The 111,230-nt window shown below is 71.1% G+C and carries 105 protein-coding genes, 2 tRNA genes and 1 riboswitch (2 of these 108 running past the window's edge); of the genes, 66 read left to right on the top strand and 41 right to left on the bottom strand.

Going from position 1 to position 111,230, the window contains the following annotated elements:
- The 13 genes from EZ242_RS14175 to EZ242_RS14115 all read left to right on the top strand — a co-directional run.
- Window positions 1-411, top strand: the 3' portion of a protein-coding gene (locus tag EZ242_RS14175) for an SDR family NAD(P)-dependent oxidoreductase (RefSeq protein WP_135285818.1). Its footprint begins 369 nt before the window's first position; the window shows 411 of its 780 coding nt (coding positions 370-780); the start codon falls outside the window, past its left edge; its stop codon occupies window positions 409-411.
- A gap of 50 nt (window positions 412-461) precedes the next feature.
- Window positions 462-555, top strand: a riboswitch (TPP riboswitch).
- 76 nt (window positions 556-631) lie between these two features.
- The gene (gene thiD, locus EZ242_RS14170; protein WP_135285817.1) at window positions 632-1,486 is read left to right on the top strand and encodes a bifunctional hydroxymethylpyrimidine kinase/phosphomethylpyrimidine kinase; all 855 of its coding nucleotides are present in this window, start codon (window positions 632-634) and stop codon (window positions 1,484-1,486) included.
- Window positions 1,483-2,580, top strand: coding sequence for a LuxE/PaaK family acyltransferase (locus tag EZ242_RS14165; RefSeq protein WP_240787098.1), 1,098 nt, complete (start codon window positions 1,483-1,485; stop codon window positions 2,578-2,580). The genes thiD and EZ242_RS14165 overlap by 4 nt, the downstream gene beginning before the upstream one ends.
- Window positions 2,577-4,037, top strand: a complete 1,461-nt coding sequence (locus tag EZ242_RS14160; RefSeq protein ID WP_240787097.1) for an acyl-CoA reductase — start codon at window positions 2,577-2,579, stop codon at window positions 4,035-4,037. The genes EZ242_RS14165 and EZ242_RS14160 overlap by 4 nt, the downstream gene beginning before the upstream one ends.
- Window positions 4,034-4,795: an ABC transporter ATP-binding protein gene (locus tag EZ242_RS14155; protein ID WP_135285815.1), complete on the top strand. Its 762-nt coding sequence runs from the start codon at window positions 4,034-4,036 to the stop codon at window positions 4,793-4,795. Before EZ242_RS14160 ends, EZ242_RS14155 begins: the two co-directional genes overlap by 4 nt.
- Window positions 4,792-5,583 carry an ABC transporter permease gene (locus EZ242_RS14150; protein WP_135285814.1) on the top strand — a complete coding sequence of 264 codons (792 nt, stop codon included), beginning with the start codon at window positions 4,792-4,794 and terminating at the stop codon, window positions 5,581-5,583. Before EZ242_RS14155 ends, EZ242_RS14150 begins: the two co-directional genes overlap by 4 nt.
- A gap of 10 nt (window positions 5,584-5,593) precedes the next feature.
- Window positions 5,594-6,589, top strand: coding sequence for an ABC transporter substrate-binding protein (locus tag EZ242_RS14145; RefSeq protein WP_205960659.1), 996 nt, complete (start codon window positions 5,594-5,596; stop codon window positions 6,587-6,589).
- Window positions 6,586-7,353 carry an SDR family oxidoreductase gene (locus tag EZ242_RS14140; RefSeq protein WP_135285812.1) on the top strand — a complete coding sequence of 256 codons (768 nt, stop codon included), beginning with the start codon at window positions 6,586-6,588 and terminating at the stop codon, window positions 7,351-7,353. The genes EZ242_RS14145 and EZ242_RS14140 overlap by 4 nt, the downstream gene beginning before the upstream one ends.
- A gap of 8 nt (window positions 7,354-7,361) precedes the next feature.
- The gene (locus tag EZ242_RS14135; RefSeq protein ID WP_135285811.1) at window positions 7,362-8,429 is read left to right on the top strand and encodes a thiamine phosphate synthase; all 1,068 of its coding nucleotides are present in this window, start codon (window positions 7,362-7,364) and stop codon (window positions 8,427-8,429) included.
- A complete protein-coding gene (gene thiO / locus EZ242_RS14130) occupies window positions 8,426-9,481 on the top strand; it encodes a glycine oxidase ThiO (RefSeq protein ID WP_135285810.1) in 1,056 nt (351 codons plus the stop codon). Before EZ242_RS14135 ends, thiO begins: the two co-directional genes overlap by 4 nt.
- Window positions 9,478-9,702, top strand: a complete 225-nt coding sequence (gene thiS, locus EZ242_RS14125) for a sulfur carrier protein ThiS (RefSeq protein ID WP_205960658.1) — start codon at window positions 9,478-9,480, stop codon at window positions 9,700-9,702. Before thiO ends, thiS begins: the two co-directional genes overlap by 4 nt.
- Window positions 9,703-9,706: 4 nt before the next feature.
- Complete coding sequence (locus EZ242_RS14120) at window positions 9,707-10,483, top strand: thiazole synthase (RefSeq protein WP_135285809.1); 777 nt, start codon at window positions 9,707-9,709, stop codon at window positions 10,481-10,483.
- 69 nt (window positions 10,484-10,552) lie between these two features.
- Window positions 10,553-11,527: a CvpA family protein gene (locus EZ242_RS14115; protein WP_135285808.1), complete on the top strand. Its 975-nt coding sequence runs from the start codon at window positions 10,553-10,555 to the stop codon at window positions 11,525-11,527.
- A 33-nt stretch (window positions 11,528-11,560) separates the two neighbouring features.
- Here EZ242_RS14115 and EZ242_RS14110 read toward each other — a convergent pair whose 3' ends face one another.
- From EZ242_RS14110 to EZ242_RS14100, 3 genes are all read right to left on the bottom strand, one after another.
- Window positions 11,561-11,983 (bottom strand): nuclear transport factor 2 family protein, encoded by a 423-nt coding sequence (locus EZ242_RS14110; protein ID WP_135285807.1) that lies wholly within the window; start codon window positions 11,981-11,983, stop codon window positions 11,561-11,563.
- A 168-nt stretch (window positions 11,984-12,151) separates the two neighbouring features.
- Window positions 12,152-12,943 (bottom strand): IclR family transcriptional regulator domain-containing protein, encoded by a 792-nt coding sequence (locus tag EZ242_RS14105; protein ID WP_240787096.1) that lies wholly within the window; start codon window positions 12,941-12,943, stop codon window positions 12,152-12,154.
- 289 nt (window positions 12,944-13,232) lie between these two features.
- Window positions 13,233-13,775 carry an SRPBCC family protein gene (locus EZ242_RS14100; protein WP_135285806.1) on the bottom strand — a complete coding sequence of 181 codons (543 nt, stop codon included), beginning with the start codon at window positions 13,773-13,775 and terminating at the stop codon, window positions 13,233-13,235.
- Window positions 13,776-14,362: 587 nt separating this feature from the next.
- On the opposite strand from EZ242_RS14100, the gene EZ242_RS14095 reads away from it, so the two are divergent.
- A complete protein-coding gene (locus tag EZ242_RS14095; protein WP_135285805.1) occupies window positions 14,363-15,370 on the top strand; it encodes a glycoside hydrolase family 18 protein in 1,008 nt (335 codons plus the stop codon).
- Between the two features lie 76 nt (window positions 15,371-15,446).
- Entirely contained in the window at window positions 15,447-16,844 is a 1,398-nt protein-coding gene (locus EZ242_RS14090) for a phosphomannomutase/phosphoglucomutase (RefSeq protein WP_135285804.1), read from the top strand.
- A 140-nt stretch (window positions 16,845-16,984) separates the two neighbouring features.
- Here EZ242_RS14090 and EZ242_RS14085 read toward each other — a convergent pair whose 3' ends face one another.
- The 4 genes from EZ242_RS14085 to EZ242_RS14070 are packed head-to-tail and all read right to left on the bottom strand — an operon-like array spanning window position 16,985 to window position 21,475.
- The gene (locus EZ242_RS14085) at window positions 16,985-17,983 is read right to left on the bottom strand and encodes a Bug family tripartite tricarboxylate transporter substrate binding protein (protein WP_135285803.1); all 999 of its coding nucleotides are present in this window, start codon (window positions 17,981-17,983) and stop codon (window positions 16,985-16,987) included.
- Between the two features lie 24 nt (window positions 17,984-18,007).
- On the bottom strand, window positions 18,008-19,261 hold the full coding sequence (locus EZ242_RS14080) for an NAD(P)/FAD-dependent oxidoreductase (protein ID WP_135285802.1): 1,254 nt from the start codon (window positions 19,259-19,261) through the stop codon (window positions 18,008-18,010).
- Window position 19,262: 1 nt separating this feature from the next.
- The gene (locus EZ242_RS14075) at window positions 19,263-20,477 is read right to left on the bottom strand and encodes an amidohydrolase family protein (protein WP_135285801.1); all 1,215 of its coding nucleotides are present in this window, start codon (window positions 20,475-20,477) and stop codon (window positions 19,263-19,265) included.
- 26 nt (window positions 20,478-20,503) lie between these two features.
- Window positions 20,504-21,475 (bottom strand): Bug family tripartite tricarboxylate transporter substrate binding protein, encoded by a 972-nt coding sequence (locus EZ242_RS14070; protein WP_135285800.1) that lies wholly within the window; start codon window positions 21,473-21,475, stop codon window positions 20,504-20,506.
- 123 nt (window positions 21,476-21,598) lie between these two features.
- On the opposite strand from EZ242_RS14070, the gene EZ242_RS14065 reads away from it, so the two are divergent.
- Both EZ242_RS14065 and EZ242_RS14060 read left to right on the top strand, forming a co-directional pair.
- Window positions 21,599-22,468, top strand: coding sequence for a carbon-nitrogen hydrolase family protein (locus EZ242_RS14065; RefSeq protein WP_135285799.1), 870 nt, complete (start codon window positions 21,599-21,601; stop codon window positions 22,466-22,468).
- Complete coding sequence (locus EZ242_RS14060; RefSeq protein ID WP_167784769.1) at window positions 22,443-23,294, top strand: IclR family transcriptional regulator; 852 nt, start codon at window positions 22,443-22,445, stop codon at window positions 23,292-23,294. The genes EZ242_RS14065 and EZ242_RS14060 overlap by 26 nt, the downstream gene beginning before the upstream one ends.
- 307 nt (window positions 23,295-23,601) lie before the next feature.
- Here EZ242_RS14060 and EZ242_RS22240 read toward each other — a convergent pair whose 3' ends face one another.
- The 4 genes from EZ242_RS22240 to phhA all read right to left on the bottom strand — a co-directional run bounded on the left by EZ242_RS22240 (window position 23,602) and on the right by phhA (window position 28,159).
- Window positions 23,602-25,221: a TIGR04290 family methyltransferase gene (locus tag EZ242_RS22240; protein WP_205960657.1), complete on the bottom strand. Its 1,620-nt coding sequence runs from the start codon at window positions 25,219-25,221 to the stop codon at window positions 23,602-23,604.
- Window positions 25,222-25,264: 43 nt separating this feature from the next.
- Window positions 25,265-26,362, bottom strand: coding sequence for a CgeB family protein (locus EZ242_RS14050; RefSeq protein ID WP_135285797.1), 1,098 nt, complete (start codon window positions 26,360-26,362; stop codon window positions 25,265-25,267).
- Between the two features lie 186 nt (window positions 26,363-26,548).
- The gene (locus EZ242_RS14045; protein WP_135285796.1) at window positions 26,549-27,256 is read right to left on the bottom strand and encodes an SDR family NAD(P)-dependent oxidoreductase; all 708 of its coding nucleotides are present in this window, start codon (window positions 27,254-27,256) and stop codon (window positions 26,549-26,551) included.
- A 3-nt stretch (window positions 27,257-27,259) separates the two neighbouring features.
- Window positions 27,260-28,159 (bottom strand): phenylalanine 4-monooxygenase, encoded by a 900-nt coding sequence (phhA, locus tag EZ242_RS14040; RefSeq protein ID WP_135285795.1) that lies wholly within the window; start codon window positions 28,157-28,159, stop codon window positions 27,260-27,262.
- Between the two features lie 366 nt (window positions 28,160-28,525).
- Here phhA and EZ242_RS14035 point away from each other — a divergent pair, with 366 nt between their 5' ends.
- The 5 genes from EZ242_RS14035 to EZ242_RS14015 are packed head-to-tail and all read left to right on the top strand — an operon-like array spanning window position 28,526 to window position 34,341.
- Window positions 28,526-29,782: a 3-methyl-2-oxobutanoate dehydrogenase (2-methylpropanoyl-transferring) subunit alpha gene (locus EZ242_RS14035; RefSeq protein ID WP_135285794.1), complete on the top strand. Its 1,257-nt coding sequence runs from the start codon at window positions 28,526-28,528 to the stop codon at window positions 29,780-29,782.
- Window positions 29,776-30,834: an alpha-ketoacid dehydrogenase subunit beta gene (locus EZ242_RS14030; RefSeq protein ID WP_240787095.1), complete on the top strand. Its 1,059-nt coding sequence runs from the start codon at window positions 29,776-29,778 to the stop codon at window positions 30,832-30,834. Before EZ242_RS14035 ends, EZ242_RS14030 begins: the two co-directional genes overlap by 7 nt.
- A 2-nt stretch (window positions 30,835-30,836) precedes the next feature.
- On the top strand, window positions 30,837-32,201 hold the full coding sequence (locus EZ242_RS14025; protein WP_135285793.1) for a dihydrolipoamide acetyltransferase family protein: 1,365 nt from the start codon (window positions 30,837-30,839) through the stop codon (window positions 32,199-32,201).
- A gap of 48 nt (window positions 32,202-32,249) precedes the next feature.
- Window positions 32,250-33,266 (top strand): AI-2E family transporter, encoded by a 1,017-nt coding sequence (locus tag EZ242_RS14020; protein ID WP_135285792.1) that lies wholly within the window; start codon window positions 32,250-32,252, stop codon window positions 33,264-33,266.
- Window positions 33,259-34,341, top strand: coding sequence for an alpha/beta fold hydrolase (locus tag EZ242_RS14015; protein ID WP_205960656.1), 1,083 nt, complete (start codon window positions 33,259-33,261; stop codon window positions 34,339-34,341). The genes EZ242_RS14020 and EZ242_RS14015 overlap by 8 nt, the downstream gene beginning before the upstream one ends.
- Here the strand turns inward: EZ242_RS14015 and EZ242_RS14010 are convergent.
- Window positions 34,313-35,320 carry a Bug family tripartite tricarboxylate transporter substrate binding protein gene (locus EZ242_RS14010; RefSeq protein WP_240787094.1) on the bottom strand — a complete coding sequence of 336 codons (1,008 nt, stop codon included), beginning with the start codon at window positions 35,318-35,320 and terminating at the stop codon, window positions 34,313-34,315. The genes EZ242_RS14015 and EZ242_RS14010 overlap by 29 nt on opposite strands.
- Window positions 35,321-35,388: 68 nt before the next feature.
- Between EZ242_RS14010 and EZ242_RS14005 the strand changes: the two genes are divergently transcribed.
- The 6 genes from EZ242_RS14005 (at window position 35,389) to EZ242_RS13980 (ending at window position 42,466) form a co-directional block, all read left to right on the top strand.
- Window positions 35,389-36,186 carry an IclR family transcriptional regulator gene (locus EZ242_RS14005; protein WP_135285790.1) on the top strand — a complete coding sequence of 266 codons (798 nt, stop codon included), beginning with the start codon at window positions 35,389-35,391 and terminating at the stop codon, window positions 36,184-36,186.
- A 130-nt stretch (window positions 36,187-36,316) separates the two neighbouring features.
- Window positions 36,317-38,005 (top strand): dihydroxy-acid dehydratase, encoded by a 1,689-nt coding sequence (ilvD, locus tag EZ242_RS14000; protein ID WP_135285789.1) that lies wholly within the window; start codon window positions 36,317-36,319, stop codon window positions 38,003-38,005.
- A gap of 169 nt (window positions 38,006-38,174) precedes the next feature.
- On the top strand, window positions 38,175-39,596 hold the full coding sequence (locus tag EZ242_RS13995; RefSeq protein WP_135285788.1) for an FAD-dependent oxidoreductase: 1,422 nt from the start codon (window positions 38,175-38,177) through the stop codon (window positions 39,594-39,596).
- A 2-nt stretch (window positions 39,597-39,598) separates the two neighbouring features.
- Window positions 39,599-40,876 carry an aconitase X gene (locus EZ242_RS13990; RefSeq protein ID WP_135285787.1) on the top strand — a complete coding sequence of 426 codons (1,278 nt, stop codon included), beginning with the start codon at window positions 39,599-39,601 and terminating at the stop codon, window positions 40,874-40,876.
- 197 nt (window positions 40,877-41,073) lie between these two features.
- On the top strand, window positions 41,074-41,460 hold the full coding sequence (locus tag EZ242_RS13985; RefSeq protein WP_240787093.1) for an aconitase X swivel domain-containing protein: 387 nt from the start codon (window positions 41,074-41,076) through the stop codon (window positions 41,458-41,460).
- A gap of 13 nt (window positions 41,461-41,473) precedes the next feature.
- On the top strand, window positions 41,474-42,466 hold the full coding sequence (locus tag EZ242_RS13980; protein ID WP_240787092.1) for a Bug family tripartite tricarboxylate transporter substrate binding protein: 993 nt from the start codon (window positions 41,474-41,476) through the stop codon (window positions 42,464-42,466).
- Here the strand turns inward: EZ242_RS13980 and EZ242_RS13975 are convergent.
- Window positions 42,453-43,445 carry a DnaJ domain-containing protein gene (locus EZ242_RS13975; RefSeq protein ID WP_167784768.1) on the bottom strand — a complete coding sequence of 331 codons (993 nt, stop codon included), beginning with the start codon at window positions 43,443-43,445 and terminating at the stop codon, window positions 42,453-42,455. The genes EZ242_RS13980 and EZ242_RS13975 overlap by 14 nt on opposite strands.
- A 123-nt stretch (window positions 43,446-43,568) precedes the next feature.
- On the bottom strand, window positions 43,569-44,753 hold the full coding sequence (locus tag EZ242_RS13970) for a serine hydrolase domain-containing protein (RefSeq protein WP_135285784.1): 1,185 nt from the start codon (window positions 44,751-44,753) through the stop codon (window positions 43,569-43,571).
- 382 nt (window positions 44,754-45,135) lie between these two features.
- On the opposite strand from EZ242_RS13970, the gene EZ242_RS13965 reads away from it, so the two are divergent.
- From EZ242_RS13965 to EZ242_RS13920, 10 genes are all read left to right on the top strand, one after another.
- Complete coding sequence (locus tag EZ242_RS13965) at window positions 45,136-45,966, top strand: alpha/beta fold hydrolase (protein WP_135285783.1); 831 nt, start codon at window positions 45,136-45,138, stop codon at window positions 45,964-45,966.
- 91 nt (window positions 45,967-46,057) lie between these two features.
- The gene (locus EZ242_RS13960; protein ID WP_135285782.1) at window positions 46,058-46,645 is read left to right on the top strand and encodes an ankyrin repeat domain-containing protein; all 588 of its coding nucleotides are present in this window, start codon (window positions 46,058-46,060) and stop codon (window positions 46,643-46,645) included.
- 151 nt (window positions 46,646-46,796) lie between these two features.
- Entirely contained in the window at window positions 46,797-48,080 is a 1,284-nt protein-coding gene (locus EZ242_RS13955) for a Rieske 2Fe-2S domain-containing protein (RefSeq protein ID WP_167784767.1), read from the top strand.
- A gap of 123 nt (window positions 48,081-48,203) precedes the next feature.
- On the top strand, window positions 48,204-48,818 hold the full coding sequence (locus EZ242_RS13950) for a glutathione S-transferase family protein (protein WP_135285780.1): 615 nt from the start codon (window positions 48,204-48,206) through the stop codon (window positions 48,816-48,818).
- Complete coding sequence (locus EZ242_RS13945) at window positions 48,818-49,864, top strand: LacI family DNA-binding transcriptional regulator (protein ID WP_135285779.1); 1,047 nt, start codon at window positions 48,818-48,820, stop codon at window positions 49,862-49,864. Before EZ242_RS13950 ends, EZ242_RS13945 begins: the two co-directional genes overlap by 1 nt.
- The gene (locus EZ242_RS13940) at window positions 49,861-50,859 is read left to right on the top strand and encodes an amidohydrolase family protein (protein WP_135285778.1); all 999 of its coding nucleotides are present in this window, start codon (window positions 49,861-49,863) and stop codon (window positions 50,857-50,859) included. Before EZ242_RS13945 ends, EZ242_RS13940 begins: the two co-directional genes overlap by 4 nt.
- On the top strand, window positions 50,856-53,573 hold the full coding sequence (locus EZ242_RS13935; RefSeq protein ID WP_135285777.1) for a hypothetical protein: 2,718 nt from the start codon (window positions 50,856-50,858) through the stop codon (window positions 53,571-53,573). The genes EZ242_RS13940 and EZ242_RS13935 overlap by 4 nt, the downstream gene beginning before the upstream one ends.
- Before the next feature lie 26 nt (window positions 53,574-53,599).
- Complete coding sequence (locus tag EZ242_RS13930) at window positions 53,600-54,655, top strand: dipeptidase (protein ID WP_135285776.1); 1,056 nt, start codon at window positions 53,600-53,602, stop codon at window positions 54,653-54,655.
- A 47-nt stretch (window positions 54,656-54,702) separates the two neighbouring features.
- Window positions 54,703-55,689: a Bug family tripartite tricarboxylate transporter substrate binding protein gene (locus EZ242_RS13925; protein WP_135285775.1), complete on the top strand. Its 987-nt coding sequence runs from the start codon at window positions 54,703-54,705 to the stop codon at window positions 55,687-55,689.
- Window positions 55,686-57,137, top strand: coding sequence for an aldehyde dehydrogenase family protein (locus EZ242_RS13920; protein WP_420821252.1), 1,452 nt, complete (start codon window positions 55,686-55,688; stop codon window positions 57,135-57,137). The genes EZ242_RS13925 and EZ242_RS13920 overlap by 4 nt, the downstream gene beginning before the upstream one ends.
- Window positions 57,138-57,153: 16 nt before the next feature.
- Here EZ242_RS13920 and EZ242_RS13915 read toward each other — a convergent pair whose 3' ends face one another.
- The gene (locus tag EZ242_RS13915; protein ID WP_167784766.1) at window positions 57,154-58,017 is read right to left on the bottom strand and encodes a PRC-barrel domain-containing protein; all 864 of its coding nucleotides are present in this window, start codon (window positions 58,015-58,017) and stop codon (window positions 57,154-57,156) included.
- Window positions 58,018-58,144: 127 nt separating this feature from the next.
- Here EZ242_RS13915 and EZ242_RS13910 point away from each other — a divergent pair, with 127 nt between their 5' ends.
- From EZ242_RS13910 to ygiD, 4 genes are all read left to right on the top strand, one after another.
- Complete coding sequence (locus EZ242_RS13910) at window positions 58,145-59,428, top strand: putative DNA modification/repair radical SAM protein (RefSeq protein ID WP_135285773.1); 1,284 nt, start codon at window positions 58,145-58,147, stop codon at window positions 59,426-59,428.
- A gap of 2 nt (window positions 59,429-59,430) precedes the next feature.
- Window positions 59,431-60,894 (top strand): UdgX family uracil-DNA binding protein, encoded by a 1,464-nt coding sequence (locus EZ242_RS13905; RefSeq protein WP_135285772.1) that lies wholly within the window; start codon window positions 59,431-59,433, stop codon window positions 60,892-60,894.
- Between the two features lie 230 nt (window positions 60,895-61,124).
- The gene (locus EZ242_RS13900) at window positions 61,125-61,544 is read left to right on the top strand and encodes a secondary thiamine-phosphate synthase enzyme YjbQ (RefSeq protein ID WP_476705493.1); all 420 of its coding nucleotides are present in this window, start codon (window positions 61,125-61,127) and stop codon (window positions 61,542-61,544) included.
- 31 nt (window positions 61,545-61,575) lie between these two features.
- Window positions 61,576-62,436, top strand: a complete 861-nt coding sequence (gene ygiD / locus EZ242_RS13895) for a 4,5-DOPA-extradiol-dioxygenase (RefSeq protein WP_205960655.1) — start codon at window positions 61,576-61,578, stop codon at window positions 62,434-62,436.
- Window positions 62,437-62,471: 35 nt separating this feature from the next.
- On the opposite strand, the gene copM is transcribed toward ygiD, so the two are convergent.
- On the bottom strand, window positions 62,472-63,905 hold the full coding sequence (gene copM, locus EZ242_RS13890; protein ID WP_135285770.1) for a CopM family metallochaperone: 1,434 nt from the start codon (window positions 63,903-63,905) through the stop codon (window positions 62,472-62,474).
- 63 nt (window positions 63,906-63,968) lie between these two features.
- Window positions 63,969-64,352: a 4-carboxymuconolactone decarboxylase gene (gene pcaC, locus EZ242_RS13885; protein WP_135285769.1), complete on the bottom strand. Its 384-nt coding sequence runs from the start codon at window positions 64,350-64,352 to the stop codon at window positions 63,969-63,971.
- 148 nt (window positions 64,353-64,500) lie between these two features.
- Here pcaC and EZ242_RS13880 point away from each other — a divergent pair, with 148 nt between their 5' ends.
- The 10 genes from EZ242_RS13880 to EZ242_RS13835 all read left to right on the top strand — a co-directional run bounded on the left by EZ242_RS13880 (window position 64,501) and on the right by EZ242_RS13835 (window position 74,486).
- The gene (locus EZ242_RS13880) at window positions 64,501-65,058 is read left to right on the top strand and encodes a histidine phosphatase family protein (RefSeq protein WP_135285768.1); all 558 of its coding nucleotides are present in this window, start codon (window positions 64,501-64,503) and stop codon (window positions 65,056-65,058) included.
- Between the two features lie 13 nt (window positions 65,059-65,071).
- Entirely contained in the window at window positions 65,072-66,580 is a 1,509-nt protein-coding gene (locus EZ242_RS13875; protein ID WP_135285767.1) for a CYTH and CHAD domain-containing protein, read from the top strand.
- Window positions 66,581-66,661: 81 nt separating this feature from the next.
- Window positions 66,662-67,699 (top strand): LLM class flavin-dependent oxidoreductase, encoded by a 1,038-nt coding sequence (locus EZ242_RS13870; RefSeq protein ID WP_135285766.1) that lies wholly within the window; start codon window positions 66,662-66,664, stop codon window positions 67,697-67,699.
- Between the two features lie 4 nt (window positions 67,700-67,703).
- Window positions 67,704-68,183 carry a MarR family winged helix-turn-helix transcriptional regulator gene (locus tag EZ242_RS13865; protein WP_135285765.1) on the top strand — a complete coding sequence of 160 codons (480 nt, stop codon included), beginning with the start codon at window positions 67,704-67,706 and terminating at the stop codon, window positions 68,181-68,183.
- Window positions 68,180-69,235: a TRAP transporter substrate-binding protein gene (locus EZ242_RS13860; protein ID WP_135285764.1), complete on the top strand. Its 1,056-nt coding sequence runs from the start codon at window positions 68,180-68,182 to the stop codon at window positions 69,233-69,235. Before EZ242_RS13865 ends, EZ242_RS13860 begins: the two co-directional genes overlap by 4 nt.
- 3 nt (window positions 69,236-69,238) lie before the next feature.
- A complete protein-coding gene (locus EZ242_RS13855) occupies window positions 69,239-69,754 on the top strand; it encodes a TRAP transporter small permease (protein WP_135285763.1) in 516 nt (171 codons plus the stop codon).
- Entirely contained in the window at window positions 69,744-71,045 is a 1,302-nt protein-coding gene (locus tag EZ242_RS13850) for a TRAP transporter large permease (protein WP_135285762.1), read from the top strand. The genes EZ242_RS13855 and EZ242_RS13850 overlap by 11 nt, the downstream gene beginning before the upstream one ends.
- Before the next feature lie 12 nt (window positions 71,046-71,057).
- Window positions 71,058-71,684, top strand: a complete 627-nt coding sequence (locus EZ242_RS13845) for a cysteine hydrolase family protein (protein ID WP_135285761.1) — start codon at window positions 71,058-71,060, stop codon at window positions 71,682-71,684.
- Window positions 71,685-71,767: 83 nt separating this feature from the next.
- Window positions 71,768-72,016 (top strand): hypothetical protein, encoded by a 249-nt coding sequence (locus EZ242_RS13840; protein WP_135285760.1) that lies wholly within the window; start codon window positions 71,768-71,770, stop codon window positions 72,014-72,016.
- Window positions 72,017-72,119: 103 nt separating this feature from the next.
- Complete coding sequence (locus EZ242_RS13835; RefSeq protein WP_135285759.1) at window positions 72,120-74,486, top strand: hypothetical protein; 2,367 nt, start codon at window positions 72,120-72,122, stop codon at window positions 74,484-74,486.
- A gap of 31 nt (window positions 74,487-74,517) precedes the next feature.
- Here the strand turns inward: EZ242_RS13835 and EZ242_RS13830 are convergent, their stop codons facing one another.
- The 6 genes from EZ242_RS13830 to EZ242_RS13805 all read right to left on the bottom strand — a co-directional run bounded on the left by EZ242_RS13830 (window position 74,518) and on the right by EZ242_RS13805 (window position 80,555).
- A complete protein-coding gene (locus tag EZ242_RS13830; protein WP_135285758.1) occupies window positions 74,518-75,294 on the bottom strand; it encodes an ABC transporter ATP-binding protein in 777 nt (258 codons plus the stop codon).
- Window positions 75,291-76,085, bottom strand: a complete 795-nt coding sequence (locus tag EZ242_RS13825) for an ABC transporter ATP-binding protein (protein ID WP_135285757.1) — start codon at window positions 76,083-76,085, stop codon at window positions 75,291-75,293. Before EZ242_RS13825 ends, EZ242_RS13830 begins: the two co-directional genes overlap by 4 nt.
- Entirely contained in the window at window positions 76,082-77,065 is a 984-nt protein-coding gene (locus tag EZ242_RS13820; protein WP_240787091.1) for a branched-chain amino acid ABC transporter permease, read from the bottom strand. Before EZ242_RS13820 ends, EZ242_RS13825 begins: the two co-directional genes overlap by 4 nt.
- Window positions 77,066-77,082: 17 nt before the next feature.
- On the bottom strand, window positions 77,083-77,958 hold the full coding sequence (locus tag EZ242_RS13815; RefSeq protein ID WP_240787090.1) for a branched-chain amino acid ABC transporter permease: 876 nt from the start codon (window positions 77,956-77,958) through the stop codon (window positions 77,083-77,085).
- A gap of 100 nt (window positions 77,959-78,058) precedes the next feature.
- Window positions 78,059-79,192, bottom strand: coding sequence for an ABC transporter substrate-binding protein (locus tag EZ242_RS13810; protein ID WP_167784765.1), 1,134 nt, complete (start codon window positions 79,190-79,192; stop codon window positions 78,059-78,061).
- Between the two features lie 196 nt (window positions 79,193-79,388).
- Window positions 79,389-80,555, bottom strand: a complete 1,167-nt coding sequence (locus EZ242_RS13805) for an FAD-dependent monooxygenase (protein ID WP_135285754.1) — start codon at window positions 80,553-80,555, stop codon at window positions 79,389-79,391.
- A 150-nt stretch (window positions 80,556-80,705) separates the two neighbouring features.
- On the opposite strand from EZ242_RS13805, the gene EZ242_RS13800 reads away from it, so the two are divergent.
- Both EZ242_RS13800 and EZ242_RS13795 read left to right on the top strand, forming a co-directional pair.
- On the top strand, window positions 80,706-81,671 hold the full coding sequence (locus EZ242_RS13800; RefSeq protein ID WP_135285753.1) for a Bug family tripartite tricarboxylate transporter substrate binding protein: 966 nt from the start codon (window positions 80,706-80,708) through the stop codon (window positions 81,669-81,671).
- A gap of 127 nt (window positions 81,672-81,798) precedes the next feature.
- Complete coding sequence (locus EZ242_RS13795; RefSeq protein WP_135285752.1) at window positions 81,799-82,014, top strand: hypothetical protein; 216 nt, start codon at window positions 81,799-81,801, stop codon at window positions 82,012-82,014.
- Window positions 82,015-82,066: 52 nt separating this feature from the next.
- Here the strand turns inward: EZ242_RS13795 and EZ242_RS13790 are convergent, their stop codons facing one another.
- From EZ242_RS13790 to EZ242_RS13760, 7 genes are all read right to left on the bottom strand, one after another.
- A complete protein-coding gene (locus EZ242_RS13790; protein ID WP_135285751.1) occupies window positions 82,067-82,780 on the bottom strand; it encodes an ABC transporter ATP-binding protein in 714 nt (237 codons plus the stop codon).
- On the bottom strand, window positions 82,781-83,530 hold the full coding sequence (locus tag EZ242_RS13785; protein WP_135285750.1) for an ABC transporter ATP-binding protein: 750 nt from the start codon (window positions 83,528-83,530) through the stop codon (window positions 82,781-82,783).
- A complete protein-coding gene (locus EZ242_RS13780; protein WP_135285749.1) occupies window positions 83,527-84,570 on the bottom strand; it encodes a branched-chain amino acid ABC transporter permease in 1,044 nt (347 codons plus the stop codon). The genes EZ242_RS13785 and EZ242_RS13780 overlap by 4 nt, the downstream gene beginning before the upstream one ends.
- A complete protein-coding gene (locus tag EZ242_RS13775; protein ID WP_135285748.1) occupies window positions 84,567-85,430 on the bottom strand; it encodes a branched-chain amino acid ABC transporter permease in 864 nt (287 codons plus the stop codon). Before EZ242_RS13775 ends, EZ242_RS13780 begins: the two co-directional genes overlap by 4 nt.
- An 84-nt stretch (window positions 85,431-85,514) precedes the next feature.
- Complete coding sequence (locus tag EZ242_RS13770; protein WP_135285747.1) at window positions 85,515-86,702, bottom strand: ABC transporter substrate-binding protein; 1,188 nt, start codon at window positions 86,700-86,702, stop codon at window positions 85,515-85,517.
- 124 nt (window positions 86,703-86,826) lie between these two features.
- Entirely contained in the window at window positions 86,827-88,401 is a 1,575-nt protein-coding gene (locus EZ242_RS13765; protein WP_135285746.1) for a benzoate-CoA ligase family protein, read from the bottom strand.
- A 30-nt stretch (window positions 88,402-88,431) separates the two neighbouring features.
- Complete coding sequence (locus EZ242_RS13760; RefSeq protein ID WP_135285745.1) at window positions 88,432-88,902, bottom strand: flavodoxin domain-containing protein; 471 nt, start codon at window positions 88,900-88,902, stop codon at window positions 88,432-88,434.
- 73 nt (window positions 88,903-88,975) lie between these two features.
- Between EZ242_RS13760 and EZ242_RS13755 the strand changes: the two genes are divergently transcribed.
- Complete coding sequence (locus EZ242_RS13755; RefSeq protein ID WP_276606540.1) at window positions 88,976-89,947, top strand: helix-turn-helix transcriptional regulator; 972 nt, start codon at window positions 88,976-88,978, stop codon at window positions 89,945-89,947.
- 98 nt (window positions 89,948-90,045) lie between these two features.
- A complete protein-coding gene (gene boxC, locus EZ242_RS13750; RefSeq protein ID WP_135285743.1) occupies window positions 90,046-91,734 on the top strand; it encodes a 2,3-epoxybenzoyl-CoA dihydrolase in 1,689 nt (562 codons plus the stop codon).
- Window positions 91,735-91,964: 230 nt separating this feature from the next.
- Here boxC and EZ242_RS13745 read toward each other — a convergent pair whose 3' ends face one another.
- A complete protein-coding gene (locus EZ242_RS13745; protein WP_135285742.1) occupies window positions 91,965-92,867 on the bottom strand; it encodes a YsnF/AvaK domain-containing protein in 903 nt (300 codons plus the stop codon).
- Between the two features lie 31 nt (window positions 92,868-92,898).
- Window positions 92,899-93,321 (bottom strand): YsnF/AvaK domain-containing protein, encoded by a 423-nt coding sequence (locus EZ242_RS13740; protein ID WP_167784764.1) that lies wholly within the window; start codon window positions 93,319-93,321, stop codon window positions 92,899-92,901.
- Window positions 93,322-93,478: 157 nt separating this feature from the next.
- On the opposite strand from EZ242_RS13740, the gene EZ242_RS13735 reads away from it, so the two are divergent.
- Window positions 93,479-93,555 (top strand) — tRNA-Pro (locus tag EZ242_RS13735).
- Between the two features lie 43 nt (window positions 93,556-93,598).
- On the opposite strand, the gene EZ242_RS13730 is transcribed toward EZ242_RS13735, so the two are convergent.
- From EZ242_RS13730 to EZ242_RS13705, 6 genes are all read right to left on the bottom strand, one after another.
- Entirely contained in the window at window positions 93,599-95,254 is a 1,656-nt protein-coding gene (locus tag EZ242_RS13730; protein ID WP_135285740.1) for a bifunctional aminoglycoside phosphotransferase/ATP-binding protein, read from the bottom strand.
- A gap of 10 nt (window positions 95,255-95,264) precedes the next feature.
- Entirely contained in the window at window positions 95,265-95,702 is a 438-nt protein-coding gene (locus EZ242_RS13725; RefSeq protein WP_135285739.1) for an Hsp20/alpha crystallin family protein, read from the bottom strand.
- A 141-nt stretch (window positions 95,703-95,843) separates the two neighbouring features.
- On the bottom strand, window positions 95,844-96,401 hold the full coding sequence (locus EZ242_RS13720; protein ID WP_135285738.1) for a hypothetical protein: 558 nt from the start codon (window positions 96,399-96,401) through the stop codon (window positions 95,844-95,846).
- A 30-nt stretch (window positions 96,402-96,431) separates the two neighbouring features.
- Window positions 96,432-97,421, bottom strand: coding sequence for a flotillin-like protein FloA (gene floA, locus EZ242_RS13715; protein ID WP_135285737.1), 990 nt, complete (start codon window positions 97,419-97,421; stop codon window positions 96,432-96,434).
- An 18-nt stretch (window positions 97,422-97,439) separates the two neighbouring features.
- On the bottom strand, window positions 97,440-98,843 hold the full coding sequence (locus tag EZ242_RS13710; protein ID WP_135285736.1) for an NfeD family protein: 1,404 nt from the start codon (window positions 98,841-98,843) through the stop codon (window positions 97,440-97,442).
- Window positions 98,844-98,852: 9 nt separating this feature from the next.
- A complete protein-coding gene (locus tag EZ242_RS13705; RefSeq protein WP_135285735.1) occupies window positions 98,853-99,785 on the bottom strand; it encodes a LysR family transcriptional regulator in 933 nt (310 codons plus the stop codon).
- A 139-nt stretch (window positions 99,786-99,924) separates the two neighbouring features.
- Between EZ242_RS13705 and EZ242_RS13700 the strand changes: the two genes are divergently transcribed.
- From EZ242_RS13700 to EZ242_RS13685, 4 genes are all read left to right on the top strand, one after another.
- Window positions 99,925-100,302, top strand: a complete 378-nt coding sequence (locus tag EZ242_RS13700) for a cupin domain-containing protein (RefSeq protein WP_135285734.1) — start codon at window positions 99,925-99,927, stop codon at window positions 100,300-100,302.
- A gap of 48 nt (window positions 100,303-100,350) precedes the next feature.
- A tRNA-Arg gene (locus EZ242_RS13695) sits at window positions 100,351-100,427 on the top strand.
- A gap of 108 nt (window positions 100,428-100,535) precedes the next feature.
- Window positions 100,536-101,405, top strand: a complete 870-nt coding sequence (locus tag EZ242_RS13690) for a patatin-like phospholipase family protein (RefSeq protein WP_205960654.1) — start codon at window positions 100,536-100,538, stop codon at window positions 101,403-101,405.
- A gap of 149 nt (window positions 101,406-101,554) precedes the next feature.
- Window positions 101,555-101,893, top strand: coding sequence for a hypothetical protein (locus EZ242_RS13685; protein WP_135285733.1), 339 nt, complete (start codon window positions 101,555-101,557; stop codon window positions 101,891-101,893).
- Here EZ242_RS13685 and EZ242_RS13680 read toward each other — a convergent pair.
- Window positions 101,858-103,387: a hypothetical protein gene (locus EZ242_RS13680; protein ID WP_135285732.1), complete on the bottom strand. Its 1,530-nt coding sequence runs from the start codon at window positions 103,385-103,387 to the stop codon at window positions 101,858-101,860. The two genes, EZ242_RS13685 and EZ242_RS13680, sit on opposite strands and share 36 nt — an antisense overlap.
- Before the next feature lie 268 nt (window positions 103,388-103,655).
- Between EZ242_RS13680 and EZ242_RS13675 the strand changes: the two genes are divergently transcribed.
- The gene (locus tag EZ242_RS13675; RefSeq protein ID WP_135285731.1) at window positions 103,656-104,501 is read left to right on the top strand and encodes an EamA family transporter; all 846 of its coding nucleotides are present in this window, start codon (window positions 103,656-103,658) and stop codon (window positions 104,499-104,501) included.
- A 256-nt stretch (window positions 104,502-104,757) separates the two neighbouring features.
- Complete coding sequence (locus tag EZ242_RS13670) at window positions 104,758-105,984, top strand: PQQ-dependent sugar dehydrogenase (protein WP_135285730.1); 1,227 nt, start codon at window positions 104,758-104,760, stop codon at window positions 105,982-105,984.
- A 22-nt stretch (window positions 105,985-106,006) separates the two neighbouring features.
- Here the strand turns inward: EZ242_RS13670 and EZ242_RS13665 are convergent, their stop codons facing one another.
- Window positions 106,007-107,419, bottom strand: coding sequence for an aminotransferase-like domain-containing protein (locus tag EZ242_RS13665; protein WP_135285729.1), 1,413 nt, complete (start codon window positions 107,417-107,419; stop codon window positions 106,007-106,009).
- Between the two features lie 142 nt (window positions 107,420-107,561).
- Here EZ242_RS13665 and EZ242_RS13660 point away from each other — a divergent pair, with 142 nt between their 5' ends.
- Both EZ242_RS13660 and EZ242_RS13655 read left to right on the top strand, forming a co-directional pair.
- Entirely contained in the window at window positions 107,562-108,458 is an 897-nt protein-coding gene (locus EZ242_RS13660; protein WP_135285971.1) for a DMT family transporter, read from the top strand.
- Between the two features lie 52 nt (window positions 108,459-108,510).
- Complete coding sequence (locus tag EZ242_RS13655) at window positions 108,511-109,710, top strand: aminotransferase-like domain-containing protein (RefSeq protein WP_135285970.1); 1,200 nt, start codon at window positions 108,511-108,513, stop codon at window positions 109,708-109,710.
- A 7-nt stretch (window positions 109,711-109,717) separates the two neighbouring features.
- Here EZ242_RS13655 and EZ242_RS13650 read toward each other — a convergent pair whose 3' ends face one another.
- Window positions 109,718-111,097 (bottom strand): MATE family efflux transporter, encoded by a 1,380-nt coding sequence (locus EZ242_RS13650; RefSeq protein ID WP_135285728.1) that lies wholly within the window; start codon window positions 111,095-111,097, stop codon window positions 109,718-109,720.
- Between the two features lie 122 nt (window positions 111,098-111,219).
- Here EZ242_RS13650 and EZ242_RS13645 point away from each other — a divergent pair, with 122 nt between their 5' ends.
- Window positions 111,220-111,230: the beginning of a DUF2239 family protein gene (locus EZ242_RS13645; protein ID WP_135285727.1), read on the top strand. Its footprint extends 580 nt past the window's final position; the window shows 11 of its 591 coding nt (coding positions 1-11); it begins with the start codon at window positions 111,220-111,222; its stop codon lies beyond the right edge, outside the window.

The following is a 111,230-nucleotide window of genomic DNA, read 5'->3' as shown; positions in this document are numbered from 1 at the left end:
TGCTGCCAGCAGTTCATCCGCCGCATCGAGGGCAGCGGCCGGCACGGCAGCATCGTGAACATCACCAGCGTGCACCAGGAGGTGCCGCGCGCCGGCGGCTCGGCGTATGACGTGTCCAAGGGAGGCCTGCGCAACCTCACGCGCACGCTCGCGCTGGAGCTGGCGCAGAAGGACATCAACGTCAACAACGTCGCGCCGGGCATGATCCTCACGCCCATGAACCAGGAGGCGCTGGACGATCCGCAGGCGCGCGAGCGCCAGGTGCAGTCCATCCCCATGAAGCGCGCGGGCCGGCCCGAAGAGATCGCCGAGGCCGTGGTCTTCCTGGCCTCGCCCAAGGCGCGCTACGTGCACGGCACCACGCTCATGATCGACGGCGCGCTCACGCTGTTCCTGGGGCAGGGGGCCTGAGGGGGGATTGCCTGCCGCGCTTCGTGGCCACGGACGCCTGTGCGAGAATCGGCCCCGCTCCGGGGTGCACGCTGTCGTGCTGAGATCCAGACCCGCGAACTTGATCCGGTTCATACCGGCGTAAGAAGAGCCCGCCTCACCGGCCCCTCCCTTCGTGGGATGCGTGCCGGTCGCAGGTCACTCCTTCGGGGCACCACATGGCCGCCATGAAGGAGAACGCTTGAACCTCGCCGCATCCCCCGCCGCCGCGCCCGCGCTGCGCTATCCGCGCGTGCTCTCCATCGCCGGCTCCGACAGCGGCGGCGGCGCGGGCATCCAGGCCGACCTCAAGACCATGGCCGCCCTGGGCTGCTACGGCATGACGGCCATCACCGCGCTCACGGCGCAGAACACGCTGGGCGTGCGCGGCATCCACGTCGTGCCCACCGAGATGCTGCACGCGCAGATCGACGCGGTGGTGGAGGACATCGGCGTCGATGCGGTCAAGGTCGGCATGCTGGGCGCGGCCGAGACCGTGCGCGCCGTGGCCGCCGCCATCGACCGGCATGCCCTGTCCTGCGTGGTGCTCGACCCCGTCATGGTCGCCACCAGCGGTGCGCGCCTGATCGACGAGGAAGCCGTCGCGGTGCTGGTGCGCGAGCTGTTCCCGCGCGCCCGCCTCGTCACGCCCAACCTGGACGAAGCCGCGCTGCTGGTCGGCCGCGCCCTGCGCAGCGAAGCCGATATGCACGAAGCCGCCGAAGAACTCCTCGCGCGCGGCGCCCGCGCGGTGCTGCTCAAGGGCGGCCACCTGCCGGGCGACACCGTCTGCGACCTGCTGCTGCAAGCCGGCGAGGCGCCGCTCGTGATGCGCTCGGCCCGCATCGACACGCCCAATACCCACGGCACCGGCTGCACGCTCTCCAGCGCCATCGCCTGCGAGCTGGCCCTGGGCCAGCCCTTGCCGCTGGCCGTCGAACGCGCGCGCGACTACGTGCGCGGCGCCTTGCAGGCCGGCGCCGCCGTGCGCACCGGCGCCGGCAGCGGACCGCTCAACCACGGCTGGCAGCCGCGCGTCCTGCAGGGACGGCCATGAGCCCCTTGATGCCCGCCACCGAAGCCCTCATCGCGAAGCTGCTCGGCTTCATCGCGCAGGACGGCTGCGACGAGGCCGGCTTCGACGCCCTGGCGCTCGAGCTCTTTGCGCACCAGTACGCGCACAACGAGCCCTTGCGGCGCTTCTGCCAGCGCCGCGGCATCACGCCCCGGCGCGTGCGCGGCTGGCGCGACATCCCGGCGGTGCCGATCAGCGCCTTCAAGGACGCCACCCTCAGCTGCGAGCCCACGGCCGCCTGCGAGCGCGTGTTCATGACCAGCGGCACCACGCGGCCCGAGCTGCGCGGGCGCCACTGGCATCCGCGCATCGCCGTCTGGGACGCGTCCATGCGTGGCGGCTTCGCGCGGCACGTCATGCAGGGCACGGCGCGCCTGCCCATGGCCATCCTGTTTCCGCCCGAGGACGAATTGCGCAACTCCTCGCTGGCACGCTACCTGGCCCAGGCGGTGCGCGAGTTCGGCGCCGCGGGCAGCGGCTGGTTCGTGGGCGCGGACACGGGCATGGACCGGGAGCGCCTCCTGGCCTGGCTGCGCCAGGCGCAGCAGGCCGGCGACCCGGTCGCGGTGCTGGGTGCGAGCTTCAGCTTCGTGCACCTGATGGATGCGCTCGCGGCGCGCGGCGAAGCGCTGCGCCTGCCGCCCGGAAGCCGCCTGCTGGACACCGGCGGCTACAAGGGCCAGTCGCGCGAGCTGCCGCTGGAGGACTTCTACGGCAGCCTCTCCGCGGCGCTGGGCGTGCCGCGCGAGCGCTGCATCAACATGTACGGCATGACCGAGCTCAGCTCGCAGTTCTACGACGCGGGCAATGCCGCGGTGCCCTCGGTCAAGCGCGGCCCGCACTGGGTCCGCTCGCGCGTGGTGGACCCGCTCACGGGCCGCGAGCTGCCGGCCGGTGAGCGGGGCCTGCTCGTGCACTGCGACCTCGCCAGCTTCAACAGCAGCACCACCCTCCTCACCGAAGACGTGGGCGTGCAGCAGGACGGCGGCTTCCTGCTCCTGGGCCGCGCCCAGGGCGCGCAGGCCCAGGGCTGCTCGCTCGCGGCCGAGGAATTCCTGCAGGGGGCCTCGGCGTGACCACGTTCCAGGCCGGCCAGCTCCCCGCCGCCTTCGCGGACGCGGCGCAGTGGCACGCGCTGTCCTTCGACGGCGGCGCGCTGCAGGTGCGGGTGCCCCGGCTGGACCCCGCGGCCATGCGCGCGCTGGCGGCCCATGTGCGCGAGGGCGCGCGGCGCGAGCTGCAGGCGCTGCGGGTCTCGGAGATCGTGGCGCTGATCGACCGCGCGGTGATGCGCCTGCTGGACGCGGACGACCCGGCACGCCGCGAGCTGGACGAACTGCTGCCGCGCGTCACCGGCTACGACCCGCAGATGGTGCGCCTGGGCCTGGGCGCCTACCTCCAGGCCTTCCGCGCGCCGCAGCTGCATCGCTTCGTGGCCGAGGACTTCGCCAACCCCAAGGTGCTGGACGAGTTCCAGCCGGCCCGCAAGGGCGGCTTCGTGCGGGCCATCGGCCCGGCGCTGCTGGTGCACCACTGGGCCGGCAACGTGCCGGGCCTGCCGCTGTGGAGCCTGGCCAGCGGCCTGCTGGTCAAGGCGGGGAGCGTGGGCAAGCTGCCCAGCGCCGAGCCGGTGTTCGCGTCGGTCGTCGCGCGGCTGCTGTGCGAGCTGCATCCGCCGCTGGCCGATGCCCTGGCCGTCACCTGGTGGCCGGGCGGCGAGCCGGAGCCGGCGAGCACGCTGCACGCGCAGGCCGACACGGTGCTGGCCTATGGCGGTGACGCGGCCATCGCGCAGCTGCGCCAGCAGGTGCCCGCCGGCACGCGCTTTCTTCCCTACGGGCACAAGCTGGGGCTGTCCCTGGTGGCGCGCTGCGCGCTGGATGCGCACCGCGGCCCGCCGCTGGCCCGGGCGGCGGCCCTGGACGTGGTGCGCTGGGAGCAGCAGGGCTGCTACTCGCCGCACGTGATCTACGTGGAGCGGGGTGGGGCCGTCGCGCCACGCGACTTCGCGCAGTACCTCGCCGCCGAGCTCGCGCAGCTCGCGCAGCGCTTCGCGCGCCGCCCGCTGTCGCTGGAGGAATCCGCCGCGCTTGCCGGCTGGCGGCATGCGGCCGAGGCGCGCGCCTGGGGCGGCGAGGGCGACGAACTCTTCGCCGCCGACGACGGCGCCTGGGCCGTGGCCTTCAGCCCGCGGGCGCGCCCGCTCGCACCCACGCCCGGCTGGCGCTGCGTGCAGGTGGTCGCGGTCGACGCGCTCGAAGCCGCCGCCGACGCGCTGGCGCCGCATGCCGGCGTGCTGCAGTCGGCGGGCGTGGCGGCCGCGCCGGCACGCCTCTTCGCCCTGGCCGAACGCCTGGCGAGCGCGGGCGTCACGCGCATCGCGGCCCTCGGCGCCCTCGCGCTGCCCGAGGCGGGCTGGCACCACGACGGGCGCTTCAACCTGCTGGACCTGGTGCGCATGGTCGAGATCGAAGCGTCCGCCGAACGCGCCGCCGATCGCCTGGCGCCCTACGCGCAGGAGGACGCACCGTGAGCACGGCCTTCCTGGAGCTCAAGGCGCTGTCCTTCGCCCACGGCGGCGCGGCGCCCACGCTGGCCGGCGTGGACCTGGACGTGCCCCGGGGCGAGCTGCACTGCCTGCTGGGCCGCAGCGGCTGCGGCAAGACCACGCTGCTCAAGCTCGCCGCCGGGCTGGTCGAGCCCCGCTCGGGCCACGTGCGCCTGCGGGGGCGCCCGCCCGCACAGGCGCGGGCCGACATCGGCTTCGTGTTCCAGTCGCCCACGCTGCTCGAATGGCACAGCGTGCTGGACAACGTGCTGCTGCCCATCTCGCTGCAGCGCCGTCCCGCTCCGGCGGACCGGGACCGCGCGCTGCACCTGCTGGCGCGCCTGGGGCTGGACGGCCTGGCGCAGCGCCATCCGCGCCAGCTCTCGGGCGGCCAGCAAAGCCGCGCCGCGCTGGCCCGCGCGCTGCTGCCGGCGCCGCCGCTGCTGCTGCTGGACGAGCCCTTCGCGGCCCTGGACGCCATCACCCGGGAGGAACTGCAGCAGGACCTGCTGCGCCTGTGCGCCGACGAGGGCAGCACGGTGCTCTTCGTCACCCACGACATCGCCGAAGCGGTGTACCTGGGCGACCGGGTCAGCGTCATGGCGGGCGGCCGGCTCGCCCGGACGCTCGTCGTGGACCTGCCGCGCCCCCGGCCGCCCGGCCTGCGTGCCCATGGCACCTTCGCGCGCGCCGTGGCGCGCGTGCGCGCAGCCCTGGAAGACAGCGCGGGGGTGTGCGCATGAGCGCCGCGGGCTGGCGGCTGTGGGCCGGCTCGGGCTTGCTGGGCGTGGCGCTGGTCGCCGCCTGGGAGTGGTCCGCGCGCAGCCTGGGGCTGCCGGCGCTGGTGCTGCCGGCGCCCTCGGCGGTGCTGGCGGCGCTGTGGCGGGGTCTCGCGAGCGGCTACTTCCTGCCGCACCTGGCCGCCACCGCGCAGGCGCTGGTCCTGGGCGCGGTCCTGGGCTGCGGCGTCGGCTTCGCGGCCGGCGTGGCCATGGCCGAATCGCGCCCGCTGCGGGCGCTGCTCACGCCCTACGTGGTCGCCAGCCAGGTGGTGCCCAAGCTGGCGCTCATGCCGGTGTTCATCCTGTGGTTCGGCTTCGGACTCACGTCCACCGTGGTCATCACCGCGCTGGTCTGCTTCTTTCCCCTGCTGGAGACCACGCTCACCAGCCTGCGCCAGGTCGCGCCCGAGCGGCTGGAGCTGTTTCGCATGCTCGGCGCCACGCGGGCGCAGGTGCTGTGGCGGCTCAAGCTGCCCACGGGCCTGCCGGGCATCCTGGCGGGCCTGCGCGTGGCCGTCATGCTGGCGCTGGTGGGCACCGTGGTCGGCGAGTTCATGGGCGCGAGCCGCGGCCTGGGCGCGCTGGTCATCGCCGCGCAGGGCAGCATGGACACGCCCCTCATGTTCGCCGTGCTGCTGCTCATCGCCACCCTGGGCGGGGCCGCCTACCAGGCCACGCTGTGGCTGGAGCGCTGGCTGCTGCGCCCTTATTCATTCGTCCCCGCGCCCCCCGTCCAAGCCCATGCCTGAGGAAGCAACGATGCCCCTGCACACCCTGACCCGCCGCCACCTGATCGCGGCCTCGGCCCTGGCGGCGATCCCGCCCGCCCTGCGCGCCCAGCCGGCGCCGGAGAAGATCACCGTGGCCGGCTGGAGCAAGCCCATCACCGAAGTCATGCCGCTGCTGGCCGAACCCGACAAGGGCTTCTACAAGGCGCAGGGCATCGAGCTGGCCTACGTGCCCGGCGCGGGCGGCGGCGACGCCATCCGCAACATCCTGAGCGGCCAGGCCGACGTGGCCTTCACCGACCCCGGCTCGCTGTTCGCGGCGCTGGACAAGGGCGAGAAGCTGCGCGCCATCTACGACATCTACCCGCGCAACGTCTTCAACGTGGTGGCGCTCAAGTCCAGCGGCATCACGCGCCCGGCCGACCTCAAGGGCAAGCGCATCGGCGTCTACAGCCTCGCGAGCGGCACGCGCCAGAACCTGCTGGTGCTGCTGCACCAGGCGGGCCTGGCCGAGCGTGACGTGGAGATCGTGGTGACGGGGCTGCTGAACTTCGCGCCCCTGATGCAGGGGCAGGTGGACGCCACCGCCGCCACCGACACGGGCCTGGCCGTCGCCCGCCGGCGCGGCGTGAAGGACGTGAACGTGATCGAGGTGGGCGACTCGCTGCCCGTCTCCAGCGACCTGTTCGTCGTGCGCGAGGCCGTGTTCCAGCAGCGCAAGGAGGCGCTGCGCCGGTTCCTGCGTGCCTACCGCAACGCGGCCGCGTGGATGATCGCCCAGCCCGACGAAGCCGCGCGCCTGGCCGTCACGCGCGCCATCGACGGCAGCGACCCGTCGCTCAACGCCGAGATCGTGCGCCTGCGCAACGCCTCGACCGTCTCGCCGCTCACCGAGCGCGCGGGCCTGGGCGCGATGGACCTGGCCTCGCTGCAGAAGGCGGCGGACGTGTACCACGCGCTGGGGCTCGTCTCCCGGCCGCTGCGGCTGGACGGCGTGGTCAGTCCCGAGCTGCTCGCCGCGCCATGAACTTCGAAGGCAAGGCGGTGCTGGTCACCGGCGCGGGCCGGGGCATCGGCGCGGCCATCGCCCGCGCCTTCGCGCGCGAGGGCGCGGCGGTCGCGGTCAACTACCTGCGGGACGAAGCGGCCGCCCGCACGGTGGCGGCCGACTGCCGCGAGGCCGGCGGCGTCGGCGTGGCGCTGCAGGCCGACGTCACGCAGGTGGCCGAGGCCGAGCGCCTGGTCGGGCAGGCCGTAGAGGCCTTCGGCCGGCTCGACGTGGTGGTGAACAACGCCTTCCGTGCCCATGCCTTCGACCCGGAGCGGCGCCGCCGCTTCGGCGAGCTGGACTGGGCCGACTACCAGTCGCAGTTCGACGGCGCGGTGGGGGCCGCGCACCACGTGTGCCGCGCGGCGCTGCCGCACCTGCAGCAGCGCGCCCGCGGCGCCATCGTCAACGTGGCCAGCAACCTGGTGGAGCATCCGCTGGTGCCCTACCACGCCTACACCACCGCCAAGTCGGCGCTGGTGGGCTTCAGCCGCAACCTCGCGGCCGAACTCGGCCCGCTGGGCGTGCGCGTCAACTGCGTGGCGCCCGGGCTGGTCTATCCCACCGCCGCCAGCGCGGACACCCGCGCCGCGCTGCGCGACCAGATCGCCGCCGCCACGCCGCTGCGCCGCATCGCCCGGCCGGAGGACATCGCCGGGCCCGTGCTGTTCCTAGCTTCCGAGTGGAGCGGGTTCGTGACCGGGCAGGTGCTGTTCGTCGATGGCGGACTCGTCATGAAATGAAGGCCCTTGTGAACACGTCGTTGTCGATCGAACTCCTTGGCGCGCGCGCGCTGGGCCTGCCTGCCGCCGACATTCCCGCGCACGCGGCCGGCCTGCGGGCGCGCGGCGGCGCCACCGTGTGCGTGCTGGACGTCCCGCAGCCATCCGGCGGCAGCCTGCACTGGCTGGAAGCCGGGCACGCCCGCGGCTGGGTGCGCCTGGATGCGGCCGCGCCCGGGGACTTGGCCGAGCGCGTGCGCGCGGTCTTCCCCGTGGCCACCCGGCGCGGCTTCGTGGCCGCGGACGCGGCGCTGCTCGCCCTGCACGAGGCGCACGGCGGCGAGCTGCCACGCCTGTCCTGGGGCGACGCGCCGCGCTTCGAGCCGGCTGGCCCGGTGGCCGGCGCGAAGCCGATGGGCCTGTACGCGCTGGTGGACAGCGCGGCGCGCCTGGCGCAGGTCATCGAGGCCGGCGTGCACAGCGTGCAGGTGCGCATCAAGACACCGCGCGATGCCGATGCCGCGTGGCAGCGCGGCCTGCACGAGGAACTGGCCCGCTGCGTCGCGCTCGCCCGCGAGGCCGGGGTCGAGCTGATCGTGAACGACCACCAGGCCCTGGCCGCCGAGCTCGGCGCCCCCGGCGTCCACCTGGGCCAGGAGGACCTGCTGGCGCTGGGCGACGAAGGTCGCGCCGCGCTGCTCGCGCGCGGGCTCACGCTGGGCATCAGCTCGCACAGCGTGTGGGAGCTGTGCCGGGCGCGCGCGCTCGCGCCGCGCTACATCGCCTGCGGGCCGGTGTGGCCCACGACGACCAAGGACATGCCCTGGGTGCCGCAGGGCCTGGACAACCTCGCCTGGTGGTGCGGCAGGGCCGGTGCGCCGGTGGTCGCCATCGGCGGCATCCTGGAGGCGCCGCAGGTGCGCGCGGCCGCGGCCGCGGGCGCGGACGGCGTGTGCATCGTGCGCGGCCTGGGCGAGGTGCCGGCGCGCGTGGTGCCTGCGCTGCGCGAGGCCTTCGAGGCGGGGCGGGCCGAGGCGGCGGCGGCGACCGTCCCCGCCTGGCCGCATCCCAGCCTGCCGGCGGGGGAGGGCGCATGAGCCTTCGCATCGCCATCGCCGGCGCGGGCCTGCTCGGGCGCCTCTTCGCGCTGCACCTGGCGCGCGCCGGGCACGCGGTGCGCGTCTTCGACCCCGCGCCCGACGCGCAGGCGCGCGGCGCGGCGGGCTGGACGGCCGCCGGCATGCTCAGTCCGGTCGCCGAGCTGGAGTGCGCCGACGAGCAGGTCTTCGCGCTGGGCCTGCGCAGCCTGGCCCTGTGGCCCGCGCTGGTGGCCAGCCTGCCCTCGCCGGTGGACCTGCGCTTTGCCGGGAGCCTGCTGCTCGCGCACCGCGGCGACGAAGGCGCGGCCCGGCGCGTGATCGACCTGCTGGCCGCCAAGGCGCCGGCCGGCCGCGCCCCGCAGCCGGTCACCGGCGAACAGCTGCGCGAGCTGGAACCCGACGTGCAGCGCATGGCCCATGCCTGGCTGCTGCCCGGCGAAGGGCAGATCGACACCGTGCAGGCCATGGCCGCCCTGGCGGAAGCTGCCGCGGCGGCGGGCGCCCGATTCCACTGGAGCCGTCCCGTGGAGTCGCTCGGTGCGGGCTGGGTGCAGGCCGCGGGTGAGCGCACCGAGGCCGACTGGGTGATCGACGTGCGCGGCACCGGCGCGCGGCCCGAGCAGCCGGTGCGCGGCGTGCGCGGCGAGATCATCCACCTGCATGCTCCGGGCCTGCACCTGAACCGCCCGCTGCGGCTGCTGCACCCGCGCCACCGGGTCTACATCGTGCCGCGCACGGGCGATCGCATCGTCGTGGGCGCCAGCGAGATCGAGAGCGAGGACCGCTCGCCCATCTCGGTGCGCAGCATCGTGGAGCTGCTCACCGCCGCGCACAGCGTGCTGCCTGCGCTGGCCGAGGCGCGCCTGCTGCACACCGACACCAACCTGCGTCCGGCCCTGCCGGACAACCTGCCCGAGCTGCGCTGCGCGCCCGGCATGCTGGAGGTCAACGGGCTGTTCCGCCACGGCTGGCTCATCGCTCCGGCCCTGGTGGAAGAGGGCCTGGCCCGGCTGGGCGTGGCAGGCGCGACCGACGGGAACCCGCCATGAGCGACGACACCACGACCACCATCACCATCACCGTCAACGGCGAGCCGCGCGAGGTTCCTGCGGGCAGCTCCCTGGAGCAGCTCGTGGCCTGCCTCACGCCCGCGCCCCAGACCCTGGCCACCGCCGTCAACCAGCAGTTCATCGCGCGGGAGGCCCGCGCGGCCTGCGCGCTGCGCGAGGGCGACGCCGTATTCACGTTCCAGGCCATCACCGGAGGCTGATTCCATGCCATTTCACATCGGCGGCGCCGCGCTGGACAGCCGCTTCTTCCTCGGCACCGCCGGCTATCCCTCGCCGGCCGTGCTGCGCGAGGCCATTGCCGCCTCGGGCAGCCAGGTCGTCACCGTGGGCCTGAAGCGCCAGCTCGCGGGCGAGGGCAAGCCCAACGACTTCCTGCAGATCATCCGGGACAGCGGCGCGCGCCTCCTGCCCAACACGGCCGGCTGCCGCAGCGCGCAGGAGGCCGTGACGCTTTCGCGCATGGCGCGCGAGCTGTTCGGCACGCACTGGATCAAGCTGGAGGTGGTGGGCGACGAGCACACGCTGCAGCCGGACCCCTTCGAGCTGGTCGAAGCCGCGCGCACGCTGGTGCGGGACGGCTTCGAGGTCTTCCCCTACTGCACCGACGACCTGGTCAGCTGCCAGCGCCTGCTGGACGTGGGCTGCCGCATCCTCATGCCCTGGGGCGCGCCCATCGGCTCGGGCCAGGGCCTGCTCAATCCCTTCGCGCTGCGCACGCTGCGCGCCCGCCTGCCGGACGTGCCGCTGATCGTCGATGCCGGCATCGGCTCGCCGCGCGACGCGGTGGAAGCCATGGAGCTGGGCTTCGACGGCATCCTCCTGAACAGCGCCGTGGCGCAGGCGCGCGATCCGGTCACCATGGCGCGCGCCTTCCGCCTCGCGGTGGAATCGGGGCGCCTGGCCTGGGAGGCCGGCATCATGGCCCGCCAAGACATGGCGGTGCCCAGCACGCCGGTGACGGGGCGGCCGTTCGTGCTGTGATGCGCGGTCCTACAGGGCAGGGCGTGCGCGCCGGGTAGGCTCGTCGGCAGCCATGCCTTGCTGCCGCCCATGCCCGTGCCTCTCGACCTGAACCTGCTGGACCTCTTCCTCCTGCTTGTCATCGCGCTGGGCCTCTTCGGCGGCTGGCGCCAGGGCTTCGTTGCCGGCGCCGCGCAGCTGGCCATGCTGGTCGCTTCCTTCGTGGCCGCGCTGTGGGGCTGGCGGGGCGCGGCGCGGATGCTGGAAGGCGGGGGCCTGCCACTGGGCGTGTGGACGGAGCCGCTGGCCTTCGTGCTGATCCTGCTGCTGGTGCGGCTCGCGCTCGGGCTGCTGGTCGGGCGCGCCCTTGCGGTGCTGCCCCGGCGCGTGCACGGCCATGCGGCCAACCGGGTGCTGGGACTCGTGCCCGGGCTGGCGGTCGGGCTCGTCCATGCCGCGCTGCTCGCATTGCTGCTGCTCACCGTGCCCTGGCTGGACCGGGTGAGCACCCTGGCGCGCGAGAGCACGCTGGCCGGTGTGCTGGTGCGCCCGGCCGAATGGCTGGAGGCGCAGCTCGCGCCGGTGTTCGAGGACGCGGTGCAGAACACCCTGGGCCGCCTGATCGTGAAGCCGGGCTCCGACGAGCGCGTCGCCTTGCCCTTCGCGGTGGCCCAGGCACCGGCCCGGCCCGAACTGGAGGCCCGCATGCTGGACCTGCTGAACGCGGAGCGCACCCGCCGCGGACTGCCTCCGCTCGCGCCCGACCCGCAGCTGCAGGCGGTTGCGAGGGCGCATGCGGCCGACATGTTCACGCGGGCCTACTTCTCGCACGTCACGCCCGAAGGCGCGGGCCCCTTCGACCGCATGCGCGCGGCGCGGGTGCGCTTCCTGCTCGCCGGCGAGAACCTGGCCTTCGCCCGCAGCCTGGAACTCGCGCACCAGGGCCTCATGGACTCCCCCGGCCACCGCGCGAACATCCTGCGCCCGGGCTTCGGCCGCGTGGGCATCGCGGTGCTCGATGGCGGGCGCTATGGGTTGATGGTGACGCAGAAGTTCAGGAACTAGGGGCAGGGAGTCGGGGGAAGGGACGCGCGCCGCTCAGGCGTGGGCACCTTCCGCAACCGCGCCGACCGCCTGCGCGAACTGCTGGGTGTCGGTGTACTGCTGGAACTTCGCCGCCTTGCCGGCGCGCAGCGACCACACATGCGCGAACTGTGCCTGTACCGGCTTGCCCGTGGCCTTGTACGTGCCGCGGTAGGTGCCCAGCGCCACGACGCGATCGCCGGCGTCGAGCAGTTCCTTGGGCTGGACGGAGAAGCCATCCCATTCGGCGCCCAGCCGGGCGAACACCCCGTTGACCACCGCCTGCGGGCCGCGGTACGGACTGCCGTCCGCGTAGGGGAAATGGTCCGCCTCGATCCACTCGATGTCGTCGGCGAAGAGGGCCAGCACCGCGGGCACGTCGCCGCGGGCGAAGGCTTCATAGATGGACTGGACCAGGGTGACGTTCTGCTGGGACATGGCGGTCTCCAATGCGGTGGGCGAAACGGGAGCGCGAGGAGGGGTGCGCGCATGCTGCGCGGCTTGAGCGCTCCCTTGCCAGGCCGGCAGGCGCAAGAACTTATAGCACTGCGTCCCCGTCGGCCACCCCGGAGAATCCGCCCGGGAGGGTGGCCAGACGCTCCTGGCTCACAACACCGAAGCGAAGCTGCGCCGCGCCAATTCCATCTCGGGCAGCAACTGCTCCACGATCTGCGGCAAGTCCATGCGGCTGGTCGCCACCGAGAGGCTGAGCGCGCCCACCAGCTCGCCGCGGCCGGTGCGGATGGGAACGGCGATGGAGCGCAGGCCGATCTCCAGCTCCTCGTCGCAGACGGCCCAGCCGCGCGCGTGCACCTGATCGATCTGGTCCAGGATCTCGGCCAGCCCCGTGCGGGTGTGCGGCGTGAGCGCCGGACGGCTCATGCGGTTGAGGATGAACTCCACGTACTCGCGCGGCTGCTCGGACAGCAGCACGCGGCCTGTCGCACTGCAGTAGGCGGGCAGGCGCGCGCCGATGCCCAGGCCCCAGGAGAGGCTGGTGCGGTGCGTGGCGCGGGCCACGAAGACCACGTCCTGCGCGTCGAGCACCGCCACGGAGGCCGATTCGCGCGTGCGTTCGGCGGTCATCTCAAGGATGGGCTGCGCCACGCGGCTGAGCGGGTCCGAGGCGACGAAGGCGTGTCCCAGGCGCAGCGAGCGCGCGGCCAGCTGGAAGTCGCGCCCGTCCTGCACGGCATAGCCCAGGCGGCACAGGGTGAGCAGCGAGCGGCGTACCGAGGCCTTGGAATGCCCCGTGATCTCGGCCAGGCGCGTGAGCGTGGCCGGCCCGCGCACCTGGCCGAAGGCCTCGATGACGGACAGGCCTTTTTCCAGGCCCATGACGTATTCGCGTTCGTCGGCGGGTGCGGGAGGGGGCAGGGAGGCGTTCGCAGTGAGCATTCGGGCGGGGGAGTTCGCAAAGCGCAGATTATTGGCCCATGGCGAACTTCACGGCGGGCGAAAAAAAAAGCCCGCAGGAAGCGGGCTTGCAAGACGACCCGAGGTCGTTAGGAGACAAGAGCCCACAGGCTAGGGGTTTGCCCGGATGCCTGTCAAGCGCGTGGGTGGGAGTTGGTTTGGGCTTCGACGGGCTCTCAAAAAACAGCGAACCCAACCCCTACCCGTTCGGGCTGAGCCTGTCGAAGCCCATCGCGCGAGACGCTCGAACGGCGCGAGTGGGCCGCCAGCCTCAATGCCGCGTCACCGTGCCGCGCCAGGCGCCGCTCTCGTGGCCCTGCGACTCGATCCGTTCCTTGAAGCGCTTGAGGTTGCCGCGCGCGGTCTTGCGCACGCCCCCCAGGGCGTCGCCGATCTTCTCGGTCATGTCCTCCGGTTCGTAGTCCATCTGCAGCATCACGCGGGTGCGGTTGTCGCTGAGCTTGTGGAAGGTGACCACGCCGGCGTTTCGCAGGCCTTCAGTGCTGCGCCAGGCAATGCGCTGGTCGGGCGTCTGCTCGGTGATCTCGGCCACCCACTCCTTGGTCTTGCCGCCGATGTTGGCGCGCCAGCGCAGGTGGGTGTCGTCGATCTGCTGGATGCTCTCCACGTTGTCCATGAACTTGGGGAATTCCTCGAACTGCGTCCACTGGTTGTAGGCCGCGCTCACCGGCACGTCGACGTCGATCGACTCCTTCACGCCGGAGTTCGATCCCGGCTCCCGCCGCTTCTTCAACTGCTTGGACAGCAGCCAGCCGCCGACCGCCAGCGCGGCCACCTTGGCCATGGTTCCCATATCAGATTCCTCTTGGTGAAGTCGGGCCGCACACACGGGCCCACGCCCAGATGGTGCCGAGCACGCGCGCGGGCGGGCGCAACAGATTGCAAAGCAATGGCAGCGGCCGATGCAGGCATGGCGCGTGGCTCTCGCGGGCAGCGAGGGCGGCCCCAGCCCGGAAAAGCGTAACCGTCTGCATGAGCTGAGCGCCGACTCAGCTCTGCCGTAGGCAACCTGAACCGTTCGAAGCGGTGGCTCAGGTGGTGTACGGCCGAGCCCGCCAAACCCCTGAGCTTGCAGGGCTCCCGTCCCACAGGCGTGTGCGCCGACTCCTACGCATGTAGGACGCTCGGGCGCTGCTTTCGTGAAACTCCTCACGAAACGTCCAAGCTCATGTTTCGTAACGTCTGTAGTCACTTGCCTACTGGCTTGTCGGACTGCGCCTACTACATTCGCGGCTCTTGCTGAGGTCAGTCCTGAGCTGAGCCGAGTCGCAGAGGATCTGCGGCGAAGCGAAGCGGCAGGCCGTCGATGCCTCGGCTCATCTTTCAACCCCCCGGGCTCCGGGCTCCGCGCCCCGCCACCTTCATTCGAGTTGTTGAACCATGAACCGACGCCTTTTCCTTCATACCGGCTCTGCCGCAGCAGTGTTCACCCTGACCGCCTGTGGCGGCGGCGGGGGTGGCGCGCTGGGCGTCGAGACCGTCGGCTCCGCCGTGCCCGTGACGCCCGTGGACAGCGGCCCGCAACCCGTGACGCCGAGTGCCGCGGCGGTCGAATCCGTGGCGGCCAAGGGCCTGCCCGACAAGATCCTGGGCTGCTACTACACCACCTGGGACACCGGCCGCTTCAAGATCACCGACGTTCCGGTCGAGTTCAACGTCATCTATCTCTTCCATGCCAAGCCCGAGAGCCGCGGCTCCGACGGCAGCTACAACAACGGCGGCAACGGCGCCTTCTTCTTCGAGCACTACGACGCGGTCAAGCCCGAGCAGATCCAGGCCTGCCGCGCCCGCGGCCAGCGCGTGATCCTCACGGCCGGTGGCGCGCAGGCCGGCTACGCCTGGGACAACCGCACCAAGTCCACCAACTTCGTCGAATCGATCAAGGTCATGTATGCCCGCCTGGGCGGCTTCGACGGCCTGGACTTCAACAACTTCGAGGCCCACATCCTGAGCGCAGGCAACGTGGCCGCGGTCTCCACGGAGATGGTCTGGATCGCCAGCCAGCTCAAGGCGCTGTACGGCTCCGAGTTCGCCATCACCGCGCCGCCGCAACCCAACTCGCCCGAGCAGCAGCGCCTCATGGCCGACATGGCCAAGGCCGGCGTGCTGGACTATGCCGGCCCGCAGTTCTACGACTGGTCCGGCTTCAATGCCCCCGGCTACATCAAGGGCCGCGTGGACACCTGGGTCGGCCTGCTGGGCGACAAGAGGACGGTGGTGGGCCTCTCGGCCAACTACAGCAACGGCCCGTCCATGGCCGACTGCCTGCGCGAGTGGGACGCGGCGAAGGCGGCCCACCCCGGCCTGCGCGGCATGTTCTGCTGGAGCGCGCAGACCCAGCTGGCCGGCGGCAACGCCTGGGCCAAGGAAATGGCCAAGCGCCTGTAAAGCACGGCCGCTGCGCGGCCTCGGCCGGGGGCGCCGTCCTACAGGAGCAGCCCCGGCCCGATCCGAAGCTTGCGCCATGAAGTTTGCGCGCAGCGTCTTCAAGGCCTACGACATCCGCGGCGCCTATCCCGCCGGCATCGACGAAGCGCTCGCCACCGCCGTCGGCCACGCCTTCGGCCGGCAGGTGCTGCAGGCCGGCGAGCGCGCCGTGGCCCTGGGCCGCGACGGCCGCCTGAGTGGTGCGGCGCTCGCGCAGGCCCTCTCCCAGGGCCTGCTCGCAGCAGGCGTCGATGTGATCGACCTGGGGCGCGTCACCACGCCCATGATGTACTTCGCCACCCACACGCTGTGCGCCAGCGGCGTGCAGGTGACCGCCAGTCACAACCCCAGCGGCGACAACGGCTTCAAGCTGGTGCGCTCGGGCCGGACGGTCTTCGGGGCGGACCTGCAGCGGCTGCGCGAAGCCATGGAGGCCGAAGCCGCGCCGCACGCGTCTTGCGGCACGCAGCGCGCCCACGACATCCTGCCCGCCTACCGCGAGCGCATCGCCGCCGACATTCGCCTGGCCCGGCCCATGAAGGTGGTGCTGGACTGCGGCAACGGCGTGGCGGGCGCCTCCTCGCCCTCGGTGCTGCGGGCCATCGGCTGCGAGGTGGTGGAGCTCTACACCGAGGTGGATGGGCGCTTCCCGAACCACCACCCGGATCCCAGCCGCCCGGAGAACCTGCGCGAGCTGGTCGCGCTCGTGCAGTCCACCGGCGCCGAACTCGGGCTGGCGCTGGACGGCGACGGCGACCGGCTGGGCGTGGTCACGCCCTCGGGCCAGATCGTCTTTCCGGACCGGCAGATGATGCTGTTCGCGCGCGACCTGCTGTCGCGGCTGCCGGGCGCGCCCATCGTGTTCGACGTCAAGTCCACGCAGCGCCTGGGCGAAGCCATCGCGGCCGCCGGCGGGCAGCCCGTCATGCACAAGAGCGGCTATGCCGCGCTCAAGGCGCGCATGCGCGAACTGGGCGCGCCGCTGGCCGGCGAGATGAGCGGCCATGTGTTCTTCGCGGAGCGCTGGTACGGCTTCGACGATGCCACCTACGCCGCCTGCCGCCTGCTGGAAATCCTTGCGCGCGAGGCGGACGCCGGCGCCATGCTGGAGGCACTTCCCAACAGCTTCGCGACCCCGGAGCTGCACGTGCCATGCGAGGAGGGCGAGGCCCACCGGGTGGCCCAGGCGCTGGTGACGCATGGCGACTTTCCCCGCGCGGCGCAGGCATGCACCGTCGACGGGTTGCGTCTCGACTGGCCGGATGGTTTCGGCCTGGTGCGGGCCTCCAACACGACCCCGGTGCTCACCTTGCGCTTCGAGGGCCACACGCCGGACGCGCTGGACCGCATCGAGGGCGAGATGATGGTGCTGCTGCGCCGCATCAAGCCGGACGCGCGGATCGCAGGGGCGCACGAGGGCCGCATGTCTCCATGACGCGGAGGCCAGGGTGTCCAGCCCAAGTGCGACTCGGCCAGCGTCGGCAGCCAGCTCAGGGAATGTCGTGGAGGTATTCCTGGACAACGCCCCCGTGCGGTCGCCATCCGCGGATCGCGCGCCCGCGTCCGTTCACACGTTCAGTCCACTTTCGCCCCCGAGTCCCGCACGATCTTTCCCCACTTGGCCGATTCCGCGCGCATGAAGCCCGCGAACGACGCGGGGTCTCCGCCGACGATCTGCATGCCCAGTCCCTGCAGCTTCTCCTGCACCTCGGGCGTCTGCAGCGCCTTCGCGACCTCCGCGTGCATGCGGTTCACCACCGCCGGCGGCGTGCTGGCCGGTGCCAGCAGCCCGAACCACTGCAGCGCCTCGAACCCCGGCAGGCCCGAAGCGGCGACGGTCGGCACCTGCGGTGCCACGGGAGAGGGCTTGGCGTCGGTGACGGCCAGCGCGTTCAGCTTGCCGCTGCGCACGTGCGGCAGGAATGCGACCGCCGTTCCGAAGGCGACATGCACCCGGCCAGCCACCAGGTCCAGCGTCATGGGCGAATCGCCCTTGTACGGAACGTGCTGCAGGTTCAGCCCGGCGAGCGACTTGAAGTACTCGGCGGTGAGGTGCGAGACGCTGCCGTTGCCCGTGGAGCCGAACATCAGTTCGCCGGGCTTCGACTTCGCGTGGGCGACGAACTCCGTGACGTTCTTCGCCGGTACCGAGGGGTGCACCACCATGAGGATGGTGGCCGTCCCGAGCAGTGTCACCGGCGTGAAGTCGCGGGACGGGTCGTAGGGCGGCTTGGCATAGAGGCTGGGGGCGATCGCGTGGGTGCTGCTGGTGCCCATGAGGAAGGTGTAGCCATCGGGGGCCGCCTTGGCCACGAGGTCGGAGCCGGTGGTGCCGCCGGCTCCGGCCCGGTTGTCCACCACGACCGGCTGACCGAGGGACTGCGTGAGCTTCTCGCCGATCAGGCGCGCGACCACGTCGGTGGAGCCGCCGGGCGGGAACGGGACCACCAGACGGACCGGGCGGGTAGGCCAGTCGGTCGCCGGGGCGGATGCGGGGGACTGCGCGACGGCGGCCCCGCAGGCGAGGGACAGGCCGAGGGCGGCGGCGAGGAAGCGGCGGGTGGAGCGGGGCATCGAAAACTCCTCGGGTCGGGTGGATCAGGCGCGGGCCAATGCGGGCGTCGGCCGTGCGGCCGCCGAGGGCTCGCCGAGCAGGGCCGTGGCGATGCGCTGCGCGGTGTTCAGGGAATCGGTGAGACCGAGGTGTCCGTGGCCCGTGGCGAGCCACAGGCCCGGGTGCCCCGCCGCCGGGCCGACCACGGGCACCGAGTCGGGCATGCACGGGCGGTGCCCCATCCAGGTGCGCGTGGGGATGTCGTCCAGGCCTGTGAAGGTCTCGCGGGCGATTCGACCGAGCACCGCCGCGCGGCGTTCGTCCGGTGGTGCATGCAGCCCGCCGATCTCCACCGTGCCGCCGACGCGCAGGCCGTCTTCCATGGGCGTGACGAAGACCTTCCTGTCGGCCAGCACCACGGTGCGCGACACGAGGTCGTGCGCGCCCAGGAACTGCAGGTGGTAGCCGCGCTGGCTCTCCAGCGCGAGGTGCACCCCCAGCGGCGCCAGCAGCTCGCGCGACCAGGCACCCGCGGCGACCACCGCGTGGTCGCAGGCGATGCCGTCCGCGCCGCCAGCCCGCCGCAGGTGCCAGCCATCCCGATCACGCACGAGCGACTGCACCTGCCCGCGCACGATGCGCCCTCCGGCGTCCGCGAAGGCGCGGGCCATCGCCTGCACGTAGCGGAAGGGGTTGCGGATGGTGGCGTGGTCGGCCAGGTACATGCCCACCCGGTAGCGCGCGGCGACGCGGGGCTCCAGCGCCTCGATGCCGGCGCGGTCCAGGCGCTCGGCCCGGAAGCCGTAGGCCTCGCGCAGTCGCCAGCCGCCGGCATCCTTCGCCAGCGCCTGCGCGTCGGGGTACAGGTGCAGGTGGCCGCGCCGCAGGAACAGCTCGGGCACGCCGAGCTCGCGCGTCATGGCCTCGTGGGCATCGAGCGCGCCCGCATGCATCTCGTGCAGCTTCTTCGCCGCGGCCTCCACCGCGGCCGGCCGCGCGGACGCGACGAAGCGGGCAAGCCAGGGCAGCGCCTGCGGCAGGTAGCGCAGGGGCAGGTACAGCGGGCTCTCGTCGTCCAGGAGCATCCCGGGCACGGAGGCGAGCACGCCCGGCATGGCCAGCGGCGCCACCGAGGCCGGGCTCACCGCGCCGGAGTTGCCGAAGCTGCAACCGTGGCCCGGCTCGTCGCGGTCCACCAGCAGTACCTCCGCCCCGCGCCTGACCAAGGCGAGGGCGATGCTGGTGCCCACGATGCCGGCGCCGACCACGGCCACGCGGGGCTGGGCGCTGGCGTTCACGTCAACGCGCCTTCGCCCGTTTGTCCGACACGAGCCGGCCGTCCTTGAAGACGAGCTGCAGCCGGCGCACGCTATTGATGTCCTCCAGCGGATTGGAGCCGACCACGATCAAGTCGGCGATCTTGCCCTTCTCCACCGTGCCCGACTCGTCGCCCATGCCGCAGATGGCCGCGCCGCTGCGTGTGGCGGCCACCAGCGCCTGCCAGGGCGTGGCCCCATCGCGCACCCACAGCCCCAGCTCCAGCAGGGCGGCGTCCTTCAGCGGACGGATGTCGGAGCCCAGCGCCATCTTCACGCCGGCCTTCAGCGCCTTCAGGAAGCCGGCCTGGTGCACGTCGGAGGCGGCGTCCGCACGACAGCACAGGGAGTGCGAGAGGTTGCGGTTCTTGACCCAGCGATGCTCCCAGTCGTTGGTGGCCTGGCCCGGCGTGAGGTGGCTGATGGACAGCGTGGGCACGTACCAGCAGTCGTGCTCCAGGAACAGCTCGATGCACTCGTCGTCGAGGATGTAGCCGTGCTCGATGCTGTGCGCGCCCAGGCGGATGGCCGCCTTCACCGCCTGCGGGTTGGTGGCATGGGCCATCACCTTGAATTCGCGCAGCTTGCAGATGTCGAAGGCGGCCTTGAGCTCGTCTTCCAGCAGGAAGGAGTGCCGGTGCAGGTCCCAGGCCGGACCCATGATGCCGCCCGACAGATTGAGCTTGATGTGGTCGACGCCGTTCTTGATTTCCTCGCGGATGGCCTTCACCCAGCCATAGGGGCCGTCCACTTCCTTCGCGTGCCCCGAGGTGAGGAAGTGCCCGCCGGTGGTGGTGAGGAAGTGCCCGGAGGCGAACAGGCGCGGACCGAGGTGCTGCCCGGAGTCGAAGGCCCGCTTCCAGGCCACGTCCATGTAGTGGTGGGCCCCCGCGCAGCGGAAGCCGACGATGCCCGATTCGAGCAGGGCCGCCTGCAGTCGGTGGCCGAACAGCGTCACCTGGTCGGCCAGAGGAACGTCCGACAGCTGCAGGTAGTCGGGGTGGATGTGCACGTCCCACAGCCCGGGCATCAGGTAGGCGCCCTGCAGGTCGATGACTTCGGCGTCGCCGACGGCGGGCGCGTGGCCCGCCTGGAAGATCTCCTGGATCCGGCCGTCTTCCAGCAGCACGGTGCAATCCGCCTGCGCGCGCGGCTCGACGCAGTCGATCAGCGTCGCCCGGGTCAGGAGGGTTCTCATGGCTTGGTCACTGCGTTCATGCAGGTTCACTCCGCGACGATGCCGACCTTGGCGGCCAGGTCCTTCCACTTGCCGACCTCGCCCTGCACGAAGCGGCCGAACTCGTCGGGCGCCTGCGGCGAGGCGATGATGCCGCGGTCGCTGAAGGCCTTCTTCAGCTCCGGCGAGTTCAGCGCCGCGACGGTTTCCTTGTTCAGGCGGTCCACCACCGCGGAGGGCGTCTTCGCCGGCGCGAACAGGCCGAACCAGGTGCCGCCACTGAACGCCGGCAGTCCGGCTTCGGCGAAGGTGGGCACCTGCGGCGCACCGTCCAGGCGCTCACGGGCGGCGACGGCCAGGCCGCGCAGCTTGCCGGCGCGAACGTGCTCGAGCACCGCCGGCGGCGTGTCGAAGGTGTACTGCACCTGGCCGCCGATCAGGTCGGTGATGGACGGACCGCTGCCCTTGTAGGGGATGTGCGTCGCCTGCACGCCGCTCACCGACTTGAAGAACTCGCCGGCGAGATGGTTGGAGGTGTTGTTGCCGAAGGAGGAGTAATTGAGCTTGCCGGGGTTCGCTTTGGCATGGGCGATGAACTCGGACAGCGTGTTCGCCGGCACCGAGGGGTTCACCACCAGCACGAAGGGAACCTGCCCGACCAGCGTGATCGGCTGGAGGTCCTTCACCGGGTCGTAGGGCATGGCCTTCATGGTGATGGGCGCGATCGACACCTCGGGCGAGGCGGCCAGCATCAGCGTGTAGCCGTCCGGCTCGGCCCGTGCCACGGCGCTGGCGGCCACCGTGCCGCCAGCGCCCGGACGGTTCTCCACGATCACCTGCTGGCCCAGGCGGCGACCGAGCTGCTCGGCCAGCAGCCGACCGGCCACGTCGGTGCTGCCCCCCGGCGGATAGCCGATCAGCAGCCGCACCGGCCGCGAAGGCCAGGCGGCGGACTGGGCCAGGACCGACCCGTGCGCCATCGCAGCGGCCGAGGTGAGCAGGAAGGTACGACGTTGCATCAGGATCTCCAGGCAGGCGGCCGCGGCCGCGTTTCAGAGGGATGGACGACGCACTGTAGGCGGCTGGTGTATCGGAAGGCAATATGGGATTATCGGCATGCGATAAACCTCGGAGAGACCCCGATGCCTGGATCGATCATCGTCGCCGCCGCCCAGACCGGAAGCGTCGAGGACGGCGACCTGAAGACGATCGCCGACGCCGCCCATGCCATGCTGGACGAGGCCGCCCGGCTCGGCGTGCGCCTGCTCACCTTCCCCGAGCTGTTCCTCACGCCCTTTTTCGCCAACCGGCTGGAGGAGCAATTCGATCGCTGGTTCATGGACGAGCGGCACGAGGTGCTGCAGTCCCTGCGCGCGAAGGCCCGCGGGCACGGCATCGCGCTCGTGCTGCCCTTCGCGGAGCGGGCGGCCGACGGCTGGTTCAACAGCGCCTTCGTCTACGACGAAACAGGCCGCGAGGTCGGCCGGTACCGCAAGACGCACATCCCGGCGTACTTCCCCAGCGCCGGCCCGGGCGGCACCGGGAGCTTCGAGAAGTTCTATTTCGCGCCTGGTCCGTCGCTCGGCACCTTCGCGGTGGCGGGCACGCGGATCGGCATCCTGATCTGCAACGACCGGCTCTACCCCGAGGCGGCGCGCGCGCTGGCCCTGGACGGTGCGGAGCTGATCGCCATGCCCATCGCGTTCTCCACCTACGCCGATCCGGCGCAGCGTGCCTCGATCTGGGAGGTGCCGCTGCGGGCGCGGGCCTACGAGAACGGCGTCTATGTGCTCGCCTGCAATCGGGTCGGCATCGAGGGGCCGAGGCACCATCTCGGGCGCAGCATGGTGGTCGACCCCAGGGGCATGGTCGTCGCCGAAGCCGGCACGCACGAAGCGCAGCTCCTTGCGGCCGAGATCGACCTCGATGCGGTCTCCGCTGCCCGCAAGCAGTTTCCGTGGTGGCGCGACCGGCGCCCCGACCTGTATGGCGCGCTCGTCCCCAGCCGCTGAGCGGACCGGCGTCGCTCCGGCAGCCCGCACGCCGCGCACGCGCACTGTCGCGGCCGGCGGCGACAGCCGCCTCTTCATGGGCTCGCTCGCCAAGGGCTTCCAGGTCCTGGAGGCACTCAACGCGGCGGGTCGCCCGGTGGGTCTGACCGAACTTGCGCAGCTCGCGCGCCTCGACCGCAGTGGCGTGCAGCGCATCACGCACACCCTGCGCGTGCTCGGCTACCTGCGCCAGGACCCGGGCTCCAAGGCATTCCGCCTGTCCGGCCGGATGCTGGAATTCGGCCATACGGTGCTCGCGACCGACCAACTGCGCGAGCGCGCGCACCCGCACCTGGAGGCGCTGAGCCGGCGCACCTGCGAGACCGTGAACCTGATGGAGCTGGAGGGCGACGAGATCGTGTACGTGGCCCGCTGGCCCAGCGTGCACGCGGTGAGCGTGGACCTGCACGTCGGCTCGCGCCTGCCCGCCTTCTGCACGGCGGCCGGCCGGGCGATCCTCTCGCGGATGGACCCGGCCGACGCGCTCGCCCGCCTCAAGGCCGCGACCCGCACAGCCATGACGCCGCGCACCGTGACGGACCTCGCCGGCCTGCGGGCCGCGCTCGATGCGGCGCGGGAGCTGGGCTACGCGCTGAACGACCAGGAAGCCTTCATCGGCGACATCTCCGTCGCCGCGCCCCTGGTGGACCGCGACGGCCAGCCGCTCGGTGCGGTCAACGTCGCCGTGCCCTCGCCGCGGTGGCTGCTGCGCGACGTGCTGGCCCGCCTCACGCCGCAGTTGCTCAGGACGGCCGCCGCGATCAACCGCGACCTGCGGTACCTGTAGTGCGTTCAGGCTGAGAGCAAGGACTCCCTCACGGGGTGGTCTCGAGCAGGGCTTCGACAGGCTCTCGACAAACAGCGAACCCTCAACGCCGTTCGCCCTCCCCATCCGTTCGGGCTGAGCTTGTCGAAGCCCATCGCGCGAGACCACCCCGTGAGCCCTTCGACAGGCTCAGGGCGAACGGATGTGTTTGATCGGGCATGTCTTTCAACGCGGGCTCGGCCGGGTGAATGAACGCTCAGCCCGAACGTGGTTTTTGCTCGGCCCGGAACGCCTTTCGGTAAGACCCAGGGCGATCGGACGTGTCCGCTCAAGCTCCCGCGTCCTTGCGCGCCGGATACACCACCCGCGGCCCGTCCGGCCCGGGGGGCAGGTCCACGCGCTTGCACAGGAACACTTCCTCCTCGGGGTGGGCGATCACGCGAAAGCCCGCGCTGCGCAGCATGGCCGCGCTGCACGCCGCGTTGGGCAGCCACCAGTTGGTCTCGTCGTGCGAGTACTTGTTCTCCACGAAGTGCAGCCGGGGATAGCCGGGGCGCTCGAACACCTCGGTCTCCCAGAAGTCGTAGTCCTCCCGCAGCGGCTCCACCTCGGCGCTGCCGCGCTGCAGCGACTGGTACACCAGCAGGTCGCGCGCGACGTGCGCGTGGATCAGGTCCAGCGCCAGCAGCGGGTGGCGCAGGTGGTAGACCAGGCCCATGAACAGCACCACGTCGAAGCGCTCGCCCAGGGCGCCGACGTCGTAGACCGACAGGCGCCGGAATTCCACGTCGCGCACGTCCAGCACCTCGGCGGCGAAGCGCGCCTGGTTCAGGAAGTAGTCGTCGAAGTCGATGCCCAGCACGCGGCTTGCTCCGCGGCGCTTCATCTCGAAGGAGTAGAAGCCTGCGTTGCAGCCGATGTCCAGCACCGACTGGCCGGCGAGGTCCTGTGGCAGCAGGTGCGCGAAGCGCTTCCACTTGATGGTGGGGAAGTCGCCCAGGAAGTGCGCCGGTGCGGTGTGCACGCCCTGCAGGTCCAGGTTGTGGAACCAGTCGCCCAGCTCGCGCACGCGCTGCTCGATCTGCGCCCGCGTGAAGGGGGCGGCGGTGCCGGACGGGGGCGCGCTGTCCGGGTCCGCGCGCGCGGCCATGGCCGGTGACCACGAGGAGGTGGCCACGCTCGCGTCCTTCTGCAAGGGCGTGCCGGCATGGCTGCAGATGGTGGTGGACCGTGGGCCGGGTGTGTCGGTGGCCAGCTTGCTATTGAGCAAAGCCAGTGCCTGCCGATAGCCGTTGAGCGTGCCCACGTCCACGTAGGCCGCGCCCGCGCGCACGCCCAGCGCCTTGCCGCCACCCTGGAGGTAGGCGTTGACCAGCGTGCCCATGAACTCGTCGCGGCGGCCGCGCGCCTGCCACAGGGCATGCAGCGCGTGCAGCACGTGGCCGGGCATCCTGAAGGCGCCCCAGATCCAGTGCGAGCGCGCATCCGGGTGCTTGACCTGGATCTCCTGCACCCAGCCGGCCTCGTCGGTCACCACCGCGTCGAAGTCCTGCGGGCGGTCCACGGGGAACAGCAGGAAGGAGAGCACCTCGTCCGGCAGCTCGCACAGGCCGTTCTCGGGGAACCAGATGGTGTCGGGCAGCCCGACGACGACCGGCTCGTCGGCCCGGATCAGCGAGCAGGCGCGGAAGATCGCGTCGCACAGGCCCCCCGCCTTGGGCTGCACCACGTAGCACAGCTCGGCCGGTCCGACCGTGGAGCCGTAGTACTGCACGATGTCCGACTTGCCCGGCCCCACCACGACGCAAATGCGCGTGGCACCGGCCAGCAGCATGCGCTCGACCAGGAACTCGCTCACGGCACGCGGGCGCTCCACGTCGCCCACGCGGCTGCTGCCCACCGGCAGCAGTTCCTTGGAAAAGCCCAGGGGCTGGATGCGCGTTCCCATGCCGGCGGCTGGAATGATTCCCCACATCGTCCTGGTCCCTTCTTCACGCGGTCGCGGGCTCTCCCTCAGCGGCCGGGTGCCGCGCACCCAGCAGGTCTTCGAGCTCGATGGCGCGCCGGGCCGAGGTGTGGCAGGCCAGCACCCTCTCGCGCGCAGCGTGCGCGATGCGGGCGAGCTCGGCGTCGCTGCGCTCCAGGGCGTCGATCACGTCCTGCGCGCCGCGCGCGAGCAGCAGCTCGCGCCCGGGCTCGAAGAAGTCGGACAGGCCAGGCCAGTCGTCGCTCACCAGCGGCGTGCCGCAGGCCGCGGCCTCGAACAGCCGCCCCGAGGGGCACCAGCCGTTGTCGGCCATGGCGCGGCGCGTGACGCTCAGCGTCAGGCGCGAGGCGCTGAAGAAGGCCGGGTGCTCCGGCGGTGGCAGGTGGCGCACGAAGCGCATGTTGGGCGTCCACGGGAAGTCGGCCGGGTACTGCGCGCCGCCGACGAGGAAGCTGCGCTGCGACAGCCGCCGTGCCGGCTCGATGAACAGGGCCTCCAGCCGATCCTGCCGGTCGGCCGCGTAGGTGCCCAGGTAGGAGAGCTCGCTGCGCAGGTGCGGCTGCGGCGGCACGCGGTGGTGCACCTGCGGGTCCACGTGCCCGTACAGCGTGGCCACGTGCCGGGCACCCAGGCGCTCGCGCAGCTCGGTGAGCGCCGCGCCGCCGGTGTAGCTCAGGACCAGGTCGAAGTCGCGCAGCCCCCGCCCGCTTAGGTAGGCGACGGGCCGGCCGGCGCGCAGGTTCTCCAGCGTGACCGGCGTGTCCATGTCGTAGAACACGGTGCGCGCGCGGCCAGCCTGTTCGGCGAGCAGCGCCGTGGCGGCGACGCCGTCGGGACAGTAGGAGGTGACGATGGCCGCGTCGGCCCCAGCCAGCTCGCGCCGCGCACGCGGCAGCACGGCGGCCCAGTCCTCGTAGAGCACCAGCGCGCCCGAGGGCGGGTCGGTCCAGTCGCGGTGCTCGGCGTAGTAGGGAACGTCACGCTCGAAGAAGCTGAGGTGGTGGCCGCGCTGCGCGAGGGCGCGCCACAGGCCGCGCCAGAGCGTGGCGTGGCCGTTGCCCCAGGACGAGCTCGCCGTCAGGCCGAAGATCAAGAGCCGCATGGCCACTCCGGTGGAGGAGATTTGCCGGTGCGGTGGGGGACCTGGGCCATGCGCTTGGAATCCTCGTGCAGCAGCTTGCGTTCCCGGAATTGGGCCGAGGGGCCGAGGAGGGGCCAATCGGCAGGACGCCTGCCGGAACGTAGGACGGGTGCGGTGCTGCCGCCGCGCAGGCGCGCCGAAGGAAAGCTACGACAGCCCCGAGACCGGAACCGCCGCGCCGTGCACCGCACGCGCTGCCGGTGAGGCCAGGAAGCGGATCACCTCCGCCAGCTCGGCCGGCGCCACCCAGCGCGCGGGATCGGCCTGCGGCATGGCGGCGCGGTTCTCGGGCGTGTCGATGATGGAGGGGAGCACGCAGTTGACGTTGATGCCGCGCTCGCGCAGCTCGGCGGACAGGGATTCGGTCAGGCGGATCACCACCGACTTGGAGGCCGCGTAGGCGCCCATCTGCGCGCCGCCGCGCAGCGCCGCCCCGGCCGCCACGTTCACGATCCAGCCCCGGGACTGCGCGAGCAGCGCGGGCACGGCGGCGCGGGAGGTGTTGAGGACCGTGCGGGCGTTCAGGCCCATGAGGGCGTCCCAGGTCTCGTCGCTGGTCTCGTGCACCGCCTCGCCCATGCGAAAGCCCCCGGCGATGTTGCACAGCACGTCCAGCCGGCCGAAGCGCGCGAGCGCCGCATCGACGGCGGCCTGGGCGCCTTCGCGGGTGAGCAGGTCGGCCGGCGCGACCAGCGTCTGGCCCGGCATGCCGGCGGCCACCTGCTCCAGCGCCTCGCGGCGCAGGTCCACCAGCACCACGCGCTCGCCCTGGGCGAGGAAGGCCTGGGCCACGGCACGCCCGAGGTTGCCGGCCGCACCCGTGACCAGCACCACGCGTTCGCCTCGTTCCTGCATCGCTCAGCCCTCCTGCTGCGGGTGGTGGTAGCTGCCGCTGCCGCGGTGGATCACCTCGTCCTGCGGCAGGACGTCGCCGGGATCGTATTCCGGCCCCGAGCCCAGGCGTTCGTACAAGGGTCCGAAGTCGATGCGCGACAGCGCCAGCAGTTCCTCCAGGTCATCGAGCACGAAGTAGGTTTCCTGGAAGTCGTCGATGCGGTAGCGCGTGCGCATGACGCGCTCCAGGTCGAAGCGGATGCGGTTGGGCGAGTCGCTCTCCAGGCAGAAGCGGCTTTCGGTATAGGACGAGGCGATGCCCGCGCCATAGATGCGCAGCCCGTCGCGCTGGCGCAGCAGGCCGAACTCCACCGTGTACCAGTACACCCGGGCGAGCTGCGGCAGCCGGCCCAGGCGCTGCGCGCGCAGGCCCCCTTCGCCATAGGCCTGGATGAAGTCGGCGATCACCGGGTTCATCAGCATGGGCACGTGGCCGAAGACGTCGTGGAAGACGTCGGGCTCTTCCAGGTAGTCGAGCTGGTGCGGCTTGCGGATGAAGTTGCCGGCTGGAAAGCGGCGGTGCGCCAGGTGCTCGAAGAAGACCTCGTCCGGCACCAGGCCCGGCACCGCGACCACCTGCCAGCCGGTGCGCTTCATCAGCACGTCCGAAAGGCGCCGGAAGTCGGGGATCTCGTCCGCGCCGATGGGCAGGGCGCGCATGCCTTCCACGAAGGCATCGCAGGCGCGCCCGGGCAGCAGCCGGGTCTGGCGCTCGAAGAGCGTCTTCCACACCGCATGCTCGTCCGCGGTGTACTGCTCCCAGCCCTGCGGAATGGTCCAGTCGGGGCTGGGCGCTGCGGCGGCAGCGCCGGCGGCCAGGCCGTGCTTGTCGGATCGTTCGACGGTCGAAGAATCGGGGTTCATGGCAGAGGCTCCTGGGAGGATGCGTCGATCCACGCATGATGCGTCGGAGGGCGCGCATGCATCGTGTGGATCGAGGCGCGCAAGCGGGGTTCTGTGCAGGAAGCTTGCGCGTGCCGGTTGCGCTGCTTCACGCAGGCCCCCATCCCAGCCTTTCCCCAGAGGGGGAAGGGGCAGCCACTCCCTCCCCCTCTGGGGGAGGGCTGGGGTGGGGGCCTCGAGCGCCAACCCGGCACCCCACGAAGCCCGCCATCCCGCTTAGACTGGCCCAGCCGCCACACCCCGCGGCACGCCGGCGCCCCCGCCCACCCGGCGAGCGGAGCCGTCCATCGACCTTTTCGCAGGCACCCCCTGCGCGAGGAGCGTTGCATGAGCGAACCCCAGGCCTTGCGCCTGCACGTGCCCGAGCCGACCGGAAGACCCGGCTGCGCGACGGACTTCTCCTATCTCCACCTGTCGCCGGCGGGCGCCGCGCGCAGGCCGCCGGTGGATACCTCCCATTTCGACACCGCCGACCTGGCCTACGACCTGGTGCGCGTGCTGGACGAGGAGGGCCGCGCCGTCGGTCCCTGGGCCCCCGAGGTGGATGTGGAGCAGCTGCGCCGCGGCCTGCGTGCCATGATGAAGACGCGCGCCTTCGACGCCCGCATGATGGTGGCGCAGCGGCAGAAGAAGATTTCCTTCTACATGCAGTGCCTGGGCGAGGAGGCCATCGCGGTGGCGCATGCGCAGGCGCTGCAGCCGGGCGACATGTGCTTTCCCACCTACCGGCAGCAGGGCCTGCTGCTCGCCCGCGAGGACATCGACCTGTCCGAGCTGATCTGCCAGCTCATGAGCAACGAGGGCGACCCGCTCAAGGGCCGCCAGTTGCCGGTCATGTACTCGTACAAGCGGGCCGGCTTCTTCTCCATCTCCGGCAATCTCGCCACCCAGTTCATCCAGTCCGTCGGCTGGGCCATGGCTTCGGCCATCCAGGGGGACACGCGCATCGCCTCCGGCTGGATCGGCGACGGGGCCACGGCCGAGGCGGACTTCCACACGGCGCTGACCTTCGCCCACGTGTACCGCGCGCCGGTGGTGCTCAACGTGGTGAACAACCAGTGGGCCATCTCCAGCTTCCAGGCGCTCGCGGGCGGCGAGTCCACCACCTTCGCCGCGCGCGGCGTGGGCTGCGGCATCGCCTCGCTGCGGGTGGACGGCAACGACTTCCTGGCCGTGCTGGCCGCCTCGCGATGGGCCGCCGAGCGCGCGCGCGGCAACCTGGGGCCGACGCTGATCGAGTGGGTGACCCTGCGCGCCGGCGCCCATTCCACCTCGGACGACCCGTCCCGCTACCGCCCGGCCGACGACTGGTCGCGCTTTCCGCTGGGCGACCCCATCGCGCGGCTGGCCGCGCACCTCACGGGGCTGGGCGCCTGGTCGGCGCAGGAGCACGAGGAAGCCCGGCAGGCGCTGGAGGCCGAGGTCGCCGCCGCGTTCAAGCAGGCCGAGGCCAAGGGCACGCTGCTGGACGGCCACATCCCCAGCGCGGCGAGCATGTTCGAGGACGTGTACGCCACCGTGCCGCCGCACCTGCGCGCGCAGCGCGCGGCGCAGGCCGCCGAAGGAGGGCCGTCCCCATGCTGACCCGCACGCAGGAGGCCCGGCTGGCCGCCGAGGCCGGCGAGAAGAAGCCCATGACCATGATCCAGGCCCTGCGTTCGGCCATGGACGTGATGATGGAACGCGACGACAAGGTGGTCGTCTTCGGCCAGGACGTGGGCTACTTCGGCGGCGTCTTCCGCGTCACCGAAGGCCTGCAGGCCAAGTACGGCCGCTCGCGCTGCTTCGACGCGCCCATCAACGAGGGTGGCATCGTCGGCGTGGCCGTGGGCATGGCGGCCTACGGGCTGCGGCCGGTGGCGGAGATCCAGTTCGCGGATTACTTCTATCCGGCCTCGGACCAGATCGTCTCCGAGGCCGCGCGCCTGCGTTATCGCTCGGCGGGCGACTTCACCTGCCCGCTCACCATCCGCATGCCCTGTGGCGGCGGCATCTTCGGCGGCCAGACCCACAGCCAGAGCCCCGAGGCGCTGTTCACCCACGTGTGCGGCCTGCGCACGGTGATGCCGAGCAACCCCTACGACGCCAAGGGCCTGCTGATCGCCGCCATCGAGTGCGAGGACCCGGTGATCTTCCTGGAGCCCAAGCGGCTCTACAACGGCCCTTTCGACGGCCACCACGACCGCCCCGTCGTGCCCTGGTCGCGCCACGCGCTGGGCGAGGTGCCGCAGGGCTACTACACCGTGCCGCTGGAGAAGGCCGCGGTCCTGCGGCCCGGCTCGCAGCTCACGGTGCTCACCTACGGCACCATGGCCTGGGTGTCGCACTGCGCGGCCGAGGAGACCGGCCTGGATGCGGAGATCATCGACCTGCGCTCGCTCTGGCCCATGGACCTGGATGCCGTGGTCGCCTCGGTGAAGAAGACGGGCCGCTGCGTGATCGTGCACGAGGCCACGCGCACCAGCGGCTTCGGCGCCGAGCTGTCGGCCCTGGTGCAGGAGCACTGCTTCTATCACCTGGAGGCCCCCATCGAGCGCGTGACCGGCTGGGACACGCCTTATCCGCACGCGCAGGAATGGGCCTACTTTCCCGGGCCCGCGCGCGTGGGCGCGGCCATGCGGCGGGTGATGGAGTAGTCATGGGTATTCACGCGATCAAGATGCCCGACATCGGCGAAGGCATCGCCGAAGTGGAACTGGTCGCCTGGCGCGTGCGGCCGGGCGAGGCGGTGGAGGAAGACCAGGTCCTCGCCGACGTGATGACCGACAAGGCCACCGTGGAGATTCCGTCGCCGGTGCGCGGCCAGGTCGCCTCGCTGGGCGGCGAGGCCGGGCAGATGATGGCCGTGGGGGCGGAGCTGATCCGGCTGGAGGTGGACGGACCGGGCAATGTGCGCGAGGCGGCAGCCCAGCCGGTGCGCGAGCCGGCTGTTGCGACTCAGGCGCGCGAGCCGGCGCCGGCAGGGCCGGCAGGGCCCACGCCGTCCCCCGCCGCGCCGCAGGCACCGGCTCAAGCCCACATGCCCGCGGCCTCGGCCGCGTCGCTCGCGCCGGGCGAGCGGCCCCTGGCCTCACCCTCGGTGCGGCGCCACGCGCGGGAGCTGGATATCGACCTGCACGGCGTGCGCGGCAGCGGCCCGGGCGGGCGCATCACGCACGAGGACCTGGAGGCATCGCACGCCGCGCAGGGCCGGGCCCCCGAGCCCCAGGCGGGCGAGGGCGAACACGCCGTGCCTCTCACGGCCCTGCGCCGGCGCATCGCGCAGCAGATGCAGGAGTCCATGCGGCGCATCCCGCACTTCAGCTACGTGGAGGAGATCGACGTCACCGAGCTGGAGCGGCTGCGCGGCCAGCTCAACGAGCGGTTCGGCGAGGCGCGCGGCCGGCTCACGCTGCTGCCCTTCATCGCCCGCGCGATGGTGCTGGCACTGCAGGAGTTTCCACAGCTCAACGCCCGCTTCGACGACGAGGCCGGCGTGGTCACGCGCTTCGACGCGGTGCACCTGGGCGTGGCGACGCAGACCGATGCCGGCCTCATGGTGCCGGTGCTGCGGCACGCCCAGGCGCAGGACCTGTGGGGCCTGGCCCGGGAGATCGCGCGGCTGGCGCAGTCGGTGCGCGGCGGGCGCGCGCCGCGCGAGGTGCTGGGTGGCTCGACCATCACGCTCACCAGCCTGGGCGCCCTGGGCGGGATCGCCAGCACGCCGGTGATCAACCACCCGGAGGTCGCCATCGTCGGGGTGAACCGGGTGGTGGAGCGGCCCATGTTCCAGGGTGCCGCCGTGGTGCCCCGGCGGCTGATGAACCTGTCCTCGTCCTTCGACCACCGGGTCATCGACGGCATGGACGCAGCGCGATTCATCCAGTCGGTGCGGGGCTGGCTCGAGTGCCCGGCCCTGCTGCTGGTCGACGGGTCGCCGGGGCATGCCCGGCCGCGCACAGGCACTGCCGAACCCGAGGGCGGCGAATCGCTCCTACAGGAGCGCCCGGTGCGCGGCGCATAAGGTAGCCCTGCGGCCCGCCTTTGGGGCAGTGCCGCAGCCGCACCTTCCATGAGTTTCGTCGCCCGGGTCCTTGTCGTCATCGCGCTCGTCGCCACCGCCCTGCTGGTGTGGCACCTGCGGCACGTGGCGCTATTGGTCTTCGGCTCGGTCATCGTCGCGGTGATCGTCAGCGGACTGGCCGGGCTGATCGCGCGGCTGGGCATGACGCACCGAATGGGCGTCCTGGTGGCCGTGATCCTGATCGCCATCCTGGTGGCCGCCATGGCCTGGATGGTGGGCGATGCGCTGGCGGCGCAGTTCGACAGCCTGCGTGCCAACCTGGGCTCCGCCGTCGAGGCCCTGCGGCAGTGGCTGCGGGAGCAGCCCTTCGGCCGCAGCATCCTCGACCTCTGGGACGAGAGCGTCGGCCAGGACCTGGCCATGGGCCGCATCGCGTCCGCCGCCAGCGTGACCCTGAACGCGACCCTCGACCTGGTGCTCATCGTGCTGGGCGGCGTGTACCTGGCGGCCGAGCGGGAGCTGTACCGCGGCGGCGTGGTCCGCCTGGCGCCGCAGAAGTACCGCCCCTTGCTGGCAGACACCCTGGACCGCTGTGCCGGGGCGCTGGTCGGCTGGTTGAAGGGGCAGGGCGTGTCGATGGTCGTGGTGGGCGTGGCCACCGCCGCCGGCCTCGCCTTGGTGGGAGCGCCGCTGCCCATGGCGCTGGGGCTGCTGTCCGGCCTGCTGGAGTTCGTACCGTATTTCGGGCCGCTCGCCGCGGGGCTGCTGGCGGTGCTGTTCGCCTTCACCGAAGGGCCGCAGATGGCCTTGTACGTGGCGCTGGTGATGCTGGCCGTCCAGCAGCTCGAGTCGAACCTGTTGATGCCGCTGGTGCAGAAGTGGGCGGTTCGCCTGCCGCCGGTGCTGGCCTTGTTCGCGGTGCTGGTGTTCGGCAGCATGCTCGGGGTGATGGGGGCGGTGCTGGCGACCCCGCTGATGGTGGTGCTCATGGTGATGGTGCGGCACCTGTACGTGGAGCACACCCTGGAAGGTGGCAGGCAGGATGGAGGACGCAACGATGGCTGATCTCTTCGGCGAAGCGCCCGCGCGGTCCAGCCGATGGCGCGGCGGGCTGCTGGTGGCCGGCGCGCTCGCGGGCGCGACCGCCGCCTGGGTCCACGAGCGGGCCCGACGGGCCGAGCGCGAGCATCCGCCGACCGGACGCTTCATGCACCTGGACGGCGTGCGCCTGCACTACCAGACCTGGGGGAGCGGGCCGGACCTGGCGCTGCTGCACGGCAATGCCTTCTATTCGGCCGACCTGCTGGCCAGCGGCCTGGTGCAGCGCCTGGCGCGCGACTACCGCGTGATCCTGTTCGACCGGCCCGGCTTCGGCCACAGCAGCCGGCCGAGGGACCGCCTGTGGACGCCCAGGGCGCAGGCCGCCTTGCTGCACCGGGCCTTGGGGGCGCTCGGCGCCGACCGGCCGCTCGTGCTGGGGCATTCGCTGGGCGCGCTGGTCGCGCTGGCCATGGCGCTGGACTACCCGGCCAGCGTGGCCGGCCTGGTGCTGGCGAGCGGTTACTACTACCCCACGCTCTACGGACCGTCCTTGATGGTCGCGCCGGTGGCGCTGCCCGTGCTGGGCGATGCGATGCGCTACACCGTCTCTGCCGTCTCGGCCCGCCTGCTGCTGGGGCATACGGTGCGGCAGGCCTTCGCGCCGCGCGAGGTGCCGCCGGACTTCTTCCAGCAGCTCGCGCGCGAACTGCTGCTGCGACCGTCGCAGTTGCGAGCCGCCGCCGAGGACGGCGCCCTGATGCTGCCGCAGGTGCGCCTGCTCGCGCCGCGCTATCCCCAGCTGCGCGTGCCGGTGGCGGTGCTGGCGGGCGCGCACGACCGGGTGGTCGATCCGGACACGCATTCGCGGCGCCTGGCCGCGGAGCTGCCCCACAGCCGGCTGCACATCGTCCGCGGCGCCGGGCACATGGTCCACCACGCCGCGCAGGAGGCGGTGGAGGAGCAGGTCCGCGCCGTGCTGGAGGACGCGCGTCGCCCCCGTCCGCCGGGTGACACGCAGGCGGCCGCCCGCGCGCAGCTCGATGCGCTCGCGCCGGACGGCCTGGCGACGGTCACTGCTTCTGGAAACCCACCTGCTTGACCATGGCGCCCCACTTGTCATAGGCCGAGCGCATCTCCGCCGCGAGTTCGGCGGGGGTGGTGGGCGAGGCCTCGTAGGCGCCCTTGGCGATGAAGTCCTTCACGTCCTGCGTGCGCAGCGCCTGCGTGAACAGGGCATTGACCTTGTTGACGATGGCCGGGGGCATGCCGGCCGGGCCGACCACCGCGATCCAGCTGGTGAGGTCGAGGTTGGGCACGTTCTGCTCGGTGAAGGTGGGCACCTGCTGCGCCGCCGGCATCCGCTGCGGCGCGGCCACGGCGATCATGCGGATGCGCCCGCCGGCGGCGTTCTGGATGGCGGTGGGCGCGGCGTCGAAGTAGGCCTGCACGCGGCCTTCGAGCAGGTCGCGCGCGGCGTCGGCCGTGCCCTTGTAGGGCACGTGCGTCACCTCGATGCCCACCGCCTTGGCGAAGGCCACCGCGTACAGGTGCGAGGAGGTGCCGGTGCCGAACGAGGCGAAGTTGAGCTTGCCGGGGTTGGCCTTGGCCCAGTCCACCAGGTCCTTGACGTTCTGCACCGGAAGCGACTGGTGCACGGTGAGCACCAGCGGGCCCTTGGTGGCCAGGGTGATGGGCGTGAAGTCCTTGAAGGGGTCGTAGGGGACGCTGGCGAGCGTGTGGGGGTTCTGCGCGAAGATGGACGAGGGCGCGAACAGCAGGGTGTGCCCATCGGGCTGCGCGCGCATCACCTCGGTGGCCGACAGCATCATGCTGGCGCCGGGCTTGTTCTCCACCACCACCTGCTGGCCGGACTGCTCGGTGATCTTTCGCGCGATGGAGCGCGCCTGCGCATCCAGCGAGCCGCCCGCCGCCAGGCCCACGACGAGGCGGATCGGCCGGCCGGGCTGGGGGAAGTCCTGGGCCAGCAGGGGCAGGGGGGCGGGCAGCGTGGCCGCAGCGGCCAACAGGGCCAGCGCGTGGCGGCGTGAAAAACGGGTGGCGAACATGCGGGCGGACATGGGGCGGGTCTCCTGGTGTTGAGGGCGAGCTTGCGGATTTTGGTCGCAGCGTCCAAAATCCGCAAGACATGGTCATCGATGAAAACCCGAAGGACGCGCCGCGCGGCGACACCGTGAGCGCGCTGGAACGCGGCGTGGCGGTGCTGCGCTGCTTTACCGAAACCCGCCGCGTGCTCACCCCCACGGAGCTGGCGCGCCTGACCGGCGTGCCCCGGCCCACGGTCACCCGCCTGGCCGGCACGCTGGTGGCACTGGGCCTGATGAAGCAGGACCCGGTGACCGAGGCCTACATGCTCGGCCCGGGCGTGGTCTCGCTCGCCCGCGTGTTCCTGGCCGGCCTGGACGTGCGCGCCATCGCCCGTCCGCGCATGGCCGAACTTGCGGAGGCGACCGGCGGCGCGGTGTATCTCGCGCTGCCCGACGGCCTGGACATGGTGCTGATCGAGGCCTGCCGCCCGCGCGCGAGCATGCTCGCGCCGCGCCTGGACGTCGGCTCGCGCGCGCCCATCGCCACCTCGGCCCTGGGCCGGGCCTATGCCTGGTCGCTGCCCGCGCCCCAGCGCGAGGCGCTGCTGGAGAGCCTGCGCCTGGCGCGCGGCGTGGACGGCGAGGCGGCCGAGGCCGGCCTGCGCCGCGCCGTGGCGGAGGCGGACCGCCTGGGTTGGTGCCTGTCGGCGGGGGAGTTCCACCGGGAGATCAATACCGTGGCCGTGCCGCTGATCGGCCCGGGCGGCGAGCCCATGGCGCTCAACTGCGGCGGCGCCGCCTTCGTCTTTACGCCGGAGCGGCTGCGCGACGAGGTCGGGCCGAAGTTGGTCGAGATGGCGAAAGCGCTGGCCGCCGACATCGGCGGCAGCGTCCCATGAAGCCACCCCTTCCCCCTCTGGGGGAAGGCGGGGATGGGGGCTGCGCGAGAAGCAGCATGGCCGGCGCGCGGGCCCCCACCCCAACCCTCCCCCAGAGGGGGAGGGAGTTCCACAACCCTGGAGACCTGACATGACCCCTCCGCGCAAGCTGCGCAGCAACTTCCCCCGCGGCTCCTACCTCTGGGCCGTGCGCAACGCCCAGTGGCAGGCCATGGGCATCCCCGAATCCGACAGCGAGAAGCCCAAGATCGCGGTCGTCAACAGCAGCTCGGAGCTGGCGGCCTGCTACAGCCACCTGGACCAGGTGGCCAAGGTGGTGAAGGAGGCGATCCGCGCCGCGGGCGGCGTGCCCTTCGAGATCCGCACCGCAGCGCCCAGCGACTTCGTCACCGGCGCGGGCGCGCGCGGGGCCTACATGCTGGGCGCGCGCGACCTGGTCACCAACGACATCGAGGTGGCGGTCGAGGGCGCGCAGCTCGACGGCATGGTGTGCCTGACCTCCTGCGACAAGACCGTGCCCGGCCAGCTCATGGCCGCCGCGCGCCTGAACGTGCCGACGATCCTGGTGCCCTGCGGCTACCAGGCCAGCGGTGAATGGAAGGGCCACCACAACGACATCGAGGAGGTCTTCATCCACTCCATGCACGCCCAGGTGGGTGGCGCCACCTCCGTGGAGGACGTGGTGGAGATGAGCCGCAGCGCCATCCGCACGCCGGGCGTCTGCTCGGGCCTGGGCACGGCCAACACCATGCACATCGTCTGCGAGGCGCTGGGCCTGGCGCTGCCGGGCAGCGCGCCGGTCGCGGCCCTGTCCGAAAAGATGTTCGCGGATGCCCGCAGCGCCGGCGAACGCATCGTGCAGATGGTCTGGGACGACCTCAAGCCGCGCGACATCCTCTCGCCCGGCGCCTTCGCCAACGCGGTGCGCGCGGTGCTGTCCATCGGCGGCTCGCTCAACGCCGTCAAGCACCTGCAGGCGGTGGCCACCGAAGGCGAGACGGGCGTGGACGTCTACGGGCTCTTCGAGCAGCTCGGGCCGCAGACGCCGGTGCTGGCCGGCCTGCGACCGATCGGCGAGCACCTGATCGAGACCTTCGAGGCCGCGGGCGGCTGTCGGGCGCTGATGAAGCAGCTCGCGCCGCTGCTGGACACCTCGGCGCTCACGGTGACCGGCCGGTCCGTGGCGGACAACCTGCAGGCGGTGCGGGTGGGCGACGAGGAGGTGATCCGGCCCATCGAGCGCCCGGTCTCGCCGCGCCCGGCCATCGTGCTGCTGCGCGGCTCGCTGGCGCCCGAGGGCGCCCTCATCAAGCCCGGCATCGGCGAGCGCAAGGTGCGGCGCTTCACCGGGCCGGCGATCTGCTTCGATACCTCGGACGCCGCCGTCCAGGCGATCCGCGACAAGGCCATCCGCCCGGGGCAGGTGATCGTCATGCGCGGCGCCGGCGCGTGCGGGGGCCCGGCCATGGGCGGCGGCGCCTCGCGCGTGGTCTTCGCCATCGACGGCGCGGGCCTGGGCGAGGAGGTGGCCATGCTCACGGACGGGCACCTGTCGGGACTGGTGTGCAAGGGCCTGGTGGTGGCGGAAGTGGCGCCCGAGTCGGCCGTGGGCGGGCCGCTGGCGCTGGTGCGCGATGGCGACACGGTGACGGTGGACCTGGACCAGCGCGTCGTGGACCTGGAGGTGGACGAGGCCGAGATCGCCGCGCGGCGGGCGGCGTGGCAGGCACCCAGGCCGCTGTTCGACAAGGGCTGGCTGCAGATCTACCGGGCGAACGTGGGGCCGCTGAACGAGGGGGCGGTGTTGGTGAAGAAGTGATGGGTCCCGGAAGCACCTTCCCCCTCTGGGGGAAGGCCGGGAAGGGGGCGCGAGAGAAGCGGCATGGTCGGCGCGCGGGGCCCCCACCCCAAGCCCTCCCCCAGAGGGGGAGGGAGTTCACACACCGCCGAACTTGCATTTAATGGACGCCACGTCCAAAATAAGCCCAATGAAAACCATCACCCGCACCGACGAGCGCATCCTCACCGCGGACATCTTCGACCGCGACGCCAAGCCCCCGCGTCCGCAGCTGGGCACCGTGCACGAGCCCGGCCGCGACATCCCCGTGTACCGCGAGTGCGAGGTGCTGGTGGTCGGCGGTGGCCCGTCCGGCACGGCCGCCGCGGCCGCCGCCGCGAAGCAGGGCGCCGACGTCGTCCTGCTGGAGCGCTATAACCACCTGGGCGGCCTGTCCACCGGCGGCCTGGTGATCTGGATCGACCGCATGACGGACTGGGAAGGCCAGCTCGTCATCCGCGGCTTCGCCGAGGAACTGTTCGACCGCCTGCCGCAGGACGCCGTCGCCGGCCCGCCGCAGCCCGACTGGGGCTCGCAGGACGCGGCCAAGGCCCACCACTGGTCCTTCCGCACCGCGGCCTACCACGGCGTGGTCACCTGGTCGCCCACCATCGACCCCGAGCGCCTGAAGCTCCTGAGCCAGGAGATCGTCATCGAGCGTGGCGTCAAGCTCGTCTATCACTCCTGGGCCTGCCTGCCGCTGGTGGAGGAGGGCAAGGTCGTCGGCGCCACCTTCGAGAGCAAGGAAGGCCGCATGGCCATCCGGGCCAAGGTGGTGGTGGACGCCACCGGCGACGGCGACCTCTTCGCCCGCGCCGGCGCCGCCTTCACCAACGACATCGAGGAGGCGGACGTTCACCACTGCATGAACACCTCCTGGCTCTTCGGCGGCGTGGACATGGACCGCTGGATCGCCTTCCGCTCGGGCAACCCGGACGGCTACAACGCTTTCATGGCCGGCGGCCGCGAGGCCTGCGGCCTGTTCGAGCGGCCCTTCGTGTCCTGGCGCAACGACATCGCGCTCTTCATGGGCCCGCGCCAGAGCGGCTACTCCGCGCTCGACGTGGACGACCTCACGGCCGTGGAGGTGCGCTCGCACCGCGCCATGGCCGCGCACCTGGCCTACTACCAGGCCAAGGCGCCGGGCTTCGAGGGCGCCTACATGCTGCAGTCGGCCCCGCAGATCGGCGTGCGCCACGCGCGGCGCCTGAAGGGCGTGGGCGCGGTGCTGCGCTCGCAGTGGCCCGAGGGCCGCGCGCTGCCCGACGAGATCGGCGTGTCGCCGGCCGTGAGCCCCAAGTTCCCCAACATCTCCATCCCCTACGGCGCGCTGGTGCCCGAGACGCTGGACGGGCTGCTGGCCTGCGGGCGCCACATCTCCTGCGACCGCAACTCGCACGGCTTCATGCGGGAGATTCCGCAATGCTGGATCACCGGGCAAGCCGCCGGCGTGGCTGCGGCGCTGGCGGTGCAGGCCGGCGTCCAGCCGCGCGCGGTCGACATCGCGCAGCTCCAGCGGGCGCTGCAGTCGCAGGGCGTGTTCCTGCGCACCACGGAAACCGTGGAGGCCTGAGCGTGCAGCTCACCGACATCGAAAAAGCCATGCGCGACGGCGAGCAGGGCGCCGCCGTTGCGAAGGCCATGGACCTGTTGATCCGCTACGGCGAGGCGCTGGGCGCCGAGCGCCTCGTGGAGACCCGCAACGTCTGCGGCACCGTCACCGCCACCACGCCCTTCATGCGCGACTTCGCGTTGAACAAGGGTGGGCTGGACGCGGTGTTCAGCGAATTCAACCTGGACTCGGCCGAAGTCGTTCCGGTGCCCAAGGTCAAGGCCTTCAGCTCGCACCTGCAGCTCGGCTTCGATCCGCACCATCCGCAGGAGATGGGCATCAGCGAGCAGCAGCTGCGGTTCTACGAGCGCAGCGAGGCATCGGCCGCGCGCATGGGCGTGCAGATCCTCAACACCTGCACGCCCTACCAGGTGGGCAACGTGCCCACCCGCGGCGAGCACTGCGCGTGGATGGAGTCCTCGGCGGTCATCTACTGCAATTCCGTGCTGGGTGCGCGCACCAACGCCGAGGGGCGGGAGAGCACGAGTGCGGCCATGATCACCTGCCGCATCCCGGACTGGGGTTTCCACCGCGACGAGTTCCGCCTCGGCACCCTGGGCGTGCAGCTGGACATCCCCGTCGAGAGCGTGGAGGACTGGGGCCTGCTGGGGTACTGGATGGGCCAGTGGGTGCAGGACCGCGTGCCCGTGATCCACGGGGTCGGCGCCGTGCCCAACCTGCCGCGCCTGAAGCACTTCGGGGCCGCGGCTTCGTCCTCGGGCGGCGTGGAGATGTACCACATCGTCGGCGTCACGCCCGAGGCCAATACCGCCGAGCAGGCCTACGGCGGCCGGCGCGCGCTCGAGGTGCGGCACTACGGCGCAAGGGAGCGGCGCGAGACGCTGGAGCGCATCAACGCCAATGGCAGCGAGCGCAAGGTCGACTACGTGATGCTGGGGTGCCCGCATTACACGATCGAGCAGATCTGGGAGGCCGCGCAGCTGCTCGAAGGACGGAAGATCCACGCCGACTGCGCGCTGTGGATCTTCACGCCGCGTGCGATCAAGGAGGTGGCCACGCGCAACGGCTACACCCGGATCATCGAAGCCGCGGGCGGCAAGATCATGACCGACAGCTGCTCCGCCATGAGCCGCGCGGTGCCGCCGGGCACCCGGGTCGTGGCGCTGGACTCGGCCAAGCAGGCGCACTACCTGCCGGCCATCCTGGGGCTGCAGGCCTGGTTCGGCACGACGGAGCAGTGCATCGAGGCCGCGTGCAGCGGGCAGTGGAGGGTGGCATGAAGTCTCTTGAAGCTTTTTCTTCACACGCGGCCCCCACCCCGACCCTCCCCCAGGGGGGGAGGGAGCAAGTCATTCCCTCGGTGGAGGGCCTTCGACCCCCTCCCCGCTTGGGGGAGGGCGGGGGTGGGGGCCCCGAGCGCCAACACCCTTCCGATACCGAAACCATCACCATCCGCGGTCGCAAGGTCGTCCCCGGCGTGGCCGAAGGCGAGGCCCTGGTCACGCGCGAGGAAATCTCCGGCTGGGGCGGCGTGGACCCACGCGACGGCACCATCGTCGAGACCCGCCACGAGCTGCGCGGCCAGAGTTTTGCCGGCAAGGTGCTGGTCTTCCCCGGTGCGAAAGGCTCCTCCGGCTGGTCGGCCCAGTTCCACGTGGCCCGCGTCATGGGCACCGCGCCGGCCGCGTGGCTGTTCAACAAGATGACCACCAAGATCGCCCTCGGCGCGGTGGTGAGCCACGCCCCTGCCATGACCGATTTCGACCGCGATCCGCTGGAGATCATCCGCACCGGCGACTGGGTGCGGGTGGACGCCGACGCGGGCCTCGTGACCATCACCCGCAAGACCCTCAAGAGTTCCTGAAGGAGACACGCACGTGACGAAACCGTTCACCCCGCAGCGGCGCGCCGCCCTGCGCACCCTCGCGGCCGGCGCCGCCGCCCTGGCCCTGCCGGCCGTCCGCGCCCAGGGCGCCTGGCCCACGGCCAAGCCGATCCGCCTGGTGATCGGCTTCGCGCCCGGCGGCGCCTCGGATGTCATCACGCGCGTGGTCGCCAAGGGCCTGTCGGCGCAGATCGGCCAGCAGGTGATCGTGGAGAACAAGCCCGGCGCCGAGAGCACCCTCGCCGCCATCGACGTCATGCGCTCGCCGCCGGACGGCTACTCCCTCCTCATGGGGACCAACACCGCCATGGTGGCCGTGCCCTCGCTGCGCCCCAACCCGCCCTACGACACCTTCAAGGCCTTCACGCCGCTGTCGTCCATGGGCGAGTTCTCCATGTTCCTGGCGGTCTCGCCGCAGCTGCCCTCGAACAACCTCAAGGAGTTCCTGGACCACGTGGCGGCCAACCCCAACAAGTACAACTCGGCCTCCAGCAACAGCGCCTCGGAGCTGGCCATGCTGCAGCTGCTCGGAACGCGCGGCGGCAAGGTGGTGAACGCGCGCTACAAGGGTGACCCGCCGGCGCTCAACGACATGATCGGCGGCCAGATCCACATGATGTTCTCCACCGGCACGCTCATGCCCAGCATGGTCAAGGACGGCCGCCTGCGCGCGCTGGTCACGCTGCTGCCGCAGCGCAGCCCCCTGTTGCCCGACGTGCCCACGGCCGCCGAGCTGGGCCTGGGCAGCCTCACCATCACGCCCTGGGCCGGCTTCTTCGGCCCGGCCGGCATGCCGCCGGAGCTGGCCGAGCGCATCAGCCGGGAACTGCGCACGACGATCGAGCGGCCCGACGTGCGCGAGCAGATGCAGGCGCAGGGCTTCTCGGGCTACGGCATGACGCCGGCGGACTTCACCGCCTTCGTCAAGCGCCAGCACGAGGGCTTCAACAAGACGGTGAAGGAGAACAACGTCAAGTTCGATTGACGCGCTGGGCCCAGCGCGCCACCTGCTCGCGCCACGCGGCCGACCCCTTGCGGGCGGCCGCGTTGCCTTGCACCAGGCGGTCGATGCAGGCGTCCTGCGTCGCGCTCAATTCGTCCGGAAAGATCGGCTGCACCGTCACCAGGCAGTCCGTCGCCAGCCCGTGAGGGCCGGGAAAGCCCTGCGCGCGCAAACGGTAGGTAAGGGCGCCCCGGCGCAGGCGCATCTGCTGCAGGCCCGAAGGCGTGGGCACCTCGATCCAGCGCTCGGCCATCCAGGCGAAGCCGTCGACCGGCATGTCGCAGCGCAGGCTGCCGTCCGGCTCGATGCGGAACAGCTCGTGCTCCTGCAGGACCACGCGCGGCCGAACCCTGAGGCTGAATTCGCCTGTATCGCCCTTCGCGCGCGCCGCCTGCGCGGGCAGCTCGCCTTCGCGAGTTCCGGCAGGAATGGTGATGCGGCAGCGCCAGCGGCCCCGCGTGCGCCGCCCCGCGCCCGCACAGGCCGCGCAGGGCTCGCCGACGTTGCCGGTGCCCTCGCAGGCCTGGCAGGCCACGGCGGGCGTCACCCATCCGAACCACAGGGACTGGCGAATCCCGCCGGTACCGCCGCACGCCGTGCAGGTGCACGCCTGCCGCCCGCTGCCGGCGCAGTCCGTGCAGTCGGCCACGAGTTCGCCCTGCACGGTCTTGACGCAGCCGGCCAGGGCTTCTTCCAGGGTGACGCGCACGATGCGCTCCACTGCGGGCTCGTCGGGCGCGGTCTCGGCCGCCGGTTCGGGTTCGCGTGCGACGGGCTCGGCCCGGGCGCGGCGGATCTCCTCGATGGCGCGGTTGATCCGCTGCATCTTCAGCACCGCCTGCGGGCTGTCGTTGCGGTCCGGGTGCCAGCGCGCGACGAGGCGGCGCCAGGCGGACTTGAGCTCCTCGTCGGAGCACTGGGGCTGCAGTCCGAGTTCGCTGTAGCAGTCGTCAACGGTCAAGGGAAGCACCTCGGGTAGTCGGCCAGGCTGTTGCAGCGCAGCATGGTAGCGTCTCCCCCGCCGGCCGCGCGACGCGTTGACGCATCCCGTGTGCTTTGTCACGCGGGTGAGGGCGCATTGCCGCTACGGGCGGGCTGGTGCGGACCCGCGCCCCAGTTCGTGCGCCATGCGCGCGAAGAGGGCCGTCCACTGCGCGGTCGGCGGCCCCTGCTCGCGGCCGTTGCGCGCGATGACCACCCCGTTGTCGGGCGAGACGAAGATGAACTGCCCGTACTTGCCCAGGGCGTAGAAGGCATCGCCCCAGCGCGGATCGCGCCGGCCCCACCAGAACAGCTGGTAGTACAGGCCCGGCTGGCGCGCCGACAGGTCCGCCGCACCCTCGGGCGACGTGAGGAGGCGCACGGTCCGCTCGCTCAGCACGCGCCGTCCACCTTCCGCCGTGCCGCGGGCAAGCATCAGCTGGCCGAGCCGCGCGAAATCGAGCGTGCGCGCGTTCACGCCGCTTTCCATCTTCTCGAAGCCGGCCGCCTCGCTGTCCAGGCTCCAGCTGGCCGCCGCGGCCATGCCCGCGGGCTGCCACAGGCGCTGCTCCAGGTACTTGGCCACCGGCATGCCCGTGGCGCGCTCCAGCACCAGGCCGAGGAGCAAGGGGTGGTAGTTGTTGTAAAGCCAGCCCGTGCCGGGTTCGCCGTCGATCCGGGACTGGTCCAGGGCGAGTGCGCGCAGGTCGGGCCAGTAGTAGGTCTTGGCGTCGTCCCCATGGGGCAGTCCGGTCTCGACGTAGCGGATGCCCGTGCGCATGCCAAGCAGGTGGCGCAGCGTGAAGCGCGCGAAGCGCGGATCGCGCCGACCCAGTTCGGGCACCCGGCGGGTCACGGGCTCGTCCAGATCCAGCAGGCCGTCCTCGGCCGCGGCGGCCACGAGGGTCGCGAGGACCGACTTGGCCGCCGAGAACGATGTCGCACGTTCGTCCCGGCCGTGGCCGTTGTAGTAGCCCTCGTAGATCACGCGGCCGTGCTGCAGCACGACGAAACCCAGGGTCTGCTGCGCGGCCATCCAGGCGTCCAGGTCTTCGCCCTGAACGGCGGCGGCGAAGGCCGCACGCACCCGCGCGGGCTGGGCATCGGCGGGCAATTCGACGGCGCCAGGCCGCGCGAGCAGTTCGCGGGCCGGGAAGCGCAAGCGGTCGTCCACGTCGGACTCCCCCCAGGCCAGGGTGCGAAAGACGTACTGCGCCGGGTACACGGCCAGGCTCCAGGCGAGTGCCAGGACCATCAGCAGCAACGCCGCGAGGGCGAGACGTTTCACGGCGCGGACAGTGGAATGCGGGGACAAGCGGGAGGGCTCCAGCGAGGAGAGGCCATTGTGCCGAGCGCTGTCGCGCCCGCGTCAGCCCTAGGGAAGAACCTGGGCGGGAATCCGCAGGCCCCTTGCCAACCTGCGTGGCGCTGCACGGTGATCCAGCCACGCAAAAAACCAGCAAGCAGACACGATGAAACACGCAGTGAGGAAACCAGCCTCGCGGTCGGCTCCGTCGGCTACCTGCGCGGCCTGATCGCGCAGCAGGGGCGTTCCTGCCCGCGCTGCGGGGGTGGACGGGACCTGCGCGAGGCTGCAGCATCGCGTGGTGGTGGCGGGCGCGCGTGCGCCCCGCCGAACCCTGATGTCCAAGCACTTGCCAGGAGACCGCATGACCCCCAAGGACCCCGAGATCGGCCGCAGCGTGCAGGCCGACGGCCTGCAGACCAACTACCTCGAGCAGGGCGAGGGCGAACCCGTCGTCCTGATCCACGGCTCGGGCCCGGGGGTGACGGCCTATGCGAACTGGCGGCTGGTGATGCCGGAGCTGGCGCGGCACTACCGCGTGCTCGCGCCGGACATCGCCGGCTTCGGCTACACCGAGCGCAAGGCGGACCCCGACTACACGCTGGACGGCTGGGTGCGCCACCTGGTCGCCTGGATGGACGCGGTGGGCGTGCCCAGGGCGCGCATCGTGGGCAACTCCTTCGGCGGCGCACTGGCGCTGGCCATCGCGGCGCGGCATCCCGAGCGCGTGGAGCGCCTGGTGCTCATGGGCTCGGTGGGCGTGGACTTCGAGCTCACGCCCGGGCTCGATGCGGTGTGGGGCTACGAACCGTCCGAGGACAACATGCGCCGCATCGTCAAGCTCTTCGCGCACGACAGCCGCATCCTGAGCGAGGAGCTGGTGCGCTCACGCTTCCAGGCGAGCATGCGGCCCGGCTACCAGGCGTCCTTCTCGCGCATGTTCGCCGCGCCCCGCCAGCGCCACATCGCGGCCCTGGCCACGCCGGAGGAAGCGATCCGCCGCATCACCCAGCCCGCGCTGGTCGTGCACGGACGGGACGACCAGGTCATTCCCGTCTCCAACGCCTGGAAGCTCAACGCGCTGCTGCCCAACTCGGACCTGCACGTGTTCGGCAACTGCGGCCACTGGACGCAGATCGAGCGCAAGGACGACTTCTGCCGGCTGGTGCTGGATTTTTTCGCCGACGCGCGCTGAACGCTGCCCCGTCCACCCTCGGGGAAGGCAGCCCGGCGCTGCGTCCTGCGGTGCCCGCCGCAGCGCCCCATCCTCCACACTCGGGATCCCCATGCACCGTGCATCGCCATCGCGGCCGCCGACCCGCCGCCTCGTCCTCCTCGCGTGCGGCCTGGCCGGCCTGCCTGCGCAGGCTGCGGACCGGCCGGTCGACGCCGCTTTGCGCGCGGCGGCGCAGCGCAACGACGCCGCCGCTTTCGAGCGGCTGCTGAAGGAAGGCGCGGACGTGAACGCACGCGATGCGCAGCTCGACTCCGCGTTCCTCGTCGCCGCGCGCGAGGGCCATGCCGAGCTGGTGCGCCTGGCGCTGGCCGCCGGCGCGGACGTCCGCAGCCTCAACCGTTATGGCAGCACCGCGCTCATGGGGCCGGCCTACCGCGGCCACCTCGACACCGTGCGCGTGCTGCTCGCCACGCCCATCGACCTCCACCACGTCAACAACCTGGGCTGGACGGCGCTGCTCGAAGCGATCGCGCTCGGCACCGACGGACCCACGCATCGCGAGATCGTGCGGCTGCTGATCGCGCATGGCAGCGACGTGAACGCAAAAGACCGCGATGGTGCCAGCGCGCTGCAGCTTGCCGAGCGCAAGGGACAGGGCGAGGTGGCGCGGATGCTGAGGGCGGCCGGGGCGCGGTGAGCGGCTGCGCCGTGGCACCGCGTGTCGCACCTTCCTCCTCTGGGGGAAGGCTGGGATGGGGGCCTCGTGCGAAGATGCGTCACCGGCGCACGGCGCCCCCACCCCGACCCTCCCCCAGAGGGGGAGGGAGCCCAGGCGAGGAGACAAATTCATGCTCAGTCACGACAAGAACGCCCTGCTGACGCAGACCGGCCCGGGCACCCCCATGGGCCGCTTCATGCGCGCGTTCTGGATTCCGGCCATGACGGCCGCCGAAGTGCCCGCGTGCGACGACGCGCCGGTGCGCCTGCAACTGCTCGGCGAACGCCTGGTCGTGTTCCGCGACAGCGACGGCCGCGTCGGCGTGCTGGACGAGCACTGCCCGCACCGCGGTGCCAGCCTCTTCTTCGGCCGCAACGAGGAGGGCGGCTTGCGCTGCGTCTACCACGGCTGGAAGTTCGACGTGGACGGCCAGTGCCTGGAACTGCCCACCGAGCCCGCAAGCAGCCGCATGCGCCTGAACATCCGCGCGCGCTCCTATCCCTGCCGGCTGGCGGGCGGCTTGCTGTGGGTGTACCTGGGCGAGGCCGACACGGCCCCCGAGCTGCCCGCCTTCGAATGGCTGGGCGTGCCCGAGGCGCAGGTCTACGCCTCGCGCTGGCAGCAGGACTGCAACTACGCGCAGGCCATGGAAGGCGAGCTGGACAGCGCGCACGTCGGCTTCCTGCACCGCCTCGTGGACAAGAAGGACACCGACCACCGCGCGCTCACCGGCCGCTATTTCACCGACGACACGGCCCCGGCCTGGAAGATCCTGCCGACGCCGGCCGGCTTCATGGCCTGCAACGGGCGGGCGGTCGATGGCGACCGGCGCTACTGGCGCCTGAACCAGTTCCTGCTGCCTTTCTTCACCATGATCCCGCCGCGCCCGTCGGAGGCGCAGCTGGTGCGCATGTGGGTGCCCATGACGGACGAACGCTGCTGGGTCATCTGCGTGACCTACCGTCCCGACGGGCCCCTGCAGGACGACGAGCTGGCCTTGTGGCGCAACGGCGAGGTGAACCACCGCAAGGTGATCCCCGGCACGACCATCCCCACCGAGCGCCTCGACAACGACTACCTCATCGACCGCGAGAAGCAGAAGACCACGTCCTTCACCGGCATCCACGGCATCCGCGCGCAGGACGCGATGGTGACGGAGACCGCCGGCCCCATTGCCGACCGCACGCGCGAGCACCTGGGCAGCAGCGACCGCGCGGTGGTGGCGATGCGCCGCACCCTGTTGGAGGCGGCGGGCGCGCATGCCGCCGCGGGCGAGGTGCCGCAGGCGGTGGCGTCGCCGTGGCTGTATGGGGTGCGGGCCACCCAGGCGGTGCTGCCGGAGGGCGTGGAGCCCGACGAGGCCGACGAGCTCATGGCGCGGGCCAGGCCGGCGCCTGCCGCAGTGCGCGCCTAGTTACGCAGCGCCGCCCAGGCGCTCCTGGCTCAGGGTATTCCCTGGCTTTGCCGCCTTGACGGCGGCGTTGTGCGCTTCGACACTGGGTTTGAAAACGTTTTCTTGGACGTTTGGAGCCCGACGATGCGCCTGCGTTTGACGAGTGCCTCCCCTTTCGCCCGCAAGGTACGCGTGACCGCGCACGAGCTCGGCATTGCTGACCGCATCGAGCTGGTTCCCACCGTGCTGCGGCCAGCCGACGCGGACTTCCTGGCGCAGAACCCGCTGGGCCGCGTGCCCGTGCTGGAGACCGCCGACGGCGAGGTGTATGTCGACTCGCACGTCATCTGCGAATGGCTGGACGCCACCTTCGGCGGCCATCGCCTGCTGCCGCAAACAGGACCGGATCGCTGGCGTGCGCTGAGCCTGGCGGCCATCGCGGGCGGCGTGGTCGAAGCCGCGATGCACGTGCGGCGTGAGCGGGCCCGCCCGGAAGGACAGGCGGATGCGGCGCTGGTCACGCACGCGCTGGGGCAGGTCAACCGCGCGCTCGACCGGCTGCAGCACGATATCGCGGCGCCTGCCCTGGCGGGAGCGCGCGGCTTCGATCACGCGGCCATCGCCCTGGCGTGCACGGTCGGCTGGCTCATATTCCGCTTTGACGACAAGCTCGCCTTCGAAGCCCGCCCGACGCTGCACCGCTGGTGGACCGGGCACGTGCTGCCCCGTCCGTCCATGCAAGCCACCTTGCCTGCCTGATGCCCAGCCCATCGCTCGCCCGGGCCGGCCGGCCCATCACCGTGGTGGACGTGGCACGCCAGGCCGGCGTGTCGCTGGCCACCGTCTCGCGCGTGATCAATGGCTCGGCGACCGTCTCCGCGCTCAAGCGCGAGCAGGTCACGCAAGCCATGCTGGCGCTGGACTTCAGGCCCGACCCCATGGCCCAGGGCCTGCGACGCGGGCAGGGCAATGCAGTCGCCCTGCTGGTGGGCGATATCGCGCAGCGCCACTTCGCCGAGCTGACACAGCATGTGCAGCGCGCGCTGGAGGGCCAGGGATACGACCTGCTGCTGTTCAATCTGGGGCACCAGCAGCAGCGACTGGAGCAGTTCCTGGCCCGGGCACTGCGCATGAAGTTGCGCGGCGTGGTGCTGGCCACGTCGGACGCGCTCACCCGGCCGGTGTTCGAGGCCGGCCGCCAACTCCTGGCCCAGGGCGTGGCAGTGGTTTCCCTGGGGCAGGACCTGTCCCGCGAGGGCATCGGCTCCATCGTGCACGAGGAACGCAGTGCCACGCGCCGTTCGGTGGAGCGCCTGCTGGCGCTGGGGCACCGGCAGGTCGCCTACGTGGGCCGCGTGAAGGGCTCGGCCATCGGCACGGAGCGCTTCCTCGGCTACCGCGACGCGCTGCAGGCCGCCGGCACCTTCGATCCGGTGCGGGTCTGGGACATGTCCTTCCGCTACACGGCCGGCCACGAATCGGTCATGCGCGCGCTGGACGAGGGCATCTCCTTCACCGCATTGCAGGCCGGCAGCGACGAGATCGCCATGGGCGCCATCGCGGCGCTGGAGGACCGCGGCCTGCGCGTTCCGCAGGACGTGGCGGTGGTCGGTTTCGGTGACATCGACCTGGGCGCCTATCTTCGGCCTGCACTCAGCACGCTCAGCTCCAGCCCCCAGCTAGCGGCCACGCAGCTGGCCGAGCTGCTGCGCGCGGCCGAGGCCCCGGCCGCCGGCCCAGTGCGTATCGAGCTGCCGCGCGAGTTGGTCGAGCGTGCCTCCTCGCAGGGAGCAAGAAAGCCGTGAAGCCATCGACCCCTGTCCTTCTCGACGTGCATGCCCACCTGGTGCCGCTGGTGGGCTCGGACCTCGCGGACATCGAGGGTGTCCAGTGCACACCGGCCGGGCGACTCGTGGTCGATGGCCATGAGCTGGCCAACGCGCAGGTCTACGAGCCGCAGCAGCTGCTCGAATGGATGGACCGCCATGGCGTCGAGGCTGCGTGGGTGTCCGTGCCGCCAACGCTGTACCGTCCCGCGCTGGATGCCGCTTCCGCGCAGCGCTGGAGCCTGCGCCTGAACGAGGCGCTGGACCGGATGGTCGCGGCGCACGCCTCGCGCCTGTCCGCGCTGCACCACCTGCCCGTGCAGCACCCGGAGGTGACGGCCATCGTCGCGGCGGAACGCATCGCCGCCGGGCATGCACGATTCGCCATGCCGGCTGGCGACCCCGTCGGCCTGCGCGTGCTGTCCGACGCCGCCTACGAGCCGCTCTGGTCCGCGCTCGATGCGGCAGGCGCCTTCCTTTTCCTGCATCCGCCGCAGGCTTGTGACCCGCGCCTTCGGGCGCTCTCGCTCACCAACCTCCTCGGTGGGCCCGGCGAGACCGCACTGGCCGGCGCCCACCTGGCCATGGGCGGCATCGCCGAACGGCATCCGCGCATCACCTTCTGCCTGGCGCATGGCGGGGGCTCACTGCCCGCCGTCGCGGGACGGCTCGCACGCGGACAGGACACCGGGCGCGAAGGCGCCTGGCTGGGCGGCGAGAAGGTGCGCAAGGCCCTGCGGCGGCTGTGCGTGGACTGCATCACCCACGACGCCGATGCGCTCGCTCTCGCGGCGAGCACCTTTGGCACGGACCGCGTGCTGTTCGGATCCGACTGGCCCTTCGCCATGGGGGTCCAGGAGCCCGGGCGCTGGCTGGAATTCCTGCCGCGCGAGCTGGCGGCACGCATCGCCCAGGACAACCCGGCGCAGCTGCTGGCGCGCCACGGCCGCCCGGGCGGGGAGGGCGCGGCATGAGTGCCGGCGTACCAACCCGGCCGCCCGAGCTGGTGATGACCCCCGAGCGCATCGCCGCCATCGTGCCCACGCCCTTGAGCTTTCCGCGCAGCGCGATGCGCGAGCTGGTGCGCGGGCGCTGGAAGGTGCACAAGCTGCGCTTTGACCTGGACGACGAGGGCCGCGGCGAGGTGCTCTACCAGCTGGAAGGCGCGGGCTGGCTGTTCCACTTCTTCCTCATCGCCCAGAAGCTGGACGAGGCACAGAAGACCGACCGCAACTTCGCCGCGAGCTGGGACGCCATGGGCGTGCTGTGCCAGGGCGAATGGACGCCCGAGCGCGAGGCGCGGCTGCGTCGCGAGGTGCCGCGCCAACGCGCCGGACTGGCCGACTACGACACCCTCATGTACGCGCGCGGCAATCGCAGTGCCCGTGTGTTCGATCCGGTGGTCGACAGCCTGGCGCGCGGCGAGCAGCCGGACCTGCGCCTCATCGCACCGGTGGGCTACATCCTGCGCACCACGGCCTTCATCGGCAACGGCCAGCTCGGAACGCGCGCCTTCGCCGGCCTGGAGCCGAACCATCCGCTGCGCCGGCCCTATCACGCGCAGTTCTGCTCCGGCTTCATGCTGCGCGAGTACGTGTTCGACCTGGTGGACCACCTCGCCCGCGTGCGCGACCCGCGTCGTGCCGTGCGGCTCGCGCCGGCCTGGCGCCGCTACATCGGGTTGGGCAATTCGGCGGCCACGGGCCTGGCTGCCTTCGCGGCGAACCACCCGCACCTCATGCACCAGTGGACGCAGGCCAACGAAGCTGCGCTCACACTGGCCAGGGAGCGCGCGGCGGACCCGGACGCCCCCAGCGTGCATCGATTCGCCGAGTTGCTCGACAAGGCCATCCGCCACTTCGAGGAGGGGGCGCGCGAAGACGACGGCGTGTTCCTCGCGCCGCAGGCGCTGGCCCGCGAGCTTGCGCGCATGCGCCCGCTGGTGCGCGAATTCCGCGACGCGGGGACGCTGGACGGTGCGCCGGCCGATCGACCCTGGGCGCGCTTGTGCGAGGCGGCCGCGGCGCGGCTCGCGCCTGAAGCGCTGGCCGTGGTGCAGGCGCTGGTGCTGGAGGTCCACCCCGACATCGTCGAGCGCTTCCGCGACGCCTTCTTCGCGGATGAACGCCTTGAACTCGACCCCGCCATGCGTGCCGGCGAGCTCGCCGCGATCCTGGATGCCCGTTACCGTTGGGCGCTGGACGCGAGCGACTCGCCAGGGGCGGGGCACTACTTCTGGTACCGCTGTGCCAGCGCGCCGCGCGACGTGCGGCGCGGGCCACGAGGGCGCGCGCCCGAGCACGAGCACGAGACCACGCTGGACACCGCGCGCCAGGTGCGGCGGCTGCGCGAGCAGCTGGCCTCGGTGCCGCCGCAGTCCTTCGTGGCCGATCTCGCCTGCGCCCGCCCGGACCTGCGCCAGGCGATCGCCCGCGTGCAGTCGCTCGCCGGGCTGGCCTATGCCGAGCTGCGGCAGGATTACCTGGACGCCCAGTACGCCCCCTTCGCCAGCATCCGCTTTCCACTCAGCTTCTTCGGCATGGAGAAGCTCGAAGCCGCGCCGCCCAAGTCCGTGCGCGGTGTCTTCCTGCAAGGCGCGCCCATCGCCGAGGACGTTGCCGCCGGGCGGGAGGGCGACTGGCCATACCCCCTCATTGCGCAGCCAGGCGATCCGCGGGAAGCGCTGGCACCCCTGCCGTCGGCTGGGGTAGGTGCCGTGCCCCGCCGCCTGTCGCCGCACGCGGACGTGGCCCTGCGCATCGCACCCGGCGAACTCGCGCGCATGCTGCAGACGGCCATGCAGGGCCACGGCGCCAGCCTGGGCGTGGCCCGTGAAGCCGGCGCGCTCGCGACCCTGGCGCAGGTGCTGGGGGAGCCCGCGGTCCCGGCGGTGTTGTCCCAATGCGAGGCCGGGCAGTTCGCGATCACCGGCACTCGGGACCTGCGCGATGCGGCGCAGCGCAGCCCGGTGCGCGCGGTGCTGCGCGCCGAGGGCGGACCGGCGCTGGCCACGGCACCGTCGGCCTTCGACCTCACGTGGGCGCGCGCCTCGCGCAATGAGTTCGGACTGGCGACCTGCCTGGTCACGCAGGCTGCGCAGCCCTGGCTGGTCCAGGGGCTGGTGCTGCGGTGTGCGCAAGCGGGGCGGGTCGGGATCGTCTGCTGGGATGCGGCGCAAGCGCAGCTGGACGGGCCGCAACCCCCAGCCGGTTTCGCCCTTGCGCTGCCGACGGTGGACGGTGCGCTGCTGCTGCGCGCTGCGCTGCCGGCGGCGGCAGCGGTGCATCGTGGCTTCCAGTGCGGCGAAGAGGACCCGCTGGCTGCGAGCGGCCTCGGCGCCCTGGTGCGGCCTGCGCAAGGCGCCCTCTGGGCCGCGCAGCTGTCGGACCTGCTGCGCCCCGCGGCGCCGGCGCCGGGCCCTTCCGGCTACCTGCTGGTGGTGGCGCCGGCACCCGATGCCCAGGCCATGGACGCCGTGGGCGCGGCGCTGGATGCGCTCGGCCTGCGGGCGCAGCGGCTCACGGCCCAGGAGCGGGAGCAGCGCGAGCGCCAGGCGCAGGAGCGTGGCCTCCTGCTGGACCTTGCCCTGTTCGAGCGGCTCGACCGCGCGGGCCGCGCGCTGCTGGTACCGCAGGAGGCCGAGCCGCGCTTCCTTCCCCCCGGTTTCGATCCGCTCAAGGGTTTCTAGGCACTGGATTCGGAGAACCTCACGCCATGAACGAACTCACCATCCGGCCGGAGGGCGTCGATTTCGCCGGCCGTACCTACGCCATCGTCGATGGCCTGTCCATGCCCACGCCCGAGCGGCGCTGGTTCGAGCAGTACCGCGGCGCGCCGCTCGCGGCGGTGAACATCACCATCTCGGTGTGGGAGAACGCCAGCGAGACCATGGCGCTGCTGGGCAAATGGCGTCAGGTGCTGGCCGCCAACCAGGACCTCGTGGCCCAGGCCACCAGCGTGGAGGACATCGAGGCCATCCGCCAGTCGGGGCGCACCGCTCTGGTCTTCGGCTTCCAGAACACCGCGCCGGTGGAACACAACCTGGACCTCTTCGGCGTGTTCCGCGACCTCGGCGTGTGCATCATGCAGCTGACCTACAACCTGCAGAACTACATCGGCTGCGGGTACTGGGAGGAGAAGGACACGGGCATTTCCTCGCGTTTCGGCCGCAAGGCGCTGGAGGAGATGAACCGCCTGGGCATCCTCATCGACCTGTCGCACTGCGGCGAGCGCACCACCCTGGAGGCCATCGAGCTGTCGGCGGTGCCCGTGGCCATCACGCATGCCAACCCGCGCGAATTCGTGGGCAAGGGCGTGTACGGCTCGAGCCGGCAGAAGACCACGGAGGCCATCAAGGCCCTGGCCGCGCGCAAGGGAGTCATCGGCCTGTCCCCCAACCGCAACATGACGCAGTTCGGCGCCGCCACCACCCTGGAGCAGTTCGGCGACATGGTGGCCTGGGTGGCCGATCTCGTGGGGGTGGATGCCATCGGCCTGGGCAGCGACTACTGCCCTGGCCACACAGGCGCGGTGCGCACCTGGTGGCGCTATGCCCGCTGGTCGCGCGAAAGCGCGCCGGCCGAGCAGATGACCATGGCGCCGCACGAAGGCTGGTCCGATTGGGTCAAGACGCCGGCCGGCCTGCACAACCTCATTCCGGAGCTGGACCGGCGCGGCTTCAGCCTGGGCGAGATCGACCAGATGATGGGCGGCAACTGGATGCGCCTGTTCGCCCAGACTTTCGTTCCCCGGCCCGGCGGAGCCGCCTGACTGCCCACCGCCACTTCCCTGCACCCTTCGACCTGAAAGGAACTGCCATGTCCCGCTCCCGAAGACTGCTTCCGGCCGCTGCGGCGCTCATGCTGCTGGCTGCCACCGGTGCCAGCGCCCAGGACTATCCCAGCAAGCCGATCGTGCTGATCGTCCCCTTCGCGCCCGGCGGCTTCGTGCATGCCGTCGCGCTCATGCTCAGCGAAGGCATGAGCAAGACACTGGGCCAGTCCGTGGTGGTGACCAACCAGCCTGGCGCCAACGGCATCGTCGCGGCCAACGCCGTGGCCAAGGCGGCGCCCGACGGGTACACCATCTTCCTGCCCACGGCCAGCATCCTCACGGTGAACCCACACCTGTACAAGAACGTGCAGTACGACCCGCACACGGACTTCGCGCCCATCGGGCAGATCGTCAACACGAGCAACATGTTCGTGGTCAAGTCCGAAAGCGGCATCAAGAGCTTCAAGGACCTCGTCGAGCGCGCCCGTGCACGGCCCGAGGCGGTGTCGTACGGCTCCTCCGGAGCGGGCAGCGTGCAGCACCTGGCCGGAGAGGCGTTGCAGCAGCAGGGCAAGGTCAAGTTGATGCACGTGCCCTACAAGGGGATCGCACCGGCGCTGACGGACGTGGTGGGCGGGAACCTCACGGTGGTGTTCTCCGATGCATCGGCCATTCCGCACGTCAAGGCGGGCAAGCTCACCGCCATCGCGGTCTCGCCCAAGCGCTTGGATGACCTGCCGGGCGTACCGTCTCTGGCCGAGGCCGCCGCCGAGGCAGGCCTGTCCGGTTACCAGGCGCCCACGCTCTGGTATGGGCTGGTCGCGCCCAAGGGCACACCGCCGGAGGTGATCGCCAAGCTCAATGCCGCCATGTCCGAGACCATCAAGCGCCCGGACGTGCGGCAGAAGATGACGGCTGCGGGAGCCACACCATCGGAAGACACCAGCAGCCAGTTCTTCGCCAGCACCATCAAGGCCGACCACGAGCGGTATGGCAAGTTGATCAAGGACCTGAACATCAAGGTCGAATGAACGAGCACGACATGCACCAGCACCTGGGTGAGTTCTATATCGACGGCCGCTGGGTCGCGCCGTCTGGCGGCCGCGAGCTGGACGTGTTCGATCCGGCCACGGGGGAGCCCTTTGCACGCATCGCCGTGGCCGGCGTCGAGGCCGTGGATGGCGCGGTGATGGCCGCACGGCGCGCCTTCGAGGACTGGGCCGCCTCCAGCGTGGCGCAGCGCATCGCGCTGCTCTCGCGCGTCGAGCAGGGCTTCCAGGCGCGCCAGGACGACCTGTGCCGCGCCATGTCGCAGGAGATGGGCGTCCCCATCTCGGCGGCGCGCAGCATTCATTTCGGCAGCGGACCGGCGCATCTGAAGGAAACCATGCGCGTACTGGAGCGCTTCGCGTTCGACGAACTGCGCGGCACCACGCTGGTCACGCGCGAGCCCATCGGCGTGTGCGCCCTCATTACGCCGTGGAACTTCCCCATCAACCAGGTGGTGTGCAAGATCGCGCCGGCGCTGGCGGCCGGCTGCACCATGGTGCTCAAGCCCAGCGAGGTCTCGCCCCTGAGCGCGCTGATCATCGCCGACATCCTCGACGAAGCCGGCGTGCCCGAGGGGGTGTTCAATCTCGTCAACGGCGATGGCGCGGGGACCGGCCAAGCGCTTGCCTCGCATCCCGAAGTGGACATGGTCTCGTTCACCGGTTCCACACGCGCGGGTATCGCGATCGCCAAGGCGGCCGCCGACACGGTCAAGCGCGTGGCCCAGGAACTGGGCGGCAAGTCGCCCAATATCTTGCTGGCCGACGCCGACTTCCCGCGCGCGGTCACGCTCGGGGCCAACCGCTGCTTCAACAACAGCGGGCAGTCCTGCGTGGCGCCCACGCGCATGCTCGTGCCGCGCGCGCGGATGCAGGAGGCCGCCCACCTTGCCGCCGAGGCGGCGCGGACAGCCCGCGTGGGGCAGCCCTCGGATCCGCAGGCGGCCCTGGGACCGGTGGCCACCCGCGCGCAATTCGAGAAGGTGCAACGCCTGATTGGCGAGGGCATCGCGGCCGGCGCGCGGGTCGTCGCCGGCGGACCGGGTCGCCCGGAGGGCTTCGAGCGCGGATGGTTCGTGCGGCCTACGGTGTTCGCCGATGTCGATCCCTCGATGAGCATCGCACGCGAGGAGATCTTCGGTCCGGTGCTGTGCCTCATCGCTTACGAAGACGAGGAGGACGCGATCCGCATCGCCAATGACACTTGCTATGGACTCGCGGCCTATGTGCAGTCGGCCGACCCGGCACGCGCACGGCGCGTCGCGCGGCGGCTACGAGCCGGCAATGTGCAGCTGAACTACCCGCCGGTGGACCGCGGCGCGCCCTTCGGCGGCTACAAGCAATCCGGAAACGGCCGCGAGTGGGGCGAGTTCGGTTTGCACGAGTACCTGGAGATCAAGGGCATCCAGGGCTGGGAGCCGCCCGCCTGAGCGATTGCCGCCGACGTCAGCGATCGCGGCGAGTGCTTCCTGCGAAGGTCGCCAGCTGCCGGTCGATCTCCGCCACGAAGCTGCGCTCGTTCGGGTTCTGGTCCTGCGCGTGCGAGATGCCCTGGGTGGCCTTCACCCGGTCCTGGTTCAGGTCGACGACGAAGCCTTCGCCGCTCTTGAAGCGGTTCATGGGCACGGCCAGGCGCTTGTCCTCTCCGGCCCATTGCGCATCGAAGCGCACGACCGCGTAGTTGGCCCGCTGCTGGTTCAGGTGGACCACGAGGTCGTGGATCTTCCCGATCGGCTCGCCCTTGGCGCTCTGTACCGGCTGGCCAATGAGGCTGCTGCCGCGCCGCAGCTTGGGCGCAGACCCGAGGGGCCGGCCGAGGCCCCAGGCGCGGTCCAGCGCGGCCAGTCGCTTGGCATCCTGGAGCCAGGCGTCGCTCCATTCGGCCTTGGCAAGCGCAACGCCCTGCAGCCGGTCGCGGTTGGGGCTGTAGCTCAGGCGAGGCTGTTGCGGGTCCAGCTTGAATTCGGTCATGGGCACGGGCACGAGCCGGTCCGCACCGAGCAGCCCCGGCGCGGGCTCCAGAACGAGGTAGCGGACCCGTGCGTTGTTCGCGTTGACGATGAGGTCGCGCACGGTGCCCACCGCCTCGCCCTTGGGGCTTTGCACCGGCATGCCGATGAGGCGGCTCATGCGCACGGCGCGGAACTGCGCGACGCTGGCCTTGGCGGAGTGGGACGCGCCGGCTTCGGCGCCGGGGGTGGGCGATGTCGCGGGCGCCGTGGTTTGCGCACCCGCGCCGCCGGCCAGGGCGAGCAGGCTCAGCAGGCAAGCGGATCGGGCTGCCATCCGCGCGGCGATCGAATCGAGCATCTGCATTCCTCCTTGCAGCCAGAGCATGCGCCAGTGTGCGGCCGCGCGCGACAGGCCGTTCGCACCGGCATCGCCTTGTTACGCATTGCCCGCCTTGCCCATCCCTGGCGAGCTGTACACTCATACAGTGGAATTGAACTCCAAGCTCGCCATCCTCGCCGATGCCGCCAAGTACGACGCCTCCTGTGCCTCCAGCGGCGGCACCCGCCGCGACTCCACCCAGGGCCGCGGCCTCGGCTCCAACGAGGGCATGGGCATCTGCCACAGCTATGCGCCGGACGGCCGCTGCATCTCGCTGCTCAAGATCCTGCTGACCAACTACTGCCGCTTCGACTGCCTCTACTGCGTCAACCGCGCCAGCAGCGACGTGCCGCGCGCGCGCTTCACCATCGACGAGGTCGTGCAGCTCACGCTGGACTTCTATCGCCGCAACTGCATCGAAGGACTGTTCCTGTCCAGCGGCATCATCCGCTCGCCCGACTACACCATGGAGCAGGTGGTGGAGGTGGCGCGCCGCCTGCGCGAGGAGCACGACTTTCGCGGCTACATCCACCTCAAGACCATCCCGGACGCCGCGCCCGAGCTGCTGCAGCGCGCCGGCCGCCATGCGGACCGCCTGTCCATCAACATCGAGCTGCCCACCGAGTCCGGCCTCACGGCGCTCGCGCCGGAGAAGAACGCCATGTCCATCAAGCGCTCCATGGCGCGGGTGCGCATGCAGATCGACGAGGCCCGCGCGCAGCAGCAGGAGGCGCAGGCCCAGGCCATGACCTTCCTGCCGCGCGCCCGCCCGGCGCGCGCGCGGCCCGAGCCCTTTGCCGCGGCGGGCCAGAGCACGCAGATGATCGTGGGGGCCGATGGCGCGGACGACGCCACCATCCTTTCGACCAGCGCCACGCTGTATGGCGCCTATCGCTTGAAGCGCGTCTATTACTCCGCCTTCAGCCCGATCCCGGACGCCGCCTCGGCCCTGCCGCCGCAGGCGCCGCCGCTTCAGCGCGAACACCGCCTCTACCAGGCCGACTGGCTGATGCGCTTCTACGGCTTCGGCGCCGAGGAGATCGCGCCCCCGACCGGCGGCGGCATGCTGCGCCTGGACGTCGATCCCAAGCTCGCCTGGGCGCTGGCGCATCCCGAGCGTTTCCCGGTGGACATCAACCGCGCACCGCGCGAGCTGTTGCTGCGGGTGCCAGGCCTGGGCGTCAAGGCCGTGGACCGGCTGCTGCTCGCGCGGCGCGTGCGCCGGCTGCGGGCGGACGACCTGCAGCGCCTGCACGTGCCGCTGCGCAAGGTGCTGCCCTTCACCGTGGCCGACGGGCACCGGCCTTCGCGCGCGCCCGCCGCGACGGCGGCGACCGCGCGCGCGGCGGTGCCCCGCGCTGCGCCCCCCGTCCAGGCCGCGCTCTTCTGAACATGCGGGCGCGCCTGGCGCACGAGACCGACCTCGCGGGCTTCCGGCGCGAAGCGCGCCGGCTGCTCGCGGCGGGCGTGGCGCCGCAGGCGGTGGCCTGGTCGGTGGGAGAGGGCGCCGGCGACCTGCTCGACGAACACGCCTCGTGCGGCGACGTGCACGGCGAGCCGACAGCCACCCGGCCCCTCACCGTCCCCGCGGCCTTCCTCACCCTGTGCGAGGCCGTGGTCCTGCACCGTGAGCCGCAGCGCTTCGCCCTCTTGTACCGGCTGCTCTGGCGGCTGTCGAACGAGCCCGGCTTGCGCCATGACCCGCTCGATCCCGACATGCTGAAGGCCCAGCACATGGCGCGCGCGGTTCATCGCGACATGCACAAGATGCGCGCCTTCGTGCGCTTCCGGCCCGTGGCCCGAGAGCACGGCCTGCCGCCGCTGCACGTGGCCTGGTTCGAGCCGCAGCACCGCATCGCCGAAGCCAACGGTCCCTGGTTCAGCCGCCGCTTCGCCAACATGCACTGGGCCCTGCTCACGCCCGACGCCTGCGTGGAGTGGGACGGGCAGGCACTGCAGGTGCGCGGCGGCGCCCGCCGCGAAGACGCTCCGCCGCCCGACGCGGGCGAGGCCCTGTGGCTCACCTACTACCGCAGCATCTTCAACCCGGCGCGCCTGAACCTGCCCATGATGCGCAAGGAGATGCCGCGCCGCTACTGGCACAACCTGCCGGAGGCGCAGGCCATCGGCGAGCTGGCCTCGGCCGCGGCGCAGCGCACCGGCCGCATGATCGAGCAGCCGGCTTCGAGCGGCTCGCGCCGCATCCCCCTGTGGGAGGCGCCCGAGCTGCCGGCGTCCGGCAGCCTGGACGAACTGAACCGGCGCGTTCAGCAGTGCCGCGAGTGCCCCATCGGCGCGCGTGCAACGCAGGGCGTGTGCGGCAAGGGGCCGCAGGGCGCGGCGGTGATGGTGGTCGGCGAGCAGCCGGGCGAGCAGGAAGACCTGCAGGGCCGGCCCTTCGTCGGTCCGGCCGGGCAGCTCTTCGACCGCGCCCTGCAGCGGCTGGGCATCGGGCGCGAGACGGTCTTCGTCAGCAACGCGGTGCGGCACTTCAAGTTCGAGCTGCGGGGCAAGCGGCGCCTGCACAAGACGCCCTCGCAGCAGGAGGCACTGGCCTGCCGCCATTGGCTGGAGGACGAAATCGCGCAGGTGCGTCCCGGTGCGCTGGTGGCCCTGGGCGCCACCGCCGCACGCTCGCTGCTCGGGCGGCCGGTGGCGGTGCTGGAGGAACGCGGGCGCTGGCTCGAACGCGAGGACGGCCTGCGCGTGCTGGTGACGGTGCATCCGTCCTACCTGCTGCGGCTGCCGCAGGGTGAGCAGGCGGAGGCCTTCGAGCGCTTCGTGCGGGAGCTGGGTCAGGCTTGGGGCGGCGCAAGCGAATTGCATGCGGGTCGAGATCGAGAGGCGGCGTGCTGAGATTTCGTCGCCAGGAATCTTCAGGTGTCGTTCGGGCTGGGCCTGCCGAAGCCTGTTGGCGCGCGCGGCCCTTCGACAAGCTCAGGGCGAACGGTGGTTGAGGGGCTCCGTTCGGGTCGAGCCTGTCGAAGCCTCTTGGCGTGCGAGACCTGCGTTGAACGCTACAAGGGCGAACATCGTTGCCGCTGGCTCGCCCGCGCGCCCCCTCATCGCGCTACCCTGCGCGCATGCTGCGCCAGCACCAGTCCCTGATCACCGTCTCCACCCCCGGCCGCGGCCTCGTCGATGTCACCGGACAGGTCGAACGCGAACTCCAGGCCAGCGGCATCACCACCGGTCTCCTGAACCTCTTCGTGCGCCACACCTCGGCCAGCCTCCTGATCCAGGAGAACGCCGATCCCGAGGTGCGCCACGACCTCGACCGGTTCTTCGCCCGGCTGGTGGAGGACGGCGATCCGCTGTTCCGGCACGACAGCGAAGGGCCCGACGACATGCCGGCCCATGTGCGCGCCGCGCTCACGGCCACGCAGCTGTCGGTCCCCGTGCAGGGCGGCCGCCTGCTGCTCGGCACCTGGCAGGGCATCTACTTGTGGGAGCATCGCACCCACGGGCACGCGCGGGAACTGGTCCTGCACGTGCTCGGCGAATGAACCGCGCGCCTTTTCCACCCGAGCCGTCGTCATGAACACTGCAAGCCCGTCCCGCATGCCGGCCGCCTTCATCGGCCACGGCAGCCCCATGAACACGCTGGAGTCCAACCGCTTCACGGAGGCCTGGCGCGCGTTCGGCGCCGCGCTGCCGCGGCCGCGGGCCATCCTGGCGATCTCGGCGCACTGGTTCATTCCCAGCACGGCGGTCACGGCCATGGACCGGCCGCCGGTCATCCACGACTTCTACGGTTTTCCGCCCGAGCTCTTCGCCTTCGACTACCCGGCGCCCGGCGCGCCCGAGGTCGCGCAGGAGATCGTGGACCTTCTGAGCCCCGCCTTCGTCGGCCTGGACCAGGACAGCTGGGGCCTGGACCACGGCACCTGGTCGGTGCTGGCCCACCTCCGGCCGGATGCGGACGTGCCGGTGCTGCAGCTGTCGATCCACAGCGCGCAGCCGCTGGACTACCACATCGACATCGGCCGGCGCCTCGCGCCGCTGCGCGAACGGGGCGTCTTCATCCTGTGCAGCGGCAACGTGGTGCACAACCTGCGCCTCATCCAGCGCCGCCCCGACCTGGCGTTCGACTGGGCCGAGCGGTTCGACGCGGCCACCCGCGCGGTGATGACCTCGCGGCCCGCGTCGCTCGCGTCGCTGGCCAGCCATCCCGATCTCAAGCAGAGCGTGCCCACCCCTGAGCACTTCCTGCCGCTGGCTTACCTGTGCGGGCTCTGCGACGCCGCGGGCGAGGCGGCCACGCCTTTCGCGGAGGGTGCAACGATGGGGTCCATCAGCATGACCAGCTACGTGCTGGGCGCCTCGGCAGGGTCACCGGCCGGCAAGCCGGCCGCCGCGCTGCCGGAAGGGGTTCCGGCGCAGCAGACGAACACCTGAGCGGCGCGGGGGAACGGGCGGGGGGGCGCGCGGCGTCAGGGCCGCTGCTGCTGCAGCCAGCGTTTCATCTGCGCCACCTCGCGCTCCTGCTGCTCGATGATGTGTTCGGCCAGGGCCCGGTTCTCCGGGTCCCGGCCGCTTTGCAGTTGGATGCGCGCCATCTCGATCGCGCCCTCGTGGTGCGCGATCATGCCCTGCACGAAGGCCACGTCCGGGTCGCCGTGGCTGAGGCCGGCGGCCATGTCCTGGTGCATCCGGTCCATGCTGGCGTCGTAGGCGGACCGCCAGGTGGAGGGATCCACGGCCTGCGCCCGCTCGCGCTGCGCGGGGAGGACGGCATGCGTCGCATGGTGCGTTCCGGCCGAGCCCGCCTGCCGCGCCTGCACGACGCCGCCGTCGGTGCCGTAGAACAGCCGGTGCAGCCCCCAGTAGCTGCCGGAGAAGAACAGCAGCGCCGCCACCAGGGTGGGCGGGATGCTCCACATCGAGCGCCGCAGGGCGAAGCGCACCTGCGGTGTCGGGTCCGCCGCAATGGCGACGATGACCGCCATGATGAGCGCGTGGCCCACCAGGTCGATCCGTCCGAAGGGATACACCGCCGCGTTGAAGATCACGAACAGGGCGACGGCCGAGAGCCTTCGCACCAGTGCGGTCCACAGCAGCCCGAAGCCCATCGTGAACTCCGCCACCCCCGCCATCGGGATGAAGACGTCCCGCGGCATGCCGAAGGTGAGGAAGGGCTTCTCCTCCACCAGCGGATAGAACCAGTCGGGATAGGCGAACTTCTCCAGGCTCGACCACATGAGCGCGATGGCGACGCCCCAGCGCAGGACCTCGAACCGGTACCTGCGCCACTCCTCGCGGTCGGACGACTCCAGCACCAGGTACGCCGCCACGGCCAGGCCGAGCGAGAGGTAGTCCAGCAGGTGGAAGAACTCGTAGTCGCTCAGCGCCAACACCCACAGCAGCACGATGCCGAGCGCGGCCAACGGCCGGGTGCGCCGCGAGAACACCAGCGCCGCGATGAGCAACTGCATCCAGGAGACCCACTCGTGCGGCGTCTCGAGGTCGGGCGTGAGGTACACCCCGCCCACGGCGAAGATCGCGACGAAGAACGCGGCGATCACGAAGCGCATGAAGTCGTCGAGGCGCACCCACAGCGGATGGGTGAGCTTGTCGATACCGCGCAGGATGGCCTGTCCGGCTCCGGTCCGCTCGATCGAGCGTGTTGCAAGGAAGAAGACCAGCACCAGCGCGATGCCGGTCCAGAACCAGGGGTTCTCCAGCGTCCTGCCGATCTGCTGCGGAGGGGCCTCCACGAAATAAGGCGCGAACCACTTCACGTGGGCTTGCGCCGGCGCCGCGGCGACGGCGGTTACGCCCAGGGCTGCGATCGCCCGCGCCGCGCCCCCTCCACGCGGTCGCGTGGGCGGGCGCCCGGCTCGGTCAAGGTCGGGTGTGGAGGTCATCGGGTTCCTGCGTCGTTGCAGAAACCTTAACGCAGGAGCGCCCCGCCGGGGGGCGGGGCCGCATCAGCCGGCGCTGTCGATCTCCCGGAACACCTCGCGCGCCACGCGGAAGCTGTCGAGCGCAGCCGGCACGCCGCAATAGATCGCCGCTTGCAGCAGCGCTTCCTTGATCTCGTCGCGCGTCACGCCGTTGTTCAGCGCGCCGCGCACGTGCAGCTTGAGTTCGTGCGGCCGGTTGAGCGCGGTGAGGAAGGCCAGGTTGAGGAAGCTGCGGGTGCGGCGGTCCAGTCCCTCGCGGGTCCAGACCTCTCCCCAGCAGTACTCGGTCACCAGCGCCTGCAGCTCGCGCGTGAAATCGTCGGCCTCACGCAGCGACTTGTCCACGTGGGCGGCGCCGAGCACTTCGCGGCGTACGGCCAGGCCCTTGTCAAAGCGTTCACTGGGCATCTCGTTGCACTCCTTCGTTCGGTTGCGGTCAGGCGCGGCCATGCTAGCAACGGCGCGGCGACACGCGCCGCCGCCGTGCCCTGCCTGATCGTTACCCCTGCCGGCGCGAGCCGGTGCTGTAATGCCGCTCTCCAACCCGGAGAAGCGCATGCCATCACCCATCGTGCTCTTGCGTCACGCTGAAAAGCCCGATCCGGCCCGCGGCATCGGCGGCGTGGACGAGCGCGGCGCGGCCGACGATCGCAGCCTGAGCGTGCGCGGCTGGCAGCGAGCCGGCGCCCTGTCCCGCTGGCTCGCGCCCGCCGAAGCGCCGGGCCCCTTCGGCGAAGCCGCGGCCTGCTGGGCCGCCGGGACCAGTGCGGTGCACACCAGCCTGCGACCGGTGCAGACGCTCGTGCCGCTCGCGCGCCGCCTGGGACTGGGACTGCGCGACGACCTCGACTCGGACGAACCGGACGGCGCCGCAGCGCAGATGCCCGTGGCCGGCGGCACGCTGGTCGTCGCCTGGCGCCAGGACAGCCTGCCGGCGCTGGCCCGCAGCGTCGCGGCGCGCCTGGGCGCTCCGGCCAGCATTCCGCCGCAATGGCCCGCGGACTGCTTCGACCTGCTGTGGGTCTTCCGGCCGCACGCGGGCGGCTGGCGATTCGAGCAGCATCCGCAGCGGCTGCTGGACGGGGACCGCACGAGCGGGCTGCCGCTCGCCTGAAGGAAAGGCCCAGGTGGCTGCGCACATGCCCGGCGCCGAGTCCCGCGAGCGTGAGGTCAAGCTGGTCGTGCCCGAGCCGGCCTGGGAGGCCCTGCGCGAGGAGATGTCCGGTCCCGATGCGGCCGTGCAGGACCTGCACGCGCTCTACTACGACACGGCCGACGGACGGCTGGCCGCCTGTGAAGTGGCGCTGCGCCTGCGCAGCGACGGGCGGCAGTGGGTGCAGACGCTCAAGGCGCCGGGCGCCGGCGCCCTGGAGCGCATCGAGGACGAGGTGGCGGTCGGCGCCGTCCACGAAGGACAGGCGCGTCCCGTTCCCGAGCTGGACCGGCACCGTTCGGAGGACGCGCAGCGCGTGTTGCGCGCCGCGCTGGAACTGCGCCGCGACGAGCCTTGGCCGGCCCTGCAAGCCGTGTACGAAGTCCGCGTTCGGCGCCGGACGCGGCGCGTGGTGCAGGGCCGCTCGCGCATCGAGCTGGCCCTGGACGAAGGGCAGCTGAGGGCAGGCGGCGCGCACCGCGAGCTGCGGGAGCTGGAGCTGGAACTGGTCCATGGCGAGCTGGTGGACCTGCTCGCGCTGGCCCGGCGCTGGCGCCGGCGCTTCGGCCTGTGGGTCGGCACGGCCAGCAAGGCGGCCAGGGCGCAGCGGCTCGCGCGCGGTGAGCGCTTCGCGCCGCCGCGGCATGCGGTCCCGCCGCGCTTCGCGGCCAAGCCCGGGATGGGGGACTTCACGGCCGCCGTGCTGGACAGCTGCCTGGAGCAGGTGCTGGCGAACGCGGGCGAACTGGCCGAAGGAAGCCCGGACGACGAGCACGTGCACGAGCTGCGCGTCGGCCTTCGGCGCCTGCGCACCGCGCTGCGCGAGCTGCCGGGTCTGGGCAAGGATGCGGCGGCGCACGAGGCGGCGCTGGTGCGCGTGTTCCGGCGGCTTGGCGAGCGCCGGGACCGCACGCACGTCATGCGCAGGATCCAGCCCCGGGTGGAGGCGGCGGGCGGTGCGCCCGTGCGCGACCCCGCGGCCCTGGAGGACGGGGCGGACCCCGCTGCCCTGGTGCGCGACGACGACTTCCAGGATGCCTTGCTGGCGCTGCTGGCCAGCAGCGAGCGGCTCAGGCGCTCGGGTGGCAAGGGCGTGCGCCGCACGCTGGCCGCGCGGCTGTCGAGCCTGCACGGCAAGGTGACGCGCGAGGGCCGCCGCTTCACGCGGCTGGAGGAGGGCCGGCAGCACCGCGTGCGCAAGCGCCTGAAGCGGCTGCGCTACCTGAGCGAGTTCGCCGCGCCGCTGTACGACGCCCGCTCCGTGGAGGCCTTTCTCGCGCGCCTGAAGCCCGCCCAGGACGCCCTGGGGCAGTACAACGACGAGATCATCGCCCAGGGCCTTTACGAGGAACTCGCGCGCGGCGACGACCCGGGCGCGCGCTTCGGTGCCGAGTGGCTCCAGGGCCAGCGTGCCGGCGAGGCGCGGGCCTGCCGCAAGGCGCTGCGCCAGCTGGAGGACGCGAAGCCGTTCTGGAAGCGCTGACCCTGGGGAATACCCGGTCACGCCCCGCCGGCCCCCTGGCAAGAATGCATTCAAAGTTTGAATGCAAAGTTTGCTCCGTCCATGCCCATCGAATTCAGCGTCATCGACCACCTCGACCGGCAGGAAGGTGTGCCCATCCACCAGAGCTACGACAGCCGCATCGAGCTCGTGCGTCGCTACGACGATGCGGGCTTCACCACCTTCCTGTTGACGGAGCACCATTTCACGCCGCTGGGCCTGGCGCCTTCGCCGCTGATCTTCCTGGCGGCCGCTTCGCGTGTCACCCGGCGCATCCGTCTCGCGCCGCTGGTGCTGATCCTGCCCCTGTACCACCCGCTGCGCGTGGCCAGCGAGATCTGCATGCTGGATCACCTGAGCCATGGCCGCCTGGACATCGGCCTGGGCCGTGGCATCTCGCCCTACGAGCTGGCCTACTTCAACGTCAACCACCTGGAGTCGCGCGAGATCTTCGAGGAGGCGCAGCAGGTGCTCATGCAGGCGCTGACGCAGGACGCGGTGAGCTTCCGCGGGCACCACTTCAAGTTCTTCAACGTGCCCATGGAGCTCAAGCCGCTGCAGCCGCGCCTGCCCATGTGGTTCCCGTGCAGCAGTCCGGAGGGTGCGCGCCAGGCAGCCATGCATGGCGAGAACACCTGCTTCCTGGCCCCCGCGCCGCGCGCGCGCCTGATGGCGGATGCCTACAAGCAGGCCTGGGCCGAGGCGGGCCACCAGGGACCCCTCCCCAAGGTGGCGATCACGCGCCACATCTACGTGGCCGAGACCGACGCCGAGGCACGGCGCCGCGGTATCCAGGCCCACCAGCTCTGGTACCAGCGCTTCGGCTATCTCTGGGCCAAGTTCGACCCGCGCATGCCGGCGGCCTACGACGCGGACAAGCATCTGGCCACCGGCACGCTGATCTTCGGCTCGCCGCAGACGGTACGCGCGCGCATCGAGGAAGAGGTGGCCGCCACGGGCGCCAACCACTTCGTCACGCGTTTCGCCTTCGGCGACCTGCGGCACGAGGAGAGCCTGCGCTCGCTGGAGCTGTTCACGCGCGAGGTGATGCCGAGGTTCGGCGCAGCCAGCGCGGAGGCTTCCGGTTCCACGGCGCCCTGAACGCATGTCGCGGCACCCGCTGACTCCGCTCTACGACATGCCGGCGCACCTGATCCGCCGGGCGCACCAGCAGGTGACGCAGGTCTTCGAGCGCGAGATGGGCTACCTGGGCATCACCGCCAGCCAGCTGGGCGTGCTGATCGCGGCCCACCTGCAGCCCGGGCTGCAGCAGCGCGAGCTCGCGGGCACGCTGCACTTCGACGAGGCCACCCTGGGCGGCATGGTGGGCCGCCTGGAGGTGCAGGGCTACATCGAGCGGCGCAGCAGCAGCCGCTCCACGCGCGGACGCGAGATCTACCTCACGGCCGAAGGCCGGCGCCTCTACGCCAAGATCGAGCCGCACGTGCGCAACATCCAGCGCGAGCTGCTGGCCCGCCTCTCGGCGCGGGAGCAGAAGGAATTCCTGCGCCTTCTGAGCAAGCTGATCGACGCCGAGAACAGCCACCACCCGGCGACCGTTCCCCACGACAAGGAGACATCATGAAGCGTTCGACATCGCCCCGACTGCGCGGCCTGCTCGCGGCCTGCGCGTTCCTCGCGGCCGGCACCGCGGCCGCGCAGACCACCGTGCTGCGCTTTTCCGACCTCTTCCCGGCCGCCTATCCCTTCGGCCAGCTGAGCGCCCAGTTCGCCAAGGACGTGAAGGAGCGCAGCGGCGGCAAGGTGGAGGTGCAGGTGTTCCCCAGCGGCACGCTCACGCCGCCGCCCCAGTGCTACGAAGGCGTGCTGCAGGGCCTCTCGGACATGTGCCAGGCGGTGCTCGCGTACACGCCGGGGCGCTTCCCGGTCATGGAATCGGTGGACCTGCCCGGCTATCCCACCAACAGCGGGCGCCTGACCACGCGCGTGGCCAACGAGATCTACCAGAAGTTCCAGCCCAAGGAGCTGGACAACGTGAAGGTGCTGTACCTGCACGCGCACCCGCCCGGATCGATCATGACGGTGGACAAGCCCGTGCGCACGCTGGACGACCTCAAGGGCATGAAGATCCGCTCCACCGGCCTGTCCGCCCGCATCGTGACGGCGCTGGGCGGCTCGCCGGTGAGCATGCCCATCACGCAGGCCTATGACCCGCTCAAGCGGGGCGTGCTCGACGGCACCGACGGCACCTTCAACACGCTCAAGTACTACCGCTTCGCGGAGGTCACCAAGCACACCACCATGGCCACCGACGTGGGCTACGTGTCCACCTTCGCCGTGGTGATGAACAAGGCCAAATGGAATGCGCTGCCACCCGAGGCGCGCAATGCGCTGGAGGCCGTCTCGCGCGAGTACGTGGCCAAGGCCGGTGAGCTGTGGGACCGCATCGAGCGCGAGGGCCTGGAGTGGGGGCGCGAGAAGGGGCACGATTTCATCAAGCTGCCACCGGCTGAAATGGAGCGCTGGCGCGCGGCCGTGATCGAGCCGCTCTATGCGGACTACACCCAGCGCGCGTCCGCCGCGGGGCTGCCGGGGGCGGACATCGTCAAGGCCAAGCGCGAGTCCATCCAGCGCCATGCGAAGGAGTTCCCGGCACTGGACGTCCCCGGCAAATAGGGCATGGCGCCGGACCTCGAAGGTCGTAGCCGCTGGGGCCGCGCGCTGGCGCGCCTGTCGGACGCCTGGCTGGCCTTCGCCAAGGCCTGCATCGCCGGCATGGCGGTCCTGGTGACGCTGGACGTCATCCTGAGGCTGGTCGCCCGCGCGCCCATCCAGGGCGCCTACGAAGTGGTGGGCCTGCTCGGGGCGCTGGCCCTGTGCGGTGCGCTGCCGCACGCGCAGCGCTCGCACGCCTTCATCGTCGTGGAGACGGTGACCGAGGCGCTGAAGGGCAGGGCACGGGCCCTCCTGCAGCGCGCCATGCTGGCCCTGGAGACCCTCTTCTTCGGGCTGCTGTCGCTGCAGTTCCTCGCCGCAACGCAGGCCATGCGCGTCTCCCGGCAGGTCACCGACATCCTGCACCTGCCGGTGTGGCTGGCCTATGCGGCCATCGGCGCCGGTTTCCTGAGCGTGACGCTCGTCTGTGCCTGGCAGCTCGTGCAGCCGCTGGCCCGGGAGGGCGGCGATGTCCGCTGAAGTCGCGGGACTGGTGGGGGTGCTGGCGGCCTTGCTGCTGATGTTCACCGGCGCCAACGTGGCCATCGCCATGGCGGCGGTGGGCATGGTCGGGGTGAGCCTCTTCGTGGGCGTGAACGTGGGCTTCGACAGCCTGGCGCCGACGATCTTCTCGCGCATCTCCAACTACGACCTGGCGGTGCTGCCACTGTTCATCCTCATGGGCCAGCTGATGTTCGCCAGCGGCGGCGGCGAGCGGCTCTACGCGGCCGCACGCGCCTGGATGGGGCACCTGTCCGGCGGCCTGGCCGTGGCCACGGTGGCGGCCTGCGCGGGCTTCGCCGCCATCTCCGGCTCGGCCATCGCCACCGCGGCGACCATCGGCGCCTTCGCCTTGCCCGAGATGCGCAAGGCCGGCTATCCCATGGGCTTCGCGGGGGCGACCGTCGCCGCGAGCGGCACGCTGGGCATCCTCATCCCGCCCAGCGTGACCTTCATCATCTACGGCATCCTGGTCAACGAGAGCATCGGGCGCCTCTTCATCGCGGGCATCGCGCCCGGGCTGCTGATGGCCCTGGGCTTCGTGGCCGTGGTGGTCTGGCGGGAACGGCGGCGTGTCGGCGGGGACGGGCGCCCGCCCCGTGCGTCCTCGCGCGAGCGCCTGCGGGCGCTGGGCGGCCTCGCCGAGCCGGCCTTGCTGCTGGTGGTGGTGATCGGCGGCATGTTCGGCGGCGTCTTCACGCCCAACGAAGCCGGCGCGGTCGGCGCCATGAGCGCGCTGGCCACGGGCCTGGCGCGGCGGGCGCTGTCCTGGCCGGCGATCTCGCGCGCGCTCACGGAGACGGTGGTCACCTCGGCGGTGGTGATCTTCATCATCGCGGCCTCGGCGGTGCTCAGCACCTTCCTGACCGTCACGCGCATTCCCTTCACGCTGGCCGACACCATCAACGGCTCCGAGCTGCCGCAGTTCGTGGTGCTGGGGCTGATGGTGCTGGGCTATCTGGTGGCGGGCATGGTGATGGAGATCCTGCCGGTGATCATCATCACGGCGCCGATCTTCGCGCCCATCGTCGTCAACATGGGCTACGACCTGGTGTGGTTCGGCGTGCTCATCGTGGTGCTGGGACAGGCCGGCATGATCACGCCGCCGGTGGGGGTGAACATCTTCGTGGTCAAGCGCATGCTGCGCGAGGCCACGCTGGGCGAGCTGTTCCGGGCCGTGTGGCCCTTCGTGGGCGTCATGGGCGCCATCGTGGCCCTGATGCTCGCGTGGAAGGGCTCGATCGACTTCTTCCTGGGCCTGTTCGAATAGGAGCCGCGCGCCATGGACAACTCCCTGCGACACGCGCTGGACGCCCGCCGGGCGCTGCTGGTGGTGGACATGCAGCGCGACTACTGCGTGCCCGAAGGAATCATCGGCATGCTGGGCCACGACACCTCGCACTTTCCGCAGGTCGGCGAGCGCCTCGCCGCTTTCGTGGCGCGGGCACGCGGCTCGTTCGACCAGCTGGTCTTCATCCGCACCGACTTTCCCGCCTGGCCGCGCTCGCGTGCGCAGCGGCTGCACTACGGCCGCAACGCCCTCGCTCGCCAGCGCGACCCCTCGCTCACCGACTGGTTCGGCGTGCGGCCGCAGCCGGGCGATCCGGTCATCAGCAAGGCCCGCTACTCGGCCTTCCGCGACACGCAGCTGGACGCGCTGCTGCGCGCGAGCCGCATCGAGACCGTGGTCGTGTGCGGTGCCACGACCGACGTGTGCGTGGACACGACGGCGCGCGACGCCTTCATGCACGACTACTCGGTGGTGGTGCTGTCCGACTGCTGCGGCGCCTCCACGCCCGAGCGGCACCGGCACGCGCTGGACGTCCTCGATCACTTCTTCGCGCGCGTGCAGACCAGCGGAGAAGTCGCCGAAGCCCTGGAGCAGCTCGGCCCGCCGCCCGCCGGCTAGGAAGCGCTGCGGCCGAGCCACACGGCTCGCGCGCCTTGTCCTATCCTGCTGCGGGTTCATCTCACCGCCGCCAAGGACATGCCATGAAGGACAAAGCCGACTCGCATCCGCTGAGCGATCTCGCCTACGACTGGATCACGCTCATGCAGAACAAGGCGCAGGCGCTGGTCGCCTACGACCAGTACATCAAGGACGCGCAGGCGGCGAACTCGCCGGAGTGCGAGGCCTTCTTCCGCAAGGTGCACGACGCCGACAAGGCACAGCTCGAAGAGGCCAAGCAGCACCTGGTGGCGGTGCTGCAGGGGAAGATGGGGTCGTCGCCCAAGAAGTGAGGCGCTGTCCGGCTCGCGCCCGCCCGCCCGCGGCTCGACTCACTTAGCATCTGCTCCACACCCCGGCGCATCTCCGCGGCCGGGGCACCTGGAAAGGATCTCCGTGGCGAACGAGTGGATGGGCCCGCGCGGCCATCGTGTCCTGGTGCTGTTCAGCGAGTCCACGCGCGCGGCCTACGCGCGCCGGGCGCACGAGCAGGGCCAGACCTACACCTTCACCGGCGCCGCGGGCGAGCCGGTCACCTGGCTCAAGGGCGAGCATGCCTACCTCGCGCCGAATGCGGCCAGCGTGTTCCTGGCTCGCTGCAACATCAAGCACGACATCGTGTCCGAGGAGCAGCTCACCGAAGCCGTGCTCCAGGGCTGCGATGCCATCGTGATCGCCAACGCCGCCCACCTCCAGGCGGCCACCATCGCGCAGCTGCAGGCCTGGCTGTCGTCGCATCCCGGGCGAAGGCTGCTGGTCACCGGCCGCACCAACCTGCCGCCCTCGCTGCTGGGCCTTCGCTCGCTCGCGCCGCAGGACGTCACGGGCTACACGGGGTGGCGGTGGCTGGAGGACAGCCCCTTCGCCGGGCCGGCCTGGGAGCCGATGTACGTGAGCGGGTATCGCGGGCACTCGGTGAGCACGGTGGATCCTGCGCAAGGCAGCCGCGTGCTGGCGCGCCTGCTCGCCTTCAGCGGCGACCTGAGCAGCGCAAGCACCGTGACGGCAGAGGACATCGGCCCCGGCGTGGTCGCTTCGCCGCAGGTGCTCTACGTGGCCAATCCGGTGTTCGAGCTGATCGGGGGCATGCTGCAGGCCCACCTGAACGTGGAGCCGGTTCGCCACTGGGCCAACCCGACGCACTGGGGCGATACCTTGCTGTTCTTCCTGCGCCGGCTGCTGCTGGACGCCGGCTGGGGTCCCTTGTGGCAGGCGCGCCTGCGGTCCTTCGGCACCTATGCGGGCGTGCTGTCCTTCCGCCACGACGTGCACGGCATGCGCGACTACACCATGCTGGACTACCAGGTGCAGAACCTGATCGCCGCCAGCTACGACATCGAGAATCCGGGCTTTTCCACCAACATCACCGAGCCCATGGCGCTCGACTGGGTGGCGCGCACCACACGCAACAGCTTCATCGAGCCGGCGCTGCACAACGACAGCTCCATCGGCGACCCGCCGAAGGCCATCCTCGGCAAGGGCCTGTTCACGCACATCATCAACGCGCAGGAAAGCCTGGGCTTCACCGTGTGCACCTGCGGCCGCCATGCCGGCGGGCACATGCACCCGGAAACGCTGGACGCGATGGACTACCTGTACACGCACCAGGCGAGCGTGCTGGGCATGTGTACCTTCTGCTACTACCACATGATCGAGTACGGCGTGCGCGACCCCAACGTGATGGTGGGCGGCGACACCATCGGCGGCAAGGAGCTCACCTACGTCACCGACCTGCGCCGCACCATCGCCACGCCGGGGATCTGGTATCCCTTCCACGCGGTGGTCACCACCGACGCCGAGTGGCGCCCGATGCGCGGCTGGGACCGCACGCACGAGTACGACGCGGCCTTCGAGCTGGTGGAGACCATCTATGGCGGCCACCACTCGCGCCTGAAAATGGACGACCAGCTGGAGAACGGGGTCTACAGCTTCCAGTACCACCCGGAGCTCGCGCGCGATCCGTCCATCAACGACGGCCGCGGCACGCTGGACTACCTGCGCTACTGCATCAACCTGGCCGAACGGCTGGACTTCTGGATCGCCACGCAGAAGGAGCTGTACCAGCGCATGGGCGACTGGCAGGACCTGGTGATCGAGGTCGGGGGCGGCGGCCGCGAGATCACCGTGCGCAACCCCACGCAGCGCCGCATCCAGGCCATGGTGCTGGAGCAGCGCCTGCCCTTCGCGAGCGTGTGGGATGGCGACGGCGAGCTGGTCCACGTGGTGCGGGATGCCTTCGTCACCGTCCCGCCCCTGGCGGCGGGCGCCGAGCTGCGGCTTCGCTTCAGCGACGAGCGTTGCGACGAGCCGCTGGTGCGCCAGCCCTCCAACAAGGGGATCACCGTGCTCGATGCGCGCCGCCTCCGGGACAGCGGCGAAACCGTCATCCGGGTGAGCGTCTGCCGTACGCAGCCCCTCTGCGTGGAAGGGGTTGACCCCGAGGGCGCCTACCGGGTGCAGGTGGACGACGAGCCGGCGCGCTACCACGCCCCGCGCATCGTCAAGACCATCCAGGCCCAGTTGAGCAACAGCAAGACACAGGCGGATGCCGAGGCGTCGCACCGGCGTGCCAAGGTCCCCGGCACCACCACCTTCCTGGACCTGGTGGTCCAGGGCCATCCCGACCACTTCATCGAGCGCACCGTGCGCATCCGGGCGCTGCCGCCGGAGCAGGCCGCCCGCGCCCGCATCGCGATGCTCGCGGCCACGCCGGCCAAGACAGGGCGGGTGACGCCGTTCATCGAATCGGTGCCGGCGGATTGAGGCGAGAGCGGCGGCCGCGCGGACGGCGGGCCTATCCGGGCGTGCCGCCCAGGTAGGCCACGCGGATGCGCGGGTCGGAGATGACCTGCGCCGCCGGCGCGGCCAGGAACAGCCGCCCGAGCTCCATCACGATGCCGGTGTCGGAGACCTGCAGCGCGCCGTGGGCGTTCTGTTCGACGACCAGGACCGTGAGGCCCTGGCGGCGCAGGTCCGCGATCATCTGGAAGATCTGTTCCTGGTTCAGCGGCGACAGTCCGAGGGACGGCTCGTCCAGCAGGAGCAACTTGGGCGAGGTCTCCAGCACCATCGCCGTCTCCAGGATCTGCTGCTCGCCGCCACTGAGGTTGCCGGCGAGCACGTGGCGCTTGGCCGCCAGCAGGGGGAACTGCTCCAGCACCCGCTCGATGGCCTGCCGCACCGCCGGGCCGCGCAGGGTGTAGGCGCCCAGGTCGAGGTTCTCGGAGACCGTGAGCAGCGGGAAATTGCAGCGGCCCTGGGGCACCAGTCCGATGCCGCGCCGCAGCCGCTCGCGCGGCGCGAGGCGTTCGATGGGCTCGCCCTCCAGCCGGATGCTGCCGGCGAAGTGCCGGTTCAGGCCGTACACCGCCTTGAGCAGCGTGGACTTGCCGGCGCCGTTGGGCCCGATGATGGTCGTGATGCTGCCGGCCGGCAGGCTGGCGCTGAAGTCGCGCACGATGGGCTCGTCGCCGTAGCCGACCGACAACGCGTCGAACTCGAGCAGGGGCTTCACTCCCGAGGCCGGCGCCCCGGGCGCAGCCTCCGGGCGGGCGGGTGTCGACACCGTCATGGCGTGGCCTCCAGCGCCCTCGCGCCGCCCGGGCCGAGGTAGGCCTCCAGCACGCGCGGGTCGCTGCGGATCAGGCCGGGGGGACCGTCGGCGATCTTGCGGCCCGATTCGAGCACGACCACCCGCTGGCACAGGTTCATGATGAAGTCGACGTTGTGCTCGACGATCAGCAGCGCAACGCCCTGGGCGTTGAACTCCCGGATCACCTCCTCGATGTGCCGGACCATGGTGGGGTTCACCCCTGCCACGGGTTCGTCCAGGATCACCAGCCGCGGCCGGGCCATGACGCTGGCGGCGATCGCCAGCAGCTTGCGCTGGCCGTAGGACAGGACGGCAGCCGGCGCATCGGCGTAGCGCGAGAGCCCGACGCTTTCGAGCAGCGCGCCCGCGCGCTGCGCGGCGCGGGCTTCGCTCTCGCGCAGCGGCGCGCTGCGGCGCAGCGCGGAGAACCACCCGTGCCCATCGCTCTCCTGGGCCGCCACGCGCAGGTTCTCCAGCAGGCTCAGGTCCTCGTAGGCACGCACGGTCTGGAAGGTGCGGGTCAGCCCCAGCGCCGCGATGCGATGCGGGGGCACGTCGCGCAGCTTGTGCCCGTCCAGGAACCAGTCACCGGCGTCGGCGCGCTGGAATCCGCTCACGCAATCGATGCTGGTGCTCTTGCCCGATCCGTTGGGACCGATCAGGCCGACGATGCTGCCCGCTTCGACCTCGTAGCTCAGGCCGTCCACCGCCGTCAGGCCCAGGTAGCGCTTGGTGAGGCCGCGCACCTGCAGCAGCGGCGTGCTGCTCACGGGCGGGCCTCCTGCTTGTCCTCGGTCTCGCCATAGGGGAGCTTGCGCCAGCGCTCCAGGCGGCGGCGCTGGAACCACTCCGCGAAGCCGCCCGGCATCACCAGCATGGCGGCGACCAGTACCAGGCCATAGAGCACCATGCGCAGGTCCGGGCTGAATCGCAGCAGGTCGGGCAGCACCGTGAGGACCGCGGTGCTGGCCAGCACGCCCCAGAAGCTGCCGGCGCCGCCGAGGATCACCATGATCAGCATGGTCTCGGTGTAGTAGAAGTCGAAGATGGTCGGGTCGACGATGGTCAGGTAGAACACGAAGAGCGCGCCGACCATGCCGCTGAGGAAGGCCGAGAAGGTCACGGTCAGCAGCTTGTAGCGCAGTGGGTTGATCCCTTGCGACTGCGCGAGCGGCTCGTTCAGCTTGACCGCCCGCATGGCCCGCCCGATGCGCGAGGTGACCAGCAGGTACACCAGCCCGTGTGCCAGCAGCGAGAACGCCATCAGCAGGAGGTAGAAGTCGGCCGGCTTGTTCAGGCGCCACGAGGCACCGCCCGGCAAGGCGAGCGAGGGCACCGGCAGCCCCGGGATGCCCATGGCGCCGCGCGTGAGGGAGACCCAGTCGCGCGAGACGATCATGCACAGGAGGGCAAAGCTCAGGGTGACGATGGCGAAGGCATGGCGAGACAGCCGCAGCGACGAGTACCCGATGCCCAAGCCCAGCGCCGCCGCCAGGACGGCGCCCGCCAGCGCGGCGGGCCACAGCGACCAGTTCAACTCAGTCACCAGCAGGGCGGCGGTATAGCCGCCGATGCCGAAGAAGGCGACCTGCGCGAAGGACAGCAGCCCGGTGTAGCCGTAGACCAGGTTCAGCCCGGTCGCCAGCACCGAGAAGGTGGCGAAGCTCACGCCCAGCGCCAGCAGGTATTCGTTCCGGCTGAACAGCGGCAGCGCCAAGGCGAGGGCCAGCACCAGCGCTGCGGCTGCCATTGCCGGCGTCCGCGCCGTCATACCCGGACCCCGCGACCGAACAGGCCCTGGGGCCGCACCAGCAGCACGAGGATCATGGCGGAGAAGGCGATGCCGTCCACCATCACCTGCGGCAGGAAGCCGGCGATCAGGTTCTCCAGCACGCCCAGCGCCACGGCCACGATGGCGGCGCCGGACACGTTCCCCAGGCCGCCGATGATGACGATGGCGAAGGCCTTGAACACGAAGGCGAAGCCCATGAGCGGGTGCACCGCGTACACCGGGGCCAGGGCCGCGCCCGCGAGCCCCGACATGCCGATGCCGATGGCCACCGCCAGCCGGGAGACCGCGCGCGGGTCGATGCCCACCATCAGCGCGGCCTCGCGGTTCTGCGCGACCCCGCGCATGGCCTTGCCGACCTGCGTGCGGTGCAGCACCAGGAACAGGGCGATGAAGGCCGCGAGCCCGATGCCCAGCGCGAAGAGCCGAAGCACCGGGACCTGCAGGGGGCCCAGCGACACGTTGCTGTAGGTCAGCGGGCCCTGGATCATCTTCGGTGTCGTGGTGAACAGGAAGATGGCCAGGTTCTGCAGCACCATCGACAGCCCCAGCGTCAGCAGGATGCTGCGCTCGAAGCCCTTGCCGTCGATGCGCACCAGCAGGACCTCGTAGAGCAGGTAGCCGATGCACAGGCCGCCCGCGAGCGCGAGCAGCACCGTGGGCCAGTAGCCCACGCCGACCTGCGTGGCGAGGAAATACGCCCCCATGGCACCGAGCATGTAGAACTCGCCATGCGCGAAGTTCACGATCTCCAGCACCCCGAAGATCAGCGAGAGACCCATGGCCACCAGAGCGTAGATCACGCCGATGACCAGTCCGTTGAGCACGAGTTGCAGCAGGAAAGCGGGATCCAAGCCTTGCTCCGTCGGAGGCCCCGGTGCGTCTGCCGGGGCCGTGATGTGCGTGGGGCCGGGGCGGCTCAGTGCGCCGCCGCCAGCCCTCCGGGAACCCGTGTCAGGTCTTGCTGAAACCGAGCACGACGACCTTGCCGTCGCGAACGCCCAGGATCACCGCGTTGTTGTGGATCAGGTTGTTCTTGTCGAACTCCAGCGTGGTGCCCAGGATGGAGTCGTACTTCGTCTTGGCGAGCGCGTCGCGGATGGCTGCCGGTTGCGTGCTGCCGGCGCGCTTGATCGCATCGAGCAGGATGCGCGTGGCCTCGTACGACTCGAATCCCACCATGATGGGCGCCGTGCCGCCGGACTTCTTCTTGTAGGCCTCCACGAAGGCCTTGTTCGCCGGGGTGTCGATGTTCACGTCGTAGGGCTGCACCGCGGTCGTGCCGTCCAGGACGCCGGTGGACATGATTTCCTTGGGCACCTGGTCCACCAGCACGCGACCGGTGAGCGGAACGCCCCCACCCATGCCGTTCCACTGGCGCATCATGTTCTGGAAGTCCGCGTCGATGGCATAGAGCGCGAGGGCCGCCGGCTTGCGCGCCTTGATCTTGGCCAGCACGCTGCTGAAGTCGGCGGTGCCCTTCTGGTAGAAGTCGGTCATGGCCAGCTTGTGGCCGCGCTTCTTGAGCGCTTCCTCCAGCCCGGTGGAGCCGGCGCGGCCGAAGTCCGTGTCTTCGCCCAGGAAGGCGATGTTCTTCGCCTTGCCTTCCTTGTCCAGCCAGGCGACCAGCGCGTCCAGCATGCTGGCGTCGGTGGGATTGACCTTGAAGGTCCACTTGTTGCCGCCGACCCCCGATTTCTCCGCGATGGAGGTGGCCGAGGCGTTGGCCACGACGAAGGGAATCTCGGCGCGCTCGACCAGGGGCATGATCGCGAGCGCGGCCGAACTGCACAGGCCGTCGAAGATCGCCACGTACTTCTTCTGGGCGATCATCTGGGTGACGCTCTTGACCGCCTCGGCGGGGTTGCAGCGGTTGTCCTGGTAGTCGATCTCGACCTTGCGCCCGAGCACGCCGCCGGCGGCATTGGCTTCTTCCATGGCGAGCTCGGACCCCCACCTCGAATGCTGCCCGAAGGTGGAGACGCCGCCGCTCATCGGAATCGAGGCACCGATGACGATCGGTTCCTGCTGTGCGATGGCGAACTGGGTCGCGGTGACGGCCAGGACGGCCAGAAGGGCGCGGCGCATCTTGTGCATTTCGGATGTCCCCCAGGTGGGTTGCGGCTCGGCATTGCGCGGGCCGGGCATCGCCAGCGCAATGCCGAGGGACTTTGTAGCACAGGCTCGTGCTGCGGTGGCGTGCTGCGCGTGCGCCAAGCGGACCGCGGAAAGCGTCGCCCGCGGGGCGACTCGGGAAAAACGCGGGGCTCGCGCGCGCCCTGGCTCAGCCGAGCCGCGCCAGCGGCACCACGTCGTAGCTATAGAGCTGCTTGCGGAACTCCGCGTGCGCCGCCAGTTCGGCATCGCGCGCCTGCAGGTCCCCGGAGAGCGAATCGACGCGCAGGCCGTGCTTGCGCGCGCCGAGCTGGACCTCGGCCACGCGCTCGCGGCGCAGGCGGTCGTAGGCGAGCAGGGCCTGCGGAACCTCGGCGGGGCTGGCCTGCGCCAGCAGGGTGGCGAGGGCCATGCCGTCCTCGATGGACTGGTTGGCGCCCTGGCCCAGGTGCGGCAGCATGGGATGCGCGGCGTCTCCAAGCAGGGTGAGCCGGCCCTGGGTCCACCCCGGCAGGGGCTCGCGGTCGTACAGCGCCCAGCGGAAGGTCTTGTCCACCTGCGCCAGCACCTCGGTGATGCGCGGGTCCCAGCCCTCGAACTCGCGCCGCAGCACCTCGGGGTCACCGGGGGCGGACCAGGACTCCTTCATCTCCTCGTCGGCCGGCACGAAGCCGACGTAGTTCACCATGGTGCCGTGCCGCACGGGGAAGACCAGGAAGTGCTTCGACGGGCCGGCCCACATCTCCCAGCGGTCCATGGGCCAGTGCGCAAGCCGCTCGCGCGGCACGAGGCCGCGATAGGAGATCGTGCCGTGGAACACCGGCGTGGACGGCGGAAACACGTGGGGCCGCAGCTCCGAGTGGATGCCGTCCGCGCCCACCACGACATCGCCCTGCGCCGTGGCGCCGTTGGCGAACTTGACGCGTGCCACGTCGCCGTCCTGCTCGAAGCCCACGGCGCGGTGGCCGGTGCGGACGATGCCCGCAGGCAGGTTCTCCGAGAGGAACTGCACGTAGTCGGCGCGGTGCATGCCGAAGCAGGCGTTCCAGCCTTCGGCATCCGCCACCTGCACCGGCGCGATGAAGGAGCCATCGTGGCGCCGGTAGGCGGAGTCGGGGCCGACCCGTGCGCCCCAGCGCGCCACGGCCGGGCCGAGCCCCACGCGTTCCATGTGACGCACGGCGTTGGGCGTGACGAACACGCCGGCGCCGATCTCGCCGAGCGCGGGCGCCTGCTCGTACACCTCGACCTGGAGGCCTTTGGAAAGCAGCGCATTGGCGGCGAAGAGCCCGCCGATGCCACCGCCGACGATCACGACCTTGGGAGTTGCAGCCATGGCTGCATGATGCCAGCGGCCTGCGCCTCAGCCGGTCCGCTGATCGAACGCACCGAGGCCGTTCGGGCAACGAACCCGTAGTGGAGACCCTGTTGGTGACCCACCGGTCACCGCGTATACCTCCCACCCACACCAGACCATGGAGACAAGATGATCCGCAAGCTCGCCACCCTGCTGCTGGCCGCCCTGACGCTGTCGGCGCTGCCCCTGGCCGCGCAAGCCCAGAAGTACCCCGGCGGCCCGGTCACCGTCGTGATCCCGCTGGCCGCAGGCGACGGCGGCGACACGGCCCTGCGTGCCATGGCCGAAGCCCTGCAGAAGCAGCTGGATGCTCCCTTCCTCGTGAACAACCGGCCCGGCGCGGGCGGTTCGCTGGGCGTGCAGAACGTGCTGGCCGCGAAGAAGGACGGCTACACGCTGCTCTTCGCGCAGAACAGCCCGCTCACCATCCGCCGCGTGATGGAACCGGAGACGGTCAACTACGACCCGCAGAAGGACCTCATCCCCCTCGGGCTCACCACCCGCACGCCGTCCCTCCTGGTGGTGCGCAAGGAAGCGCCCTACAACACCTTCCAGGAACTGGTCGCTCACGCGAAGAAGTCGCCGCGCAGCGTGCGCATCGGCCACCCCGGTGCGGGCTCCAGTGGTGACCTGAGCGTGCAGCTGATCAACACGCAGGCAGGCATCGAGCTGCTCGCCGTCCCCTACAAGGGGGCCGCGCCGGCCGTGACCGACGCGCTGGGCGGGCAGATCGACGGTGTGATCCTGGCCCTGGGCGCGGTGAGCGCGCACATGAAGAGCGGCGCCTTCAAGCCCATCGCCATCTCCAGCGCCTACCCGGCGCTGCCGGACGTGCCGACGCTGGCCAAGCTGGGCTACAAGCAGGATTTGATGGGGATCTGGTTCGGCTTCTATGCGCCGGCGGGCACGCCTTCGGAGGTGGTGCAGACGCTGGTGCCCGCCCTGCAGAAGGTCGCCGAGGACGGCGCCATTGCCAGCCGGCTGCTGCCGCTGGGGATCGTGCAGGAATGGGAGCCGCCGGCCCGGCTGGCGGAGGCCATCCGCACGGAGTACGAGGCGGTCGGTGACCTCAACAAGCGGCTGCAGAAGAAGTAGGCCGCGCTCGCGGCCTGGGGACAGGCCCCGTGGACGTCCTTCGATGAGATGACGGCCGCGGGCGATGCCGTCCGACAGGCTGCTGTTCCGTCAGAGCGCATGATGGATGCCTACTCAGCAGCGGGACATGAATTCGATGCACAAGTCCAAGACACAGGCTCCTGCGAAGGTGCTCACGCCTTTCGACTGGTTCCAGCCGCTCGAGGCCGAGGCCACGCCGCGTCGGGCCGCGAAGTCGAGGCGCACGGGTGCGGCTGCCGCCCCGCAGACCGCCGCGTCCCGGACCGCCCGGATCCTCGCGCACCGCTGGGGCAGCCCGTACTCCCGGGCCGGCTGGCCCTGAGGCGCGACGCCGTCGCGTACGCGGGCTGACGCGCCTCTGCTCGGCGCGGCCCTCAGACGCCCAGGTACTGCTCCAGCAGCTGCGGCTGGCTGCGCAGCTGCTCGGAGCTGCCCTCGAACACCACCTCGCCCTTGACCAGGATCACGTTGCGGTCCGTGACCTGCGTGACGTGCTTCCAGTTCTTGTCCACGATGACGCTGGAGATGCCGCTTTCGCGGATGAGGCCGCAGATGCGCCAGATCTCGCGCGCGATGAGTGGCGCCAGGCCCTCGGTCGCTTCGTCGAGGATCAGCACGTCGGGATTGGTCATGAGCGCGCGGCCGATGGTGAGCATCTGCTGCTCGCCGCCCGAGAGCTGCTGGCCGCCGTGGTTCAGGCGCTCCTGCAGGCGCGGGAAGGTCTCCAGCACGCGCTCGAAGGTCCAGTCGCGCTGGCCGCGCGTGCCGGGGCGCGCCGCCATCTTGAGGTTCTCGGTGACGCTCAGGTTGCCGAAGATGCCCCGCCCCTCGGGCACGTAGGCGATGCCGCGCTGGGCGATCTCGTAGGGGCGGCAGCCGGTCATGTCGCGGCCGGCCACGTGCACGCGCCCCTCGCGCGGGCGCACCAGGCCCATGAGGCTCTTGAGCAGCGTGCTCTTGCCCATGCCGTTGCGGCCCATGAGGCCGATGGTCTCGCCCCGCGCCACGCGGAAGTCGATGCCGCGCAGGATGTGGCTCTGGCCGTAGTAGGTCTGCAGGCCGCGTGCGTCGATCAGCAACTCGCTCATTCAGTGCTCCTCGCCCAGGTACGCGGCCTGGACGTTTTCGTCCGCCCGCACCTGCGCCGGCTCGCCGCTCGCGATGACCTGGCCGTTGACCATGACGGTGAGCCGGTCCGCCAGGGCGAAGACGGCGTCCATGTCGTGCTCCACCAGCAGCACCGCGTGCTCGACCTTCAGGCGCTGCAGCAGGGCGACCATGCGCTCGGCCTCCACGGTGCCCATGCCGGCCAGCGGCTCGTCCAGCAGGAGCACGCTGGGCTCGGTGGCCAGGGTCATGGCGATCTCCAGCTGGCGCTGCTCGCCGTGGCTGATGGCGCCGGCCACCATGTCGCGGCGCGGCGCGAGGCCGGCCAGCTCCAGCGCCCGCTCGGCCCGCGCGTTGGTGTCGGCGAAGGAGGTGGCTCGGGCCAGCCAGTGCGCGGCGCGCGGCGCACGCGATTGCGCGGCCAGGCGTACGTTCTCCCAGACGGTGAAGGGCAGGAAGATGTTGGTCTTCTGGTAACTGCGGCCCAGGCCGGCGCGCGAGATGCGCTCCGGCTTGCGGCCGGTCACGTCGCGGCCCCCCAGCTCGATGCGGCCGGTGGTGGGCGGCAGGTCACCCGAGAGCAGGTTGGTCAGCGTGGACTTGCCGGCCCCGTTGGGCCCGATGACCGCATGGATGCGGCCGCGGAACAGGTCCAGCGACACGTCGTTCACGGCCGCCAGGCCGCCGAAGCGCTTGGTCAGCTGCGTGGCGCGCAGGAGGGGCTCGCTCATGGCTGGCCCCCCTGTTCGGCCGATCGAGGCGGTGCGGCGGCGGGCGCGGGCGCCGCGGAGCGGCCGCGGAAGAGGCGTTCCAGGAGCCCGAGCAGGCCGCGCGGCGCGAAGGTCACGATGAAGACGATGAACAGGCCCATCCACAGCTGCCAGTGCTTGCCCGTGTTGAAGTCGCCGATATAGGGCAGGTCCTTGAACCAGTGCAGCAGGTACTCGAAGGCGAAGGCGCCCACGATGGCGCCGGCGAAGTTGCCCATGCCGCCGAGGATCACCATCATGATCGCGTGCGCGCTCAGGTGGAAGCCGAGCAGCTCGGGGTTGATGAAACCGGACTGCATGCCCCAGAGGTAGCCCGCGAAGCCGGCCAGCGCGCCGGCCAGCGTGAAGGCCGCGAGCTTGTAACCGAAGGTGCCGTAGCCCATGGCGCGCATGCGGTGCTCGTTCACGCGGATGCCCGCCAGCACCCGGCCGAAGGGGCTCCACAGGAGGCGCCGCAGGAAGCCGTACACCAGCAGCAGGGAGGCGAAGGTGAAGTAATAGAAGACGCGCTTGTCCTCCAGGTCGAACAGGCCGGCGACGGGGCGGAAGTTGACGTACACGCCGTCGGAGCCGCCCAGGGCCTTGCTGTCGAAGAACACGTAGAACAGCATCTGCGCGAAGGCCAGCGTGACCATGATGAAGTAGATGCCGTGCGTGCGGACCACCAGGAAGCCGATGACGAGGGCCGCGAGGGCCGAGACGGCGACGGCGGCGGGCAGGGTCCACCAGAGGCTCACGGGTTCGCTCACGGGCGTCATGAACGCCAGCGCATAGCCGGCCAGGCCGAAGAAGGCCGCATGGCCCAGCGAGACCAGGCCGGTGACGCCCTGCAGCAGGTCCAGGCTCATGGCGAAGATGGCCAGGATCATCATGCGGGCGACCACCTGGGCGTAGTAGTCGCTGCCCACCAGCGGAAACGCGGCAAGCGCGAGGAAGGCCAGGGCCAGCAGCAGCTGCACGCTGCGCGGCAGGGCTTCGAGGTTGGAGACGGGTGCGCTCATTGTTTGAACAGCCCTTCGGGCTTCCACAGCAGGACGGCAGCCATCAGCACGTACACCAGCATGCCGGACATGGCCGGCAGCAGCACCTTGCCGAAGGTGTCCACCAGGCCGACCAGCAGGGCCGCGATCATGGCGCCGCGCACCGAGCCAATGCCGCCGATGACCACCACCACGAAGGCCATGATCAGCACCTGCGAGCCCATGTTGGGGTACACGCTGGAGATGGGGGAGGCGATCATGCCGGCGATCGCGGCCAGGGCCACGCCGAGTGCGAAGACGATGGCGTAGAGCCGCCGGATGTTGATCCCCAGCGCCTCGGCCATGTCGCGGTTGAAGGCGCCGGCGCGGATCTTCATGCCCAGGCGGGTCTTGGAGATCAGCAGGTACAGGCCGATGGCCAGGGCGATGCACACGCCGGAGATGAACAGGCGGTAGACGGGGTAGGAGAGGGTGTCGGTCAGGGGAATGGAGTCGGACAGCAGGGCGGGAACGCGCGTGCCGTGCACGTCGTCGCCCCAGATCAGCGAACGCATTTCCTCGAAGATGTAGATGAGGCCGAAGGTGAGCAGCACCTGGTCCAGGTGGTCGCGGGCATAGAAATGCCGGAACAGCAGCCGCTCCAGCAGCAGCCCGAACACGATGGCCAGGACGGTGCCCAGCACGATGGCCAGCGCCAGGCTTCCGAGCTGGCTGGAGAGCGACCAGGCGGTGTAGGCGCCCAGCATGTAGAAGCTGCCGTGGGCCAGGTTGACGACGCCCATGATCCCGAAGATCAGCGTGAGGCCCGCGGCCAGCATGAACAGCAGCAGCCCGTACTGGACGCTGTTGAGCAGTTGAATGAGGAAGTTGGCGAGGTCCATCGGTTCAGGCGAAAAAAAGCGGCGGAGGGCTCCGCCGCTCTGCGCGAGCGATTGTCGCGCGATCCAAGGGCGCGCGACCTTCGCTCAGGCCATGCGGCAGCCGGCGCCGGAATCGGCGAGGTTGCGGGCGGCGATGCCGATCACCTTGTTGTCCTTGTTCTCGACGCGGCGAAGGTAGAAGTCCTGGATGGGGTTGTGCGAGTTGCTGAAGGTCCAGCGGCCGCGCGGGCTGTCCACCGCCTGTTTCTCGACGGCCTGGTACAGCGCCTTCTTGTTGCTGGTGTCACCCTTGACGGCGGCCAGCGCCTGCACCAGCACCTGGCCGGAGTCGTAGCCCTGCACCGCGTACACGTCGGGCTGCATGCGGAAGGCCTTGGCGTACTCCAGGCGGAACTGCTTGTTGCGCGGCGTGTCCAGCGAGTCGGCGTAGTGCATGGTCGTCATGACGCCCTCGGCGGCCGGACCGGCGGCTTCGAGCACGCCCTCGGTCAGGAAGCCCGAGCCCCACAGCGGGATGCTGTCCTTCAGGCCCGCGGCGGCGTAGTCGCGCATGAACTTGGCGGCGCCGCCGCCCGCGAAGAAGCAGGCCACCGCATCGGGCTTGATCGAGGCGATTTCGGTCAGCAGGGCCTGGAACTCGACGTTGGGGAAGGGCAGCGACAGCTCCTTGACGATGGTGCCGCCGGCCTTGGTGTAGCTGTCCTTGAAACCTTCGAAGGCCTCTTCGCCGGCGGCGTACTTCCAGGAAATCCAGACGGCGCGCTTGAGGCCCTTGTCCATCATGGGCTTGCCCAGGGCCAGCGTGGGCTGGCTGTTGGTGAACGAGGTGCGGAACACGTTGGGCGCGCACAGGGCGCGCGTGGCCGCATGCACGCCGGCGTTGGGGATGATGTTGAGCACGTCCGTGCCGCGCACCACGCGATGGATGCCCATCTGCACGCCCGAGTGCACGGTGCCGACGAGGATGTCCACCTTGTCGCGCTGCACGAGGCGCTGCGCGTTCTCGACGCCCTTGGAGGGCTCGGATTCGTCATCGACCTTGAACCATTCGATGGTGCGGCCGCCGAGCTTGCCGCCCTTCTCGTCGATGGCCATGCGCACGCCGTTCTCGATGGCCACGCCCAGCTGGGCGAAGGTGCCGGTGTAGGGCAGCATCAGGCCGACGCGGATGCGGTCGGACTGCGCGCGCACGATCTGCGGCAAGAGCAGGCCCGTGGAGGCGGCGCCCACCAGGGCGGCGCCGCGGGAGAGGACGAGTCGGCGAGTGGTCATGGAGTCTCCTTGGAGTTGGATGATTCTTTCAGCGCCGCCCGTTGACACGGCGGGCTGTGCGGTGGCGACGTTTTTACCCGATGGGCGGCCTTGGGCGGCACATGGCTAACCCTCACGGCCGCCTTCATCCCTGCTGCCCGGCGCGCAGCCGGAAGCGCTGGATCTTGCCCGTGGCGGTCTTGGGCAGCTCCGGCACGAACTCGATCCAGCGCGGGTACTTGTAGGGCGCGAGCTGGTTCTTCACGTGCGCCTGCAGGTCCGCCGCCGAGGCGCTGTGCCCTGGCTTGAGCACCACGTAGGCCTTGGGCTTGACGAGCTGGTCGGTGTCGGCCACGCCGATGACGGCCGCCTCCAGCACCGCCGGATGCGAGGCCAGCGAGCCCTCCACCTCGAAGGGGGAGACGTAGATGCCGCCGACCTTGAGCATGTCGTCGCTGCGGCCGCCGTAGGTGTAGTAGCCGTCGGCGTCCCGGGTGTACTTGTCGCCGCTGCGGGTCCAGTCGCCGCAGAAGGTGCTCTTGGTGCGGGCGCGGTTGTTCCAGTACATGAGCGCGGCGCTCGGGCCCTTGATCTGCAGCTCGCCGATCTCGCCGTCACCGCACTCGCGCCCGTCGTCGCCCACGATGCGCAGCTCGTAGCCCGGCACCGCCCGGCCGGTGGTGCCATAGCGCACCGCGCCCGGCCGGTTGGACAGGAAGATGTGCAGCATCTCGGTGGAGCCGATGCCGTCCAGGATCTCGACCCCGTAGGCCTCGGTCCAGCGCCGGCCGATCTCCGCCGGCAGCGCCTCGCCCGCGCTGGTGCACACGCGCAGGGCGAGCTCGCTGCGCGCCGGACGCGTGGCCTCGGCCAGCAGGCCCGCGAAGAGCGTGGGAACGCCATAGAACACCGTGGGCCGGAAGTCCTTGAGCACGCGGAACACGTCCTGCGGCGTGGGCCGCGAGGGCAGCAGCACCGTGGTGGCGCCCACGCTCATGGGGAAAGTGAGGCTGTTGCCCAGGCCGTAGGCGAAGAACAGCTTGGCGGCGGAATAGACCGTGTCGTCCTCGCGGATGCCCAGCACGGCGCGCCCGTACAGCTCGGCGGTCTGGATCAGGTGGCTGTGCAGGTGCACCGTGCCCTTGGGCGTGCCGGTGGAGCCGCTGGAGTAGAGCCAGAAGCAGGGCTCGTCGGCGCAGGTGGGGGCCACCTCGGGCGTGTCCGGCGCGCCCTGCAGCCAGGCGGCCAGGCTGTCATGGCCGTCGCCCCCCGCCACGGCCACGTGGCGCAGCGTCTGCACGCGCTCCAGCAGCGGCTCGAAGGCGGGCAGCAGCGGGCGCGAGACGACGAGTGCCTGCGCGCGCGAGTCGCGCAGCATGAACTCGAAGTCCGCCGTGGTCAGCAGCGTGTTCACTGCCACCGGCACCACGCCCGCGAGGATGGCGCCCAGGAACACGACCGGCCACTCGGGCGTGTCCAGCATCGCCACCATGAGGCGCGACTCGGGGGCGATGCCGCGGGCCCGCAGCGCGTTGGCGAAGCGATGCGCCTGCTGCGCGAGCTCGCCGTAGCTCAGGGCCTGGCCGCTGGAGGCGTCGATGAAGGCGGGCTTGCCGGCGCGCCGTGCGTTGCGCGCCAGCAGGTCATGCGCGGCGTTGTACTCGCGGGGAATGTCCACCCGGGGCGGGCTCGTCGTGTGGTCGGCCTGGCTGGTGTTCATGCGTGTCTCCTCACTGTCTCGTGGGCGGGTTCAGGCCGGGGCGCCTGCCGGGCGCAGCGCGAGCTGCAACCACTCGCGGCACCAGGCGGCGCCTTCGGCCTCTGCCATGGTTCCTTCGCTGGCATCGTGGCACCAGACCTCGCCGATGCGGCGCGCGCCCAGGTCGCTCAGGCGCTGGTCGAACTTCTTGCCGCCGAAGCAGAAGGTCTGGGCGTAGCCGCTGTCGCCCAGGGCGATGACGCCGTAGCGCACGTGCCCGAGGTAACGCGGCGCGGTGTCCAGCGAGTCGTACAGCTCGTACGCGTTGTCGGGCACGTCGCCCGAGCCGTAAGTAGACGAGCAGATGAGATAAAGTGCATCTTCGTCGAAGGCGCTGATGTCCAGGCCGTCCATCAGGCACACCTCGATCTCGTCCACCAGATCGGCGCAGTCCATCTGGATCGCCTGTGCAACGTCATCGGCGGTACTGGTCATCGTTCCGACCAGGATCTTCAGCTTCATCCTTCACATCTCCGAAGGTCGGATGCAGTAAACTGCTTGACACCCTGTTTGCAGGCAGTATAGTGCAAGGCACTTGACGCGGCGCAAGCCCCGCCGAAAAAAATCCGCCATGCAGCTCACCACCGACCCCGACGCCTCCCGTGCCACCCTGGCCGAACTGGGGGCGCGCGTGCGTGCCTGGCGGGCCCGGCGCGGCATGACGCGGCGGCAGCTCGCAGCCGACTCGGGCCTGTCCGAGCGCTTCCTGGCCGACGTGGAAAGCGGCAAGGGCAACGTCTCCATCAACTCGCTGGAAGCGGCCGCGCGCGCCCTGAACATCAGCATCCTGGAGCTGCTGCAGGACGCGCCCCGCCCGGCGCTGGCGCGCGTGCAGGTCCTTCTCGCGCGACTGGACGATGCGCAGCTCGAGCAGGCTCATGCAAGCCTGGCTTCACAGTTCGCCGTGGCCGACGAGCGCGGGCGCGAGCAGCGCATCGCCCTCATCGGCCTGCGCGGCGCCGGCAAGAGCACGCTGGGCGCGCAGCTGGCCGCGCAGCGCGGCGTTTCCTTCGTGGAGCTGGACCGCGAGATCGAGCGCGAGGCCGGCACCAGCATGAACGAGATCCTGCTGCTGCACGGGCAGGCTGGCTACCGCCGCTACGAGCGCCGGGCCTTGATGCGCATCGCCGACGACAACCCCGACGGCGTGGTCATGACCACCGGCGGCAGCATCGTGAGCGAGCGCGACACCTTCGAGCTGCTGCAAAGCCGCTTCTACTGCGTGTGGCTCAAGGCCAGCCCGCAGGAGCACATGAGCCGGGTGGTGGCGCAGGGCGACCTGCGTCCCTTCCATGGCCACCGCGATGGCGTCACCGCCAATGGCGCGATGACCGAGGCGATGGAGGACATCCGCCGCATCCTCGCCAGCCGCGAAGACCTGTACGCACGCGCCGACGCGGTGGTGGACACGGCCGCGCGCAGCGTCAAGCAATCCCTCAAGGACCTCGAGCGTGCGGTGCCCCAGGCCCGCGCGCCGCGCAGCAACCCCGAAACCACTTCCAGTTGACCCCCCGCCGTGCCGGCCGGGCGGGCCGGGCACGCGTCCTCGTGGCGCGGGCCCGCCGCAGCGGCAGCAGGCGGTTCACACACCCCCAGGAGACAGCGATGAATGCAATGACCGAGCCCCTTCTGTTCAAGCAGGGCGACCGCGAGCTGGTGAGCTTTGCCACCCACCCCGGCAACTACCAGCACTGGAGCCTGAGCGTCGAAGGCGACGTGGCCCGCCTGAAGCTGGACATCAACGAGGACGGCGGCATCAAGCCCGGCTACAAGCTCAAGCTCAATAGCTACGACCTGGGCGTGGACATCGAGCTGCACGACGCCCTCAACCGCATCCGTTTCGAGCACCCGCAGGTCAAGGTGGTGGTGTTCGAATCGGGCAAGGACCGCATCTGGTGCTCGGGCGCCAACATCTACATGCTGGGCCTGTCCTCGCATGCCTGGAAGGTCAACTTCTGCAAGTTCACCAACGAGACCCGCAACGGCCTGGAGGACTCCTCGCGCAACGAGGGCCTGAAGTCCCTGGCGGCCGTGACCGGTGCCTGCGCCGGCGGCGGCTACGAGCTGGCCCTGGCCTGCGACCGCATCGTGATGGTGGACGACCGCTCCTCCACGGTGAGCCTGCCCGAGGTGCCGCTGCTGGGCGTGCTGCCCGGCACCGGCGGCCTCACGCGCGTGACCGACAAGCGCAAGGTGCGCCGCGACCTGGCCGACATCTTCTGCACCACCAGCGAAGGCGTGCGCGCCGACCGCGCGGTGCAGTGGAAGCTGATCGACGCGCATGCCAAGCCGCAGCAGTTCGGCCCGCTGGTGCAGTCGGAGATCGACGCGCTGCGCCAGCAGTCCGGCCGCAGCGGCCCTGACAAGGGCATCGAGCTGCCGCCCGTGGACGGCCGCATCGACGAGCAGGGCTACCACTACAGCCTCGTCGATGCGCAGGTGGACCGCGCCACGCGCGTGGCCACGCTGGTGGTGAACGCGCCCGCGCAGGAGATCGAGTCCACGCCCGAGGCCATCGTCGCCGCGGGTGCGCAGTGGTGGCCCCTCAGGCTCGCCCGCGAGCTGGACGACGCCATCCTCAACCTGCGCACCAACGAACTGGAAGTGGGCACCTGGGTCATCAAGACGCGCGGCCAGGCCGACCTGGTGCTGCAGGCCGACCGCGTGCTGGAGCAGCACAAGGACCACTGGCTGGTGCGCGAGACCCTCGGCGCGCTGCGCCGCACCCTGGCCCGCCTGGACGTGACCAGCCGCTCGCTCATCGCACTGGTCGATGCCGAGTCCTGCTTCGCCGGCACCTTCTACGAACTGGCGCTGGCCTGCGACCGCATCTACATGCTGGACCTGGGCGACGCAGCCGAGGCCCCGGCGCTGCGCCTGTCGGCCGCCAACTTCGGCCGCTATCCCATGGTCAATGGGCTCACGCGCCTGCAGACGCGCTTCAACGAGGACGCTGCTGCCGTCGACGGCCTGCGTGCCGAACAGGACCAGCCCCTGCGCGCGGCCCGCGCGATGGAGCTGGGCCTGGTCACGGTGGCGCCGGACGACATCGACTGGGAAGACGAGATCCGCATCCTGCTGGAAGAACGCGTCGCGCTCTCGCCCGACGCGCTCACCGGCATGGAAGCCTCGCTGCGCTTCCCCGGCCGCGAGACCATGGAGACGCGCATCTTCGGCCGCCTCTCGGCCTGGCAGAACTGGATCTTCATCCGCCCGAACGCCGTCGGCGAGGAGGGCGCGCTGAAGCTGTTCGGCACCGGCAAGAAGGCCAAGTTCGACTGGAAGCGGATCTGATCGGCGCTCAGGTTCAAGGCACTCCCTTGGCCCTGAGCGTGCCATCCGTTCGCCCTGAGCGTTGATTCACCGCGGCCGCAGCCACGTTGAAAGACATCCACGGTCAAACACATCCGTTCGCCCTGAGCCAGTCGAAGGGCCCGTCCTGAGCCAGTCGAAGGGCCTGTCCTGAGCCAGTCGAAGGACGACGACGGGCTCAGCATTGAACGGGCGGTGGTGCTCCGGACTACTCAGCGGGTCGGCTTGTCCTTGCCCGTGCCCAGCGGTCCCTTGTCCGCCGCGACCGCCGACTCGCGCCGGGTCGCATCCATTCGCTCCACGTCGACATCCTTGCGCCGCACCGTCTCGTCCACGGTGTGATCGCGCTCGCGCACGTCCTTGCCCACGCGCACTTCCTCGACCACGCGCGCCTGCTTGGACACGACCGGTTCCTCGACCGACTCGCGCACCTCGGCCACCGTGCCTTCGCGGAAATCGGACCGCTCGCCGTCGGTGACTGGCCGGTCAACCTTCCTGCGATCGACCGTGGCGACTTCCTCGCGCAGCTTGACCACCTCGTGCACGGGCTTTTGCGACACGCGCTGCACAATGCGCACGCCGCCGTGGTCCACGCTGCGCTTGCCGACCTTCACTTCCTCCTGCACCACGTTGGCCGAGCCCTGCTGGCCGGCGCGCAGGTCAGCAACCTTGCCGCTCGCCGAACCCGTGCCGGCCACTTGACCCGGCGCCTGGCCGGGCGGCATGCCGGCGGCTGCCCCGGCGGCGACGCCGCTGGTGCTGCCCGTGCCGGAACGCCACTGCCGCGCCCGCTCGTCCACGTCGTAGGCGCCCAGCCCGTGCAGGATGCTGGCGGCCTTCTGGGCTTCGGATTCGCTGTGCGTGTCCACCACCACGACATAGCTGCCGCGCCGCACGGCCTCGTCGTAGTCGCTGGAGTAGTTGCTGCTCTCGTCGCTGCCGAACAGCGACTTGAAGAAGCTCCAGCCGCCGCGGTCCTCCTCGTTGCGGGCGGCGCCGGTGGCGTCGCCGTGCTCGAGGTGGACCTCGCGACGGTCGTACCCGGCCTCGTAGAGGCGATCCACGGCGTGCTGTGCGCCGGACTTGTCGTCGAATGCTCCGATGACGGTGTGCATGGTTGCTCCTTGCGGTTTCGTGGGGTTGGACTCACGCGCCTTCGTCGACGCGCCACTGCTGCGTGTCGGGGTCGAAGCGCTCGACGATCACGCGTTCGCGACGCAGCGGCACGTCCGCATGCGCCGGCCGCGTCTCGCGTCGGCGCGTGACCCTGATCTCTTCGACCAGGACCAGCTCCGTGCGCGTGATCACCCGCTCCTCGACCACCGGAATCACCAGCACCTCGCCCTCGTGCCGAACGGCCGGGGCTTCGGTGACCACCCGATCGAGACGCACGCGCTCGATCTCGGCGGTCTCCGACACCACGGCCTCGTCCACGCGGACCGTGACCTCCTCCACCTGCTTGCGCAGGCGCACCGCCCCGGTGTCGGTGACCCGATGCTCGACGCTGAGGCGTTCCTCGAGCACGGGCACGACGGCCGTGTCGGTTGAAGAGGGGTGTGTCCGGTCCATGGGCTGCTTGCTGGTGATCAAGAGCGGCCCATTCTTCGCGCCCCTGAGGCCACGGGTGTGCGGGATGCCCCTGGACCTCGGTAGTCCCGGGACTACCCTTGGCGCGATCACATCGGGAAGACCTCGGCAACGCTGCGCCGCTAGAATGGCGGCCAGTCGGAGCGTAGCGCAGTCTGGTAGCGCATCTGGTTTGGGACCAGAGGGTCGTAGGTTCGAATCCTATCGCTCCGACCATCCTTCCCCTCTCGGCGCGCTCGCCGGGCTCGCCGACCCCGGGTCATCCGGTCCACACCCTCGTCACCCAGGCCTGCTCCTCCTCGTGCAGCGGCTCGCGCGCGGCGGTGAGCTTGTCCAGCGCCTCCACGTCCGCCTCGGACGCGTCGCCCCGGCGGCCGGCTACGCGTTCGCGCAGCACCTCGTGCGGCGCCTCGCAGGCCACGATGGCGAAGTCCACGCCCAGGTCGCGCGCCATTGCATGGGCCGCGTCGCGTTCGGCCCGGCGCAGGAAGGCAGCGTCGATGATCACCGGCCAGCCCGCCTGCAAGGCCGTGCGGGCCTTTTGCATCAGGACCTCGTAGGTGCGCACGCCGGCCGCGGGTCCATAGACGCTCATATGCAGGGCGCTCGAGTCCTCGAACATGCCCAGGCCGAGGAGGCGCTTGCGTTCCACGTCCGAGCGCAGCCGGATGGCGCCCTGCTGCTCCAGGAGCTGCTGCGACAGCTGCGTCTTGCCGGAGCCCGGCAGGCCGTGCATGAGGGTCAGCTTCGGCGTCGCCCCGCGGCGCCACGCGAGGGCGCCGTCGCGATAGCGCTGCGCCACCTCGCGGTCACCCCGCAGCACCGCCACCTGCGCGCGCACCAGGGCGCGGTACACGAGCGAGAAGCGCAGCACGCGCAGCGCGTCGTGGTCGCCGCTGCGGTCCAGCCAGCGCACCAGCAGCCGGAAGGCGAGGTCCGGGCGGCCCCGGGCCGCCAGGTCCATCACCGGGAATGCCAGGTCGTCGGCGACGTCGATCCACCGCAGCGCCGGTGCGAACTCGACGGCGTCGAAGGCTGCCGCACCCTGGTGCGGCAGCCACAGCAGGTTGTCCAGGTGCAGGTCGCCGTGGCATTCGCAAACGCAGCCGCCCGCCTGCCGTGCGGCCCAGGCCGAGGACAGCGCTTCGGACTCGTCCCGGACCCATCGAAGCAGGGCATGGGACTCGTCCTGCGGCGCCAGGGCCGCGGCGCCGCGCACGGCCGCGAGGCCCAGGCGGCGACGTTGGCGCGGACTGCCGTGATCGGGGTCCGGACGTTCGCGGCTGGCCTGCGCGTGCCAGTGCGCCAGTCGGTCGGCGATGGCATCGACCTCCTCGGGCCGCAGCAGGCCGGCCTGGAGGCGGTGGCTCACCAGCGCCGAATCGGGAAAGCGTCGCATGTGCACGGCCCAGTCCAGTGGCTCGCCCTGGATTTGCGGATCGAGCGCGGCGTGCGCATCGCCTACGTCCGCCCCGCTGCGCAGAAGCTGCCACCACTGGGTGGCCGGAACCGCCTGCACCGTCGCCTGCCGCGCGTCGCCGGCGCCCAGGCGTCCAGGCCAGCGGCCCGTGACCGCTGCCACGCCCAGGTACAGGCCCGGCGCGAAGCGATCGTTGAGGCGGCACTCCTCCTCGCAGTAGTAGCGCCGCAGCGCCGGCGTGGAGAAGTCCAGGAAGGGAAGGCGCAGCGCCTTCTTGATCTTCCAGGCGTCCTCGCCAGCCAGCAGGACCCAGGAGATGTGCGTTTCGACGATGTCGGCGCCGACTTGCGCGGCGAGGCCGCGCACCAGCTCGGCCTGGCGGCGCAGCGCCGGAGAGTCGGTGCGCACGCTGCCCCCACGGGGCGTGCGACGCAGGTAGCGCGCAGGGCGTTCCGCGCCCGCGCTGCCTGCCGCGTTGTCGGAGGGCAACTTCACGGCGCGCGGTTTACTGGACGGTGATCTTCCGGCCCTCCTGCGGCGCTTTCTTCGGCAGCGTGAGCTGCAGAACCCCATCGGCGTATCGCGCCTCGACCTTGCCGTCGTCGATGTCGCTGGCCAGGCTGAAGGTGCGCGAGATCGTGCCGTAGTAGCGCTCGGTACGCAGGACGCGCTCGCCCTTGGCCTTGGCGGGGTCCTGCTGCTCACGCTCGCTGCGCGACTCGGCATCGATCTGCACCACGTTGCCGTCCACGCGCACCTGGATGTCTTCCTTGCGCACGCCCGGCAGCTCGGCTTGCACCTGGTAGGCCGCCGCCGACTCGGTCACGTCCAGTCGCATGCTCATGAGGGGTGTTCCGGTGTCCGCCAAGGCGGGCGAGAAGAAGCGGCGGAACGCGGCTTCGAAGGGGTCGGTCGCGGACTCGCGAAGGCGCAGTTGGCTCATGGGTTCCTCCTGGCAGAAGTTGAACGGCGCGAGCCTCGGGGCCCGCGCGGTCACTGTAGGAAGACCCCGTCGCGCGGGTCTTGATCCAACTCAAGGTCCGCCCTCGGGCGCTCCTGCCGAGTTGTCCCGGCGCCCGCGGTCCTAGCGGGTTCCTTCCGGCGACCCCATGTCATAGGGATCCATCGCGCGGCATGGCCCCAGCACCGTCATGGCGATGATGCCCTTGCGCACCTCCTGCGGCGTGCGGAAGGGGCGGTGGTGGCGCACGCGCACGGGCGGCGGTGTGCGGCGCTCACGCTCGCGATCTCGCTCGATGGTCTGCGCGAGCGGCGTAGGCGCAGGGACGTGCTGCGGGGTGGCCGGCGGCAAGGGCAGCGGCGCGGCTTCCAGCAGTTCTTCGGGCAGCGGCTCGTCGTGGGCGCGCCCCCACCCGTCCGCCGTGAGCGGCGCGGGTGCGGACCGTGCCCGCGCCTCGGTGCGAGCCCGCTCGGCGGCGGTATGCCGGATCTGCGCGGCGGCCTCGCGGGCGCGCTCGCGAAGCGTCTCCTGCGCTTCACGAGCCGCATCCAGCTTGTCCTCCACGCGCTCGCGCAGCGCCTCGGCCCGCCGGTCGGCGCGTCGCTTCCACTGCTGCACCAGGTTGAAGACGATGGTGGCGAGGATGAAGAAGATCCAGACGATGACTTCGATGCCGTCCACGGGTGTGCCTCCTGGCGACGATGCCGGCGATCAGCCGCGGGAGCCGGGCGGCGGCGGCGGCGGCTGCAGGTCGCTGGTGCCCGCAATGTCGCGCCGCATGTCGGTGTCGGCCTGCAGGTTGCGCATGCGGTAGTAGTCCATGATGCCCATGTTGCCGCTGCGGAAGGCCTCAGCCATCGCGCGCGGCACCTCGGCCTCGGCCTCGACCACGCGCGCGCGCATCTCCTGCTCCTGGGCCACGGCCATGGCCCGGCGTTCCTCGGCCTTGGCCTGCGCGATCTGCTTGTCCGCGTCGGCCTGGTCGATCTGCAGCTTGGCCCCGATGTTCGCGCCCACGTCCACGTCGGCGATGTCGATGGACAGGATCTCGAAGGCCGTGCCCGCGTCCAGGCCGCGACTGAGGATGTGCTTGGAGATGTGGTCGGGGTTCTCGAGCACGCTCTTGTGGTTGGCGGCCGAGCCGATGGTGCTGACCATGCCCTCGCCCACGCGGGCGATGATGGTTTCCTCGCCCGCGCCGCCGACCAGCCGGTCGATGTTGGTGCGCACGGTCACGCGCGAAACCACGATCAGCTGGATGCCGTCCTTGGCCACGGCGGCGATGCGCGGCGTCTCGATCACCTTGGGCAGCACCGACATCTGCACCGCCTCCAGCACGTCGCGTCCGGCCAGGTCGATGGCGGCAGCGCGCTTGAAGGGCAGGGGGATGCTGGCCTTGTCGGCCGAGATCATGGCGTTGACCACGCGCACCACGTTGCCGCCGGCGAGGTAATGCGCCTCCAGGTCGTTGATGGAGACATCGATGCCGGCTTTGACGCCGCTGATGCGCGCGGTGACGATGGTGTGCGGCGGCACGCGCCGCAGGCGCATGGCCACCAGCGTGAACAGTCCCACGTAGGCGCCCGAGGCCCAGGCCGATACCCAGAGCCGGATCGGCACCATGTACAGCACCAGCAGCAGCAGCGCCAGGACGATGATGAGCAGGCCGAAGCCGCCGATGAGACCTGATTCGATGAACATGGGTCGCTTCTCCGTGGGTTATTCGTGGGCTTGTCGGGAAGGGGGGTGCCAGCTCGGCGCGCGGCGCACCACGATGCGGTTGCCGTCCACGCGCATGACCTCGACGGGCTCGCCGGCCTCGATCAGCTCGCCGTTGGAGACCACGTCCCAGCGCCTGCCGTCGATCTCGGCGATGCCCGCCGGCCGCAGCACCGACCAGGCACGGCCGGTGCGTCCGAGCAGGCTTTCCTCCTCGGGCGGCGGCGAGGCATAGCCCTGGCCGGCGGTGAGCCTGTCCTCCAGCACCAGGCGGCGAGCGCCGGGAATCTTGTTGATGAAGCGAAGCAGCAGCAGGCTCAGGCCCACCGCCAGGAGCAGCGAGAACACCATCCGCGCCGCGACCGCCGCAATGAAGGCCGCCGTGGCGCCGGCGCCGGTCATGCTCAGGACCAGCCCCGCGAGCAACGCGAGGATGCCCAGGATGCCCGCGATGCCGAAGCCTGGGATGACGAAGAACTCCAGCGCGAGCAGCACCAGGCCGATACCCGCCAGCAGCATCTCCTCCATGCCCGCGAGCTGGGCCAGCCAGTGGCCCCAGAGCACCAGGCCGAGGCTGGTGACGCCCAGCAGGCCCGGGATGCCGAAGCCCGGCGTGCGCAGCTCGATCAGGATGCCCAGCATGGCCACCGTCACCAGCAGCGAGCTGACCAGCGGCTGCGTGAGGATGCGCACCACGTTCTCGGCCCAGTTGGGTGCCACGCGGCGGACTTCCGCGCCGGCCAGGCCCGCCTGCTGCAGCACCTCCTCCAGCGTGTCGGCCCGCCAGTCGGCCACCTTCAGGCGCAGCGCCTCGGTGGTGCTGAGCGTCACGAGCTTGCCCTTTTCCACCACGTCGGGGATGGCCACGTCGGCATCGACCATGGCCTCGGCGATGAGCGGCGGGCGGCCGCGTTCCTCGGCGGTGGAGCGGAACTCCTTGCGCACATAGGAGACGGTTTTTTCGCTGGTGGGCCGCGTGTCGCCATCGGCGCCACCCATCTGCACCGGCGTGGCCGCACCGATGGTGCCGCCGCCGGACATGGCGATCTTGTGCGCCGCCAGCGAGATCAGCGCCCCCGCGGAGATGGCGCGCTTGTCGATGAAGGCGATGGTGGTGGTCTTGCTGCGCAGGAGCGCATCACGGATCTGCACCGCGGCGTCGACGCGGCCGCCGAAGGTGTTGATATCCAGGATGACGGCCTGCGCGCCGGCCTCCTCGGCCTCGCGCAGGACCCGCTCGATGTAGGGGGCCAGGCCGAGGTCGATCATGCCTTCGATGGGCGCCACATAGACCACGCGCTGGGCACCCGATGTCGCCGGCCCGGTCTGCGCGAAGGGCAGGCCGTGCAGCACCGCCACGAAAAGCAGCAGCACGCAGTGGAAGGCCAGGCGGGGCAGGGACATGAGCGCAGTCTAAGCGCGGCGGGACGAGGGTGCACGGAGACTCTCATCCCCCTGTGCGCGGCCCAGGGTGACCAGGGCATCGACCGCGACGCGTACCCGCGCCGGCAGGTGCCGCGATCGCGGGACCACCACGCTGATCGGGTCGGCCGGCGGTCGCGCGGTGGGCAGGACCTCCACCAGGCGGCCTTCACCCAGGGCCTGGGCCACCATGTAGTCGGGCAGCTGCGTGAGCCCCAGCCCCTGCAGGGCCGCCTGCGCCATGCCTTCGCCGTCGCTGATCTGCACCCGCGAGGCGGGCTCGATCTCGATCGTCTGCCCGCGGGGGGTGAGGCGCCAGGGCCGCAGCCGGCCCGAGCTGGGCATGCGGTGCACCACGGCCGCATGCTCATGGAGCTGGTCGATGCGCTCGGGCGTGCCGTGCCGCCGCAGGTACTCGGGGCTGGCGCACAGCACCATCTGCTGCTGCGCGAAGCGCCGCGCGACGAGCTGCGAATCGGCCAGCGGCCCGACGCGCACCGCCAGGTCGATGCCGTCGCGGATCAGGTCGGTGTAGCTGTCGTGCAGCCGCACGTCCAGCTTCAGCTCCGGATGGCGCTGCACCAGCTGGCCCAGCACCGGCAGCAGCACCACGCGCCCATAGACGATGGGCAGGTCCACCCGCAGCAGGCCCGAGGGCCGCGCGCGCGTGCCGGACGCTTCGGCATGCAGGTCCTCCACCTCGGACAGCACGCGCTGGCAGCGCGCGAACAGGCGCTCGCCGTCGGCCGTGAGGTTCACCTGCCGCGTGGTGCGGTGGAACAGCTTCACGCCCAGCGAGTCCTCCAGCCGCGCCACGGCCTTGGCGAGCGTGGAGGGCGCGCTGCCCAGCTCGCGGGCGGCGGCCGCGAAGCTGCCGCGCTTGGCGGTTTCCGCGAAGGCGACCAGCTGCTGAAGACCCTGCATGGTGTCCCACCCATTGACGACGAAATGTCGGCAATCCTAGGACATCGGCGCATCTTGTGGATGGATGTGAGCGGCTGGACACTGCCGCACCGGCGCGCGAATCGCCGGTATTCCACAGGCACCGAACCAGGAGAACCGCATGCTCGTCCATCCTCAATTGCAACCCGAACCCACGGCCATTCCCGGCATCCACCACGCCACCTGGGCGGGCGCCGATGAAGGCCTGGCCCAACTGAGCCTCTGGCGCCAGTCCATTGCCCCGGGTGGCGCCACGCCCCCGCACCGCCACGACTGCGACGAGGTCGTGCTGTGTTCCGGCGGTCGCGGCGAGCTGCACCTGGGCGGCCAGGTCCATGCTTTCGGCGGCGGCGAGACGGTGGTCGTCCCGCGCAACGCCCTGCACCAGATCTTCAGCACGGGGGAGACGCCCCTGGAGCTGATCGGCGTCTTCGGCAGCGCCCCGGTCGAGGTCTTCCTGCCCGATGGCGAGCGCCTGCCGCTGCCCTGGCGCAGCTGAAGCGCGCCGGCCCCAACCCCATGCGAAAATCGCGGCCGCTTCCGCAGGCTGCCCGTAGCTCAGTCGGATAGAGCAACGGCCTTCTAAGCCGTGGGTCAGGGGTTCGATTCCTCTCGGGCAGGCCATTTGAACGATTCGCTCTGTGCGAGCTTCCCGTCCGACGCTCTGGATCCCCGTCGGACACTGAAATGGTCACTATCGTCTGCCTTCGGGCAGCAAAGGGAGGAGAGGCCATGAAGCTCAGCGTCGCACCCGGCGACGTCATGTTCGGGAAGCTGGACGATCACTACGAGCAACTGAGCTTTTCCGGCGGTGGCCTGCGCTGCTTCTGGCAGGGCGGCGCGCTGGACTCGCTGCAGGAGGTCTTCACGATGGCTCCGGCCCGTATCGCCGCCGCCAGCGGTGGTGCGCTCGCGGCGGCGTGCTTCATCTCCGGGCGCGGCGGCAAGCTGATCGACGCCTTCTGCGACCGTCTGCGGCGGCACGACCGCAACGTGGCCCCGGATGCCGTGCTCGACGGGCGGAAGCTCACGCCGCACGAGCGCATCTATCGCGAGGTCGTCGCCGACGTGCTCGATCGACAAGCGTGCGAGGCGGTGGCTGAGGGTCCTCAGTTCGAGGTGCTCCTTGCCGAACCACCCCGCTGGCTTCCTGCAGCCGCGGCCGCCACCCTCACGATGGTCCTGTACGAAGCCGACAAGCACATTCGCTCCACGCCGCACGGGCGTTGGGCTCGGGCCGCCGGCGCACGGGAGCTGCGCGTGGACGGCCGCCAGGCGGCACGGGAGGGCTCGCTCGTCGAGCTGATCTGCAAGGCCGCGACCATCCCGCCGATCTTCGACATGCGCGAGCGTCGGGGCCGCCCCGTGATCGACGCAGGAACGATCGACAATGCGCCGATGCCACGGGGCAGCAGCGGCAGCACGCTGGTGCTCCTGACGCGCAGCTACCGCAAGCTGCCGGAGGTCGAGGGGCGAACCTACCTCTTTCCCTCGCACGCTACCGAGGCCGACAAGATCGATTTCACGGACGCCGACGCGCTGCACGCCGCCTACTCGCAGGGCCGCAAGGACATCGAGCAACTGCTGGCCCAGCGCGGATAGGCGCGGGCAACTGCATCGGGCCGCAGCAGCCTCTCGCACGGCCCAGGACCGCGTCGGCCGCGCTTGCGCAATCAGCGGAGTCTGGCCCGGCAAGTGCTGGAGTACCTCGCACGTTTTCGGGCAAGGGTGTACGCTGATTCGACAGCCCCATGCCCGACCTTCGCGTTCTCCTCCTGATGGTCCTGCTCGCCGGTTCCGCACGGGCCGAGGCGGCCTGCACCGACGCCTTCCACCGCAGCGTCGAAAGCCGGCTCGGGACCGGCGATGCCCAGGGTCATGGCCCGGATGTGGGATCGCCGGAGTGGAAGTCTGCCGTCGAATTCAAGCTCGGCCTCAGGGGCCGGGCGGACGTACCCCGGCGCGACAGCCAGGCATGGTGCCGCTACATCGATGAGCGCCTCACCGAATGCAGCCGTTCTTCCGCGCGGCGGGCAGCGGGGCAGGGGCCGTCCTCAAGCCGGCTGCGCCAGCGGGCCCTGCGTTCGTGATCGCGCCATCTGCAGCACCACCCCCAGGGCCAGCAACGGCACGAGCCAGACCACCCGCGACTGGAAGCGGTCCAGCGGCGCGGCGAACACGGCACAGATCACGGCGTTGGCCACCACGCCCGCGCCGACCACCAGCAGCAGGCCGTCGAAGCCCGGCGGGCGCGCCAGCCGGGCGCCCTGCCGGCGCCAGGCCAGGAGCAGCAGCGACGCTGCCACCGTGGCATAGGTCGCGCCGCTCAGCCAGCCGTCGAAATCGCCGCCTTGGACTCCGCGGGTGCGGCGCATGTCGGCCAGGACTTCCTGCGGCACGTGACCCGCGTAGAACCTGTCCGTCGCGTTCGGACCGTAGTGGCCGATGTCCACCTTGAACGTGCCCAGCTGCACCAGCACGTCGGACGCCAGCCCGCGCACGACGCCCACCGGATCGAAGCGCAGCACGTCGAGGGCGAAGGCGAACTGTTCCTCGCCCATGCGGCGCTTGGCCCGCGCATCGGCCAGCCAGAAGGCGCCTTTTCCGGGCTCGGTGGAGAACAGGAAGTCGTCCCAGTGCGTCGGGAAGTTGGCGACGTAGTCGCACACCTGGTAGCCCGCCTGAGGGCAGTTCTGCCGCAAGTACGCCGTGCCGGGGCCCATCTCGACCAGATGGGCCATGGTGTGGGGCAGGCGCACCGGGGGCGCCCCGACGGCCACGGTCATGGCCTTGTTGAACACCCACTCGGCGGCCAGGCCGCCCAGCACGCAGGCACCCAGGAGCACGATCGCCGGCCCCGGCGTGCGCAGGCCCACGCGCAGCAGCCTGAGGCCCAGCACCACCAGGACGATGGCGGCGGCCAGCGCGAGATGGCTGGGATGCGCCGCGATGGCGAACAGCAGGAGGGCGGCGACTCCGATGCGCTCCCAACGTCGCAACCGGTGCCAGTAGGCTGCGAGCACGCCGCTGCACAGCACCGTGAGGCCGGCGAACAGATCGGGCATCAGCAGGCCCGTGAAGGCGCCCAGCGGCGTCAGCAGGGCCAGCCCGGCGCCGGCGGCCAGGAGCGCTATTCCGCCGAATCCCCACAGCCGCACGATCAGCAGGTACAGCAAGGCGGCCACGCACAGGGCCTGGGCCACCACCGCCAGCCACAGGCTGCCGGCCGCATACGCACCGTAAAGCAAGGCACCGTAGTAGACGGAGCGCCCCGCCAGGTTCACGCTGCGGTCCTCTTCTACCGGCGTGGCCGCGCCAGCCGGCGTGGCGTCGCCGGCCGGTGCGGGTCCGGCGGCGGCGCGCGATTCGATGCTCCACGGCTTGATGCGCTCCGCGCCCAGCACCTTGGCCAGGCCCACCTCGGCCCGTCGCACGTACACGGGTGTGTCTGGGTAGAGGAAGGGCTGGCCGTTCAGCACGGCGGGCACGCACAGCAGGGCGGCGGTGACGAGCAGGGCCAGGCGGGCGAAGGCGCGGGCCAGTCGGTCGGAGCGCCGGGGCGCCCCGTCAGGGGCCGACGTCATCGATGCGGTCCGCTCGGGCGCCCCTGGGACTGCAGGAGTTTGCTGCATGTAAGTACCTGTGAAAGTGGCGGCAGGATTGCACGCAGCGGCCGGGCTAGGGCATCTTCCCGGGTAACCGGCGTGAGCGTTTGTGAGGCGGTGACGCCCATCCGCTCGCATCGAAACTTCCTGCGCGGTCGCGTCAGAATCCCTGCATGAGCCCGTTGGAGAAAACCGCCTGCTTCGCGACGAGCCGCCCGGCTGAAGGGCCCGAGCGGCGCCTTGCCGCATGACGCTCTCCTGGACCGTGGCCGGCGCCGTGCTCCTGGGTGCACTGCTGCATGCGGGCTGGAACACGCTGGTCAAGTCCAGCACCGACAAAGCCCTGGACAACGCCTTGATCAGCCTGTTCGGTGCGCTGCTCGCGCTTCCCCTGGTCGCCGGGCTGGGCCTGCCGGCGGCGACGGCATGGCCCTGGCTGCTGGCCTCGGCACTGATCCACGTGGGCTACTACATCGCCCTGACCCAGGCCTATCGTCATGGCGATCTCGGTCTCACCTATCCCTTGATGCGGGGGACCGCGCCCTTGCTGGTCGCCCTGCTGTCCACACTCGTCCTGGGCGAGCCCTTGCGCCCGCTGGCGTGGGTCGGCGTGCTGGCCGTGTGTGGCGGCGTGCTGATGCTGGGGCTGTCCCGACAGGCACTCGATGCGCCGCGCGCCGTCGGCTTCGCCCTGGTGAACGCGGGCCTGATCGCCGCCTATACCCTGGTGGACGGAATCGGCGTGCGCGCCAGTGGCGACGCGCTGCGCTATGCCCTGGCCCTTTTCGCCCTGAACGGCTGGTTGTTCAGCGGCATGGTGCTGGCGCGCCGGGGCGGCGTCGCTGCCTGGGCCTACGCGCGCCAGCGCGCTCCCCTCGCCATCCTTGGCGCCGCGGCCAGCTTCGGCTCCTATGCGCTGGCGCTCTGGGCCATGATGCACGCGCCCGTGGCGGTGGTCGCCGCGCTGCGGGAGACCTCCGTGCTGTTCGCGGCGCTGCTGGGCACCTGGGTGCTGCGCGAACGTTTCAGCGTGCGCCGGGCGTTCGGCACGGCCGCGATCGTCGCCGGGGCTGTCGGGCTGCGGCTGGCGTAGCGCGGATGAGGACGCGCGCCGCGGCCACTCGGCATGCCTGTCGAGATCCGTTTCGCGCTGGGCTGCACGGCCGGGTGCCGCCATACTGCTGCGGCGCCGGCCACCGAGCCGTAGGCTTGTTCCGACAGCCACGAACTCGCACAGCCGACAAGGTGACGGGAATGGCAGAACCAGCATGCTGCAGGCTGCGTTCCCTGGTTACGGCAGGCGGGTCGCTGCAGCACCCCAACACCAGATCGAGATGAGCCGAGCACGAATGTCCACCCTTGCTTCCATCACTCTGTCCGGCGCCCTCCTTGGCGCCTGTCTTGGCCTCGCTGCCGTCCTGCCTGCGGCGTCGCACGCGGGCGCACCGGCCGCCGACGCACCCAGGCTGAGCCGCACCGTGGTCATGAGCGGCCTGCAGAATCCCTGGGACATCGCCTTCACACCCGACGGCGTGATGCTGTTCACCGAGAAATGCCGCGGCCTGTCGGCGCGCCTGCCCGACGGAAAAACCGTGCGCCTGTTCGGGACGGCGGGCTCGGCGCTGGTGGCGCCGGACCTGTTCTGCCAGGGCCAGAGCGGCGTGCACGGCATCGCCGTCGATCCGGAGTTCGCCAAAGGCAAACGCGACCTCTACCTGTTCATGGCCTCCCGCCGCAGCACGCCGGCGACGAACCGCGTCGTTCGCCTGACGCTGAATGCCGATTCAACGGGTGTGTCCAATCGCACCGACATCGTGGACGACATCGCCTTCAAGGAGTCGGCCAATGCCGTCGGTTCCGCGGGTGCCCACAGCGGCGGCATGGTGCGTTTCGGCCCCGACGGATTCCTCTACGTGACCAGCGGGGACAACCACAACGCCACGCTGCCCCAGGACCTGAAGCGTCTCGGAGGCAAGGTGCTGCGCGTGAACCGCGACGGCTCCGCGGCGCCGGGCAACAACACGCCGGCCGGGGGCGATCCGCGCATCTTCACCTACGGCCACCGCAACGTGCAGGGCATCACCTTCAGGCCGGCGGGGCAGCCCAATGCGGGCCAGCCCTTCACCGGCGAGCACGGCCCCAACCACAGCGATGAAGTCACGGCGCTGGTCGCCGGCGGGAATGCGGGATGGGATCCGCAGAACCGGCCGAGGCTGCGTTGCCCGGACGACTACTGCGGCTACGCCGGCGACCCCACCACCATGCCCATGACCGACACCCAGCGCTTCCCGCAGGCGATGCCGCCGAGCTGGGTCCACAACGGCAGCGGCCGCGGCATGAGCGCGGCGCTGTTCCTCGATGGAGCGCAGTGGAAGGCGTGGAACGGCGACCTGCTGGTGAGCCTGATGCGCGGGCAACGGATCGTCCGGCTCGACCTGGATGCGCGCGGCATGGCCGTGGCCGATGCCACGGTCGACCTGCCGTCCACGCGCACCCGCACGCTGGTGCAAGGTCCCGACGGGAACCTCTACACCGCCAACGACGACGGCGAGATCTGGCGCGTCGCCCCGAACTGATCGCGCGCTCCCGCCCGCACCGTCACATCCGCCCCACGAGCTCCGCGTACTTCTTCCAGAACGCGGCGTCCTGGGTCGCCGCGAAGTTGATGCGCATCAGCGTGCTGGGCTTGCGCTCGGCGTGGAAGAGGGCGCCGGGGGCGATCAGGTAGCCCTCGTCGAGCATGCGCTGGGCCAGCGCGTCGGTGTCCACGCCGGTGTCCACCCAACCGAACAGGCCCGCCGGTTCCGCGGCGAAGCGGCAACCGGCGTTCAGGGCCAGCTTGACGCTGCGGCTGCGCGCCGCCTCCAGGCGGGTGCGGATGCGGTCGGCATGCCGGCGCAGCTGCCCCTGCTCGATGCACAGCGCCATGGCACGCTCGAGCAGGGCCGGCGTGGTCAGCGTGGTCAGCAGCTTGGTGTCCAGCAGTTGCTCCACCAGGGCGGGGTTCGCGGCGACGAAGCCGATGCGCCAGTTGGGCGCGAGGATCTTGGCGAATCCACTCACGTAGATCGTGCGCTGCAGCCCGTCCAGGGTGCACAGGCGCGTGGCGTGATCGGGCGCGAGATGGCTGTAGGTGTCGTCCTCCAGCACATGGAAGTCCCAGCGGTTGGCCAGCTGCAGCACCCGGTGCGCGCTGCCGGGCGACAGGCAGTAGCCGGTGGGGTTGTGCAGCACGCTCACGCTCACGTACAGCTTGGGGCGATGGGCTTCGCAGTAGCGCGCCATCACGTCCAGGTCGGGACCGTCGGCCCGGCGCGGCACCGGCAGCAGCCGCATGCCCAGCGCCGTGAGCCGTGCGAACTCCACCGCCCAGCCCGGCTCCTCCACCATCACCGGGTCGCCGGCGCGCAGCAGGCTGCGGCTCACGATGTCCAGGGCCTGCGTGGCCCCGACCGTGGTGATGATGGCCTCGGGGCCGGCATGCACGCCCAGGGACGCCAGCTTCTTGGACAGGGCCCGCCGCAAGAGGCTGTCGCCCATCGGCTCGCCGTACTGCAGCGAGAACGCCTGGAGCGAGGGCGTGGCCGAGACCTTGCGCACGGCGGCCGGCATGAACGCCGACTCCAGCCAGTCGGGCGGGAACACGCCGATGCCGGGCTGCGGCTTGCTGCTGCTGCGGTGGAACATGCCGCGGATCAGGGCGGTGGCGTCCACGGGGGCCTGGGATGCTGGGGCCTGCGGGGGCCGGGGCGGTGCCACTTCGGTCGGTGCGTCGCGCTGTGCCGGCTCGCGCACGAAGAAGCCGCGGTTCTTGCGGGCCTCGACCAGCCCTTGCGCCAGCAGCTGGTCGTAGGCCGCCACCACCGTCGAGGGGCTCACGCCCTGCTGCTGCGCGCACTGCCGCACCGATGGCAAGCGCGTGCCCGGCGCCAGCAGCCGGTCGCGGATGCGCTGGGCGAAGCGCGCGCAAAGCTGCTCGGTGAGCGACTGGGAGGAGGTCTTGATCAGCATGGGCGCGGGATGCGTGTACTGCTTGACGGGGCGGTACAGAGGTTCATCTGACCTGTCCAACTGTACTGACGGTGTATTGGTGCCGGAGCTTACAGTGGCCTGCATGTCCCCTGCAACCGACCCGACCGCGATGAGCCGCCGCATGAAGCCGCATGAAGTCCGCGGGCTCTGGCTCGGCCTGCTGGGCGTCGCCATCTTCGCCATGACCCTGCCGATGACGCGGCTGGCCGTCGGCACGCCGGAGGCGCCGCAGATGTCCGGCCTGTTCATCGCACTCGGGCGCGCCGTGGTCGCCGCGGGGCTCTCGGCCGCGTTCCTGCTCGCAGCGCGGGCGCCGCTGCCGCGCCCTGCGGACTGGCCCGCGCTCGCCGTCACCTCGGCGGGCGTGGTGTTCGGCTTTCCGCTGCTCACGTCCATCGCCATGCGGGAGGTGCAGGCGGTCCACGCCAGCGTCATCGTCGGCGCGCTGCCGCTCGCCACGGCGGTCGTGGGCGCCCGGCTTCACCGGCAGCGCCCTGGCAGCGGCTTCTGGCTGTGCGCGGCGCTTGGCAGCGGCCTCGTGATGGCGTTCGCGCTGCACAAGGGTGGTGGCGGCGGCCTGTCCCTGCATGCGGCCGACCTGCTGCTGCTGGGGGCCGTGGCCTGCGCCGCCGTCGGCTACGCCTGGGGCGCGCGACTGTCGCAGCACATGCGTGCCGACCATGTGATCTGCTGGGCGCTGCTGCTGTCGCTGCCCCTGAGCGCGCCCCTGGCCTGGGCCCACCTGCCGCAAACGCCGCTGCCGCCCTCGGCCTGGTGGGCCTTCGGCTACCTGGCCGTGTTCTCGATGTGGCTGGGTTTCTTCGCCTGGTACCGGGGCCTGGCGCTCGGCGGAACCGTGCGCGTCAGCCAGGTGCAGCTGGTGCAGCCTTTCCTGAGCATGGTGTTCGCCGTGCCCTTGCTCGGCGAGGCGCTGGACCTCTCGACGCTCGCCTTCGCGCTCGGCGTGGTGGCCACCGTCTTCGTCGGCAGGAAGATGCCCGTGCGGGTTGCGGCCTGATCGTGGCCGCCCGGCCCTGCGACCTGTTCAACCCAAGCCAACGTTCCGCATGATGCTCTCCGAAGCCCGCTCCCCCTGGACCCTGGCGCGCCGCGCCGCGCGGATGAATCCCTCCGTGCTCCGCGAGCTCCTCAAGCTCACGGAACGTCCCGGCATCATCAGCTTCGCCGGTGGGCTCCCGTCGCCGGCGACCTTTCCCGTATCCGAGTTCGCCGCCGCCAGCGCGCAGGTCCTGCGCGACGACGGTCCCGCGGCCCTGCAGTACGCCGCGAGCGAAGGCTTCGGGCCGCTGCGCGAGCAGGTCGCCGCTGCGCTGCCCTGGCCGGTGGATCCAGCGCAGGTCCTGATCACGACCGGTTCGCAGCAGGGATTGGACCTCGTGGCCAAGGTGCTGGTCGATGCCGGCTCGCGCGTGCTGGTCGAGACGCCGACCTACCTCGGCGCCCTGCAGGCTTTCGCGCCCATGGAGCCCGAGGTGGTCGGCGTGCGAAGCGACGAGGAGGGCGTGCTGCTGGACGACCTGGAGGCCAAGGCGGCCGGCGCGCGCTTCCTCTACCTGCTGCCGAACTTCCAGAACCCCACGGGCCGCACGATGAGCGAATCGCGCCGCGCCGCGCTGAGTGCGCTCGCGAAGCGCCTGCAGCTTCCCATCGTCGAGGACAACCCCTACGGGGAGCTGTGGTTCGACCGGCCGCCGCCCGCGCCCCTGAGCGCGCGCGACCCGCAGGGCTGCATCTACCTCGGCTCGTTCTCGAAGGTGCTCGCCCCGGGCCTGCGCCTGGGCTTCCTGGTGGCGCCACCCTCGCTCTATCCGAAGCTGCTGCAGGCCAAGCAGGCGGCCGACCTGCACAGCCCCGGCTTCAACCAGCGCATCGCCGCGCGGGTGGTCGAATCCGACTTCCTGCAGCATCACGTGCCCCGCATCCGCGACCTGTACCGCGCGCAGCGCGATGCGATGCTGGCGGCGCTCGCGCGCGAGATGGCCGGGCTGGGCGTGGCGTGGAACACCCCCAGCGGCGGCATGTTCCTGTGGGCCCGGCTGCCGCGCGGAATGAGTGCGTCCGCCTTGCTGCCCGCCGCCGTGGACGCCGGCGTGGCCTTCGTGCCCGGGGCGGCCTTCTACGCGGACGCAGCGTCCGAGCCGGACGCCGAGCGGACGCTGCGCCTGTCCTTCGTGACTGCGACCGTGCCGCAGATCGACGCCGGTGTGGCGGCGCTGGGGCGCGCGATCAGGGCGCAGGCCCCACCTTGATCCCGCTTCACGCCGCAGCCACGCGGACGGCGCGCGAGCGCACACGCCAGTGCGCGGCTGCGCAGGCCGAGTGCAGGATCAACATCGCCCCGAAGCCCGCCGGGTAAGCCCACCAGAGCCCTGGCAGGCCGAGCCGGGACTCCAGGACCCAGGCCGCGGGGAGCTCGACCGCGAGGATGGCAAGCATGCCCAGCGCCGTCGGAAGCAGCACGATGCCGCTCGCGCGCAGGGCACCGTTGAGAACGTTGCTCCACCCGAGGAGCACGACACTCCATGCGACGGTGCGCAGCATGCCCACGGCCACCTCCAGCGAGGCCGGATCGTGCAGGAACAGGCGCAGCGCCGCTGGCGCCATCAGTGAGCCGGCGAGCGCGAACAAGGTCGTGACGCCGGCGTTCAGCGCCAGCCCGCAGCGAATCACGGCGGGCACCCGGTGCGATCGTCCGGCGCCGATCACGTGGGCGCTCAGAATGGCAGCGGCGATGCCGACGCACATCGCGGGGAACTGGATCCAGCTGAGAAGCTGGGTCGCGGCGCCATAGGCCGCGGTAACGGTGGACCCGTGCCGATTCACCAGGCCCAGCAGCACGACTTCGGCCAGTGCCATGGACAGCATCTGCAAGGAGGCCGGTACGCCGATGCGCATCATGCGCGTGCCGGTCGCAAGGTCGAAGCGGACATCACGGGAGCGCAGGCCGTCGGCAAGAAGCGGGTGACGGGCGCGGACCCAGCGGCCCAGAAGCACGCCGGAGGCGACGCATTGAGCCACGATGCTGGACGCGGCGGCGCCCGCCGCCCCGAGTGCGGGCAAGCCTCCCCAGCCGGACACGAGGACCGGCGTCGCCACCGCGCCCACGCCTGTCGCGGCGAGGATGGCCCACAAGGGCGACTGGGGGTCGCCCGCCCCGCGGCTCAGGGCCATGCAGGTCCACAGCGTGAATGTCAGGGGCATGGCGACCAGCACGGTCCGCGCATAGGAGGTGGCCTCATGCAGGATGTCCGGTGGTGTGCCGAGCAGTCGCATGAGCGGCTCGGCCCCAGTGAGCGCCGCGAGCGCCAGCGCGAGGCCCAGCACGAAGGCCACGCACAGGGCCGTGCCTGCCACCCGCCGGACCGCCCGGAAGTCGCCCGCGCCCCAGGCCTGGCCCACGAGCACACTCACCGCGGCGCTCAGTCCGATGATGACCGACAGGATCACGAAGAACACCGGGAAGAAGGACGAGATTGCCGCCACGCCGGTGATGCCGAGGAGCCGCGCGACCCACAGGCCGTCGAGCAGGCCGCCGACGCTTTGCAGCATGTGGGCGAGGACGAGCGGAACCAGCAGCTGCAGGTAGGGCGCGAGCAGGGACTGCTGCCGGTCCGCTGCCGAAGAAGGAGATTTCATGGGTGCTTTCGGTGAAGGAAATGCGGCGCAGGCTGTGGGCTGTTGCCGTTGCCGCTGGGAATGGCGTGAATATTACCCGGGTAAATTAATGGGCGTCAATATCGCCCGGGTAAAATAGCGACATGAAGTCCAG

The sequence above is a fragment of the Ramlibacter rhizophilus genome (assembly GCF_004681965.1).
Classification (GTDB): Bacteria; Pseudomonadota; Gammaproteobacteria; order Burkholderiales; family Burkholderiaceae_C; genus Ramlibacter; species Ramlibacter rhizophilus.
This window is presented reverse-complemented; position numbering and strand designations above follow the sequence as displayed.

Excerpts from the sequence above, each read along its gene's own strand:
- EZ242_RS14085 (WP_135285803.1), bottom strand. The coding sequence starts at position 17,983 with ATGCCCCGCTCCACCCGCCGCTTCCTCGCCGCCGCCCTCGGCCTGTCC.
- floA (WP_135285737.1), bottom strand. The coding sequence starts at position 97,421 with ATGTTCATCGAATCAGGTCTCATCGGCGGCTTCGGCCTGCTCATCATC.
- EZ242_RS14150 (WP_135285814.1), top strand. The coding sequence starts at position 4,792 with ATGAGCGCCGCGGGCTGGCGGCTGTGGGCCGGCTCGGGCTTGCTGGGC.
- EZ242_RS14110 (WP_135285807.1), bottom strand. The coding sequence starts at position 11,983 with ATGTCCCAGCAGAACGTCACCCTGGTCCAGTCCATCTATGAAGCCTTC.
- boxC (WP_135285743.1), top strand. The coding sequence starts at position 90,046 with ATGAATGCAATGACCGAGCCCCTTCTGTTCAAGCAGGGCGACCGCGAG.
- EZ242_RS13855 (WP_135285763.1), top strand. The coding sequence starts at position 69,239 with ATGGCGCCGGACCTCGAAGGTCGTAGCCGCTGGGGCCGCGCGCTGGCG.
- ygiD (WP_205960655.1), top strand. The coding sequence starts at position 61,576 with ATGAACACTGCAAGCCCGTCCCGCATGCCGGCCGCCTTCATCGGCCAC.
- EZ242_RS13800 (WP_135285753.1), top strand. The coding sequence starts at position 80,706 with ATGATCCGCAAGCTCGCCACCCTGCTGCTGGCCGCCCTGACGCTGTCG.
- EZ242_RS14075 (WP_135285801.1), bottom strand. The coding sequence starts at position 20,477 with ATGAGAACCCTCCTGACCCGGGCGACGCTGATCGACTGCGTCGAGCCG.
- EZ242_RS14065 (WP_135285799.1), top strand. The coding sequence starts at position 21,599 with ATGCCTGGATCGATCATCGTCGCCGCCGCCCAGACCGGAAGCGTCGAG.
- EZ242_RS14070 (WP_135285800.1), bottom strand. The coding sequence starts at position 21,475 with ATGCAACGTCGTACCTTCCTGCTCACCTCGGCCGCTGCGATGGCGCAC.
- EZ242_RS13710 (WP_135285736.1), bottom strand. The coding sequence starts at position 98,843 with ATGTCCCTGCCCCGCCTGGCCTTCCACTGCGTGCTGCTGCTTTTCGTG.
- EZ242_RS14045 (WP_135285796.1), bottom strand. The coding sequence starts at position 27,256 with ATGCAGGAACGAGGCGAACGCGTGGTGCTGGTCACGGGTGCGGCCGGC.
- EZ242_RS13930 (WP_135285776.1), top strand. The coding sequence starts at position 53,600 with ATGAACGAACTCACCATCCGGCCGGAGGGCGTCGATTTCGCCGGCCGT.
- EZ242_RS13950 (WP_135285780.1), top strand. The coding sequence starts at position 48,204 with ATGCGCCTGCGTTTGACGAGTGCCTCCCCTTTCGCCCGCAAGGTACGC.
- EZ242_RS13690 (WP_205960654.1), top strand. The coding sequence starts at position 100,536 with ATGAAGCTCAGCGTCGCACCCGGCGACGTCATGTTCGGGAAGCTGGAC.
- EZ242_RS13725 (WP_135285739.1), bottom strand. The coding sequence starts at position 95,702 with ATGAGCCAACTGCGCCTTCGCGAGTCCGCGACCGACCCCTTCGAAGCC.
- EZ242_RS13840 (WP_135285760.1), top strand. The coding sequence starts at position 71,768 with ATGAAGGACAAAGCCGACTCGCATCCGCTGAGCGATCTCGCCTACGAC.
- EZ242_RS13770 (WP_135285747.1), bottom strand. The coding sequence starts at position 86,702 with ATGACCACTCGCCGACTCGTCCTCTCCCGCGGCGCCGCCCTGGTGGGC.
- EZ242_RS13915 (WP_167784766.1), bottom strand. The coding sequence starts at position 58,017 with ATGCTCGATTCGATCGCCGCGCGGATGGCAGCCCGATCCGCTTGCCTG.
- EZ242_RS13650 (WP_135285728.1), bottom strand. The coding sequence starts at position 111,097 with ATGAAATCTCCTTCTTCGGCAGCGGACCGGCAGCAGTCCCTGCTCGCG.
- EZ242_RS13660 (WP_135285971.1), top strand. The coding sequence starts at position 107,562 with ATGAAGCCGCATGAAGTCCGCGGGCTCTGGCTCGGCCTGCTGGGCGTC.
- EZ242_RS14005 (WP_135285790.1), top strand. The coding sequence starts at position 35,389 with ATGGTCATCGATGAAAACCCGAAGGACGCGCCGCGCGGCGACACCGTG.
- EZ242_RS13745 (WP_135285742.1), bottom strand. The coding sequence starts at position 92,867 with ATGCACACCGTCATCGGAGCATTCGACGACAAGTCCGGCGCACAGCAC.
- thiO (WP_135285810.1), top strand. The coding sequence starts at position 8,426 with ATGAGCCTTCGCATCGCCATCGCCGGCGCGGGCCTGCTCGGGCGCCTC.
- pcaC (WP_135285769.1), bottom strand. The coding sequence starts at position 64,352 with ATGCCCAGTGAACGCTTTGACAAGGGCCTGGCCGTACGCCGCGAAGTG.
- EZ242_RS13960 (WP_135285782.1), top strand. The coding sequence starts at position 46,058 with ATGCACCGTGCATCGCCATCGCGGCCGCCGACCCGCCGCCTCGTCCTC.
- EZ242_RS13935 (WP_135285777.1), top strand. The coding sequence starts at position 50,856 with ATGAGTGCCGGCGTACCAACCCGGCCGCCCGAGCTGGTGATGACCCCC.
- EZ242_RS14050 (WP_135285797.1), bottom strand. The coding sequence starts at position 26,362 with ATGCGGCTCTTGATCTTCGGCCTGACGGCGAGCTCGTCCTGGGGCAAC.
- EZ242_RS14060 (WP_167784769.1), top strand. The coding sequence starts at position 22,443 with ATGGCGCGCTCGTCCCCAGCCGCTGAGCGGACCGGCGTCGCTCCGGCA.
- EZ242_RS13880 (WP_135285768.1), top strand. The coding sequence starts at position 64,501 with ATGCCATCACCCATCGTGCTCTTGCGTCACGCTGAAAAGCCCGATCCG.
- EZ242_RS13685 (WP_135285733.1), top strand. The coding sequence starts at position 101,555 with ATGCCCGACCTTCGCGTTCTCCTCCTGATGGTCCTGCTCGCCGGTTCC.
- EZ242_RS14165 (WP_240787098.1), top strand. The coding sequence starts at position 1,483 with ATGAGCCCCTTGATGCCCGCCACCGAAGCCCTCATCGCGAAGCTGCTC.
- EZ242_RS13830 (WP_135285758.1), bottom strand. The coding sequence starts at position 75,294 with ATGACGGTGTCGACACCCGCCCGCCCGGAGGCTGCGCCCGGGGCGCCG.
- EZ242_RS13955 (WP_167784767.1), top strand. The coding sequence starts at position 46,797 with ATGCTCAGTCACGACAAGAACGCCCTGCTGACGCAGACCGGCCCGGGC.
- EZ242_RS14115 (WP_135285808.1), top strand. The coding sequence starts at position 10,553 with ATGCCCGTGCCTCTCGACCTGAACCTGCTGGACCTCTTCCTCCTGCTT.
- EZ242_RS13675 (WP_135285731.1), top strand. The coding sequence starts at position 103,656 with ATGACGCTCTCCTGGACCGTGGCCGGCGCCGTGCTCCTGGGTGCACTG.
- EZ242_RS13810 (WP_167784765.1), bottom strand. The coding sequence starts at position 79,192 with ATGCGCCGCGCCCTTCTGGCCGTCCTGGCCGTCACCGCGACCCAGTTC.
- EZ242_RS14015 (WP_205960656.1), top strand. The coding sequence starts at position 33,259 with ATGGCTGATCTCTTCGGCGAAGCGCCCGCGCGGTCCAGCCGATGGCGC.
- EZ242_RS13655 (WP_135285970.1), top strand. The coding sequence starts at position 108,511 with ATGCTCTCCGAAGCCCGCTCCCCCTGGACCCTGGCGCGCCGCGCCGCG.
- EZ242_RS13680 (WP_135285732.1), bottom strand. The coding sequence starts at position 103,387 with ATGACGTCGGCCCCTGACGGGGCGCCCCGGCGCTCCGACCGACTGGCC.
- EZ242_RS14025 (WP_135285793.1), top strand. The coding sequence starts at position 30,837 with ATGGGTATTCACGCGATCAAGATGCCCGACATCGGCGAAGGCATCGCC.
- EZ242_RS13765 (WP_135285746.1), bottom strand. The coding sequence starts at position 88,401 with ATGAACACCAGCCAGGCCGACCACACGACGAGCCCGCCCCGGGTGGAC.
- EZ242_RS14145 (WP_205960659.1), top strand. The coding sequence starts at position 5,594 with ATGCCCCTGCACACCCTGACCCGCCGCCACCTGATCGCGGCCTCGGCC.
- EZ242_RS13790 (WP_135285751.1), bottom strand. The coding sequence starts at position 82,780 with ATGAGCGAGTTGCTGATCGACGCACGCGGCCTGCAGACCTACTACGGC.
- EZ242_RS13905 (WP_135285772.1), top strand. The coding sequence starts at position 59,431 with ATGCGGGCGCGCCTGGCGCACGAGACCGACCTCGCGGGCTTCCGGCGC.
- EZ242_RS13700 (WP_135285734.1), top strand. The coding sequence starts at position 99,925 with ATGCTCGTCCATCCTCAATTGCAACCCGAACCCACGGCCATTCCCGGC.
- EZ242_RS14030 (WP_240787095.1), top strand. The coding sequence starts at position 29,776 with ATGCTGACCCGCACGCAGGAGGCCCGGCTGGCCGCCGAGGCCGGCGAG.
- EZ242_RS13670 (WP_135285730.1), top strand. The coding sequence starts at position 104,758 with ATGTCCACCCTTGCTTCCATCACTCTGTCCGGCGCCCTCCTTGGCGCC.
- EZ242_RS14020 (WP_135285792.1), top strand. The coding sequence starts at position 32,250 with ATGAGTTTCGTCGCCCGGGTCCTTGTCGTCATCGCGCTCGTCGCCACC.
- EZ242_RS13820 (WP_240787091.1), bottom strand. The coding sequence starts at position 77,065 with ATGGCAGCCGCAGCGCTGGTGCTGGCCCTCGCCTTGGCGCTGCCGCTG.
- ilvD (WP_135285789.1), top strand. The coding sequence starts at position 36,317 with ATGACCCCTCCGCGCAAGCTGCGCAGCAACTTCCCCCGCGGCTCCTAC.
- EZ242_RS13925 (WP_135285775.1), top strand. The coding sequence starts at position 54,703 with ATGTCCCGCTCCCGAAGACTGCTTCCGGCCGCTGCGGCGCTCATGCTG.
- copM (WP_135285770.1), bottom strand. The coding sequence starts at position 63,905 with ATGACCTCCACACCCGACCTTGACCGAGCCGGGCGCCCGCCCACGCGA.
- EZ242_RS14105 (WP_240787096.1), bottom strand. The coding sequence starts at position 12,943 with ATGCTCACTGCGAACGCCTCCCTGCCCCCTCCCGCACCCGCCGACGAA.
- EZ242_RS14090 (WP_135285804.1), top strand. The coding sequence starts at position 15,447 with ATGAAGTTTGCGCGCAGCGTCTTCAAGGCCTACGACATCCGCGGCGCC.
- EZ242_RS14095 (WP_135285805.1), top strand. The coding sequence starts at position 14,363 with ATGAACCGACGCCTTTTCCTTCATACCGGCTCTGCCGCAGCAGTGTTC.
- EZ242_RS13760 (WP_135285745.1), bottom strand. The coding sequence starts at position 88,902 with ATGAAGCTGAAGATCCTGGTCGGAACGATGACCAGTACCGCCGATGAC.
- EZ242_RS13865 (WP_135285765.1), top strand. The coding sequence starts at position 67,704 with ATGTCGCGGCACCCGCTGACTCCGCTCTACGACATGCCGGCGCACCTG.
- EZ242_RS13740 (WP_167784764.1), bottom strand. The coding sequence starts at position 93,321 with ATGGACCGGACACACCCCTCTTCAACCGACACGGCCGTCGTGCCCGTG.
- EZ242_RS14140 (WP_135285812.1), top strand. The coding sequence starts at position 6,586 with ATGAACTTCGAAGGCAAGGCGGTGCTGGTCACCGGCGCGGGCCGGGGC.
- EZ242_RS13850 (WP_135285762.1), top strand. The coding sequence starts at position 69,744 with ATGTCCGCTGAAGTCGCGGGACTGGTGGGGGTGCTGGCGGCCTTGCTG.
- EZ242_RS14035 (WP_135285794.1), top strand. The coding sequence starts at position 28,526 with ATGAGCGAACCCCAGGCCTTGCGCCTGCACGTGCCCGAGCCGACCGGA.
- EZ242_RS14100 (WP_135285806.1), bottom strand. The coding sequence starts at position 13,775 with ATGGGAACCATGGCCAAGGTGGCCGCGCTGGCGGTCGGCGGCTGGCTG.
- phhA (WP_135285795.1), bottom strand. The coding sequence starts at position 28,159 with ATGAACCCCGATTCTTCGACCGTCGAACGATCCGACAAGCACGGCCTG.
- EZ242_RS14120 (WP_135285809.1), top strand. The coding sequence starts at position 9,707 with ATGCCATTTCACATCGGCGGCGCCGCGCTGGACAGCCGCTTCTTCCTC.
- EZ242_RS13795 (WP_135285752.1), top strand. The coding sequence starts at position 81,799 with ATGAATTCGATGCACAAGTCCAAGACACAGGCTCCTGCGAAGGTGCTC.
- EZ242_RS13920 (WP_420821252.1), top strand. The coding sequence starts at position 55,686 with ATGAACGAGCACGACATGCACCAGCACCTGGGTGAGTTCTATATCGAC.
- EZ242_RS22240 (WP_205960657.1), bottom strand. The coding sequence starts at position 25,221 with ATGGGAACGCGCATCCAGCCCCTGGGCTTTTCCAAGGAACTGCTGCCG.
- EZ242_RS13870 (WP_135285766.1), top strand. The coding sequence starts at position 66,662 with ATGCCCATCGAATTCAGCGTCATCGACCACCTCGACCGGCAGGAAGGT.
- EZ242_RS13780 (WP_135285749.1), bottom strand. The coding sequence starts at position 84,570 with ATGAGCGCACCCGTCTCCAACCTCGAAGCCCTGCCGCGCAGCGTGCAG.
- EZ242_RS13995 (WP_135285788.1), top strand. The coding sequence starts at position 38,175 with ATGAAAACCATCACCCGCACCGACGAGCGCATCCTCACCGCGGACATC.
- EZ242_RS13945 (WP_135285779.1), top strand. The coding sequence starts at position 48,818 with ATGCCCAGCCCATCGCTCGCCCGGGCCGGCCGGCCCATCACCGTGGTG.
- EZ242_RS13965 (WP_135285783.1), top strand. The coding sequence starts at position 45,136 with ATGACCCCCAAGGACCCCGAGATCGGCCGCAGCGTGCAGGCCGACGGC.
- EZ242_RS13860 (WP_135285764.1), top strand. The coding sequence starts at position 68,180 with ATGAAGCGTTCGACATCGCCCCGACTGCGCGGCCTGCTCGCGGCCTGC.
- EZ242_RS13785 (WP_135285750.1), bottom strand. The coding sequence starts at position 83,530 with ATGAGCGAGCCCCTCCTGCGCGCCACGCAGCTGACCAAGCGCTTCGGC.
- EZ242_RS13705 (WP_135285735.1), bottom strand. The coding sequence starts at position 99,785 with ATGCAGGGTCTTCAGCAGCTGGTCGCCTTCGCGGAAACCGCCAAGCGC.
- EZ242_RS13805 (WP_135285754.1), bottom strand. The coding sequence starts at position 80,555 with ATGGCTGCAACTCCCAAGGTCGTGATCGTCGGCGGTGGCATCGGCGGG.
- EZ242_RS14010 (WP_240787094.1), bottom strand. The coding sequence starts at position 35,320 with ATGTCCGCCCGCATGTTCGCCACCCGTTTTTCACGCCGCCACGCGCTG.
- EZ242_RS13665 (WP_135285729.1), bottom strand. The coding sequence starts at position 107,419 with ATGCTGATCAAGACCTCCTCCCAGTCGCTCACCGAGCAGCTTTGCGCG.
- EZ242_RS13775 (WP_135285748.1), bottom strand. The coding sequence starts at position 85,430 with ATGGACCTCGCCAACTTCCTCATTCAACTGCTCAACAGCGTCCAGTAC.
- EZ242_RS13845 (WP_135285761.1), top strand. The coding sequence starts at position 71,058 with ATGGACAACTCCCTGCGACACGCGCTGGACGCCCGCCGGGCGCTGCTG.
- thiS (WP_205960658.1), top strand. The coding sequence starts at position 9,478 with ATGAGCGACGACACCACGACCACCATCACCATCACCGTCAACGGCGAG.